The 115,343-nt window shown below is 38.2% G+C and carries 80 protein-coding genes and 1 pseudogene; 33 read left to right on the forward strand and 48 right to left on the reverse strand.

What is annotated here, in order from left to right; genetic code table 11:
• Window positions 1–1,085: 1,085 nt before the first annotated feature.
• From LKD20_RS02630 to LKD20_RS02650, 5 genes are all read right to left on the reverse strand, one after another.
• A complete protein-coding gene (locus tag LKD20_RS02630) occupies window positions 1,086–1,886 on the reverse strand; it encodes a hypothetical protein (RefSeq protein ID WP_227720815.1) in 801 nt (266 codons plus the stop codon).
• A gap of 128 nt (window positions 1,887–2,014) precedes the next feature.
• Window positions 2,015–12,508 carry an ESPR-type extended signal peptide-containing protein gene (locus tag LKD20_RS02635; RefSeq protein WP_227720816.1) on the reverse strand — a complete coding sequence of 3,498 codons (10,494 nt, stop codon included), beginning with the start codon at window positions 12,506–12,508 and terminating at the stop codon, window positions 2,015–2,017.
• A 784-nt stretch (window positions 12,509–13,292) separates the two neighbouring features.
• Entirely contained in the window at window positions 13,293–14,087 is a 795-nt protein-coding gene (locus LKD20_RS02640) for a hypothetical protein (RefSeq protein WP_227720817.1), read from the reverse strand.
• Between the two features lie 169 nt (window positions 14,088–14,256).
• Window positions 14,257–23,319, reverse strand: coding sequence for an ESPR-type extended signal peptide-containing protein (locus tag LKD20_RS02645; protein ID WP_227720818.1), 9,063 nt, complete (start codon window positions 23,317–23,319; stop codon window positions 14,257–14,259).
• A 635-nt stretch (window positions 23,320–23,954) separates the two neighbouring features.
• Window positions 23,955–24,977 carry an inverse autotransporter beta domain-containing protein gene (locus LKD20_RS02650; RefSeq protein ID WP_227720819.1) on the reverse strand — a complete coding sequence of 341 codons (1,023 nt, stop codon included), beginning with the start codon at window positions 24,975–24,977 and terminating at the stop codon, window positions 23,955–23,957.
• 295 nt (window positions 24,978–25,272) lie between these two features.
• Between LKD20_RS02650 and LKD20_RS02655 the strand changes: the two genes are divergently transcribed.
• Window positions 25,273–26,898 (forward strand): class I SAM-dependent methyltransferase, encoded by a 1,626-nt coding sequence (locus tag LKD20_RS02655; RefSeq protein WP_227720820.1) that lies wholly within the window; start codon window positions 25,273–25,275, stop codon window positions 26,896–26,898.
• 434 nt (window positions 26,899–27,332) lie between these two features.
• On the opposite strand, the gene LKD20_RS02660 is transcribed toward LKD20_RS02655, so the two are convergent.
• The 28 genes and pseudogenes from LKD20_RS02660 to LKD20_RS02795 all read right to left on the reverse strand — a co-directional run bounded on the left by LKD20_RS02660 (window position 27,333) and on the right by LKD20_RS02795 (window position 61,651).
• Window positions 27,333–27,491, reverse strand: a complete 159-nt coding sequence (locus LKD20_RS02660; protein ID WP_227720889.1) for an inverse autotransporter beta domain-containing protein — start codon at window positions 27,489–27,491, stop codon at window positions 27,333–27,335.
• A 383-nt stretch (window positions 27,492–27,874) separates the two neighbouring features.
• Entirely contained in the window at window positions 27,875–30,133 is a 2,259-nt protein-coding gene (locus LKD20_RS02665) for an autotransporter outer membrane beta-barrel domain-containing protein (protein WP_227720821.1), read from the reverse strand.
• Window positions 30,134–30,913: 780 nt separating this feature from the next.
• A complete protein-coding gene (locus LKD20_RS02670) occupies window positions 30,914–31,240 on the reverse strand; it encodes a hypothetical protein (protein ID WP_060924893.1) in 327 nt (108 codons plus the stop codon).
• Window positions 31,241–31,606: 366 nt separating this feature from the next.
• Window positions 31,607–32,275, reverse strand: coding sequence for a hypothetical protein (locus LKD20_RS02675; RefSeq protein ID WP_227720822.1), 669 nt, complete (start codon window positions 32,273–32,275; stop codon window positions 31,607–31,609).
• Between the two features lie 163 nt (window positions 32,276–32,438).
• Window positions 32,439–33,817 (reverse strand): annotated as a pseudogene (locus tag LKD20_RS02680) (S-layer homology domain-containing protein).
• A gap of 200 nt (window positions 33,818–34,017) precedes the next feature.
• Window positions 34,018–36,264 carry an autotransporter outer membrane beta-barrel domain-containing protein gene (locus LKD20_RS02685; RefSeq protein WP_227720823.1) on the reverse strand — a complete coding sequence of 749 codons (2,247 nt, stop codon included), beginning with the start codon at window positions 36,262–36,264 and terminating at the stop codon, window positions 34,018–34,020.
• Between the two features lie 347 nt (window positions 36,265–36,611).
• Window positions 36,612–37,937 (reverse strand): S-layer homology domain-containing protein, encoded by a 1,326-nt coding sequence (locus LKD20_RS02690; RefSeq protein ID WP_227720824.1) that lies wholly within the window; start codon window positions 37,935–37,937, stop codon window positions 36,612–36,614.
• A gap of 138 nt (window positions 37,938–38,075) precedes the next feature.
• Window positions 38,076–39,395: a putative porin gene (locus LKD20_RS02695; RefSeq protein WP_227720825.1), complete on the reverse strand. Its 1,320-nt coding sequence runs from the start codon at window positions 39,393–39,395 to the stop codon at window positions 38,076–38,078.
• Between the two features lie 277 nt (window positions 39,396–39,672).
• Window positions 39,673–40,230, reverse strand: a complete 558-nt coding sequence (locus tag LKD20_RS02700; RefSeq protein WP_227720826.1) for a hypothetical protein — start codon at window positions 40,228–40,230, stop codon at window positions 39,673–39,675.
• A 7-nt stretch (window positions 40,231–40,237) separates the two neighbouring features.
• Window positions 40,238–41,434 carry an AAA family ATPase gene (locus LKD20_RS02705; RefSeq protein WP_227720827.1) on the reverse strand — a complete coding sequence of 399 codons (1,197 nt, stop codon included), beginning with the start codon at window positions 41,432–41,434 and terminating at the stop codon, window positions 40,238–40,240.
• 150 nt (window positions 41,435–41,584) lie between these two features.
• Window positions 41,585–42,814, reverse strand: a complete 1,230-nt coding sequence (locus tag LKD20_RS02710; RefSeq protein WP_227720828.1) for an S-layer homology domain-containing protein — start codon at window positions 42,812–42,814, stop codon at window positions 41,585–41,587.
• A 186-nt stretch (window positions 42,815–43,000) separates the two neighbouring features.
• On the reverse strand, window positions 43,001–44,113 hold the full coding sequence (locus tag LKD20_RS02715) for an AAA family ATPase (protein ID WP_227720829.1): 1,113 nt from the start codon (window positions 44,111–44,113) through the stop codon (window positions 43,001–43,003).
• A 282-nt stretch (window positions 44,114–44,395) separates the two neighbouring features.
• Window positions 44,396–45,046: a CatB-related O-acetyltransferase gene (locus LKD20_RS02720; protein ID WP_227720830.1), complete on the reverse strand. Its 651-nt coding sequence runs from the start codon at window positions 45,044–45,046 to the stop codon at window positions 44,396–44,398.
• Window positions 45,047–45,048: 2 nt separating this feature from the next.
• On the reverse strand, window positions 45,049–46,188 hold the full coding sequence (locus tag LKD20_RS02725; protein ID WP_227720831.1) for a DegT/DnrJ/EryC1/StrS family aminotransferase: 1,140 nt from the start codon (window positions 46,186–46,188) through the stop codon (window positions 45,049–45,051).
• 84 nt (window positions 46,189–46,272) lie between these two features.
• On the reverse strand, window positions 46,273–46,671 hold the full coding sequence (gene tagD / locus LKD20_RS02730) for a glycerol-3-phosphate cytidylyltransferase (protein ID WP_227720832.1): 399 nt from the start codon (window positions 46,669–46,671) through the stop codon (window positions 46,273–46,275).
• 15 nt (window positions 46,672–46,686) lie between these two features.
• Complete coding sequence (gene rfbB, locus LKD20_RS02735; RefSeq protein ID WP_227720833.1) at window positions 46,687–47,685, reverse strand: dTDP-glucose 4,6-dehydratase; 999 nt, start codon at window positions 47,683–47,685, stop codon at window positions 46,687–46,689.
• 12 nt (window positions 47,686–47,697) lie between these two features.
• Window positions 47,698–48,276, reverse strand: coding sequence for a dTDP-4-dehydrorhamnose 3,5-epimerase (rfbC, locus tag LKD20_RS02740; RefSeq protein ID WP_197414182.1), 579 nt, complete (start codon window positions 48,274–48,276; stop codon window positions 47,698–47,700).
• Window positions 48,277–48,288: 12 nt separating this feature from the next.
• Window positions 48,289–49,167, reverse strand: a complete 879-nt coding sequence (gene rfbA, locus LKD20_RS02745; RefSeq protein WP_060924886.1) for a glucose-1-phosphate thymidylyltransferase RfbA — start codon at window positions 49,165–49,167, stop codon at window positions 48,289–48,291.
• Window positions 49,168–49,187: 20 nt separating this feature from the next.
• Complete coding sequence (locus LKD20_RS02750; protein ID WP_227720834.1) at window positions 49,188–50,177, reverse strand: glycosyltransferase family protein; 990 nt, start codon at window positions 50,175–50,177, stop codon at window positions 49,188–49,190.
• 33 nt (window positions 50,178–50,210) lie between these two features.
• Window positions 50,211–51,023, reverse strand: a complete 813-nt coding sequence (locus LKD20_RS02755) for a LicD family protein (protein WP_227720835.1) — start codon at window positions 51,021–51,023, stop codon at window positions 50,211–50,213.
• A 15-nt stretch (window positions 51,024–51,038) separates the two neighbouring features.
• Window positions 51,039–52,220, reverse strand: a complete 1,182-nt coding sequence (locus tag LKD20_RS02760; RefSeq protein WP_227720836.1) for a glycosyltransferase — start codon at window positions 52,218–52,220, stop codon at window positions 51,039–51,041.
• 214 nt (window positions 52,221–52,434) lie between these two features.
• The gene (locus LKD20_RS02765; protein ID WP_227720837.1) at window positions 52,435–53,364 is read right to left on the reverse strand and encodes a VirK/YbjX family protein; all 930 of its coding nucleotides are present in this window, start codon (window positions 53,362–53,364) and stop codon (window positions 52,435–52,437) included.
• An 18-nt stretch (window positions 53,365–53,382) separates the two neighbouring features.
• Complete coding sequence (locus tag LKD20_RS02770; RefSeq protein ID WP_227720838.1) at window positions 53,383–54,510, reverse strand: glycosyltransferase family protein; 1,128 nt, start codon at window positions 54,508–54,510, stop codon at window positions 53,383–53,385.
• Between the two features lie 45 nt (window positions 54,511–54,555).
• Window positions 54,556–55,314 (reverse strand): glycosyltransferase family 2 protein, encoded by a 759-nt coding sequence (locus tag LKD20_RS02775; protein ID WP_227720839.1) that lies wholly within the window; start codon window positions 55,312–55,314, stop codon window positions 54,556–54,558.
• 11 nt (window positions 55,315–55,325) lie between these two features.
• Window positions 55,326–57,323, reverse strand: coding sequence for an LTA synthase family protein (locus tag LKD20_RS02780; RefSeq protein WP_227720840.1), 1,998 nt, complete (start codon window positions 57,321–57,323; stop codon window positions 55,326–55,328).
• Window positions 57,324–57,419: 96 nt separating this feature from the next.
• Complete coding sequence (locus tag LKD20_RS02785) at window positions 57,420–59,399, reverse strand: LTA synthase family protein (protein ID WP_227720841.1); 1,980 nt, start codon at window positions 59,397–59,399, stop codon at window positions 57,420–57,422.
• A gap of 198 nt (window positions 59,400–59,597) precedes the next feature.
• Window positions 59,598–60,740 carry a transcriptional regulator gene (locus LKD20_RS02790; protein WP_227720842.1) on the reverse strand — a complete coding sequence of 381 codons (1,143 nt, stop codon included), beginning with the start codon at window positions 60,738–60,740 and terminating at the stop codon, window positions 59,598–59,600.
• A 311-nt stretch (window positions 60,741–61,051) separates the two neighbouring features.
• Window positions 61,052–61,651 carry a class I SAM-dependent methyltransferase gene (locus LKD20_RS02795; protein WP_005384801.1) on the reverse strand — a complete coding sequence of 200 codons (600 nt, stop codon included), beginning with the start codon at window positions 61,649–61,651 and terminating at the stop codon, window positions 61,052–61,054.
• A gap of 371 nt (window positions 61,652–62,022) precedes the next feature.
• On the opposite strand from LKD20_RS02795, the gene LKD20_RS02800 reads away from it, so the two are divergent.
• The 3 genes from LKD20_RS02800 to LKD20_RS02810 all read left to right on the forward strand — a co-directional run bounded on the left by LKD20_RS02800 (window position 62,023) and on the right by LKD20_RS02810 (window position 67,784).
• Window positions 62,023–63,387, forward strand: a complete 1,365-nt coding sequence (locus LKD20_RS02800) for a hemolysin family protein (protein WP_227720843.1) — start codon at window positions 62,023–62,025, stop codon at window positions 63,385–63,387.
• A gap of 273 nt (window positions 63,388–63,660) precedes the next feature.
• Window positions 63,661–64,725 carry an efflux RND transporter periplasmic adaptor subunit gene (locus LKD20_RS02805; protein WP_227720844.1) on the forward strand — a complete coding sequence of 355 codons (1,065 nt, stop codon included), beginning with the start codon at window positions 63,661–63,663 and terminating at the stop codon, window positions 64,723–64,725.
• Entirely contained in the window at window positions 64,722–67,784 is a 3,063-nt protein-coding gene (locus LKD20_RS02810; protein WP_227720845.1) for an efflux RND transporter permease subunit, read from the forward strand. The genes LKD20_RS02805 and LKD20_RS02810 overlap by 4 nt, the downstream gene beginning before the upstream one ends.
• Window positions 67,785–67,839: 55 nt before the next feature.
• Here the strand turns inward: LKD20_RS02810 and LKD20_RS02815 are convergent, their stop codons facing one another.
• The 9 genes from LKD20_RS02815 to dnaA form a co-directional block, all read right to left on the reverse strand.
• The gene (locus LKD20_RS02815) at window positions 67,840–68,157 is read right to left on the reverse strand and encodes a YbjQ family protein (RefSeq protein WP_005384805.1); all 318 of its coding nucleotides are present in this window, start codon (window positions 68,155–68,157) and stop codon (window positions 67,840–67,842) included.
• 130 nt (window positions 68,158–68,287) lie between these two features.
• The gene (locus LKD20_RS02820; RefSeq protein WP_105089997.1) at window positions 68,288–69,769 is read right to left on the reverse strand and encodes an amino acid permease; all 1,482 of its coding nucleotides are present in this window, start codon (window positions 69,767–69,769) and stop codon (window positions 68,288–68,290) included.
• Window positions 69,770–69,779: 10 nt separating this feature from the next.
• Entirely contained in the window at window positions 69,780–71,681 is a 1,902-nt protein-coding gene (gyrB, locus tag LKD20_RS02825; protein WP_227720846.1) for a DNA topoisomerase (ATP-hydrolyzing) subunit B, read from the reverse strand.
• Between the two features lie 75 nt (window positions 71,682–71,756).
• Window positions 71,757–72,005: a DUF370 domain-containing protein gene (locus LKD20_RS02830; protein WP_105098632.1), complete on the reverse strand. Its 249-nt coding sequence runs from the start codon at window positions 72,003–72,005 to the stop codon at window positions 71,757–71,759.
• A gap of 13 nt (window positions 72,006–72,018) precedes the next feature.
• The gene (locus LKD20_RS02835) at window positions 72,019–72,921 is read right to left on the reverse strand and encodes a DciA family protein (protein WP_227720847.1); all 903 of its coding nucleotides are present in this window, start codon (window positions 72,919–72,921) and stop codon (window positions 72,019–72,021) included.
• A complete protein-coding gene (recF, locus tag LKD20_RS02840) occupies window positions 72,908–74,008 on the reverse strand; it encodes a DNA replication/repair protein RecF (RefSeq protein WP_227720848.1) in 1,101 nt (366 codons plus the stop codon). Before recF ends, LKD20_RS02835 begins: the two co-directional genes overlap by 14 nt.
• 3 nt (window positions 74,009–74,011) lie before the next feature.
• A complete protein-coding gene (locus LKD20_RS02845; protein ID WP_004692943.1) occupies window positions 74,012–74,245 on the reverse strand; it encodes an RNA-binding S4 domain-containing protein in 234 nt (77 codons plus the stop codon).
• A 130-nt stretch (window positions 74,246–74,375) separates the two neighbouring features.
• Window positions 74,376–75,488, reverse strand: a complete 1,113-nt coding sequence (gene dnaN / locus LKD20_RS02850; protein WP_004698016.1) for a DNA polymerase III subunit beta — start codon at window positions 75,486–75,488, stop codon at window positions 74,376–74,378.
• 400 nt (window positions 75,489–75,888) lie between these two features.
• On the reverse strand, window positions 75,889–77,466 hold the full coding sequence (dnaA, locus tag LKD20_RS02855; protein ID WP_227720849.1) for a chromosomal replication initiator protein DnaA: 1,578 nt from the start codon (window positions 77,464–77,466) through the stop codon (window positions 75,889–75,891).
• Between the two features lie 1,598 nt (window positions 77,467–79,064).
• Between dnaA and rpmH the strand changes: the two genes are divergently transcribed.
• The 8 genes from rpmH to rsmG all read left to right on the forward strand — a co-directional run bounded on the left by rpmH (window position 79,065) and on the right by rsmG (window position 86,602).
• Window positions 79,065–79,199, forward strand: a complete 135-nt coding sequence (gene rpmH, locus LKD20_RS02860) for a 50S ribosomal protein L34 (protein ID WP_004692946.1) — start codon at window positions 79,065–79,067, stop codon at window positions 79,197–79,199.
• Between the two features lie 79 nt (window positions 79,200–79,278).
• A complete protein-coding gene (gene rnpA, locus LKD20_RS02865; RefSeq protein ID WP_227720850.1) occupies window positions 79,279–79,638 on the forward strand; it encodes a ribonuclease P protein component in 360 nt (119 codons plus the stop codon).
• 49 nt (window positions 79,639–79,687) lie between these two features.
• Window positions 79,688–79,909 carry a membrane protein insertion efficiency factor YidD gene (gene yidD / locus LKD20_RS02870; protein ID WP_072270728.1) on the forward strand — a complete coding sequence of 74 codons (222 nt, stop codon included), beginning with the start codon at window positions 79,688–79,690 and terminating at the stop codon, window positions 79,907–79,909.
• Window positions 79,910–80,079: 170 nt separating this feature from the next.
• Window positions 80,080–80,748 carry a YidC/Oxa1 family membrane protein insertase gene (locus LKD20_RS02875; RefSeq protein ID WP_005384829.1) on the forward strand — a complete coding sequence of 223 codons (669 nt, stop codon included), beginning with the start codon at window positions 80,080–80,082 and terminating at the stop codon, window positions 80,746–80,748.
• A gap of 8 nt (window positions 80,749–80,756) precedes the next feature.
• The gene (jag, locus tag LKD20_RS02880) at window positions 80,757–81,554 is read left to right on the forward strand and encodes an RNA-binding cell elongation regulator Jag/EloR (protein ID WP_227720851.1); all 798 of its coding nucleotides are present in this window, start codon (window positions 80,757–80,759) and stop codon (window positions 81,552–81,554) included.
• Window positions 81,555–81,743: 189 nt separating this feature from the next.
• Entirely contained in the window at window positions 81,744–83,129 is a 1,386-nt protein-coding gene (gene mnmE / locus LKD20_RS02885; protein WP_227720852.1) for a tRNA uridine-5-carboxymethylaminomethyl(34) synthesis GTPase MnmE, read from the forward strand.
• A 170-nt stretch (window positions 83,130–83,299) separates the two neighbouring features.
• Window positions 83,300–85,171, forward strand: a complete 1,872-nt coding sequence (mnmG, locus tag LKD20_RS02890) for a tRNA uridine-5-carboxymethylaminomethyl(34) synthesis enzyme MnmG (protein WP_005384835.1) — start codon at window positions 83,300–83,302, stop codon at window positions 85,169–85,171.
• A gap of 678 nt (window positions 85,172–85,849) precedes the next feature.
• On the forward strand, window positions 85,850–86,602 hold the full coding sequence (rsmG, locus tag LKD20_RS02895) for a 16S rRNA (guanine(527)-N(7))-methyltransferase RsmG (RefSeq protein ID WP_227720853.1): 753 nt from the start codon (window positions 85,850–85,852) through the stop codon (window positions 86,600–86,602).
• Between the two features lie 147 nt (window positions 86,603–86,749).
• Here rsmG and LKD20_RS02900 read toward each other — a convergent pair whose 3' ends face one another.
• The 3 genes from LKD20_RS02900 to LKD20_RS02910 form a co-directional block, all read right to left on the reverse strand.
• A complete protein-coding gene (locus tag LKD20_RS02900) occupies window positions 86,750–87,607 on the reverse strand; it encodes a methylenetetrahydrofolate reductase (RefSeq protein WP_024063815.1) in 858 nt (285 codons plus the stop codon).
• Between the two features lie 125 nt (window positions 87,608–87,732).
• On the reverse strand, window positions 87,733–90,168 hold the full coding sequence (locus LKD20_RS02905; protein ID WP_227720854.1) for a homocysteine S-methyltransferase family protein: 2,436 nt from the start codon (window positions 90,166–90,168) through the stop codon (window positions 87,733–87,735).
• A gap of 49 nt (window positions 90,169–90,217) precedes the next feature.
• The gene (locus LKD20_RS02910; RefSeq protein WP_005384847.1) at window positions 90,218–90,985 is read right to left on the reverse strand and encodes a hypothetical protein; all 768 of its coding nucleotides are present in this window, start codon (window positions 90,983–90,985) and stop codon (window positions 90,218–90,220) included.
• Between the two features lie 918 nt (window positions 90,986–91,903).
• Here LKD20_RS02910 and LKD20_RS02915 point away from each other — a divergent pair.
• The 13 genes from LKD20_RS02915 to LKD20_RS02975 all read left to right on the forward strand — a co-directional run bounded on the left by LKD20_RS02915 (window position 91,904) and on the right by LKD20_RS02975 (window position 103,346).
• The gene (locus LKD20_RS02915; protein ID WP_005384850.1) at window positions 91,904–92,674 is read left to right on the forward strand and encodes a ParA family protein; all 771 of its coding nucleotides are present in this window, start codon (window positions 91,904–91,906) and stop codon (window positions 92,672–92,674) included.
• A 145-nt stretch (window positions 92,675–92,819) separates the two neighbouring features.
• Window positions 92,820–93,749 (forward strand): ParB/RepB/Spo0J family partition protein, encoded by a 930-nt coding sequence (locus LKD20_RS02920; protein ID WP_227720855.1) that lies wholly within the window; start codon window positions 92,820–92,822, stop codon window positions 93,747–93,749.
• Between the two features lie 280 nt (window positions 93,750–94,029).
• A complete protein-coding gene (hydF, locus tag LKD20_RS02925) occupies window positions 94,030–95,295 on the forward strand; it encodes a [FeFe] hydrogenase H-cluster maturation GTPase HydF (protein WP_227720856.1) in 1,266 nt (421 codons plus the stop codon).
• A gap of 119 nt (window positions 95,296–95,414) precedes the next feature.
• The gene (locus tag LKD20_RS02930; protein WP_005384856.1) at window positions 95,415–95,936 is read left to right on the forward strand and encodes a DUF4446 family protein; all 522 of its coding nucleotides are present in this window, start codon (window positions 95,415–95,417) and stop codon (window positions 95,934–95,936) included.
• Window positions 95,937–95,948: 12 nt separating this feature from the next.
• Entirely contained in the window at window positions 95,949–96,902 is a 954-nt protein-coding gene (locus LKD20_RS02935) for a M23 family metallopeptidase (protein ID WP_227720857.1), read from the forward strand.
• A gap of 153 nt (window positions 96,903–97,055) precedes the next feature.
• Window positions 97,056–97,634 (forward strand): cob(I)yrinic acid a,c-diamide adenosyltransferase, encoded by a 579-nt coding sequence (locus LKD20_RS02940; RefSeq protein ID WP_039968824.1) that lies wholly within the window; start codon window positions 97,056–97,058, stop codon window positions 97,632–97,634.
• Between the two features lie 29 nt (window positions 97,635–97,663).
• The gene (locus LKD20_RS02945) at window positions 97,664–98,803 is read left to right on the forward strand and encodes a hypothetical protein (protein WP_039969290.1); all 1,140 of its coding nucleotides are present in this window, start codon (window positions 97,664–97,666) and stop codon (window positions 98,801–98,803) included.
• A gap of 72 nt (window positions 98,804–98,875) precedes the next feature.
• Window positions 98,876–99,253: a GerW family sporulation protein gene (locus tag LKD20_RS02950; RefSeq protein ID WP_005384862.1), complete on the forward strand. Its 378-nt coding sequence runs from the start codon at window positions 98,876–98,878 to the stop codon at window positions 99,251–99,253.
• Between the two features lie 259 nt (window positions 99,254–99,512).
• Entirely contained in the window at window positions 99,513–99,971 is a 459-nt protein-coding gene (locus LKD20_RS02955; protein WP_039968825.1) for an OmpH family outer membrane protein, read from the forward strand.
• 297 nt (window positions 99,972–100,268) lie between these two features.
• Window positions 100,269–101,285, forward strand: a complete 1,017-nt coding sequence (locus LKD20_RS02960) for an Abi family protein (RefSeq protein ID WP_227720858.1) — start codon at window positions 100,269–100,271, stop codon at window positions 101,283–101,285.
• A gap of 87 nt (window positions 101,286–101,372) precedes the next feature.
• The gene (locus tag LKD20_RS02965; RefSeq protein ID WP_227720859.1) at window positions 101,373–101,726 is read left to right on the forward strand and encodes a nitroreductase family protein; all 354 of its coding nucleotides are present in this window, start codon (window positions 101,373–101,375) and stop codon (window positions 101,724–101,726) included.
• Between the two features lie 390 nt (window positions 101,727–102,116).
• Window positions 102,117–102,668 (forward strand): hypothetical protein, encoded by a 552-nt coding sequence (locus LKD20_RS02970; RefSeq protein ID WP_227720860.1) that lies wholly within the window; start codon window positions 102,117–102,119, stop codon window positions 102,666–102,668.
• Window positions 102,669–102,695: 27 nt separating this feature from the next.
• Complete coding sequence (locus LKD20_RS02975) at window positions 102,696–103,346, forward strand: hypothetical protein (protein WP_227720861.1); 651 nt, start codon at window positions 102,696–102,698, stop codon at window positions 103,344–103,346.
• A 48-nt stretch (window positions 103,347–103,394) separates the two neighbouring features.
• Here the strand turns inward: LKD20_RS02975 and LKD20_RS02980 are convergent, their stop codons facing one another.
• The 3 genes from LKD20_RS02980 to LKD20_RS02990 all read right to left on the reverse strand — a co-directional run bounded on the left by LKD20_RS02980 (window position 103,395) and on the right by LKD20_RS02990 (window position 105,563).
• Entirely contained in the window at window positions 103,395–103,682 is a 288-nt protein-coding gene (locus LKD20_RS02980) for a cupin domain-containing protein (RefSeq protein WP_227720862.1), read from the reverse strand.
• Between the two features lie 257 nt (window positions 103,683–103,939).
• Window positions 103,940–104,605, reverse strand: a complete 666-nt coding sequence (locus LKD20_RS02985) for a hypothetical protein (protein ID WP_227720863.1) — start codon at window positions 104,603–104,605, stop codon at window positions 103,940–103,942.
• Window position 104,606: 1 nt separating this feature from the next.
• Window positions 104,607–105,563, reverse strand: coding sequence for a DUF1858 domain-containing protein (locus LKD20_RS02990; protein WP_105089976.1), 957 nt, complete (start codon window positions 105,561–105,563; stop codon window positions 104,607–104,609).
• A 384-nt stretch (window positions 105,564–105,947) separates the two neighbouring features.
• On the opposite strand from LKD20_RS02990, the gene sfsA reads away from it, so the two are divergent.
• The 8 genes from sfsA (at window position 105,948) to LKD20_RS03030 (ending at window position 115,253) form a co-directional block, all read left to right on the forward strand.
• Window positions 105,948–107,108, forward strand: a complete 1,161-nt coding sequence (sfsA, locus tag LKD20_RS02995) for a DNA/RNA nuclease SfsA (protein WP_227720864.1) — start codon at window positions 105,948–105,950, stop codon at window positions 107,106–107,108.
• Window positions 107,109–107,467: 359 nt separating this feature from the next.
• Window positions 107,468–108,262 carry a hypothetical protein gene (locus tag LKD20_RS03000; protein ID WP_227720865.1) on the forward strand — a complete coding sequence of 265 codons (795 nt, stop codon included), beginning with the start codon at window positions 107,468–107,470 and terminating at the stop codon, window positions 108,260–108,262.
• Window positions 108,263–108,486: 224 nt separating this feature from the next.
• Complete coding sequence (locus tag LKD20_RS03005; RefSeq protein ID WP_227720866.1) at window positions 108,487–109,689, forward strand: ATP-binding protein; 1,203 nt, start codon at window positions 108,487–108,489, stop codon at window positions 109,687–109,689.
• A gap of 116 nt (window positions 109,690–109,805) precedes the next feature.
• Entirely contained in the window at window positions 109,806–112,277 is a 2,472-nt protein-coding gene (gene gyrA, locus LKD20_RS03010) for a DNA gyrase subunit A (RefSeq protein ID WP_227720867.1), read from the forward strand.
• Between the two features lie 76 nt (window positions 112,278–112,353).
• Window positions 112,354–112,725 (forward strand): hypothetical protein, encoded by a 372-nt coding sequence (locus LKD20_RS03015; protein ID WP_227720868.1) that lies wholly within the window; start codon window positions 112,354–112,356, stop codon window positions 112,723–112,725.
• 277 nt (window positions 112,726–113,002) lie between these two features.
• A complete protein-coding gene (locus tag LKD20_RS03020) occupies window positions 113,003–113,368 on the forward strand; it encodes a hypothetical protein (protein ID WP_213467414.1) in 366 nt (121 codons plus the stop codon).
• Between the two features lie 355 nt (window positions 113,369–113,723).
• Window positions 113,724–114,767, forward strand: a complete 1,044-nt coding sequence (locus LKD20_RS03025; protein ID WP_227720869.1) for a Fic family protein — start codon at window positions 113,724–113,726, stop codon at window positions 114,765–114,767.
• A 111-nt stretch (window positions 114,768–114,878) separates the two neighbouring features.
• The gene (locus tag LKD20_RS03030) at window positions 114,879–115,253 is read left to right on the forward strand and encodes a hypothetical protein (protein WP_005384879.1); all 375 of its coding nucleotides are present in this window, start codon (window positions 114,879–114,881) and stop codon (window positions 115,251–115,253) included.
• Window positions 115,254–115,343 lie beyond the last annotated feature (90 nt).

The following is a 115,343-nucleotide window of genomic DNA, read 5'->3' on the forward strand; positions in this document are numbered from 1 at the left end:
TAAGCACGCCGCCAGCGTTCGTCCTGAGCCAGGATCAAACTCTCCAAGATATCTTGAAGCTATTTGAATAGCTCATTTTATTTGTTGCCGTTACATTTAAGTAACTTTGAATTATGGTTGGTTTTGACTTTGTCAAAACCCGCACTCTGGCATATGTTCAATCGTATTGATTGATTACCTATCATTGTTCAGTTTTCAAAGATCTGTACCAGTTAAACCAGATTTTATCTAGCTTTGAAGCACTTTTTTTCGAAGTGTCTCACCAACTGGCGACTAGATTATAATAACATGTTGTCACTTTCATGTCAACATCTTTTTATAATCTTTTTTAGAATTTTGTAATTTCTGTTTCAACCAGGAATTACACTTTTATTCTAAAACGATTATCAACAAACATAGATTTTATCTAGTGTTTGCTAACTAATAAACAGTCGCTTCGAACGACTGTATAGCTATTATAGTACAAAGAACTGAGGTATGCAACCCCTAATTTTAAAATTTTGCAAACTTTTTTCTACCTCTCTTTATATGGTAGATTCTTGTATTTAACATACTATATATAGTACTTATTAATATTATTAATAATCAACTTAAATTGGCTTACTATATACGCTATTACCACTACATCTATACCGTTATTTTTTTAAGCAGTAATTCGCATTCAGACTCTTTTATTAATCACCTCTTAAGCTACATGTATCATCAGCATAATTCTGTCCTTATACAGTATATATATTTTATATAGATCTATAAGTTTTTAATGTTACCTATTTCCAGATCTATAGGATTTATTTTATATAGGCTCTATCTTATATGGCATCTATTTTATAAAGCCTCCAATTTATCTACATATATAAAAACAACGCCATCCAACCGGATGGCGTTGTTTAATAAGGATTTGTGTTCCCTAGTCGGGGGTCCAGGGTATGGGGGCCCTCACAAACTCAATATAAGGGCCATTGTGTCATTGTAGATACGCGTGCATGTAAGGGATACACGTATATCATCAGTATGTATTAGAGATCAACTAAGTCTTTTAACGAGAGAAGACAAGGCTTTAATACCTACATCACTATAGATATCAATTATTGTTGGATCGCACTACGCAAATCAACTTTGTTGTAGTCATTGCTACCCATTGGTTCGTTGATAGCTTTGCGAAGGTCTACTACGTGCTCATCAGCAGCAGTTGGTTCTTCGCTCGCTTTATTTTTAACTGTTTCTTTAGCAGCGAACCAAATTGTTTCGTTCATGTAGTGACGAAGTTCTTCGTTAGATACATGTTCTTGCTCTCGAGCAAGGATATCCAAGATTGCATCTTCTAATGCTTGTGCTTCGTCGTCATTCATAGGACCGCCAACTTGTTTTTGTTTTTGTACAACTTCGTTAACACGATCTACCATGCCACGCAATACATTGAAGCCATAGCTGTTTACGAAGCCATCTTTTTCATTGTATTTTGGTGTTTCAAAGTATTCGTATTCGTTTTTGTTGCGGTTTTCACCGTTCCAATTTAAAGCTGTTTCAAAACCGTGTACGCGGCCAATGGAATGCGTACGGAAGTAATCAGCATAGTTATGTTTATCTTTGGAATGTAACCATTTTTTATCAGCTTTAGTCAATTGTTCATGATTGTTGCGTTTAGCTTCTGCTAAGGCGATTTTTTGTTCCGCATTTTCCCAGGCTTTCACATAATCATGAAGAGATTGTACTACTTGTGGACTAGCCACAGGTACCAATACAACATTGCTCAAACCAGGTGCGGATGCAGGGTTAGGTAAGATCAAGTTGTCATCATATGTTGGAGCGCTTGCTGCGTGACCAGTGAAGGATGCTGCGCTCAATAAAACTGCTGCTGTGAAAGCAAGCATTGTAGATTTTTTCATATCTATTCCTCTTTTCATAGTCGAATTAATGTGCTGGATGAGGGCTCCCGAGGGAACCCTTACCAGTCATATCCATACCTAGGATTAGATTCCTAGTTTTTTTGAAAGTTTTCTGAAAGTGTAACTAATTACATACCCATTTTCGCCATCATTGCAGCCATTTGAGCTTTCAATACTTCTACTTCACTTTGTAGACCAGCGTTTTGAGCTTTAATTTGTTCGTTTTCATATTTCAAGTCGGATACTTCACCTTTTAATCCGGCATTTTGAGCTTTCATTGCAGCCATTTCAGTTTGAACTGCATATGCAGAACTGATAGGGCCTTTACGGTAGCGGTCTGCTACAGCTGCTTCAGCATCTCTGTTACCAACTTTCCAAGTTACACCAGCGTTTGCCATCATATGGCTAGAGCCGCCAGCCCAGGACAAGCCACCATGGAACATTGTGGATTCGTTTTTGTAATGAGCTACGCCCACTGCAATCGCGGAGTTACCACGGTAGTTACCATAACCAGCCATGATTTGAGTTGGTTCCAATGGATCGTATTGCATAGGTTTCAATGCGGACAATGCTGCACCTTGAGCGCCTACACGGCCGATTTCTTCGTTCAATTGATCAACGCGAGGGTCAACTGCGCCTTTTACGGAAAGGTCATAGTTTAAGCCGCCGTCAGCAGATTCAGTTTTCTTCAATACTACGGAATGATCATCAGATGTCAATGTAGTACGGGAATCTTTCAATTGTTTAACGTTTACTGCATCTGTATCATTAGTGCCTTTTTGAACATTAGTGATTTTGTTACCACCCATGTTGAGGTTGCCACCAGTGATATTTACAGTATCGCCACCGAAGGATACTTTAGGACCATTGGAGTTATTGGAAATGGAAGTGATGTTAGTGAGGTCACCTTTCACGTCGAAGGATACTTTACCGTTCGCATCAGTGTGAGCAGTAGTATTCACGCCGTTGGAGAAGTCTAAACCTTCAGATAACATTACTGTTCTAGCGTTGCCACCATTTTCTTTGTAAGTCAATGGAATTTGTTTAGCTGCTTCCTTACCATTGAAGTTAACTTGGTAGTTAGTTGTATGGTTAGTAGCATTTGGTTGAACATCTACAGTGATCGCTTTGTTGTCACCTGTTACAGTAACTGCTTCACGAGCTGCATCTTTCACGTCGTTTTTATCTACAGATACTTCGTATGTTGCACCAGCTGCACCGAATGTATCGCCAGCTTTAGGAGCTACTTTAGCGATGTTATTAGCATCAGCTTTAGCTTGTACTTTTTCAGTAGATTTTTTAGCTGCTTCTTGTTGAACAAGTTTCAATTGTTCTTCAGTTGCTGCACGACCTTTAGTTGCGAAGTCAGCGGAATCAAGAGTTTTGTTAGTTAAGCCAGTGATGTCACCAGTTTTACCATCAAGCTTGATTGTGTTGTCGCCAGCTACGTTAACTACTTGGTCACCTTTGAATTCTAATTTACCGTCCCCTTCTTTATTAGTGATGGAAGTGATTTTGTTCAAATCGCCTTCAACATTAACTTTGTAAGGGTTATTTTTAGAACCGTCGCCAGTCACTTTAGTGTTTTGACCATCAGTAAGGTTAGTTTTAGCTTCTTTCAATTGACGTACGTTAACCGCATCAGTATCGTTTACACCGTCTTGAACGTTAGTAATTTGTTTATTACCAGCGTTGATACCGTCTTTAGTTACGGATGGGCCATTGTTGATTACTAAGCCACCATCAGTGATCTTAGTATCGCCAACTGTTAAGGAACCTTCGTTAGTAAGATTTACATTGTTGCTCAATGCATATTCTACTTTAGCGCCGTTTTCGTCGCTAGTTTGTTTTACAGTAAGGTTTTTACCGCCGGAGAATTCAACAGTTTTACCATCTGTAATTTTCTTAGCTGCTGTTTCAGAATCAGCAGTAGTATTACCAGAGGATTTAACGTTGAAGCTACTCATTGTACCAAGGCCAGCACCGCTAATTGTCATTTCGCCATTAGCAGATTTGGATACTGTGATACCGTCAGCACCTTTAACATTTACTTTACCGCCGTTAGCTGGAACATCTGTGCCGTTAGCTTGGATTGTCCAGATATCGTCAGTGTTAGCGAATGTTTTGTCGCCGTATTTAATGCGGTCGCCATCTTTCTTAATTGTTGTGTAGTTATCAGGTGTGCCTAAGTGGATTTCCTTAGTTTGGATGGAGTCGATGCCTTTTATGTTTTTATTCAAGCGAATATTCAAAGTATCGTTACCATCAGCAGTTACAGCGATGTTACCTGCAGCAGATTCGAATGTTTTTTCTTGCTCTTCAGTAACGCCTTCACCTTTAATCTTAACTGTGGAGTTAAGTTTATTTTTGTTTACAACGCTTTCGTTGTTACCAGTGAATTTCAAGCCGTCATCAGTAGTAGCAACTTCGTGTTTGTTGTTGTTACTATCTTCGTAAACGATACGAGTCATACCGTCAGTACCGTTTTTACCGTCTACGCCGTCTTGACCGTTAGCACCTTTGATAGTAAGACCATCTTTACCGTCTTTACCATTCAAGCCGATAGAGCCGTCTTTACCGTTGATTACAACAGCAGAACCGTCTTTACCGTTTACACCAATCTTACCGTCAACGCCTGGTTTACCGTCTTTACCATCATTACCAACTTTGATATCATCGGACAATGCATAGTTGTAAGTATGGTTGCCAGTTACTTTATCAACGATTTGTTCAACAGTTAAGTTTTTACCTGCACCGAAGTTTACAGTTGTGCCAGGTTTTACGATTGTTGCACTGTGATCGCCTACTGTGTTACCAGTAACGTCACCTTTCCAACCGGAGTTGTTGATTGTATCTACTACAGTTTTAACTGTTGCGATACCATTGTCACCATCTACGCCTGGTTTGCCATCTTCGCCGTCTTTCACTTTACCAAGTGTTACGTCGTATTTAACAACACCGTTTGCATCAACGGAAGCTTTAGTGTAGTTACCGTCAACGAAGTTCAAGCCTTCAGACAATTTAACTTTTTGTTTAGCACCGCCGTTAGCTGTGTAGTTAAGTTCAGCATCGCCAAGGTTAACACCTGTTGCGCTTACTTTGTAGATTGTTTGGCCATTATCGCCTTCACGAGATGTTACAGTTACGTTGTCACCAGCTTCAACTTCAGTTTTAGCAGATTTCAATTGTTTTACGTTAACTGCATCAGTGTCATTTACGCCAGCTTTCACATTAGTAATGTTCAAGTTACCAGCATTAATGCCACCTTTAGTGATGGAAGGACCATTGTTGATTACTAAACCACCATCAGTGATCTTAGTATCACCAATTGTTAAGGAACCAGATGGAGTCAAGTTAACTTCTTTGGACAATTGAACTTTCAACTTGCCATCTACGTTGTTCACGCCGATGTTGTTGTCAGTCAATTTGGACTTATCTGCACCACCGACAACGTCCATAGTTTCGTTCAATTTCTTAGCGATAACTTTGGATTTATCAGCACCTTGTGCATCGTCACCAGCATATTTCATGCCATCATCCAATGTAGCCACTTCGTGTGTATTCTTGCTGTTATCTTCGTATACGATACGAGTGATACCATCTTTACCGTTTACACCAGGTTGACCATCTTTAGCTTTCATAGTAAGACCATCTTTACCGTCTTTACCATTTAAGCCGATGGAACCATCTTTACCGTTGATTACAACAGCGGAACCATCTTTACCGTTTACGCCGATTTTACCATCAACACCGTCTTTGCCATCTTTACCAACTTTGATGTCATTAGACAATGCATATGTATAAGTTTGTTCACCAGTTGCATTATCGATATTTTGAGTAATTGTCAAATTATCGCCTGCTGCGTAGGATACAGTTTTACCGTTGCCTACTGCTGTTACAGCGTGGTTACCAACTACATTGCCTTTCGCATCTGTGGAGAAGGAGTAGCCATCTTTAATTTGATCTGCCAAACCAGACAAGTCGATTTTCGCGATTGTACCAGCTTGGTTAGCACCATTGCCATCGTTGTATTTCAATGTAACGGATTTGTCTGCTGCATCATAAGAGTAAGATGTAGTAGTTTCACCTGCACGGTTGGATTGAGTTGGTGCAATGTGTAAGTCGTTAGCTTTGGAAATACGAGTTACGTCGCCAATGTTAGCTGCGTTATCGATTACATCGCCGCCAGATTTAAGGTTAGTGATGTTGTTGTCGCCCATGTTCACGTTGCCGCCATCGAATTTGAATTCGTTGCCGCCGATTGTGAAAGTAGCAGGGCCATCGTTTTTAATGGAAGTGATGTTTTTCAAATCTTTGTTCAATTGAACTTCGAGAGTATCAGTACCATCAGCTTTTACGTTGATGTTACCAGAAGCGCTCTTGAAGGATGCAGAAGTTGTTTTATCTACGCCTTCACCTTGAACTTTAACAAGGCTGTTCAATTTGTTTTTGTTTACAACGTCAGTGTTATTACCAGTGAATTTCAAGCCGTCATCAGTAGTAGCCACTTCGTGTGTATTGTTGTTTTTGTCTTCGTATACGATACGAGTGATACCGTTAGTACCATTTTTACCGTCTACGCCGTCTTGACCGTTAGCGCCTTTAATAGTAAGACCATCTTTACCGTCTTTACCATTCAAGCCGATAGAACCGTCTTTACCGTTGATCACAACAGCAGAGCCGTCTTTACCGTTTACGCCGATTTTGCCGTCAACGCCGTCTTTGCCATCTTTACCGTCGTTACCAACTTTGATGTCATCGGACAATGCGTATTCAACTTTAGCGCCGTCATTGTTGCTAGTTTGTTTAACAGTCAAGTTTTTACCTGCTACCATTTCAACTGTTTTACCATCAGAGATAGTTTTTGCAGCTGTTTCGGAATCAGCAGTTGTATTACCAGAGGATTTCACATTCCATGTGGATTGTGCAGCACCTGGAGCTACATGCAAGTCGTAAGTAACTTGGTTACCGTTTTCTGTTTTATTAATTGTTACAGAGTTATCGTTAGAAGTTACTACTGTACGGGAGTCTTTCAACTGTTTAACGTTAACTGCATCAGTATCGTTTACGCCTGCTTTTACATTAGTAATGTTCAAGTCACCAGCGTTGATACCAGTTTTAGTAATGGATGGACCACCAGAGATAGTCAAGCCACCGTTGTTAACAACAGTATCACCAATAGTTAAGGAACCAGATGGAGTCAAGTTTACGTTGTTGTTAAGATCGTATTTAACTACGCCATCAGCAGCTACGGAAGCTGTTGTGTTGGAACCATTTGTGAAGTTCAAACCTTTATCCAATGTAACTTTTTGGTCATTAGAGCCATTCGCTTTATATGTCAAAGGAATTTGTTTAGCAGCTTTATCGCCATCGAATGTTACTTGGTAAGTTGTGTTGTGGTTTGCTTCGTCTTGTACAGGTGTAACAGTGATTGGGTTATTGCTATTGTTTGCATTGTTTACAGTCACTGCTTCACGAGCTGCGTCTTTAACAGCATTACGGGAAACATTCACTTCGTATTTAGCGTTTGCATCACCAGTTTGTTTACCGTCAGCTACAGTAATGTCAGCAATGTTAGTGTCGCCTGCTGCAGCAGATTTTTTAACTACGCTTTCAACAGCAGCTTTATCGCCTGTAGGCAAGTTGCTCAAGTCGATCTTAGCTGTTTTGCTTACTGCATTATCATTGCCATCAACATATTCCAATGTAACTGTTTTATCAGCGTTCACTGTGTATGTTTTGTCTTTGATATGAATGTCGTTAGCTTTGGAGATACGGTTAACGTCGCCAATGTTTGCTGCGTTGTTGATAACATCGCCACCAGATTTAAGGTTAGTGATGTTGTTATCGCCCATATTCACATTACCGCCATCGAATTTGAATTCGTTGCCGCCGATTGTGAAAGTAGCAGGGCCTTCGTTTTTAATAGTCTTGATGTTAGTCAAGTCACCAGCTAAACCGAATTCAACTTTAGCGCCGTCTTCAGTGTTAGATTGTTTTACAGTCAAGTTTTTACCTGCTGCCATTTCAACTGTTTTACCATCAGTGATAGTTTTTGCAGTTGTTGCGGAATCAGCAGTTGTATTACCAGTGGATTTTACATTCCATACGGATTGTGCAGCACCTGGAGCTACATGCAAGTCATAAGTAACTTGGTTGCCGTTTTCAGTTTTGTTAACTGTTACGGAGTTATCGTTAGAAGTTACTACTGTACGAGCATCTTTCAATTGTTTTACGTTAACTGCGTCAGTATCGTTTACACCAGCTTTCACATTAGTAATGTTTAAGTTACCAGCGTTGATACCAGTTTTAGTAACGGATGGGCCACCTGTAATTGTTAAGCCACCATTATTAAGAATAGTGTCGCCAATTTTCAAGGAACCATTTGGAGTCAAGTCGATGTTGTTGGACAATGCATATGTGTAAGTGTGTTCGCCAGTTGCAGCATCGATATCTTGTTTTACAGTCAAGTTATCGCCTGCAGCATAGGAAACAGTTTTACCATTGCCAACAGCTGTAACAGCGTGGTTACCAACTACATTGCCTTTAGCGTCAGTGGAGAAGGAGTAACCATCTTTGATTTGATCAGCCAAACCGGACAAGTCGATTTTCGCAACTGTACCAGCTTGGTTAGCACCGTTACCATCATTGTATTTCAATGTTACGGATTTGCTTGCTGCATCGTAAGCGTAAGATGTAGTAGTTTCACCTTGACGATCAGAGGATGTTGGAGCAATGTGCAAGTCGTTAGCTTTAGAAATACGTTTTACATCGCCAATGTTAGCTGCATTGTTATTTACATCGCCACCAGATTTAAGGTTAGTGATGTTTAGGTCACCCATGTTGATAGGGCCACCAGTAACATTGATGGAGTTAGGACCAAATTCCATTTTTGGACCATTTGTAGTGTTGGAAATGGAATGGATGTCTACTAAATCTTTGTTCACATCGTATTTAACAACGCCTTCAGCATCTACGGAAGCTGTTGTATTTCTACCGTTTGTGAAGTTCAAACCTTTATCCAATGTAACCTTTTGTTCGTTTGTGCCATTCGCTTTGTATGTCAAAGGAATTTGTTTAGCAGCTTTGTCGCCATCGAATGTTACTTGATATGTAGTATTATGGTTTGTTTCATCTTGTACAGGTGTAACAGTGATAGGGTTGTTGCTGTTGTTTGCATTGTTTACAGTCACTGCTTCACGAGCTGCGTCTTTTACGTCGTTACGGGATACGTTTACTTCGTAAGTTGCGCCAGCTTCACCGAATTGATCGCCTGCTTTAGGGGATACTTTTGCGATGTTTTTGTCACTAGAGCCAGCTACGTCTGCTTTAGCTTGTACTTTTTCAGTAGAAGCTGCAGTAGGTTTTACGTTGTTAACATCTACAGTATATACAGTTTTTGTGCTGCCATCTGCATTTTGAATTACATTGCTTGTTACTTTCGCAGCATTTTTACCTTCTACTACAACAGTGCTGTTCAATTTGTTTTTAGCGTTGTCGGACAAGTCAGCTACTACATTGCTACCAGAAGCAGTTGTTTTAATGTACTCACCATTGTTAGCACCTACAACGCCGAAACTCAAGCCACCTTGTTTGTTCAATTTTTGTAATTCAGTAGCGCCTGTGTTACCAGTCAAACCAACTGTGTTATTGAAACCGTTGTTAACGATACTCAATTGTTCTTCAGTTGCAGCACGACCTTTTTTAGCGAAGTCAGGAGCATCCAAAGTTACGTTAGTTAAACCAGTGATGTCACCAACTTTAGCATTCAAGTTAATGTTGTGATCGCCTGCTACGTTTACAGTTTGGTTACCACCGAATACAACTTTGCCGTCGCCATCTTTGTTTGTGATGGATGTAATGTCAGTTAAATCACCTTCAACGTCTACTTTGAAAGTTTTAACGCCATTCACGTCACGGTGAGAAGCAGTTGTGTTCTTACCGTTTTCCATGTCGATAGCTTCTTTAGCAAGGTTTTTAATTACAGTCTTACCACCATTGTTGATATTGGAAAGATCTTGTTTAGCAATACCTGTGATAACAGCAGTTTCGTTAGGAACGTCTTTGTTGTTACCGTCAAGGTATGTCATCGTTACTTTGCCGTTGTTATCAACTGCGTATTCACCAGGTTTGATGTGACGTTCATCAGCACGAACCTTTTTCAATTGGCTTACGTTAACTGCGTCATTATCATTTACGCCAGCTTTCACATTAGTGATATTCAAATCACCAGCGTTGATGCCAGTTTTTGTAATGGAAGGACCATTGTTGATAGTCAAACCATTGTCAGTGATATTAGTATCGCCAATTTTCAAGGAACCATCTGGAGTGAGGTCCACATTTTTATTCAAGGAGAATTCAACAGCCGCATTACCATTGTTATTAGTTTGTTTAATGGTCATGTTTTTGCCGGCTTGCATTTCTACAGTTTTGCCGTCACGGATTTCTTGAACACCAGCGGAACCTTGTGCAACTTTACCTTCTGTAGCAGAAGATTTTACGTTGAATGAGCTCATGTCGCCAGTTTTCAAACCGCTCAAGTCGATAACAGCTTTAGGACCAGTTACAGTATTACCATTACCATCTTGGTATGTTAATGTAACCTTTTTGTTAGCATCTACAGTGTATTCAGCTACGTTGTTGTTAGTGCCTGCTGTAGGTGCAATGTGTAAATCGTTAGCTTTGGAGATACGGATAACATCACCAATGTTAGCAGCATTGTTGATTGTATCACCACCAGATTTAAGGTTAGTAATGTTATTACCGCCAAGATCCAAGTTACCACCAGTGATGCTGATGTTGTTTGGACCAAAGTTCATTGTTGTACCACCATTGTTAGTGATGGATGTAATTTCTTTTAAATCCTTGTCCAAGGAATATGTATATGTTTGTTCGCCTGCAGATTGGTTGATATCTTGTTTTACTGTTAAGTTTTTACCAGCTGCATAGGTAACAGTTTGACCGCTTTCAACTTTAGTTGCTGTAGCAGTACCATCTAATTTACCACCGTTAGCCTTAGCATTTGTTAAGAAATCATATTTTGCAGCAGCGTCTGCAGCGTTGATTGTGTATGTAGTGCGACCATCAACTGTTTTTTCATCAACAGTAACGTTTTTACCAGCTTTCACCATGCCTTTGTCATCAAATGTCAAAGTCAATCTGGAGTCTTTAGTATTTTCATCAGCAACAGCTGCGGATACACGGCCTTCACCACGAACATTCAATTTACCGCCGTCAGCTAAGAAGTCGCTAGAACCAGTATTACCAGTCAATGCAACGCCAACGTTTTTCAATTGAGCCACGTTAACAGCGTCAGTATCCGCAGTACCAGCAGCAAGGCCAGTCAATTGACGAGTCAATGTACTACCATTACCGATAGATACAGCAGCTGTAGTAGCTGTTTGTACGTTGCCAGTCAAACGAGTATATTTACGTTCATGAGGATCAGATGGGTTATAACCTACAACACCTTTATCTGTTGTTGTAATAGAAGAAGAACCAAGAGCTACACCATTAGCAATATTAGCTTCAGCAGCATTACCTAAAGCTGTAGCAGCCTCAGCATTTGCTTTAGTTGTACGACCTAATGCAACGCCATATTTGCCAGCTGCACGAGAGCCAGGACCTTCAGCGATAGCAGATTCACCAGTTGCTTGAGATTGCATACCGATAGCAATAGCGTTTACACCAGATGCAATAACTTTAGGGGAACCTTCGCCACTTTGACCAATTGCAATAGCATTATTGCCAGAAGCCTCTGCACGAGCACCGATTACAGTAGCACCAGATCCAGATGCTTTAGTTTCACGACCGATAGCGATTGCATCTAAATTAGTTGCTTCATTATCACGACCGATAGCAATTTGGGAGTTCTCATGATTTCTACGTGTATCGTTACGGTCACCATTTGCAGAGTCAGTTAAGTTATTTTTACCAATGGAGATACCACCCATAGTTTTAGCTTCATTATATTGACCAATAGTCACTGTATCAGCTACATGGGATGTATTCATAGCACCAACAGAAACAGAATTATCACCCAACGCTGCATTGTAAGAACCTACTGCTGTAGAGTAGTTACCTGCTTGTTTAGGTGTTGTTGTTGTAGAGCCTTTTGTGTAGTTTTGGTTATTATAGTTACCAATAGCAACAGCAGATGTTGCATTAGCATTATTTTTATTACCTAATGCTACAGTTGCAGCAGCACGCGCTTCGTTACCTGCACCGATCGCTGTAGCTGCACCACCATTAGCGTAGTTTTCATTACCTACAGCTAAACCAGAATTACCTAGAGCTTGGTTATTAGCACCTAGAGCTGTAGTACCATCTTCATTATCAGTTGTATTTTGGTAACCTACAACAATGGAGTTAACGCCAACACTGTTATTTGGTTTAGCGTTAGCCGCGATATCGATACGGCTATTTTGTGTATTTACACTGCCATCTGGACTTCTGTACGCTTCAACAGGAGTACCTAAATGAGCGCCTGCACCAACAAGTGCTAAGCCAGCCAATACGCTAGCTAATACTTTTTTCTTGCCGTTATTATTTTTAGCAGTTTCAGGTACTACTACGTAGCAGCCTTTAGATTTGCTATAAACGACTTTAAAAACCTTATTCATAGAAACTATGAACCCCTTTCTCTCTTATAAGAAAACACTAAATGCCTTATATACACTTTTTGTTTCATGAATTGTTTATGACACACGTTCACATACTCTTCATTAAGATATTTATATAATACCAATTTATAAACTAAATGTAAATAGAATATCTTAAAATTATTAAAGAAAATTTTAGAATTATAAATTTAATAAAATTGAGTTTATGTTACAAAGAATCATATACATACACTCTATAAATCAAGCTATTATAATATAGTTATTATATACAATATAAAACATTTATATTTGAGACCACTCTATTTTTATCTAAGTAGTTTATAATATGTTAACAGTCTATAGAAACATCCATGCTATCTTCATATTTATAAATATAAACTTTTTAAATCGAATTATATAGATAATACAGTATTTATCGTGTATATAATGTATTTTAAGAACAAGAATAGATAAACGCTTGCCATCACTTTATTAAATTATTTTATATTTGTTTATAAAAAGAGCCTCCTTATACAATAAGGAGGCTCTTAAATCTCATATAATAATACCGATAACTAAAGGATCAATATAAAAAGGATAAAAAATAACGCCATCCAAACGGATGGCGTTATTTGTATAAGGATTGTGTGCCCTAGTAGGGGTTCTAGGGTACATAAGGCCCTTACATGTCCTTTATAAGGGCCATATATATATTGTGTTATTATTATACAGATATTTTATCTGTATACGCATCTAGGAGTTCTTAGAAAACTTAATCTTAGAGATGTAGTTTACTATTAAATAATTATTGAATCGCAGTACGCAAATCTACTTTTTTGTAAGTTTGAGCATTACCCAATGGTTTGTTAATCGCTTCGCGAAGATCTACAGTGTATTCATCTTGAACAGTAGGTTCTTCACTTGCTTTGTTTTTAACTGTTTGTTTAGCTGCGAACCAGATTGTTTCGTTCATGTAGTGACGAAGTTCTTCGTTAGAAACGTTTTCTTGGTCTTTAGCCATTACATCCAAAATAGCATCTTCCAATGCTTGTGCTTCGTCGTCAGTCATAGGACCGCCAACTTCTTTTTGTTTTTGGATGATTTCGTTGATTTGATCTACCATGCCACGCAATACATTGTAACCATAGCTGTTAGTGAAGCCATCTTTTTCATTGTATTTAGGCATTTCGAAATATTCGTATTCGTTTTTGTTGCGGTTTTCACCATTCCAGTTCAAGAACACTTCTTGACCATGTACACGACCGATGGAATGTGTACGGAAATAGTCAGCATAGTTGTGTTTGTCATAGGAATGTAACCAGATTTTTTCAGCTTTAGTCATTTGCTCATGTTTGTCGTATTTCACTTTAGCTTTTGCGATGTTGATTTCCGCATTTTGCCAAGCTTTCACATAGTCATGAACAGCAGACACTGTTTGTGGGCTAGCCACTGGAACTAATACTACATTGCTCAATTTAGGAGCAGATACAGGATTAGGTAAAATCAAATTATCATCATATGTTGGAGCTGATTGTGCACCTACAACGCCTGAAGAAATAACAAGGGCAGCTGCACAAGCAAGTAATGTAGATTTTTTCATTCTATATTCCTCTTTTCTGTCGTTAGATTATGGTGAAAGTATCTTTCACATGTGTTACACAGTGTTTCTCTCTGAAAGCTAGGCTTTCACAAATAGAATGGAGAGGCAAGCACTACACAAGGTAGCGCATGCCATCCATAGTTTGCTTAGTTCTTACACGCTCAAATGATTACATACCAAGTTTTGCCATCATTGCAGCAATTTGAGCTTTCATTTGTTCGTTTTCAGCTTTCAAATCAGATACTTCGCTCTTTAATCCAGCGTTTTGAGCTTTTACAGAAGCCATTTCTTGTTGCATTGCATAAGCGGAGCTGATAGGGCCTTTGCGGTAACGATCTGCTACAGCAGCTTCGCTATCACGGTTGCCAACTTTCCAAGTTACACCAGCGTTTGCCATCATGTGGCTAGAACCACCAGCCCAGGATACACCACCATGGATTAATGTAGATTCATTTTTGTAATGAGCTACGCCAAGAGCCAATGCGGAGTTACCACGGTAGTTACCGTAACCAGCCATGATTTGAGTTGGTTCCAATGGATCGTATTGGATAGGTTTCAACGCGGAGAGAGCAGCACCTTGAGCACCTACACGACCGATTTCTTCACCAAGCATATCTACACGAGGGTCAGCTGCAGGAGCACCTGGAGTACCTGTTACAGCTAAGTCATAAACTGGAGCACCATTAGCATCTGTAGTTTGATTAATTACAACAGAGTGATTGTTAGATGTTACTTTAGTCAATTGACCTACGGTAGCAGCATCAGTTTTATCTTTACCAGGAGCAAGGTTAGTAATTTTATTACCACCCATGTTAAGATCGCCATTTGTTACATTGATGGAGTTACCACCGAATGTCATTTTAGGACCAGTAGTTGTATTAGAGATGGAGTTAATACCAGTCAAGTTGCTATTCAAGGAGTAAACAACAGAGTTGTCTAAATCATTACCAGTATGTGCTTTACGTTCAACGATCAAGTTGTTACCAGCTACGAACTCTGTACCTTTTGTAACTTTCACAGGAGCTGTGGAACCAGCTACTTCACCAGTGCCTGTTTTATTAACCGCAACATTTACACGAGTAGAATCAAGTGTTGTAATACCAGTGATTTTTGCTTTCAATGGATTACCAGCTGCGTCTGTTACTTGTTTACCAGCGCCATCAACATACGTTAATTCAACAGTACCTGTATTATCTACTGTGTATGTATCATCTTTGATACGAGTATCGCCAGCTTTAGCAATACGTTTAACATCACCGATGTTAGCACCGTTTGTATCCGTATTGCCACCAGATGCTACATTAGTAATTTGGTTACCACCATTGTTAAGACCATCTTTAGTTAAGGATACAATCTTAGCTGGATCAGTTGGGTTATTGATAGTCATGCCATTACCACCAACTGTAGTGTTACCATTTTTGAAACCGTCGTTGTTGATAGTAGTATCGCCAGTTTTTAAGGAACCATTAGTACTAAGATCAACATCTTTATTCAATGCATAGTTAACAGTTGTATTGCCATTACCATCATTGGATTGAGTAACAACCAAGTTTTTACCAGCTTGCATATCTACAGTTTTGCCATTTTTGATGTTTTCTGTTGTATCACCAGCGTGTGTGCCATTTGCATCAGCAGATGTTTTCACATTGAAGCCATCCATAGAACCAAAGCCAGTTGCACTGATTGTCATTTTGCCATTAGCTGCATCAGGAGTAATTGTGATATGATCACCAGCTACAAGATTTACCTTGCCAGATTTAGCAGGAACATCTACACCATTAGCTTGGATAGTCCATAATTGATCTGTAGTAGCTACAGTCTTAGTATCGCCACCTTTTGTAGTGAATTCGATGTTATCACCATTGCTCTTAATAGTGTTATCACCAAGTTGAATGCTGTTTAAACCTTTGAGGTTTTTGTTCAAGCGAATAGTTAATGTATCAGTACCATCAGCAGTAACTGCGATATTACCACCAGCAGATTGGAATGCAGCTTCATCGGCAGCAGATACATCTTCACCTTGTACTTTTACTAGAGAACCAAGTTTACGTTTGTTTTCTGTACCAGTGTTGTTACCAGTGAATCTCAAGCCATCATCCATCGTAGCAACTTCACGTACGATATTCTTACCATTAGCATCTTGAATTGGATTGCCACTAGCATCTTTCGGTACATAAACAATACGTTCAGCTTTATCTGTATCGGAATTATGAGCTGGATCACGGTTTACAAGAACTTGTTCACCTTTAGCAGATGTAATAGAAATATCAGCACCATCACGGCCGTTGATACCATCTTTACCATCTTGGCCTTTAGGACCAGTCATACCAATGGAGCCATCTTTACCGTTAAGAACTACGGAAGAACCATCTTTACCAGTTGCGCCAACAGAGCCATCTTTACCATTAGCTCCATCTTTACCCGCCACGATATTGTCGGCTAAGGAGAATTCTACAGTAGCATTACCATTAGTAGTATCATTAGTTTGTTTCACTACTAAGTTTTTACCGGATTGGAACTCTACAGTTTTAGTGTCAGCGATATTTTGAACATTTGCATTGTGATTGTCGCCAACAGCACCACCATCTGTAGTGTTAGCAGAGGATTTAACATTCCAAGAAGAAGCACCTGTACCACCAGTACTCAAGTTGGAGAGGTCGATAACTGCTTTAGTATCAGTTACTGCATTGCCATTACCATCATTGTATGTCAATGTAACAGTTTTACTAGCTGCATCATATTTATATACATTAGTACCCGCAGCATTAGCTGTACCACCTTTAGTTTCAGTAGAGCCAGCTGCCACAGTTGTAGGAGCAATATGACGTTCATTTGCTTTCAACGCATCAGCAGTAGATTTCAAATCAGATACGTTAACAGCTGCATTTGGAGTACCAGTAGTTGTATTAGCAGCAGCATCCAATTTTGCTAAGAAATCGCCACCAGTTTGATTTTTAATAGCAGAACCAACGTTATTAACAATCATGTTGCCACCAGTTGTAGCACCAGTGCCATCTTCAAAGGATGCGATTACAGGACCAGTATATGCAGTACCATTTTCTTCTTTGAAAGTACCATCTGGTTGTTTAATCAACTTATCACCATTTGGTTTTGTGTAAACAGCAGGTGTAGAAGCGTTTACTGTATAAGTAGTATGACCATCGGCTGCAGTAGTATCAGATGTAACAACAACATTCTTACCAGCTTCTACTACTGTTTTAGCTGCTTTCAATTGTTTGTAATTAACAGCATCAGTATCTTCTGTACCAGGAGCTACGTTCACAATCTTATTGTTAGTTGTGCCGTCACCCATGGATAAGTTGCCACCCTTGATTGTTACTGCAGGTGTTGTTGCACTAGGAGCATCATTCAATGTAATGGAAGAGTTACCATTGGAGATTTTGTTGATACCTGTTAAGTTTTTATTCAATTTAACAGTTAATGTATCTGTACCATCAGCTACTACAGCGATATTATCTTTTGCAGATTCAAACTTAGTTGTACCATCAGACAATACGATTTCTTTTTCACCAGTTGCTGTATTAATAACTGTAGTACCTTCTTTAGTACCCTCACCTTGAACTTTAACTAAAGAACCAAGTTTTTGTTTGTTTTCGATAGTTGTATTGTTACCAGTGAATTTCAAGCCATCATCCATCGTAGCAACTTCACGTTTAATTGTGTTGCCAGCATCATCTTTTAATGGATTGCCATCTTTATCTTTTGGTACGTATACGATACGTTCAGATTTACCACCATTATTAGCTTCTGGTTTATTAAGTGTTTGTGTACCATGATCTGTTGTAATATCTACACCACGACCATCTGCACCTGCAGGGCCTTGAGGACCTGTCAAACCAATTGTACCAATGCCATCTTTACCAGAAATAGCCACTGCATCTTTACCGTCTTTACCAGAGATACCAACTTTACCGTCGATACCGTTTGTACCAGTAGCACCAGTTGCACCTTGTGGTCCAATGATTGTTACACCATCTTTACCATTAGTACCATTTTCGCCATTAACAACAACTTTATCTAAGTTAGTTAAATCTTTATTTAGGCTATAAGTATATGTATGTGTTTTTGCAGTTGCATCAATATCTTGTTTTACAGTCAAGTTTTTACCTGCTGCGTAATTGATTGTGCCACTATTTTCAACAGTTGTTGCAACAGCTGGAGTTGTAGCATCATTAGCTACAGTACCACCGTTTGCAGTTGCATTCGCTTTGAAAGTATAACCGCTTGTAATTTGGTTAGCCAAATCGGACAAATCGATCTTAGCTTCTGTACCAGTTACGCCAGCACCTGTACCATCATTGTATTTCAATGTTACAGATTTAGTAGCAGCATCATATTTATAGCTTTCAGCTGTACCACCAGCACCTTGGTTTACAGTTTCGCCTGTACGACCAGATGTAGTTGGACGAATGTGCAATTCGTTTGATTTCAACGCATCAGCAGTAGATTTCAAATCAGATACATTAACAGCTGCATTTGGAGTACCAGTAGTTGTATTAGCAGCAGCATCCAATTTTGCTAAGAAATCGCCACCAGTTTGATTTTTAATAGCAGAACCAACGTTGTTAACGATCATGTTGCCACCAGTTGTAGCACCAGCGCCATCTTCGAAGGATGCGATTACAGGACCATTATATGCAGTACCATTTTCTTCTTTGAAAGTGCCATCTGGTTGTTTAACCAACTTATCACCATTTGGTTTTGTGTAAACAGCAGGTGTGGAAGCACTTACTGTATATGTAATATGACCATCTGCTGTACTAGTTTTAGATGTAACAACTACATTCTTACCAGCTTCTACTTCTGTTTTGGCAGCTTTTAATTGTTTTACGTTAACTGCATCATTATTATCTGTACCATCATCCACATTAGTAACCTTGTTACCGCCAACGGATAAGTCACCACCACTGATTGTTACTGCAGGTGTATTAGTAGCACCACCAGGAGCATTATTCAATGTAATTGTTGTATTGCCATTTTTAATAGTATTAATGCCATTAAGGTTTTTAGACAATTGAACGAGCAATTTGCCATTACCATCGTTGTTTACACCGATGTTATTATCAGTTAAATCAGCTTTAGTAGCACCACCGATAATGTCTACAACATTATTTAGTTTCTTTTTAATAACATTAGCATTTGTTGCTTGATTTGCTTGACCATCATCACCAGCGAATTTCATACCGTCATCATGTGTTGCCACTTCATGTTCAACGTTATTTTTGTCTGTGTAAACGATACGAGTTAAATTAGTACCAGGAGCGCCATTGACACCAGGAACACCATCTTTTACGTTCAATGTTGCACTAGCACCAGGTGCACCTGTAGCACCTCGAGGACCTGTTAGACCGATAGAACCGTCTTTACCATTGATAACTACGGATGCACCATCTTTACCATTTACGCCAATTTTGCCGTCAACACCATTAGCACCATCTTTACCAACTGTGATTTCATCGGATAGAGCAAATTCAACTTTTGCACCATTAATATCGCTAGTTTGTTTAACAGTTAAGTTTTTACCAGCGATCATTTCTACGGTTTTTGTATTTTCAATCGTTTTAGCGTTTACTTCATGACCTGTTGCAGTTGCACCACCATTAGCAGTATCTGCAGAGGATTTAATATCCCAAGTAGAAGTTGTACCAGTAGCAGGTGCCACTTTCAAATCGAATGTTGTTACACCATTAGCTGTTGTAGATTTTACTGTTACTGAATTATCAGTTGAAGTTACATCATATGACTTATTTAACTTCGCTTTTGCATCATCAGTTAAATCTACTTTGATATCAGAGCCATTAGCAGTTGTGCTGATGTATTGATTAGCACCACCAGTACCAGAACCGTCACCTTTAATGTTGAACTTAATACCACCGTTATTATCTAAAGCAAGTTTAGTAGTTTCTGTGTTACCATCTGCGCCTAAATTAATTTTATTGTTGAATTTATCATTCACAGATTTCAATTGGTCTTCTGTAGCTGCTTGGCCAGATGTGAAGTTTGTTGGATCAAATGTTAAGTTTTGTAAACCACCAATCTTACCTGTGCTTGCATTAAGCGTAATGCTATGATCACCATCTACAGTAACAGTTTTATTTGGACCAAAGGAAATTTTGCCGTTGTTTGTACCACCATTTGTGATGGAGGAAATGCCCGTTAAATCGCCCTCAACATCTACTTTATATGTATCTACACCACTCACATCACGTTTAGATGCTTTTGTATTTTTACCATCTTCCATATTAATAGCAGACTTAGCTAAGTTTTTAATCTTAGTTTCGCCAGCATTAGAGATATTGGAAAGATCACGGTTAGCAATACCTTTAATAACAGCTTTTTCAGTTGTAGCCTTGCCATCACCATCAACATAATCCAATGTTACATCGCCATTATTATCTACTGTGTACGCAGGATGAGTTGCTGTAGTAGGTGTAATATGACGTTCAGCAGCTTTTACTGCATGTAATTGGCTACCATTAACAGCATCTGTTGATGTGGAACTTACATCACCAGCTTTAACATTAACGATTTTGTTACCGCCATTATCTAAGCCAGTATTAGTCAATTTAACATCAGTTGTAGTTGCACCAGAAGTTGTAGGTGCCTTAATTGTAATACCACCATTATTAACTGTAGTACCACCAACTGTTAAGGAACCAGTATCAGACAAATCAACATCTTTGTTCAAATTGTACTTAACAACGCCATCATTACCGATTTCTGCTGTTGTATTTGTACCATTTGTAAAGTCTAAACCTTTTTCTAATGTAACTGTTTTATCTCCAGCACCATTAGCTTTGTATGTTAAAGGAATAACTTTTGCTGCTTTAGCACCATCGAATGTAACTGCATAAGATGTGTTGTGATTAGGATCATCTTTAGTTGGTGTTACAGTAATAGGATTATTAGTATTACCACCATTATTGATTGTCACCGCTTCACGAGCCGCATCTTTAACCGCATTTTTAGAAACGGACACTTCGTATTGAGCACCAGGATCATTTACAGCTTTACCACCTGCAACAGAAACATCAGCAATGTTTGTATCGCCAGATGCAGCAGCTTTTTTAACTACGCTTTCAGTGGAAGCTGTGCCACCTGTTGCATTAGCAGATACTGTATAGATATCATGACCATCAGCACCTTGAGTCTTCGCAACAGTAACACCAGTACCTTGTACAACTTCAGTTCTTAAGCCTTTAATTTGGCTATAGTTAACTGCATCTTTATCATCTGTACCAGGAGCAAGATTTGTGATCTTAGAATTTCCCATATTTAAGGAACCACCAGTGATATTGATGGAGTTACCACCAAATGTCATTGTAGGACCAGTTGTAGTATTAGAAATAGAGTTAATACCTTTTAAATCTGCATTTAAGGAGTATTTATATTCTTGATCACCATTTGCAGCAATAGTTTGTTTTACTTTTAGATTATCGCCTGCACTATAAGTAACTTGTGTACCAGGTTTAACATTTCCTACAGTTGGAGTACCATCTGTGTTACCACCAGCAGTCGCTTTCCAGTAGGAGTTATTAATAGCTTGTACAACGTTTTGTGTTGTAGCTACGCCATTGTTAGCAGGTTCTTTCGCCTTACCATTATCTTTAGCGATATCATCACCTTTAGTGAGTTTTACGGTAATACCAGTTGAATCAGCAGATGTAGAAAGTAAACCTTCACCTTTAATATTCAATGTACCATTTTCTAATCGCACATCGCTATTGCCACTATTACCAGCATATTTTAAGTTAACGCTTCTTAATTGAGCTACGTTAACAGCATCAGTATCTTCTTTACCTGCTGCAAGACCTGTGATTTGACGAGTTGCTGTAGCGCCATTACCAACAGCTACAGCACCAAGAGTAGAGGTTTGAGCTGTACCAGTTAAACCACTATATGTATTTGTGCGAGAATCAGCTGGATTGAAGCCTTGAATACCTGCAGCTGCAGTAGTCGCAGAGTTAGAGCCAAGAGCTACACCGTCTGCAATATCAGCTTTGCTACCTTCACCAATTGCAACAGTAGCTTTACCATCAGTTGCAGCTTGGTAACCAATTGCAACGTTGTGTTCACCAGATGCAGTGGAACGAACACCAGCCGCAAGAGATTCCTTACCAGATACTGTATTGGAACGACCAAATGCAGCAGATGTACGACCAGTTACTGTATTAGATAGACCAACTGCAGTACCTTCATAACCAGCTTTGTTATTTGTACCAATAGCTGTAGCACCATCAGCTGTTGCTTGAGATAAATGACCTACAGCAGTTGCATTACCGCCAGAAGCAACTGTTTGATTACCAATTGCTGTTGTATTAGTATTAGATGCATTCGCTTGATTACCAACAGCAGTTGCATTCGTATTTGTTGCTTGTGCAGTATCACCAAATGCAGCAGCACTTTGACCACTTGCTTTAGAGTTTTTACCAACAGCAGAGGCATTTAGTCCAGAGGCTGCAGAGTTATTACCAACAGCAATAGAATCGTTTTTAGTAGCATTTGCTAAATTACCAACAGAAATCGCTCTTTCTGCTTCCGCTTTAGATTTATAACCAACAGCTATAGCTCTTTCAGCAGTTGCTTCTGCAGAGGACCCTAAAGATGTTGCATAATTCCCAGAAGATTTTGATAACGTACCAATGGCGATAGCACGCGTTGCACCAGCTGATGTTTCAGCTTCACGGCCAATAGCTTGAGAATCTTCAGCATAGCCTCTTGCACCAGAACCAATAGCTGTCGCATAGTTTGCAGTAGCCTTAGTTTGGAAACCCAAAGCAGCCGCATATTCACCACTTGACTTAGAACCAGAACCAACAGCTGTACTATCTTTGGCGGTTGCTTCTGTTTCGTTACCAATAGCAATAGATGCTTCTTCACCATCTGTTTTAGCTTGACGCCCCAAAGCGATAGCTGCTTTGCCATTAGCATGGGTTTGGTCACCAATTGCGATAGAGAAATTATTATTAGCATACGCTGAGTTACCCCAACCACTACCAATCGCAATAGAGGCATCAGCGGTTGATACCCCCCCACCACTAGTATTATTAGCAGCGTCTACATAATCAGGCACCATACTACCTGTCGCAACTAATGCTGCAAATACAGTAGCCAACACTTTTTTCTTACCACCATTGTTTTTCGCTACTTCAGATACTACAACGTAGCATTCTTTTGTTTTGCTCCAAACAACTTTAAAGATCTTATTCATATTTCTATGAACCCCTTTCTTAAACTAGACACAATTACAATCCTTATATAATACGTTTAATAAGCTGAAAGTTAGATATTTACACACTTTTACGTTATTCTGAGTAACTTTCATTTACTCTTCATTTTGTGTCATGAATAGAATAACAAAAAATGAAAACTTTGTAAATAGTTTTCTTCATGTTTTCATCATGAAAATTTCAAACTTATTTATAATTTTAGAAATTATTAATACTTTTTCTGTATATTGCGTATTTTTTTGTACATTTATAATTTATTTTTCTATTATTTTCGATTTAGTTCAATAAAATTGAGTTTATTTATTAGGAATTCTCATAAATATTTAGTTAAGATATTTATGTAGTTCAATTCTTATCGATATATTAATTTTATATTCATATAAAATTAAATAATAATAGGCCATGAGCACTACATACTATAGCGCTCATGGCCTATTAACTGTGCACTTAACACAGTTTATCATAAATGAATATATTGTGAATGTAACTTCAGATACATCACTTAAATTATTCTGATATTATCGATATAAATATTAGGTATATCCATATAATATCTAATTCATATATTATTGTATCTGTATATTATTTTCTCTCTATATATTATTCAATCTTTAGATTATTCTACCCATATTGTATTTTGTCTTCTTACTAGTTCTAGCATTTTACCTCGCACCGTTGTGCTTTCACTAAGACGGTGCTGTCCACCATACCAAGCAATAGGTGAACCAGCTAGACGGAAGGTAATCTTACCATAAGGACTGCCAGAACTATGTTCAGGTTTATTATAGCCCATATCAATAGCCACACGCGGTGTGAGCTGTAATTCTGAGCCAATGCGCAAACCATTCTTATCCGCTTGTCGCACTTGTTTCCAATGATACCCTTCTACATATATCCGAGCCCCCCTTGCATTTGTAAAGGTCTTACCATACTCAACGGTATAGCCATCAGATACACGTTCTAATGTATGAAGATTGGCATCAAGGATTCTCTCATCAGATGCCGACCCATACCAATTAAATCTGAATTCGCTTTCACCAGACATATATTCAAGGCCCGCACTAAGGCGGTCATGATGCCGCAAGAATCGATGGTCATAAAATAGATGGGCACCATATACATGACGATCATCCTTTGAAATACGACGATAACCAACACCTACATTTACCGTGGTACCAATATCCGTCGCTCGTGACAAACGCTGTTGCGTAAACCACACCTGACGAGACGTATCATCATAATGCCCCAATGGCTGCACGGTCTCTACAGAGTACAGAGGTTTCCAGTCTTGTTGAAATTGAAAGCTCAATGTGGTCCGACGCATCCATGGTTTTCCCTTAGATCCATGCATCGCATTAGATACGTTTGTCATAGCCACCGCATTAATGGCACGGTTCACCGCATCAACATCAGTATACTGAACGGTCTTTGCATCTTGTCGATCCATAACAAGAGGTCCACCTTGACCAATGACATGATCTGGTGTTGCAGATGGCGTAATATGGAAATCTGCCATCTCCACTGCTGACGCATCTAATTGTGCCGCCTTATGTAATTGTTCTCCTTGTACCTTATCCTGTGCTGCTGTGGTCCCATAACACAACAAACACCCTAAGGCTATACACATAATACGTTTCATATCTCTCTACACATACAATTCATGAATTAAAAATGAAATATATATAAGTGTAGCGAATATAAACGTATACTGTCAAGCTTCTACAAGGGGGGTAGTGTTTTATATAATAGTATATATTATATAGTAATACTATTTTAATCATCCCTTACGATAGATATATTATAACGACAACCTATTTTGCTCTTCAGCCTTAATAACAACTCAAATTATGTCCAATTTTTTGGATATGGTTTCCAATTATGTGCTATACTAATCTCATGATTTAATACTATGCATGTAATCATTGGGGAAGTATATGAATAAGAATAAGAAAAATAAAAAAACTAAAACTAATGCAGAGGAAAAGCAAGTCGTTTCAACTAGTTCCGTCATATCGGAAAAGTTGCAAGGGGATATTGATGAGTTAAAAAACTCATACGACTCTTTCCTTTACGTATCTAAGCCGTTTTCCAGTACAAATATCAACAATTTACAAGCAAAGGCTAAAATGTACGGACTTAACCCAGTACCTCTAAAAGGGGCTCGCGTATTGGAATTAGGTGCCTCCTGTGGTGGCAATATCGTTCCACAAGCGCTGTACTATCCTGAAACTACTTTCACAGGCATCGACCTATCAGGCGTACAGGTAAAACACGGCAATGATATTATTAACTCCATAGGCCTCAAAAATGTGACCCTATTAGAAAAGGACATTCTCGATATCGATGAAAGTTTCGGGACCTTCGACTATATTATCGTTCACGGTATTTGGTCCTGGGTTCCAGATGTGGTGAAAGATAAAATCCTAAGTATTTGCAATGTGAATTTATCTGATAACGGTATCGCCTATGTATCGTATAATACGTATCCAGGTTGGAAACGTCTCGAACAATTGCGAGATATCATGTTATACTCTGAAAAACGAGCAAAGGACCAAGATTTATTAGAGCGTACCTTATATACTAAAAGCGTACTCAAAATGGTAGCAGACACTATGAATATTGATGATCGATCCCGTGCACAATCAGCCTATAAGATTAACAATATTCATAATGTATTGAATTCCAATGACTACTATGTAGCTCACGAATATTTAGAAGCCTTCAACGATCCTGTATATGTATCCGATTTCATTGAACGAGCACGCAAACAGGGTTGTGCCTATATCGGTGATGAAGTATTACAGCGTTCTTTTATCACTTGGCTTGCAGACGATGTTACGAATAATATTAGAACCTTATCTCATGACAACTATGTAGATAAAGAGCAATTCTATGACTACGTGTACGATACACAATTCCGTATGAGTTTATTAACAAAACTTCCAAACGAGGACAAAATCAATCACGAAGAAACAGTAACGCAAGATATTCTAAATAGCTTGTATTATGTAGGCAATTCCAGAAATGAAAAAGGAGTTCCAGAAGACTGGACTGATACTGTAAACATTGCCATCAAAGAGTTAATGGACACCCATAAACAGTTTAATGTACAAGGTATTATCAACCATATTAATAGTCAGTACCCTGGCTATAACATCAATATGGATCAACTCTATCAACGCTTACTATTATTAACTATTGTGGGGCAAATCAATATCTTTGGTGAGTCCTATCCTATGACTCCATTTGTTGAAAATGAAAGCTATATTCCACAGCGTTTTATCAATTACGTGAACACGCTAATTATGAAAGACGGAAATAAGTACATGGCCTTAGGAAACATGTACAACCAATTGGACAATGAAGTTGATAACGGTGTACTGTACGTGATGAATCAATTAGCACAACCGACCTCTCGTGCTAAATTACTTGAATTAGTAGAATCTGATTTAACAGTCAATCGCACTACAAAAGATGGTTACACCTATAAGGTTCCTAGTGAACAATACTTAAATGAGGTATTAATTCACTTAGAATATCTCGGCTATTTTACAAAATAACAACTATAGAACATCCTGAGCCCTTATTGTATTTTTTAACATGGCCATACACTCATGTAAAAAGAGGGTTATAGGACAAAAAGTGGGTAATTAATCAATAGAGATTAACTACCCACTTTTAATTTGGAGATAAGGTGGATTCTGATACTTGCCGTATGATATAAGTTTGTTATTGAGAGAGATTTAAAATTATACATTACAATAGTTATTAACGTAACTGGAGAGTAACTAATTATGAACAAAAATCATACATCATAATGTAGGTGGGCTACATATTAAGAAAATAGCTTTTAACAAAAGCTATTTTCTTCTAAGAACAGATAATACCAACACTCACCTTTCTCTACTTGAGTATATCATTTATTAAGCTCAGATAATAGATGATATACTCATTAAATTTTCATAAAAATTAATAATCCAAATAAGTTGCATTCTTATTCGAGCTCTAAATAGTAAGAACCATACCAGTTGAAGCAGAACTCGCTTTCACCAGACATATCTTCAAGGCCCGTACTGAGGCGATTATGATGACGCAAGAAGCGATAATCATAGAAGAGATGATCGCCATAAAGGCGACACTCATCCTTCGAGATAAGCTATTATTAACTACAGGTGTAACACTCAATATCCAGCTAGATAACAAACAAGCCCCCGTAGGAAACCTACGGGGGCTATTTATTTAACTACGACCATATAGCTAAAAGAGAAAGAATACGATATCCAAAAGGATTGTAATTGCTTTGTATCTAGGAGTAATTGCATATATTTGGATACCTGTGTGTAAATTTATCTATAGTACGTAAGGGTTGTCTATATATAAACTGCTATACGGTCATGGGTTTAGTATAGACCTAATGATGCTACTATTATGTGATTTTTTGCACACTTCTATATAAAAATAAAGAGGTAACGACTAGTGCTGTTACCTCTTCACTAGTTAGCTATTGTACAAAAAGATTATTTAATAAATCTACACTTAGAACTTATGCGTAAATCCTGCATTCACACCCCAGTCTGCTTGGAGATCACCAGACAAACCTGTGGCAACGTCAGCGAATACACTATTGTTGCTATTGAAACCATAACGGCCGCCGAATGCAAGTTCAGTCCAAGTACCTTTAAGGTCTTGCTCTGTTAATTTCGCAACACTGCCACTAGCAAATGCGGTTTTTACATTGCCTGTGAAAGCATGACCTGCTGCAAAACGTGTATAAAGGTTACCATTGCCAAATTGTTTACCCAATTCAAGGCCGATTTTACCAGAAGTGCTATTTACAGCAGATTGGTTAACAGATACATTGTCTACATTGAAGTTACGGCCACCGAAGTGTGTAAAGTTCAATTGTGCTTGTGGTTCTACATAGAAACCGTTATCGTATTTCAATGTTTTGCCATAGCGAACACCGATGCTGTACGCATTAGATTTTGTATCGCCAGACATAGCTTCACCAATTTCATTACGAGCTGTGAAGTCATTAGATACGCGACCAACTTGAGTTTCTACATGTACATATTGATCTTTGCCAAGGTCTTTCAAACCATAAGCACCTACGGAGAAGGATTTAACCTTGCCGGAACCATCGAATACATAGTCTTCAGAACCGCGAAGGTAAGATACTTGACCACCTATAGTCCAACCACGGCTGATTTTAGCATCATAACCGCCTTGGATGCGTGTATAATCTGTAGCTGTGTCGATACCGCTGCCAGAGTAGCTGTATTTACCGCCACCGATGCGAGCCCAAATACCAGTTGGTTCACCTTGTTGCAATACACGAGGACGATACATATCGTCAGCTACTATACGCCATGCATTGAAATTACCTACTACAGCGGAACGAATACCACGCATATGAGGTGTATCGTACGCACCACGAACAACAGGATTAGGATTTACTGGTTTAGGTGCTGGTATTACAGGTGTAACTGGTTTTGGATCTGGAGTCACCGGTGTAACTGGTTTTGGATCCGGAGTTACAGGTGTAACTGGTTTTGGATCTGGAGTTACAGGTGTAACTGGTTTTGGATCCGGAGTTACAGGTGTAACTGGTTTTGGATCTGGAGTTGGTGTAGGTTTTGGTTCTGGCACTACATAGGAGCCTTGGCCATTACCATCTTTCCATGTAATATCCCCTTCTTTTTGGTCTGTAGTCAACGCTTTTTTGTAACTAGACACGATACCTTTAGAAGCGATGGATACAGTACCAGAAAGGTTTCTTTCACCTTTTACATAGTTTTCATAATAGAATTTGTGGGCTAAGTTATCTAAAATCTTGTTTACATTGCTTTCAGAAGAAGTATCAAGATGATCGCCTGTTACATAGCCATGTACGCCAGAGCCAGCTGCAGCGGATTTTACAATGAAGTTACCACCCTCGATATCAGCTGGATCAAGACCATTTTTCTTAGAACCTTGTTTACCAAAGTTTAAACCAGTACCATCGCTCATATCATAAATAACGTTAATATGGCCATCTAGTTTATTCACATGAATATCGCTGCGGGAGTCCTGCGCAATACGGCTAAAGCCTTCACGCGTACGAGTACCTGTGAGGTTGTTAATACTACTACGTTCTGTTTTACCATCAATTTTGAAAGATTCCAAGCCGCCCATGCTATCATGGCTCCACATACCACCATCAAAGGTCATGTTGATTTCGCCACCCTTACCCTCTAAGGTATTCACAGCTTTACCGGAAAACTGGTTAGGACTGTTATGTGCACGACCGAGACCGATATTAATCACAGATGGTTGCTGTTCTTGATGAGGAGGCATCATTTTATCAGATACCAGCACATCACCTTGCATATTAAACACTTTGTGTTTTACAGTACCCGCATCATCAATGCCGAGATTAATTTTACTATTATATGCAAACGCTACTGGATATGGAGACTTCCATGGTGCAGTAGTCACGTCCATAATCCCGCCATCCACTTGAATGGAACTGTTATTTAGCATGCCTGTAATGAAAGCTGGTTGACGATAGCGTTTAGGCAATTGAGATGCATCAGGAGTATCCAAGGAGCCAATCGTAACTTGACCACCATTAGACGCTACCACACCATTCGCAGTCACACTTCCAGTACTTTCAAATTTACTATCTGCAGTAGTTGCAAAAACGCGTCCCTCAGAATTAAGACCTGCTGCAGCCCATGAGCTAGGCATAGCCATAGTAGATGACAATAAAGTCATCATAACAGCAGATAATAAAAATTTATTTCTTGCTCTCATCCTCTTACACCTCAACTATAAATACAATTACAATCACATTTGTGAAAGTTCATTCATAAACGAATATATATCTGTAAGTTGATTTATTAGTCTAAATAGACAGAAAAAATAGATATATACTCGCTTTATTAAGAACTCATATCCAACACTTTTAAAATATGTTTAAAATATTACACTATTTTTTGTGAATTGTAAATGAATTTTGTGAATTTTATTTAAAATTATTTAAAATATTAATAAATGAGTTATAAAGTAAGAGTATAAAAGTCCCATTTATTAGATAATTGATATGTACCCCCTTTACTGGACAACCAGTAAAGGGGGTACATATCAAGATTACTACCTTTTAGGTAGTAAATTCTATATAGTATTTATCCGTATTTGACGATATATAATATTGACCATATAATATAAGCAGATAGCCAAACGAGTAGAACCGTCGGGCTCATCTCAAGATTATAGGAAGTTGATGAAATGGCCTTTCAGTTATCCAGTTATTGGTAACGAAGGGCTATTTGTCTTTTCCAAGACAAATAAGCGCCACAAGTGCTCCAAAGGCAATAACTACGGTCATTACCTCTAGAATTATCATGATCAACTCATAATTACTCATAGACACCCCTCCCTTCATTTACGAAGAGAGGCCCAACCTCGCTTGACTATCCTACGTCAATTATATGGCGAACATATAAGCGAATCAACAAGAATCTATTAATAGAAATATACGAAATTATATAAGCAAAAAGGCAGCAATAAAATTGCTGCCTTTTTATTTACCCTTTACTTACGTGCCACACGCAAAGCGGCCATCATACCTGGAGATTTCCAAACGGATTGGCCATTGTCTGAGACGAGTTTGTTATTATAGTAGAATACATCTGCATTGTAATAGTTACTATCGCTAGTTGTTACCTTATAGCTAAGGCCAGATGTAGTGTACACCGTAAAGTTAAGTACATCCCCTACTTTCTTCACAGAGTCTTGATCTACGTACCAGCTATTACCATTATAAGTAGTAGCATACACATCTGTACGAGCTTCTACATCATATGTATTAATACCGATCAACACGAGTAGAGCTGCTAACATATATAAGAATTTACGCATTAGAATTACCTCCGTTTTATCGTTGGAATACTTGTTTATTATACCAAAAAACGGTGAAATTCGCATTAAAATGGCACTTTCTACTCTATTCAGAATTGACTGCTTTCAATATGTGATGTAATTCGTTTCATAACAGGTTTTTCTATGAAAGCTAACCACAGATAGCCTACGCACATACCAATGATAAAAATAAATCCCACGATTAACACAGCATATAGCGGTAATAATAGTGAAAAAAATACCAAGTCCTCAATATTAAGAATCCCTAAATCTTAATCTATCGCTATATTAATATGTAGCTCTGCAAAGTACAACTGTTGATTATTGCAATATAATATACAAATTATAATGTCTTTTTAATTATAATTATTTATTATATGATACCCCTCTTTCTAAAAGTATATCTTTGATAACTATATACTCAAAAGCTATTCGCTGTTTAAAACAATCTAAAACAGTAACAATTACACCATATATATTAAGGGCGCTTAATATAATAATAATTAACGGTATCGTCCATATCACATTAATTAAAAAGTTATATATTGCTAAGAAAATCATCATCACAAAAAATAGAACATAAAAACACCAAGCTTTATTAGTACCTAGCCCCAAGTATGTTAATGAAAGCCAACCTAATAATGGAACGGCAAAGTCTAAACTGATTAGAAAAATCACTAACGGTGTTAGTATAGCCACATCATATGATGATAAATTATCTGAAGTAAGAAATTTAACAATCTTATCTATATTAGATAAAAGAGCTCCTAAAACCCCTGCTAAAAGAATCTCTATCCATGAATAAGATAATCCTGCATTATACTCAACTGATTTATGACTTAATAAGTATAATAATTTATCTGTATCTAATTTTGAATATACATTATAACGTTTTTTATAAAACTTATCCCAATATCTAGATATATAAGTTCCTTCACTGACAGAAACACGTAAATTCTGCCAGTCACTCCAGATACACTTAATATTTCTACTAAAATTACTAACTATAGATTTACTTATACTCTTTAAATTCATAGATACCTCTCATTTCAACTATATTACTATAAGTAGAAATATAATATCATATTTGATGGTATTATATTTATTCATATTATCTTTTTAGATAATTAACAAAGCAATGCAAAAAGAGTGGTAGAACACAGTTCTCCACTCTTTTTGCAATTAACTTTATAAGATATTAAAATTGGTAGTTAAGGTCTACACGGTAGTAATCAGAAAGTTTTTCATTATCACCAGTAGATTTGTTTGTCTTGTTATTGAAGCCATAGTATGCAGTTAAGCCTACATTGTCTTGTAATGCATAGTTTGCAGTTGCTAACCAGCGCCTTTGAAGCCACGTAATTTAGTTACAAATGTGGATGTATTATCAAGGTATCTAGTAGTATCATCATAGCCAATTTGCCATGTAGAGGATTGAGCAGCCAAGTTTTCACCAAAGTTGAAATATTGGGCTTTCACATCCCATGTACCACGTTTAGCTTGATTATACACGCCGTAACCAAGTCCAGCAGTCCAGCCATAACCATGAGATACACCAGGAGCTTTCACCCATTCACCACCAACCCAAACTTTATCAAAGTTCATGTCTGTGCTAAAGCCATACATGTTACGGATATCATTGTTAGATGATTTTTCCTTGTTGTAACGAGCATAGAATGCACCAAGGGCTACATGTTTATTCAATTCACCTTTTAAACCAGCATACGTAATGGTGAAGTTTTTATCTCTATTAATTGTGCGTTCGCCATATTCATCGGTTACATAGCCACCTTCAACAGCATAACCATACGCTGCTTGGAATTGAACTTTGTCATTGCCCGCATTGAATTGAGCACCATCAAATGTATCGTCATAGATTAAACCATTACCAAATGTTTGTTGGAAACGACCAACCTTAGCGGATACTCTTTCACCAAATTTGTGATTTACATACGCACGATCAATAGTTACAGTGCCAGGTTTCAAGCCAATAGCGCCTACACCAGATGGAGTATGTGCATCACCAAATTCAATATTACCAGAAGTCATACGAACTACTGCTTCTGTACGATCATTAACCTTTGCATTGAATTGAACGCGAGCACGAGCATCAAATAAAGAACGTTGACTATAATCACGGGAATCAAGATTAGTTCTATCAGTTACATAGTGACCATTCTTTTCTTGGGCACCTAAATAACGAAGACGCATATCGCCTGTTACTTTCACATTACCTACGCGGTCTTCTAAACGAGCCACACGAACGCCCAAATTGTTCAATTCATTAGAGAACTCATCAGCCAAGTGATTAATCATAACCTGTTGCTCTGCATTGGCACAATCTTGGTTCGCCATAGCTTTTGCAATCATTTGCGCCATTTCGTAACGAGTAATGTTATTTTGGCCTTTGAAAGTTCCATCTGGGTAGCCATTTACGATGCCTGCCTCAGCTAATTGAGACACCGCTTGATACGCCCAAGAATCTGTGCTCACATCAGAAAATGGATTGTTAGCAAATGCAGTTGTTGCGCCCAATACAGCAGTTGCTGCTAACATTGCGGTAATTTGTTTTTTCATAATCTTACCCCATAACGCCTGTAGTATCGGTAGGCCCCTTTGATACTGCTCCTAAAAATTAGAGCACGCCTGTTCTAATTCTAGAGACACCATATTTATAAAAGCCCCAGAGTACTAACAGCTAATATACACCGCTATTAGTACTCTGGGGCTATTTTATATATAGACTATATTTTCAGATTATTTTAGGTAAATATATCTTAGAACTTATGTGTAAATCCAGCGTTTACAGACCAGCCTGCTTTATAGTCGCCAGATAAACCTGTGCTAATATCAGCATAAAGGCTGTTGTTAGCATTGATACCATAACGGCCACCGAATGCAAGATCAGTCCATGTACCTTTAAGGTCTTGTTCTGTAGATTTTACAGTGGAACCACTTGTATATGTAGTTTTCACCGAGCCAGAGAAGGCATGGTTAACACCTACACGAGTATAGATGCTACCGGCGCCAAAGGTCTTACCAATTTCAAGGCCAAGACCGCCAGCAGTGCTGCTTACGCCAGCTTGGTCTACATGCATGGTGCCTGCATTAAAGCTATCTCCACCAAAGCGGGTATAGCTCAATTGCGCTTGTGGCTCGATGTATAAACCATTTTGTAATTTCACAGTTTTACCATAGCGAGCGCCGATAGTATATGCATTAGCCTTAGTTTCGCCAGATAGGCTTTCACCAATTTCATTACGAGCTGTGAAAGTATTCGTTACGCGGCCAACTTGGGATTCAAGTTGAATGTATTGATCTCGGCCGAGGTCTTTCAAACCATAGGCGCCAACAGCAAAGGCCTTTTCTTTGCCAGAGCCATTGAACACATAATCATCATGGCCACGAAGGTAAGACACTTGACCGCCTACGGTCCAACCGCTACCAGTTTTAGCGTCGTAACCACCTTGAATGCGTGTATAGGTTGTGTCGGTATCAATACCTTGTGCATCATAACTGTATTGACCGCCACCGATATGGGCCCAAATACCTGTTGTTGCGCCTTGTTGCAATGCACGAGGACGGTAAATATTTATTAATGTGCGCCAGCCGTTGATATTGCTCATAATCGCGGAACGAGCGCCACGCATATGAGGAGTATCATATGCCGTTGTTTGAGCAGGTTGTGGGGTTGGTACCGGTTGCGGTGTTGGAGCCGGCGTTGGTTGCGGTGTTGGTGCCGGCGTTGGTACTGGTTGTGGTGTTGGCGCCGGTTGTGGCGCCGGTGTTGGCGTTGGTGCCGGTTGTGGCGCCGGTGTTGGCGTTGGTGCCGGTTGTGGCGCCGGTGTTGGTGTTGGCACTGGTTGCGGTGTAGGTGTTACTGTTGTATTACCGTACACATATTTACCTTGACCATTTTGATCCGCTTGCCATGTAATAGCACCTTCTTTAGCATAGCCAGACGTTACTACCTTAAAACGACCAGATTCAGCACCTTCAGAAGCAATAGCTACTGTGCCTTCAAGGTTTCTTTCACCAGTCACATAGTTATGATAATACACCTTATGTGCAAGATTATCTAAAACCTTGTTTACATTATCCTCAGTAGACAAGTCTAGTCCTTTGCGGCTGGTGTATAGATGAGCGCCAGCATTAGGGGCTGCACTTGTGATATGAATGTCGCCACCCCAGAAGGAATCAGCCGTTAAACCATTATATGTTGTAGTTGGCGGTGTATATTCTGGATCTTCGGTGTCTGCATATTCATCATTAGGATCATATATAAAATTAACATGGCCTTCGAGCTTATCAATATAGAGTTTATTATGCTCATTTTGCTCTACCACATTTTGAAAATTACGATTCGTAGAACCAACAAGTCGATGTACACGGCTAGGCATAGTACTACTATCAAGGTTAGTGCCATCAAGGCCACCTTGATACAATAGCTCCCAAGCCCCTCTTTCACCAAGGAACACATTGATATGATTATATTTTCTGTCATTTTCATCAGCTAAATTGAAAGCTAACCCAGACCAATTGGATTCCTCACCATCTATACCGATATTAATGGTTGAGCTATGAATTGGATCATGTTTAACTATAACATCGCCTTCAACGAATATTTTATCACCCGTAAATTCGCCGTGATGATCATGGACGCCTATATTAATTGTGCCCCCTTGAGCAAGAGCAACAGGTGTACTCACTCTACCAGAATTATATACACCTTTTTTCAATTTAATGTCTCCACCATTTTTACTGGTAGCAAATGCACTATGACCATAGCCAATATTAGAATACCCGTCTTCAATAATAACCATACCACCATTCGCTACTATAGAAGATATATTTTTATCGTATTCTGGGAATACACGTATCATATCATCACTGTTAGCTACAAAATCTGTATTATCAGTATACGGAGCGGTATAAGCCGCATCTACCACCATATTAGGCATTACAAATCCAGCAATCGCCAGTGCCACAGCTAGCGATAGCTTTGCTTTACTTACATGTCTCATAAAAATCCTCTCACTCTCACAATGTAAACAAACTATAAATTATCTTAAATTATAATTTACAATTTGTTATTTGTAAATATGAGAGAAATAAAATTAGTATAGACCTGTAGTATTGCCTGGACCCTTTAATACCTCTCCTAAAAAATAGAACAGGCCTGTTCTAATTCTGGAGAGACCATCTCAGGCTATCTTACAAATTAGAACACGCCTGTTCTATTTCTAGAGACACTATATCAGGCTCGTCTTGCTAATTACTACAGGCGTGTTCTAATTTAAAATCCCCTTGATAAGTACCGAGATACTCATCAAGGGGATTGTGTTAGTTATGAACGATACCAATCATCATATTAGAATTGGTAGTTAAGGTCTACGCGGTAGTAGTTGGAAAGTTTTTCGTTATCGCCAGTAGCCTTGTTTGTTTTGTTATTAAATCCGTAGTATGCAGTTAAGCCCACGTTCTTTTGTAATGCGTAATCAGCAGTTAATAACCAGCCTTTGAAGCCTTGGTAATTCAACGCACTAGTAGTGACACCAGCTCCAGTTGTAGCCCAAGCTGTATTAGTTAGGTCGTAAGCGATGTCCCATGTGGAGGATGCAGCGCCTAAGTTTTGGCCGAAGTTGAAGTATTGTGCTTTTACGTCCCAAGAACCGCGTTTTGCTTGGTCGTAGTCACCATAGCCAAGGCCAGCAGTCCATGCAGAACCGTGAGAAACGCCAGCTGCTTTCACCCATTCGCCACCAACCCAAACTTTATCAAAGTTCATGTCTGTGCTGAAGCCATACATGTTTCTAAGGTCGCCACTGGATTTGTGCGCATTTCTACGAGCATAGAAGCCACCAAGATTTACATGTTTATTAAGTTGACCTTTAACGCCTGCATAGGTGAAAGTTTTATTGGATTTCTTAGTTAAACCGTCAAAAGCACCTGCCACAGCATAGCCGTAGGCTGCTTGGAATTGAACTTTGTCGTTGCCTGCATTGAATTGAACGCCGTCGAATGTGTCATCGTAAATCAAACCGTTGCCGAGCATTTGGTCGAAGCGACCAGCTTTCACAGACACGCGTTCACCAAATTTGTGATTTACATAAGCGCGATCGATAGTGACCGTTGCATTACCACCATTAGTCGCATCGCCAAATTCAAAGTCTCCAGATGTTACGCGAACGACAGCATCTGTGCGATCATTCACCTTCGCATTGAATTGAATGCGAGCACGCGCGTCAAATTGGGAACCTTTGCTGTAATCGCCCACAGCGTTTACATAGTTACCATCTTTCTTTTGGGAACCAAGATAACGAAGACGCATATCGCCGGTTACTTTCACATTACCTACACGGTCCTCTAAACGAGCCACGCGAACGCCCAAATTATTCAATTCATTGGAAAATTCATCGGCTAAACGATTAATCATCGCTTGTTGTTCCGCATTAGCGCGGTCCTGATTAGCCATAGCCTTCGCAATCATTTGCGCCATTTCAAAACGGGTAATATCTTTTTGGCCTTTGAAAGTCCCATCTGGATAGCCATTAATAATGCCCGCATCCGCCAATTGAGACACGGATTGATACGCCCAAGAATCTGGCGTTACATCAGAAAACGGATTCGCTGCTAATACCGTCGTCGTACCTAACACAGCCATTGCTGCCAACATCGTTGCCAAGTGTTTTTTCATAATCTAACCCTCTCCACAAACACAATACATACTTTCATCAACAATATACATTACATAACACATACTTTCACTAATAATATACATTACACAACACATATAGATTAGGATATCTAGACATCATAAAAGCTGGACATCACATTAGAATTGGTAGTTAAGCTCCACGCGATAATAGTTAGCCAAGGAGCGCTTATCACTAGCAAGTTCAGATTTTGTTTTACCTTTGAACCCAGCATATACGCTAAGACCTAGATTGTCTTGCAATGCATAGTCCACAGTACCGAGCCAGCCTTTATACCCGTGGAACCATAAATGTCCACTACTTTCAGTTTGTGTAGAATCATAAGCAAGGTTCCATTTAGAGGACACAGCGCCCATCTTTTCATCAATATTGAAGTATTGGGCTTTTACATCCCAAGTACCCTTTTTAGCTATGTCATAATGACCATATCCTGCACCAGCAGTCCAACCAGTGCCATGGTCCGTATGGGCTGCTTTCAACCATTCGCCGCCAATCCAAACCTTATCAAAATTAATATCGGTATGGAAACCATAAAACTTTCTAAATATGAAGCCCATATTATATGGTGAGTTCATACGAGCATAGAAACCGCCCATGCTGATATGTTTATTTGGCTGACCTTTAAGGCTAGCATAACTAACGGTATCATTCATATCTGCGGAGGTACCATTAAACATCCCTTTTAAGAAATAGCCATGGGCCCCTTGGAATTGGATTTTATCGTTGCCGATATTAATTTGAGCACCGTCAAACACATCGTCATAGTAGTAACCATTGCCGATAACTTGGTTAAAGCGCCCTACCTTTGCAGATACATATTTGCCGAATCGATGATCCACATAAGCACGGTCGATGTAAGCTGCCCCAGTCATTTCACCTGTATTATCATCGTAAGTATTACCAAATTCAATAGAATCGGTCGTCATACGCACTACCGCATCCGTCTTGTCATTAATCTTCGCATTGAATTGGACACGTGCACGCATATCAAATTGGGACTTTTGGCTATACTCCCCTTGAGTTCTTATAAAGTCAGGCCCCATCGCTTTAGTGCCAAGATACCGCAAACGCACATCACCATTTACTTTCACATTACCCACGCGGTCCTCTAAGCGATTGACGCGAACGCCCAAATTATTCAACTCATTGGAAAATTCATCAGCTAAACGATTAATCATCGCTTGTTGCTCTGCATTCGCGCGGTCCTGATTGGCCATAGCCTTCGCAATCATTTGCGCCATTTCAAAACGAGTAATGTCCTTTTGGCCTTTGAAAGTCCCATCTGGATAGCCATTAATAATACCTGCACTCGCCAATTGAGACACGGATTGATACGCCCAAGAATCTGGCGTTACATCGGAAAATGGATTCGCTGCGAACGCAGTCGTTACACCTAACACAGCCGTCGCTGCCAACACAGCAGCCAATTGATGTTTCATAAAATACCTCTCTTATACAGAAACTATATGTTACATGCTATAGTCGCATGAATCAGTATATAAGTACCCTCATTTCCTCTATATGAAAAACATACAACTATACAATTCCTTTCTAGTATAATAATGAGAGATAAATAATCGATAAGCAGAACATAAAATATTCATATTATTTTCATTTTTAAGCAAATATAAAACAAAAAAGGCTATCCCAAAATATGATTAAATCACATTTTAGGACAGCCTTATTACTATAAATTTTTAACTACATAATACAAAACTAATGACACAAATCATAGAGACCATATTTATCTCTCAAATCACGTATTTTATTATATTGTACCTTCAACACATGAGCTGCTTCCACTAAATTAGTAACCTCAAATTCAAACACACGCTTAACTGAACCTTCCGTTTTTATATCCCAATCGAAAAAGCCTTGTGCAAATTCAGATGCTTTAGGCTTAGGGTTTTGCTGATTATATGTTTTCCATTTATTTATATGTATAATGAATAAAATCTCAAACTCAGGGTACGTATATATATAATAAATAGGGATATGCCGAAACTCTCTGGGTAACGTAATTGTCTCTTTCAAACTATCTAATATATAAATGAGTGCTGGCGGCTTATCATAATCATTACGCAATATTTCCTGTAAGTGTTTAGAACGTTGTTTACGGGTGCGCAATTTTCTTAAATTATCAAAATTACAACTGCTTACATCTAAGGTTAATTTTTCTTCTTCAGATAGCCACTTTAAAGCATCCTCTTCATTCCGGCCTTCACAGAAGAAAATAATATAATGATCTGTACATATATCTGTTAATGTAGACATATTACACCTATTTAACAGTACCCGCTAACGCCTGCTCTGCTGCTTTCATAGATGCATATTTAGGCACTGTCCCTTTAATTAAATTACCTAAAATAACATTTGATTTGAGTAATTCATTACGTTCAATTTCATCACTGTATTTAACAGCCTCTAATATTCCATCGCTACGTTTACGAGTAATATAAATATTATCTTTCCTTACAAAAGTATCCAATAATTCTGGGTAATGGGTTGTAAAAATTAAGCAGGCCCCATGAGGGTTATAATCGCGATTTTCAAATAAAGATAGAATCCATTCTACAAGACGTTTATTAATATGATTTTCTATCTCATCGAATAGAATGTACCCTCCTGCTTTTAATACGGATTGGAGAGCTGGAAAAAAGTGCAATGCTTTTACAGTACCAGAAGATAAGATAGATTCTAACTCATCATAAGATAAATCGTACTCAGAATCACCATCTTTTTTGAATTTCAATTTGTATTTGTCTTTTCCCTCTGACTGTTCAATACAACTAATTGCACTATCAAAACACTGTATAATCGACACATCTGGAATTGTAGGTCGTATATTCCTAACGGTATTATATTTTTCAAACGAACAAAGTACCTTTGTTGCCTTATCCTTAAACATGCTCGCAATACTCATGTCATCAAGTAAAAACTTAGCATCTTCAAAATCGGTACGTTGATTAACAACCTTAGAGCGTACAAAATTAAATAGATTCTTTTTAGTTAGTTTTGTGAACGATCGTACTTTCAATATCTCATTCTTATAAATAAAATCATATTCATCGTCCAATGTATATCGTTTTATGATTGAAGATGTTAATTCTAATATTTGTTTACCAATTTCAAACCACATAACAAAAACTATTGGTTTCTCTTTTGTACCATCAGCACTTCCTATAATTTTCTGAATAATTGGTTTAATATGAGGGTCATTCAACCTAGCATCATTAGCCACAATCTGTAACAATATCTGAATAACTTCTAAAATCGTGGTCTTACCTGTTGCATTAAGACCTGTGAAAGCTATTATATTTTGGGAATAAATAGACGCTCCACTATCAATCCTATATGCCCTTTCTATGTTGTCATTATCAGTAAGTAATTGGCTTACTTTGTCGGTGGCTACTAAATCAATATGTAAATTTTTACCAAACAAATTAGTATTATGTATTTCAAACCCTAATAACCGCACTATAACACCTCCTTTTTTAATTATTATATCATAAAAACCTATTTAAAACATTTATTTTGTTTAAAAAAGAGTATTACAAATAAAAAAAGATGGCGAAACATGCGTTTCGCCATCTTTGTACATGTACTTAAACTACACTAATCTACGAGATTAGAATTGGTAGTTAAGGTCAACACGGTAGAAATCGTTTTGATCAGCACCGGCTTGATCTTTCCAATTGAAGCCATAGTAAGCAGTTAAGCCAACATTGTCTTGTAATGCATAGTCAGCAGTTGCCATCCAACCTTTATAACCAGCAGTGTAAGCATGATCCCAAGTACTGGACAAGATAGGAGCATTAGCTTTTTGGTTGAAGTATTGAGCTTTTACGTCCCAAGTACCTTGTTTAGCTTGGTCATATGCGCCATAACCAACACCTGCAACCCATGCTTGAGATTTTTCCATATTAGAAGCTTTTAACCATTCGCCACCAACCCAAACTTTATCGAAGTTAATGTCTGTGTTGAAGCCATAGATATTTTTATAAGCTTTGTTAGCTGGAGTTGCTGTAGCAGTAGTTTTCAAATCTTCGCCATTTACACGAGTGTAGAAACCACCTACGTTAACATGTTTACCAACTTTGCCATTTAAGTTAACAACAGCAAGTTGAGAGTTTTCTTTGGTATTAGCACTAACACCTTCAATAGCATAGCCATAAGCTGCTTGGAAGTTAACTTTGTCGTTACCAGCATTGAATTGAGCACCATCAAAAGTATCGTCATATGCTAAACCAGCACCTAACATTTGACCAAAACGACCAGCTTTAACGGATACGCGTTCGCCAAATTTGTGGTTTACATATGCGCGGTCAACTTTTACAGTTGTATCAGCATTAGCATCACCAAATTCGAAATCACCAGCAACCACACGAACAACTGCATCAGTACGATCGTTTACTTTTGCATTGAATTGCAAACGTGCACGTGCGTCGAATTTAGAGTTACCTTTTTCTTCATCTTGGTAACGAAGACGAGCATCGCCAGTTACTTTCACATTACCAACACGGTCTTCCAAACGAGCTACACGAACGCCCAAGTTGTTCAATTCGTTGGAGAATTCATCAGCCAAACGATTAATCATCGCTTGTTGTTCAGCGTTAGCGCGATCTTGGTTAGCCATAGCTTTAGCAACCATTTGAGCCATTTCATAACGAGTGATGTTATTCTGGCCTTTGAAAGTGCCATCTGGGTAACCATTAACAATACCAGCATTTGCCAATTGGGAAACTGCTTGGTATGCCCAAGAATCTGGAGTTACATCGGAGAATGGGTTAGCTGCGAATGCAGTAGTTACACCCAAAACTGCTGTTGCTGCGAAGATTGCTGCGAATTGTTTTTTCATAATACAATACCTCTTCTTAAAACTAAAACAATTACTATACAATCTTGTAAAGCAATACGCTTATCCCTATGTGTCCATGTTTCCATACAAATAATACGTATACCTTTACAAGATATACGTATACTGTATCATATAGAGATTAAATATCATTTAAATATTCATGAAATTTTCATTCATCTTTTGCTATTACAATAATATATCTTTTATCATAGAGTCATTAATAATTTGAATAGCCCCATACAAGCCATCTTGGTAACTCTTTTTAATATCCTTAATACTTAACTCATTATAATCAAAAGCATTATCTAGAGTAGATATACCATAATAACTCTTATCTACAAACCAAACTTGATCAGTTCTTATGGGAGCATCTAATATATCTGTATTATGTGCAGTCGCAATTAATTGCGTGCTTGTATCATTCCATTCATTAAAAATACGTAATAGGATATTAACTAATTTAGGATGTAAAAAACAATCAAAATCATCAATTAAAAATAGCTTAGAATTATGATGATTGTCCAAAATCATCATTGCTAAAAGCAAGAGTTTCCGTGTACTGATACTTTCTGCTTCATAATCAATAGTAAAGCTTCTTCCATCTTTACATTCATATTCAAATTGAAGCAATAATCTAGATTCTAAATTTTGATTATTTTCTTGTATTGGTATGAAAGATTCTTGTATTTTAATATCTTTTATATGGAAATCTGCAGCCTTCAAAAAATACAAGACTTTTTCTTTTAAATCAGGATTAGTATATAACGGCTTAAATAATTCCTGGTTGCATAAAACATTATGTCCTAAACCAAGTATAAGGATATCTTGTGCGAACCATTCATATGACTCTTTAGATTCTGGTACATTATTTGATTGAGCAAAAAATAGCAATGGCTGATTAGCTCTTAATGCGCCCTTTAAACCCTTTATTGATGACGGCATAATGATATCATCAACAGTCCTATTAAAAATGATATTATCATTCATAATTAAACGCTCTTCATTAATACTATGAGCATCATAATCTAATTCATAACAATATAAATTTCCATTTTTAATAAATTGAATTTTGAAATAATTATTACCTTCTCCATTGGCAAAAGAATCAACAGGTAAAGCCTCTAACTCAGAAGATGTGCCATGAACAATAATAGCTCTAAGTAGTTGGAAAGCTCTAATCACATTAGATTTTCCAGATGCATTACCGCCAAAAATAAATGATGATTTAACAACATCTATATCTCTGGATGATATGGTATTTTCTTTAGTATACTCAACAATACCTTCACCTACTTCCATAGAAAAGGTAACTTCTTCTTTAAATGAACGAATATTTTTGAAAGTAAAATCTATTAGCATATTCCTAAGATATTATTTACAACAATCTAATATATACTGAACAGTCTCATTCTTTCTATAATCTATGTTATACAAATTAAATCTTACTAATTTATCAAATTCTGATGCATATAACATTTTTTGATATTTACATAATGTGCTAGATAAATCGTTTTGAATTAATAAAATACTAATAAAACCTTCTATATTTACTTAATATGTAAATATAGAAGGCTTCACCTTTTATTTATACCTGGCTATAAACTCTTCAATTTTAGACCAATACTTCATACTTTCAAAGATTTTATCATCATCCCATTTCCACCATTTCATGGACAATAAAGATTCTACTATACTATCAGAAAATCGTTGTTTTATAACTCGATTACTACCTACAACAACTGTGTATGGCTCTACATCCTTTGTAATGACACTACCTACTCCTATAACGGATCCATCACCGATAGTTACACCACTTCTAATAATACTATGAGCTCCAATCCATACATCATTACAAATTCTAATACTTCTATCCGCGTTAGGCATATCTTTCTTGTAATCAAGAAAATTTCCATATGTACTTACATAATTAATATTATGACCATTTTGAACAAGATGTTGATCAATACCTATCGAACAAAAACTACCTATTGAATGCATTTCTCTTTCTTGATAAGAACGATAGCCATATGTGAATTTTCCAATTGGTATACCAATATATTTATCAAACCAATATCTAGATAAATTATCTTTCCAGCCATATTTCTTTTTTGAATATTTATATAACCATTCAGGAGGATTACTTGTCCCTCTAATTTTTCGTATACCTTCCAAATAGAGTTTTTCCCATTCCGTAATCCCATATTTTTCTACTAACTCATCTATGATTTCCATATTTATGCATTCACAAACTCAATAACTTTATTAGCAATCATTTTTACATCATCTTTTGTTAAATACATATGAAGTGGCATTGTAATAATTCTATTAGACATTCTATGCGCATTGGGACATTTACCATTATCATAAGAATACATTTCATACTCTGTATTATCACGATAGTGAACCCCAGGATAAATATCATTTTCTTGTAAATATTCAAGTAAACCATCTCGATTATCTACAGCAATTTCATAGATATGATAAGAACATTCATCAGCATGTGGTGCACCTATAATTTGGATTTTAGGCTCGTTTTTAAACATCTCATCATAGCATCTTGCTAATTCACGGCGATATTCATTTGTTTCGTCCAAATACTTAAGTTCCACTAAGCCAATAGCAGCCATAATCGAATTACCATGATCTTTATAACCAAGGTACTCTACATCATATTTCCATTTATAAGAACCCTTTGTACCACTATTACGAGCATAAGTATCCTTATTAATACCTAACCATGTCAATTTACGGCAAATTTCATCATATTTTTTATTATGGAAACAAATCATACCACTATCAGCAGTTGGTAAGTTTTTAACAGCTTGGAATGAATAAACAGCCACATCTACACCATCCCATGTACCTGGCATTTGTTCATTTACACGAGTACCAGCCATGTGAGCCGCATCAAGAATTAACTTAAGATTATGTTCTTTACAAATTTCAATAATTTTATCTAATTGACCAACACGCCCACCATAACCAACGAAAATAACAGCTTTAGTTTTATCACTAATTTTTCGTTTTACATCTTCAGGATCCAAACAAAGGTATTCATCTACATCAGCAAAACGAGGTACTAATTTTTCATATAGAATGGCATGGTTTGTAGAAACAAAAGTAATCGGTGTTGTTATAACTTCATCACCGTTTTCCCAACCATTTTCTTTTTTTAAGATTTCTACCGCTAAATGTAATCCAACAGTAGCAGAATTTAAGAAATGAGCATTCTCATGACCAGTATATTCTTTCCATTTATTTTCAAATTCTACTGTTTTAAAACCAAGACCAGTCCACCCTATTTCAAGACATTCTCTGATTTCGTTTAAACATTCTTCTACATGATATTTAGGTTTTAATACTTGAATCGTCATGATAACCACTCCTCTATAAATATGATGATTATTACCTGTCTCTACTATTTAAAATTAATAATAGTATCTATCTTATTACTTTATCTATACTCTATTTTTTTCTAAATCTTTCTTTATCTTTGTAGTTGATATTTCTTTCGTTCTAGGTAAATAAATTACCTCACAATAATCTTTTAGAAAGTCAAATTTTCCCTTCCAATCATCTCCCATGACAAACGTATCAATTCCAAATTCTTTAATATCATCAATTTTCTGATTCCAATTATTCTCAGGAATAACCAAATCAACATAGCGAATTGACTCTAATAATTGTTTTCGAATCTCATAACTAAAATAACATTCTTTATTTTTACTATTCTTATTAAATTCATCTGTAGAAAGGCAAACAATTAAATAATCTCCCATTTGTTTTGCTCTCTTCAATAAGTTAATATGCCCATAATGTAGTAAATCAAATGTTCCATATGTAATAATTTTTTTCATAATACCATCTTACCCTTAATTTGTTCTTTTATATTCCCCACTAATAATATGTTCCCACCAATCTTGATTATCCATATACCATTGAATGGTTTTCTTTATTCCCTCATTAAAAGATGTTTTAGGCAACCACCCTAATTCATTATTGATTTTAGTAGGATCAATAGCATAACGTTGGTCATGCCCTGGTCGATCTGTAACATAAGTAATTAAAGATTCATCTTTTCTCAATGCAGATAAAATCGTTTTTACTACATCAATATTAGCACGTTCATTATGACCGCCAATATTATAAACCTCTCCTACACGACCTTTTCTAATAATTAAGTCGATAGCTTCACAATGATCTTCTACATATAACCAATCGCGTACATTCTTTCCATCCCCATAGACAGGTAATTGTTTATTATTAAAAGCATTAATAATCATCAATGGAATCAATTTTTCAGGAAAATGATATGGTCCATAGTTATTCGAACAGCGAGAGATTGTTACAGGTAATCCATACGTTCTATGATATGCTAATACTAATAAATCAGCCGATGCTTTAGATGATGAGTATGGACTCGATGTATGAATCGGTGTTTCTTCTGTAAAAAATAAATCTGGTCGATCTAGTGGTAAATCACCATATACTTCATCTGTAGAGACTTGATGATAACGTTGAATTCCATATTTACGACATGCATCCATTAATATAGCAGTTCCCATAATATTCGTACGTAAGAATATTTCAGGATTCTCAATACTTCTATCTACATGAGATTCGGCCGCAAAGTTGATAATTATATCTGGCTTATATTGCTCAAATATTTCATATACAGCCTGTCTATCTGCAATATCTGCTTTCACGAAAGAAAAATTAGGCTTATCTTTTACAGGCTCTAAAGTTTCTAAATTACCTGCATAGGTTAGCGCATCAACGCATATGATATGGTCCTCTGGATACTTAGCTACCATCATATGTACAAAGTTACCACCAATAAATCCAGCACCACCAGTTACAATAATATTCATATGCTCACCATCCTATTGTCTACTATCTGCCATTGTAAATGATATCTTATTCTCTAATTCATCAAAGAATGGAGATTTAGTATCCTTCTCAGATAGGATAGGATTTTCTATACCCCAATTAATGTCCAATGTAGGATCATTCCATCGAATACCGCCATCTACCTCTGGTGCGTAATAGTTATCTGCTTTATACATAAACTCAACATGATTGGTTAGTGTCACAAAACCATGTCCAAAGCCTCGAGGTATTAGAAATTGTTTTTGGTTTTCTTCACTAAGTTCAACAGCATACCATTGTTTATATGTAGGACTATCCTTACGAAGATCAACTGCTACATCGAGTACAGCACCACGAACACATCGTACTAATTTAGCTTGTGCCTTATCGCCATATTGGAAGTGAATACCACGCAATGTACCTTTTATAGTTGATGATGAATGATTATCCTGTACGAAATTATAAAATAAACCAGCCTCTTCCATAGTTCGCTTATTCCATGATTCCATAAAGAAGCCTCTATAATCGCCAAAGACTTGTGGCTCAATAATCATAAGACCTGGTATACCTGTTTCTGTAACCTTAATTCCCATACTATACAACCCCTATCCTTGTATTTGCCCCTCTGCTACACGTCGTAAATGTTTACCATATGGCGATTTTCCATATAGCTTTGCACTCTCTAATAATTGTTCTTTACTAATCCAATTATTACGATAAGCAATTTCCTCTAATGCAGATATTTCAATACCAGATCGAGTTTGGATAACACGCACAAATTCAGATGCATCACTAAGAGAATCTACAGTTCCCGTATCTAACCAAGAATACCCTCTACCAAGTGTGTGAACACGTAAATCACCACGTTCTAAGTACATCTTATTTAAATCTGTAATTTCTAATTCTCCACGATCAGATGGTGTTACCTTTTTAGCCAATTTACAAACGTCTTTATCATAAAAATATAACCCTGTAACGGCATAATTTGATTTAGGATGTTTTGGTTTTTCTTCAATAGATTTTACTAATCCATTTTCATCAAATTCAACAACACCAAATCGTTCTGGATCTTCTACATGATAACCAAAAACAGTAGCACCACTCGTGGCCTGTGCAGCTTCTTGCAATTGTTTTCTCATCCCTGCCCCATAAAAAATATTATCGCCCAAAATCATGGCACAAGAATCACCATCAATAAATTCTTCACCAATAATAAAAGCTTGTGCTAATCCATCTGGGGATGGTTGCTCTTTATATTGTAAATTAATACCATATCTAGAACCATCACCTAATAAGCGTTCAAAATTAGGTAAATCCTGCGGTGTTGATATAATCAAGATATCCTTAATCTCTGCTAACATAAGCATAGATAATGGATAAAATATCATGGGTTTATCATAAACAGGCAATAATTGCTTAGATGTTACTAATGTTAGTGGATATAGACGTGTCCCTGATCCACCAGCTAAAATAATCCCCTTCATACTACCCCTTCTCTTTTCTTCTAAGAAAAAATTAATTTTAATGCATTTGTCAAATTATATTTTTCTCTTATAATACAACCACCCGAATAAGCTATTTTATTTCTTTCAATTTCATGTTCAATATAATATTTTATCTTCTCAACTAATTCATTAGTATCACTATAACAATCAAAATGTACTAATTCCTCTAAATGTAAATCATACTTATTTTGGATATCACTTAAGAGAAAATTATTATTACCCATTACCTCAAAGGTTCGACAATTATAACAAGTATGACCTTCTATATGAATATTCAGATTAATTTTAGTTCGTTTATAATATGTAATAACCTCTTCTGGTGATAGCACCTTATTTTTGACTACTTTAGATAAGTAAGGGTATTTAAGGCCAAATTTAAATTTACCTATAATTTCCTGATACCAATGATGACTATGCCATACACGACCTAAAACTAACATCTTATAATTATTCTCATAAGCTACCTTAGCAGCTGCTTCTAATAATTCTAATCTTTTTTTAGATCCTGCAATAGTTCCTATAAAAAAGATATCTAAATCTTGTACATCTGTTACCGCTCTAGGCGAAGAATAAAATTCTGGGCCTGCATATAAAGGTAAATAATGTGCAGTAATAGAACAATATTTTTCTAATTGAATTACATCATTAATCTCAATAGAATAAATATTTGAATATATATTAATATGATTACCCAATGATTGTACATCATGAATAGAATCCCAAACCCATAAACGACAATCAACCTTTTTAGCTATATCTTCATTAATAAAATATAACTTATTTGGAAAACGAAAATCATTAAGAAATAACGCTAATTCTATATTATTTCCATCTATAAACTCCAATAAACGTTTTCTTTCATCTTGTATATTTTTATCATAATTTAATTCAAATATATAAGTATTATTACCTAACTGATGATTTGCTTCTATTAAATTATTAGAAAACATAGCACTATTTCTATGATTAGTTACAATACAAATATCCATTTATTTTCCCTAATTTATAACGAATGTATAATATTACTTCCAATATGCTTCAACATTATGTCCTATCTGTTGTTCCTTTGGTGGTAACTTCATATAATCACCGTATGTTTGTTTTAGCATATCATCATACGCTTTAATAATCGGTAATTTATTATTTTCAAACTCTACTTCTATAAATTCTTTAAACCAATCATATTCATAAATAGACTTATTAAAATCAATTTTCTTTTGATAATCCTGAGTTAATGATACTAATGATGTGCATTGTTTATTATATTTATCCTTACACTTCATTAATAATCTTGCCATCATATCTAAATTAGGTAAAGGTAAGTGGTATTTACGTACGAATTTATTCCACTTTTTAAAGTGCCGTTGAAAGTGTTGAATCCATTTCCAATAAAATCTAACATCCATAAATAATTTACGTTGTTCATTTTTTTCAACAGGAATATGATCTAATATAAAAATATCAATATACACACCATATTCAACTACTTTTCCCTTTGAAAAATGTTCATATAAAACAGTTTCCGTATCAAAAAACTTAGCACAAAATGCCATAAAGTAATTCTCTTCATCCATTTCAGGCCATAGTTTATAACGATCTGTACTATTTAATATATATTGTTTCCAAGCTTTTTCAAATTTTTCATATTCTGGGCGCATCATAATAACATCAATATCATCGTCCCAAGGGATAAAGCCTTTATGTCGAATAGCCCCCAATGCTGTTCCATAAGCAATCGTATATTTAATATTATTCTTTATACAAAACTCATTAAATCGTAATAAAGTTTTCAATAATACAGATTTGAGTTCTTTCCCCTTTATTGGTTCATTCATTATACTAAGCAACTCCTATTTTTTTATCATACTGAATAATAGCTCTTCCCATTGAGACCATATAATATCCGGTGCAAATCGTTTCATCGAATCTACTGCTTGTCTTCCCAATGCAGAACATAATTCAGAATTCCCCATAAGCTTTTCTAAACCTAGTGCTATATCTGTAGGATTATCTTTTACTAAGATTCCATTATATCCATCTTGTACCATATCTGATACACCAAGCCATGTATCACAAGCTATCACCGGTAACCCTTTAGCCATCGCTTCAGCCATAGATAAACCAAAACCTTCTGATGCACTCATCATGGCATATATATCCCCTGTTGATAAAACAGATTCCACATCCTTAGTAATACCTTTAAATAAAATCCTATCTGATAAATTTGCCTGTTTTATCATCAATTCTAATTGTGCTTTATAGGCTTTATTTTCATCAGCTCCCCACAGTTCAACAATCCAATTTGGAAATTGATCTGCCACTTTAGAAAAAGCTTCAATTAATAAGTGAGGTCGCTTATGTCCCTTTGCCAAACGACCTATAAATAAGATTTTATGTACATCTTTTGGTTTTGTTAAGTCTACTTGATTATTAAATTGTGGTACTACATTTCCTATAACCACAATTTTATTATTAGGAAGATGTCCTTCTAATACTTTTTTAAATGATGGTAATAGCACTTGATTTACATCAGATTGCTTTACAGCTTCTAAAGACAAAACAGGATAAAAATCAAAATAATCTTCTGGATTACCATGACTCATAGTAATAATAGGTACATTATCCTGTATATTTAAATCAATAATTAGGCTTTTAGAAGTACCTGGCGTGAATGAAACAATAATATCTGGCTGAATACCTTTTATTATCTTTCCCATATAAGGACAAATATATTTATAAAAAAAATCGTTATTTACAGTACGTGCTTTTTGTTTACTAAATAATCGATAAAACTCACGTTTTAATCGTAATGAAAGAGGATATTTGATTCGTTTTCCATCCTGTAGTCGTACGTCATAACACTTTATATCCTCATCTATAGGAAAGAAAAAATCACCACTACGTTCATCAGCATAAATAACTGATACTTGATGTCCTCGTTTGTGCATTTCATTAGCAAAAGCGCTCGTTACTTTTGCTAATCCACCCGTATCTCCAACCATCTTAGTTGTATTTACTAGTAAAATATTCATTATCAATCCCCATTATATATAACTACTCAAAAGGTGCTTACTGACTGTAATAGTTACATTTATTATAGCATATATAGACCTTTAATTACGCATAAACTCATACTTTATTTATTTATTAAAATGTATATAATCACTTGGATTTTAATCCCATAAAAAAACTTCTACTATAAAATAAATTGCATTTAATAGTAGAAGTTTTATACATCCCAATATTCTATTTTAAATACGATTGTAAATTTTCTCGAATTTGTTCTTCGTACTGATCCAATAACTCATATCTCTTTCGATATTGGCTACGTTTTTGTGATTTGATTTCTTCAATCGGTTTTCTATATTCGTCCAATGGAATTGTAAAGAATCGTGGATCTTGTGTAACTGTACCGCCAATGTCTTCCCATAATGGATCGAGTTCAGCTACTTTTGCCTTATGGCCGCGCACCATGTGTGTATTGGCGTAGAAACCTTCGTCAGATACAGCATACATGGATTGAACTTTACAGTATTTAGCGAGTTCCCGAATCAAAAATACGATAAAGTTTTTTGGACGATAGCCAAACATTTTCTTTGTAATATGTTTCGCATTATCGAGGCCATCTTTATACCCTTGGATGGTGCCAATCCACAATGCTGGTTCCCCTTCTAGACCTTTGCCGAGGCGGATATTCGCATGGTATACACCTTGGTCTCCTAGTTGTAACAGAATGGTAAATAAACCTTCCTTACGTTGACCGGTCATAAAGTTAAGGTGTGCGGTCATGTTTAAGTCGGTATCTTCCCATAGTAGAATACCTTGTTTTAATCCTTCTAGTTTTAGTTCATCCGGATTGTATAGCATTTCGATAGTCTCTGGCGTAAATACGTCTTCTAAAGCTGTAAAGTGATTCTTTACCGCATCAATGCGTTCACGTAAAGTAGATTCTTTAAACAAGAAAATACGGCTCATCAACTCATACAGGCCTTCTTGTTTATCTAAAATATGTTGATCTGGTGCGTAGCTTTCAAAAAAAGCCTTGTATTCCATCATCTCTTGTTTGTGGCCTACAGTTCGCAAGAAATGCAAGATTACGCGACGTGTTTCACGCCACGATTTTTTCCCATAAATAGCTCGACCATTAGCCCATTGGTCCTTTATATATTGAAACATACACTCTCCTTAGTTGTTCTATACATTAATAATCGAATCCATCATCCGTTTATGTCCAAAGTCTTCATTGGCTTGTACCAAACCTGCCTCATATATGTCTGGATGTTCAATCATTTTGTTTACGAATTGTTCTAATCCAGCGCGAATCGTATCTACTGATGATATATCTAAGCTTTCACCAACATGGTAATCGCGAAGCACCTCAGGGTTGATTTCAGGCGATACCAAGGCTGGTTTATAAAACCCGATAGCCGTGTAGAGCATAGCGCTCCAGTGATAGCGATAGCGTTCAGCACCATATGGCATCAAGATGGCATCTACATTGAGTAAAGCCTTGTCCCAATCGGGTCCAATGAGGTTCGCATGTAAAAATGAAAGTCCTGGCACGTCCTTATATTCTTCAGCGATGGCATCAAATAGTTCGCCGTCCTCAGGTTTAGCCGTTGCCCCTTGTACCAACAATTCCACGGGACCTGTAAAGGTGGCCGTTTTGAAAGCATCCAATAGAGGGATAATATTTTTTTCCTTCCGGAATTGACCGAAAAAGCCAAGACGAAGTGGCGTATGTGTAGAGAAGGTTGGCATTTCGCCTGTGGATGGCGTAAACACAGGAGGTAAGATAGGACGTACGCGCGGTAGATCACTACGCAGCATATCGTCGCGCAAGGTGATAACATCTAGGTATATATTAGGATATCGATTGGCACGTTCTGCTTGTTTCAAGAATCGTACGTTTTCACCCTTACCAATGCCATGGAAAATAAAATGAACTGGTACCTTTGCGTTTTTTAGAGGCGTATCCAATAGCGCTTTTATATAGCGATACGTAGAGGTTGGAATAATCAATGCATCACAGTTGTGTTCCTCTAATTTTTTAGCAGCCGAAGTAAACCATGCACGACGACGGCGTTCGCGTAATAGAGACAAGAACGGCTTTTTCCATTTCGATGCACCTGCATAGGTCACTACCTCTCCGCCCTCAAGATAGATAACCTCAACGCCATAATCAACCTTAAAGGTAAAGTTCTCCGGTACCATCAATACCGGTTCATGACCTTGGCGTTTTAATTCATTGATGATCATACGGTCAAATTCCACCTCATGACCGGCAGGCATAATGATACTTTCCAAAATGGCTACGCGCATTGTGGTCCTTCCTTTCTCATACTCACACTCGTCTGTATTCAGAAATTATAGTTTTCCATTAGATTTCAATAAATAGTATAGTTTTACATACTTAATCATGGTGTAGAAATAGTGATTCACAGATAGGATAAATCCCATTTTTCCATCTAAAAAACCTCTATCTAAAATGTACACCTTGAAAAAAGCCCAGCTTGGACGGATAAGAATATCCTTTACAAAGGAACAAGATTTTCCATTTTCCTTATATTTCTTAGCTGCTAATGTCGTGTAATTGTTGAATTTATTGAAGTACTGATGCCAATTATCATAGGTATAATGGTACATTTTGCCATGTAATTTAGCCTCAGGATAGGTGCTAGATATGGTTTCGTGTACAAAACCTTCTATATTCGTGCCTTCTTTTGGCATAAATCGCAACACATAATCGGGACGCAACACGCCATGAGTAGCCTTGTTGTGATGAAACACATTGGACCGTTCAATCCAGTATGCTTTTTTCTCATCTTTGGCCAGTACCTCTTGTACTTCTCGTTGCAATTCTAGCGAAATGCGTTCATCCGCATCAAGGAAGAAGATCCATTCAGACCGAGCCTCTTCAACGGCAAAGCGTCGTTGTTGGGACCAATCGCCGTTCATAGCGTGATGTACGACACGAGCCCCCATAGATTCAGCAATCTCTACCGTTTTATCCGTGCTGCCGTCATCGATAAGAAGCACCTCGTCAGCGAATTGTGCAGATGCGATACAGTCTTTCATATGTTGTTCTTCATTTTTAGCCAAAATAATGACCGTTAGTGTTGCCATGTATGTCTCCCCTATTGTACATTAGCATAAAATTTCATCATCCACGCCGATAAGGAGCGCCAATATTCCGCGTCCTGTGCGTGATTGTCGATTGGGCGGATGTATTCGGATGGTTCCGCCGTGTATGTTTGGTATTGTCCGTAGTCGCCGAGCACATCCCCTAACATGTCACTTGTAATCCATTGGTATGGCGTTACATGCACATCTGGTTGTTCATCGAATGCGGATGGCACTGCTGTATAATATTCGAACCCTTTAGGCGCAATGGCCTCTATGATGGTTGGCATAATACTTAGATGCGTGCCGATAGATGCAGGTAATGATGTTTGTGAAAGCTCAGGATGTTGCATGTAAAACACGGTATTGCGAATTTCACGCATCGTGTAATCCCGATGCAAGAAGGATGTATTATTAAACTGACCAAATAGATTGGAATGGTCACCCGTTACGATGAACAAACTATCTGGGAACTTCGCTTTCATAGCGTCAACAAAATCAAAGATAGCCTTATCGCAATATTTGTAGGTTGCTAATCCCTTATTACCATCCTTGCGATTCAAAATATCATCGCCAACGCCAGGCAAATCACGATGGGCATCAAAATCAAGGTACTTATCTTCCAATTTATAGGGACCATGATTAGTCGTAGTATACACAAAATGGAATGTGGGTTCATCCATATTTACAATGCGCTTTGCCGCCTCTTCGAGGAATACGTGATCATATACGCCAAGCCATGTTTGTGGTGCTTTCGGTCCACAGAATTCGGTAGCATTTTCAATGCGGTCAAACCCTTGGGCCTTGCCGTATTTCGTAAAGTTACCACTCGATGAGTTACCACCATACCAATAAATGGTTTTATATCCTAATCGTTTTATCTGCGCTGCTAGAGCCGTAGGCAATGTATTGTTCCAGAACATTTCCTTTTCATTCAATTCCATGCCGCTATCGTAGATACTGCTCATAAGACTTGAAATCGAAGGGCGCGACACATTACCAGCTGGCAAGAAATTAGGTACACGAGCCGTATGTGTATCGGCTGCAAAATGACGTAGTCCAGGGCAGATATTAAAGTTCATATACAACGGATCCATGGACCACTGAGGGATGCTTTCACCAACAATCAAAAAGATATGCTTAGGTTTAGTAATGCGAGCACCAGCCGCCACGCGTTTAAAGGCATATAATGGATTGTCCAATGTTTGCCAATCGCTGCACGGCATGAGATGATTCACATCTTCTACGAGTTCCTCATCCGATTTCATTTGGGTCGCCGTCAACGGCGTTTTACGAACCAATTTGAGAGCCTCTAAATCGTCGATGGTGGCCTTCGCAAAGAAGATATCCTCCTTAACGATTGTTGGCACCACATCCCATTCCGGTTTATTGCGGTGATTCAAGGTACCACCATAGTGAAGCCAGTAGTAAATCACCACATAGAGAGCCAAGAATCCAAAGGCACTCGCGCCGGCTGCGATATTGCTTTCAAAATGAGGATATGGAATGGACGGAATCGCAGACAACAATGTGCTAGCACCATAGCTAATGGCCGCCACAGGAATGAATCCGGCGAGCACCCACCAACCCTTGTCTTGATTGAAGAAAATATCGATAAGGTTTTTCTTATCCGCATGCTTACCATAGTGTAACATGTAGTTGTAGGTGTCATTAAAGTGCTTATAGAACTGCATCTTGCCAGCAAAGGCAGCATAGATAATGCAGCTCAACACCGTATTTAAAACGATGGCTGCTGTCATGTAGTAATCTGGAAAGGCCAAGAACGGCAACGTACCTAGTACAAGTAGAATCAACAGCTGATAGGCATTGATATCCATACCCCACCAAAATCCAAAGGTAAAGCAGGTACGAATGATGTGTCCCTTGCCCTTTAGCGATTCGTACGGATGGTACACTGCGATAAAGATGGCTCTAAAGATGGCACAGAGTATAGGCATCCAGAGGAATAGTTTAATATTTTGTTGGAGGGATAAGAAAAATTGTTCACCCATGATCGTTCCTTTTGTAAGTTTTGTAAGTAAACAAACCCTATATACTCCCTGACAATATGGAATTCATTCCATTAATGATATAAATTAAAATATTCCCTATTGGATAAGGTCCCCATGTTTAATACGCCATGCCGCAAGTTCGCGCATGTCTTTAATTACCTTACCATAGGCTTGAGGTATGTTTGTGCCTTGTTCCATAAGTTTTCCATTTTTATCTAGATAGAGTCTATGGTTAAAGACAAACTCCTCTTGTGTAAATAGACTTGGTACCATCGCTTCATAAGTTTGACCAGGTCGCCCCGCTAGTTCTGCCAAGGTTGGAATGATTTGAATGCTCATGCCAAAAGCGTTTGGAGCGAGCCAGTCTTTATGGATACCGCGACCGTAGAAGATAATCGGAATCGTAGACGCCACATTAGGACTTACTTCACGAGCAAAGGTAAATCGTTCGCTATGGTCCCCAGTGATAACGAAGAGCGCTGATGAATCTGCTTTTTCTTCACTAGCGATAAACTCGCCCATCACATGGTCTGCATACCAAATATGACCCATTTCGTTCAATTGCTTGTCATTTTCTGCAATTGAATCAGGTAAATGGCCTTTTACCTTGTTCACATCATAGCCTTCTTTAGCGACATTAACGCTATATGGAGGATGATTAGATGTGGTCATAATAACATTAAGGATTTTTTCCCCTCTATGTTGATCCATATAAGCGGAAATGGCTTTAAACATATCCTTATCCGCTACACCCCATGCATTGCCTTCTTCGCTTGGCATTTCAGACGCATCATGGAATTCATCAAAGCCTTGAGATAGAACAAAGTTCTTAACATTTTGCCATGTACTAAAGCCGCCGTACCAGAATACTGTTTTGTAGCCTAGCTTTTTCATAACAGAACCAATTCCTAAGCCATACGGTTGTTTGAAACTTTCACCTTCGTAATTAGGATATAGACCTGTGTCAGGCATACCTGTGAGTAAACCATTGATAGCAGGCATCGTGCCTGTACCTTGGGCAAGGGCTAGCTGTGTACTCATCGCTTGAGGGCTAGCAGCATATTTGCGACCTTGTTCAACGAGGTACGCACCAGGTTCGTTGTATTCAGCGAGGAATGGCCACAAACCATAGGATTCACCGAGAACGATGTTAATAGATTGCGGTTGCTCTGCTAAACGTTGAGTTGTAATCGTTCTTGTGAAAGAACCATCAAAATCCTTACCATTAAACTTACCGCCGATAGCACTAATTTTTTCACTCAATTCTTGAGGTGTTAAATTGATGACCTCAAGCTCATCTGCACGCTTTGCGATGCTTTTAACACGATAAAGAGCCTGCACATCATCAAGGATGGTTTCGTTTAATAGATTAGAACTGAGGCGCGCCGCACTTTCCCAGTTGATGGAATTTGTATAGTTAAAAGCACCACCAAATCTAAAGAATAGTCCAAGTACGCCGATAACTACAGTCAATCCAATGCCTGTGATCCATTGCGTTTTCTTCGTCTTAGGATACCACATAGTACAAACTAGTTGAGTATTAGCGTAATCGCTATATTTTTTTGTACCCCACGCCAAGAAACGAACGAGGAACCAGCAAAGGGCTGCACTCAACACAACAGCGCCTACGATGTACATCAACGCATTATATTCATTGATGGCTGTATTAATAATGGCACCGATATCATCGTTTTTACCATTAATAAGCATCGCATTATAAGAGGAATTGAATATTTTGTAGAACGGAATACGGCCTAAGAATAGGAAGGTCAACAGTACAGTCGCTATAGAATATACAACCTGTTTAATGCGTAAAGATGGCCATTTAGGTACAAAGGTATGTACCAATGTGCCTCCTAAAAAGCCTAGTAAACACAAAGAACCAACGGTCTTGAGACTCAATCTAAAGCCTAGCCATAAGGACGTAAGGATATTCTCCATCGTCACAGAAGCTAGTTGTGATTGAAATACTGCAAGAAACACGATTCTAAATGCAGTCAACAAGGCAGAGAAAAAGATAAATACCTTAATATCTGTCTTTATGCCTTCAAATAATCGTTGCCATCGGTTCATCATTAATCCCTACTGTTCTCATATAACGTAACTACTCTATACTACCTAACTGCAATTATGTTGGATATTTCTTACATTTAGGTCCCTTACATCGCTTGCATTTACCGCATCCGCGGTCGATAGTTCCAGCATTTGCCGATTTCTTAGCACTAGTACTCTCCTTGACCCTCTGTTCAGAGGCCTTACTATTCCATACAGAAACTATCGTTTTTGCTTTTTTTCGGATATATCCTTTTCGGACTTTTTATCCTTTTTCTTGTCTTTCTTCTTATCTTTTTTCTTGAAAGTATCGCCTAAAAAGACGGTTTTTAACTTGTCATTTAAGACCTTAAGCTTCTTTTCAGCCTTGTCTTTCTTTTTCTTTAACTTATCTTCGGATTTGGAATGTTTGTCTTCCTTAGACTTTTTATGTTTTTTGTCCTTTTTATCTTCCTTAGACTTTTTATCATCTTTGGACTTTTTATCCTCTTTGGATGTCTTGTCACCCTTAGATTTCTTATCTTCTCTAGATTTCTTTTCGTCCTTGGATTTCTTTACGTCAGAGCCATTGATACGCGCCCATTCATCATCTACGCGTTTCAATTGCTTTTTAAGAAGCTTTTCCATCTTCTTATTAACTTTATCTGAATCCAAGCCAGCTTTGCCGAATAACAAAGCATTTACCGCTGTATATGGATCAATAGCGGATAAATCATCTTCGTCCTCATCCATATCATCATCGAATTCATCATTTGAGGATTTATGTTTATTGTCTTCATCCAAGTGATGAACTTCTAAACCTTCAACGCCATCTAATGGATTGACATCCATATGCTCCACAAGTGCTTCATCAAGGTCAGACATCTCATGTTTGGAGCTTTCACCAGAACCTGTAAAAAGACCACCCATAGAATGTAATTCATTCAATTTAATATGGTTCATGCCCACTGTAGAATCATGCTGTGCAGGAATATCGGATAATTGGACCTGCTCCATAGCGTACACATCGTTATTATGACTAGCACCCTTACCAAGATACGATTTATCAGCAATGATGATATCCTCTTGATCGTCGCCTAACACATTGCCAAATAAATCCTCTTCAAGAGAATCATAGGTATGCAACATGGACATCCGTTTTTGAACCTCTTCAATTTGATTCCATAAATCAACGAGAGAGGATGTATAGTATACGCGTTCCTTAACCTCTAAATAAGCTTGGTAAACGATAGCCAATTCTGACTCATTGAGTCCCTCTTCGGCACCGATTTCTTCTATCATTTGTTGGATCTGTTGATCTCGATCATAACGTTTAATTAAGGCCTTGCGAATACGTTCAATCAATGCTGTATCGATGATTTCCACGGGTACCTCCAGTCTTCAATACACTCAGCCCTATCCACTAACTTAGTGCATACGAATCAATGTATAGAACCATAAAAAATAATTTGATTTTATAATCTCTAATATATTATTATATCAGAATTTATCTGCTTTTTCCTTAATAATCTAGGTGAAAGTTCCTTAAAAATAGAATAAAACCTCAATTTGAATGATATCCTAGTCGTACAAATTTAGAACCACTAAAACAAGCCTTCAACATTGAGGTTTCTTACATGCTTTTTACATACTAAAATAAATGAAATTAAAACATTAAAATAATCTGACAGAATATACTAAAACAAGTTAACGGAATACACTAAAATTCGTTCTTTTATATCACGCTCTTCAAAGAGATCACTACAATCAATGGGTTCTTCCTGTTCTAAACGGACATGATTATTCAAGAAGTTTTCTACCTCTTCGTTGACGTAGTAGAAAAATAGTTTAATCTCCCGCGGATGATGATACAGGGAATCAAAGATATTTCCTAGAACACGCTTAATCGTATGGAGCGCAAAGGGATTAAAGAAGAAACAACGATCTGCTTGGTCGGGTAATTCATAGAGCGCCGCATCACCATGCACAAAGCTCACACGGTTGCGAGCAGCTGGGCTTTCACCATTGATAAGAGCCCTTTCATAGAGTCGTTCATCGTATTCAATACCAATGGAGTGACAACCCGTTTGGTACGCCATAAAAATGCTAACACGGCCCTTGCCACTGCCATAATCGATGAGCGTATTTTTCTTGCGAATATGACCGCTATTTGCCAAGCGCTCTAGCACACAATAATCCGTCGGCTCGTAAGGATGATGCTCCGTATCAGACCGACTATCATCGCGGCCTGCTGTTTTTATTTGTAAAACCTGTTCCCATTCCTGTTCACTTGTCATATATCTAATCCCATCATGAGTTACCAATTGTATGACCTATTTCAATACTAAAGTTGATATATATACTATACCCTTATTAGAGTCATATTTACAAATTAAAGGCAGTCATATATTATATTAATTAAGGAAATCAATAGTTCTAACATTTTAATGAATCCAAACAGAAAATAGGGTTGCCGCCTTGCTTTTCTGTGCTAGTTACTGGCGAAAGTATCTATCTAGCCACTTGCAGATGTAGTGACACAACAAAAGCACCTATAATAGGTGCTTTTGTTGTATTTAAACACGTATCGATGCCAATATGGTATACTAAAGAGTAATATTTTAATATTCTCATGTGCAGAATTATATAAAAAGGAGTATCTATTTACATGGACAGTGATCTGACCTTAGATTTTATAATTATCGTCGTATTAATCATAGCAAACGGCTTATTTTCTATGACGGAATTGGCCATCGTCAATGCTAAAAAACGTAAACTCGAAGAAATGGCAGAGGCAGGCAATGAGCGTGCTAAAAAAGCCTTTGAATTAGCAGAGAATCCAAATAATATGTTTTCTACTATTCAAATTGGTATTACTCTCGTTGGTATTTTAACTGGTTTATATTCTGGTGCGACCTTCTCTGGTCCATTAGAAGAGATTTTAGTAGCTAATATTCCAAGTATTGAGCCCTATGCAGCATCCATTAGCTCCTTACTCATCGTTGCTATCATCACCTATTTATCCCTCGTTATTGGCGAACTCGTGCCAAAACGATTGGCTTTAAATAGTCCTGAAAGCATCGCCGTAGTAGTAGCAAAACCGATTTATTGGTTGTCTGTAGCATTGAAACCTATCGTTAGCTTCCTCGGCGTTTCCACAGAATTCCTCTTAAAATTACTAGGCGTGACTGTGAAAGAAGAGGCTCCTGTTACAGAGTCTGAAATTAACAAGATGCTCACCGAAGGCGTTGCCATGGGTGCGTATGAAGAAGAGGAACCTATCCTCGTGGAAAATATCTTCCACCTAGCAGATATGAACGCTGGTGACATCATGACACCTCGTACACAGCTTAAATGGATCGACCTTAATGGCACAGAGGACGAAATTATGGAAGTCCTCAAAAATGCCAACCATTACCGCATCCCTGTAGGTACCGATTCCTTAGATGAATTAAAAGGTCTCATTACCGTATCTGACGTATTAGTTCAAATTATGCAACGTCCTAGCGAACGCTCTATTCATGATATTATTGAATCTTGTTTGAAAGAACCATTACTCATTCCAGAATCCATTACACTCATGAAATTGTTGAATGTACTCCGTACAGAAGGCGTCCATGAAACGATCGTTCTCGACGAGTATGGCGGTTTTAGCGGTCTTGTAACATTACATGATATTATGGAAGAAATCGTAGGTCTCATGCCTTCCGGTGAAGAAGAAATCAAGGAAGAAGAAAATAAAATCATCGAACGTGAAGACGGTTCCTGGCTTGTAGATGGCCTTCTTGACGTAGACGAATTCAAAGAATTCTTCCATATCGATGAAGAATTACCAGGCGAAGAAAAAGACTTGTACAAAACAATGGGCGGTCTCTTAAACGTTCTCTTTGGTCGCATTCCAAAAGAATTAGACAAAGCTAAATGGAATGGCTATACCTTTGAAGTGGTAGATATGGATAATACTCGTATCGATAAAATTCTTGTAACCTATGAAGAACCTATTGTAGTACAAGAAACAGAAGAAAAAGAATAATACCTACTAGCTCATAGACTTATGAGCATTGTAAATTTATAAAGAGTGAGTTCTCCAGTGGAGGACTCACTTTTTTGTATACCCCCTAGCCGTTTACATATAAATATAGTATTATTAAATTGTATAAAATATATAATTAAATCTAATAGAGCTATTATCTAACATAACTCTAATGGCTAAATTAGAGTTACTTTCATAAAATATATCGTCCTATGATTACTCATGTGTAGTTCTGTGTCATAGGGCTTATGTGTGGTATAAAGGAGAGATTCTATGAATCAAAAAGTCATAGCAACCATAGGAGCCCTTTTAATAGGAACTGCTATAATCAGTGGTTGCGGATCTGAAAAGCAATCTGAGGATACGAGCCTCAAGGTGCGCACCATCACCATCGGTGAAGAATCTGGTACTACTAGTGCTGGCTATGCAGGCACTATCCATAATAAAACGGAAACAAACTTAGCCTTTCAAATTGGGGGTCGCGTCATCAACAAATTTATCAATGTCGGTGATGTGGTGCAAGCAGGCCAAGTAATTGCTCAAATTAATGGTTCAGATACATCAGCTCAAGTACAAAATGCTGAGGGTGCTGTGAAAGCTGCTCAATCGGCCTATGAATTAGCAGAAACTAATGCTAAACGATATCGCGAGCTCTACGCGCAACAAGCGATTAGTAAGTTGCAATTAGACCAAGCAGAAAACCAATTGAATGCCACATCTGCTCAATTACAACAAGCACAGGCTAGCTTCAATTTGAGTAGCAATCAAAATAGCTATACTAATTTGACTGCCCCTGATACAGGTATTATTACAGCTTTCAATATTGAAGCAGGCCAAGTCGTAGCTGCTGGTCAAAACGTTGGCACCTTAGCAGCTGGTCGCGACCCAGAAGCAGTCATTGCCCTTCCTGAGCAAGAATTGACCAAGGTTCATGTGGGAAGCCCTGCCACTATTACATTCTGGGCTCTACCTGATGTAACCGTGCAAGGCGTGGTCCGTGAAATTTCACCAGTTCCTGACCCTGTAGCGAGAACGTATACCGTAAAAATTACCTTACAAAATCCTCCAAAAGAGGTACAGCTAGGCATGACGATTAATGCTAATCTATCTACTACAGATAGCACCAATATTTCCATTCCGTTAACGGCTCTTGTAAAAGACTCTAATGGCAATAATGCAGTGTATATCATTCGAGACAAAAAAGCTCATCTCGTGCCAATTAAGACAGGTGAATTTGGTAAGAACTCCGTCATCGTCACATCTGGTTTAGCTAAGGGTGACATTGTCATCACCGCAGGTACCCAACAATTACAAGAAGGGACGGCGGTGAGTCAATGAAACAATTTAACTTAGCCGAATGGGCCCTCAAACATAAGTCCATTATCTACTACTTCATGGCTGTGCTCCTCACCTTTGGTATCTTCTCATACAACCATATGGGACGTATGGAAGACCCAGACTTTACGATGCGCACTATGGTTGTGGGCGTTGCTTGGCCGGGGGCTTCCCCTCAAGAAATGTCGGATCAGGTAACGGACAAATTAGAAGAAAAACTGCGCGACCTACCTGGCGTCGATTATACAAAATCTTTCACAGATGGCAGCAAATCAGTTATTTATATTAATCTGAAAGAAAATCTACCATCTGATAAAATACGTCCCGCTTGGGAAGAAGCGCGGAACATGATCAACGACGAATGGAAGTCATTACCACAAGGCGTTCAAGGACCGACTATCAACGACAGATTCGATGATGTATACGGCATTATCTACGCTATTAGCGGCGATGAATTCTCGTATGAAGAAAAGCGACAACAAGCAGAAGACTTAAAACGTCAGCTTTTATCTGTTCCAAATGTTAAGAAAATCAGCCTCATTGGGGTTCAACAACAAACCCTTAATGTAACGATTAATAAGGATAAACTAGCATCCTATAAAATCAGTACACAACAGCTATTAACGGCTATTAAACAGCAAAGTATGATGGTTCCAGCTGGTATGATTACGACGGATACGAATAATGTATATCTACGCGTGAACGGTCTATTCGATAGTCCGCAAGCCGTACAAGATATGCCAATTCGTATCAATAATCAAACCTTGCGCCTTGGCGACATGGCTGATGTAACCATGACCTACCAAGACCCTAGTGATCCTCAATTCTACTATGAAGGCAAGCCGGCTATCGGTATTGCCATCTCCATGGATGCAGGTGGCAATAATATAGAATTTGGTGAAGCTATCGATAAAAAGCTAGCAGAATTGAAGAAAACCATCCCTGCAGGCCTTGAACTCGATCAAGTATCTAACCAGCCACATATTGTTAAAGAATCCATTGGGGACTTCTCACAATCCTTATTTGAAGCCATCTCCATCGTATTGCTCGTAAGCTTTGCATCCCTTGGCTTGCGTACAGGTGTGGTCGTAGCCCTCACTATTCCAGTCGTCGTATCTACTACATTTATTTTGATGTATGAAAGCGGCATTTATCTGCACAAAGTTAGTCTAGGTGCGTTAATACTAGCTCTAGGCCTCCTCGTAGATGATGCCATCATCGTTGTAGAAATGATGAGCGTTAAGCTCGAAGAAGGTTGGGGACACTTTAGATCTGCAACCTTTGCTTATCAATCGACAGCGTTCCCTATGCTATCAGGTACTCTCATTACCTGTGCAGGCTTCTTGCCATTAGCACTCGCAGAAGGCATGGTAGCAGAGTTTACAAAATCTCTATCCATCGTTGTATTTATGGCGCTCATCCTATCTTGGTTCGCCTCTGTTCTCGTCAGCCCTGTTCTCGGTTATAAAATCATCGAAAATAAGGCTCCAAAACCTGAAGCAGAATGGAACAAACGAGACCGTATCATGCACAAGCTCAGTGTTACATTCTATGATAAATTTGAAAAACTATTACATTGGGCTTTAGGCCATCATAAGGTTGTATTACTCATCACCTTAGGTGCCTTTGTGTTATCCCTACTTTCACTACCATTGATCAAACAGGAATTTTTCCCATCATCAACACGTAATGAAATCATAGTATCCATGCAATTTCCTCAAAGTTCGTCCATCGAATATACTGCAAATCAAGCGAAGATCATCGACGAACATTTACAAGGTAACGAACATATTTCAACCTTTACATCTTACATCGGACAAGGTTCTCCTCGTTTCGTCCTCACCTTGGAACCGGAATTGCAACGAAACAATTTCTTGCAGTACGTTATCGTTACTAAATCCTTAGAGGATCGAGATAAATTATATGCAGAATTGACGCCATACTTAAATGAAGAATTCCCATCTGCCCTTGTAAATACTCAATTTGTACAAATTGGCCCACCATCTAAATATCCAGTGATGCTCCGCGTTTCTGGACCTGATCAAAAGGTAGTAAAAGAAATTGCCAACAAGGTAAAAGACAAGATGCAAGGCGACAAGGATTTACATAACATAGCCTTTGACTGGCCAGATACGGAACCAGTAGCCAATATTCATATCGATCCTAATAAGGCTCGTTTACTTGGTATCGATAGCTATGCCGTGTCCTTACACTTGCAAAGTTTATTATCCGGTACAAAATCTGGTGAATACTACGAAGGTAACCAAACAATTCCTGTTACATTCCGTTTAGGAGATAATGAACAGCACAACTTAAGTGCTCTATCCTCCTTACCAATTCAAACAGGCAATGGTTCCTACGTACCGCTTAGCCAAATTGCAACCATCACCATGACTCAAGAGGATGGTATCATCTGGCATCGCAACATGATGCCAACCATCAGCATTCACGCTAATGTAAATGCTGGCGTCTTAGGCAATGCGAAAACTAAAGAAGTGTATAAATCCTTACAAGACATTCGTGATTCCTTGCCTACAGGATATACCATTGAACTTGATGGAGCCGCAGAAAAGAGCGTAACAGCTGTACAAAATCTGTTAACACCAATGCCGATTATGCTCTTTGTGATCATGACAATCCTCATGTTCCAATTAAAGCGTATCGCCCTCATGTTTATGGCCTTGCTCACAGCACCTCTCGGATTAATCGGCGTCGTATTGGCTCTGAATATTACGAGAACGCCATTGGGCTTTATGGCTATTCTAGGTATCATCGCCCTTTCGGGTATGATCATTCGTAACTCCATTATCTTGTTAGACCAAATCGAAATCCACAAGGCAGAAGGACAAAAACCACGTGAAGCGATTATTAACTCCGCTACACTTCGTTTCCGCCCTATCATGCTCACCGCTATCGCAGCGATTTTAGGCATGATTCCTCTCATGGGATCTGTATTCTGGAGCCCACTTGCTATCGCCTTTAGTGGTGGCCTACTAGTGGCAACTGTTCTAACACTCATCGTACTACCAGTCATGTATGCAACATGGTATAAGATAAAATAAAAAATTCCCCCTAATATAGTTTTAACACTATTATTAGGGGGATTTTTATTACCTATTAAACTACAACGGCTGTACCATTGCATGTAACCATGAGCATACCATTTTCTGCACCTACTGTGCTGTATTGGAAGGATACGCCGATAACAGCATTAGCACCCATTTTAGAAGCCCGTTGAGACATTTCATCAAGGGCTGCTTGGCGTGCATTCATTAAGGAGTTTTCATAGCTGCCACTACGGCCACCAACGATGTCGCGAATACCAGACATGAAATCTTTCACAAAGTTACGGCCTTCTACGACTTCACCAAATACGATACCCTTGTACTCTTGTACAGGTTTATTTTCAATATGCATAGTTGTGGTAATAATCATAATTGTATCCTCTCTAATTGACTACAATATATTTTGATTAATTATAGCAAGGCTTTCACCGAAATACAATCACATATTATATAAAAAAGACCTGTTCACTATTTCATAATGAACAGGTCTAATTATGTTATTATTTATCGAAATCGCGGTCTAGGTTAACCTCTTTCAATGGAACAAGTTTTGTTTTCTTGATGTATTTGTAACCTAAGTACACTGCGAAGAAGATTGGCAAGCCGATGTACGCAACGGATACGCCATACCAGTCGATTGTATCGCCTGTGAAAGCGGAGTAGTTTTGGCCAGCAATGATGATGACACAAAGAATGAACGCCAAGATTGGACCAATTGGAAACAACCACGCTTTGTAAGGTAATTCACTAAGATCTCTACCTTGTGCAATGAAGGCACGGCGGAAACGATAGTGAGAAACAGCGATACCAACCCATGCGATGAAGCCGCAAAGACCGGAGATATTAACAATCCAAGTGTATGCAGTACCTTCGCCGATGAAGCTTGTAAGGAACGCAAATAAACCGATTGCTGTTGTTAAGATTAACGCTGGCACTGGAACGCCACGGCTATTAAGCTTAGCGAAAATTTTTGGTGCTTGACCTTCTTTAGCGAGTGCGTAGAGCATACGCGTAGAAGAATATAGACCAGAGTTACCAGCACTGAGTACTGCCGTTAAGATGATAGCATTGATGAAGCTAGCAGCAAAGGCAAAACCAAAGCGGTCAAATACGAGTGTGAATGGAGAAATAGATACATTCTCTACACTAGAATTCAATAGATTTGGATCAGTGTACGGAATTAAGAAACCGATAACTGTGAAAGCACCGATATAGAACAATAAGATACGCCAGAAGATTGTATTAATTGCTTTTGGCACATTCTTTTCAGGGTCTTCTGCTTCACCAGCAGCAACGCCGATAAGCTCAGTACCTTGGAAGGAGAAACCAGCTACCATGAAGATAGCGAGAATTGATTCCCAACCACCTACGAATGGCGCTTCCCCTACTGTCCAGTTCGCAAATCCTGGAGATGTGCCACCAATGCCAAAGATTAGCATGAAGCCACAGAACAGGAATACGAATACAGTAATAACCTTGATGCTAGAGAATACATATTCACTTTCACCAAAGGAACGAGTAGACAAATAATTCAAGCCGAATAAAACGAGCAAGAACAGAGCAGACCATACGATGGCAGGCACATCAGGGAACCAGTATTTCATGATAAGAGCCCCTGCCAATACTTCAGCAGCCAATGTAATAGCCCAGTTAAACCAATAGTTCCAACCTAAGGCAAAACCAAAGGCAGGGTCTACATAGCGTTTTGCATAGGTCCCGAAGGAACCAGGAATCGGCAAGTATGTAGCCATTTCCCCAAGAGATGTCATGAGGAAGTACACCATGATACCGATTAGGCCATAAGCTACAAGCGCACCACCAGGGCCCGCTGTACTTACCACTTCACCACCGGCAACGAATAAGCCAGTACCGATAGCGCCACCTAAAGCGATCATATTCATATGACGCGCTTTTAAGGAACGTTTTAAATGTTGATCTTTATTAGAGGTAAACTCTACATTATTATTTTGATTTTCAGCCATGGGTCACCTCTTATAAATCTAGATTACGCACGTATTTTGCGTTATCTTCAATAAATTTACGACGAGGTTCTACCTTATCGCCCATGAGAACTGTAAAGATTTTGTCAGCTTCAATGGAATCCTCTAAGCTAACTTGTAAAATCGTACGATTTTCAGGGTTCATAGTAGTTTCCCATAATTGCTCAGGATTCATTTCACCTAAACCTTTGTAACGTTGGATAGTGATACCATCACGACCTACTTCATCAAGCTTAGCAGTAAGCTCTGCATCAGAGTATACATACCAGTGGGATTTACCCTTCTTGATTTGGTACAACGGTGGTTGAGCAATATAGATATGACCTTCCTCTACCAATGGTTTCATATAGCGGTAGAAGAATGTTAATAACAAGGTACGGATATGAGCGCCGTCAACGTCCGCATCTGTCATGATGATAATCTTGTTGTAACGGGATTTTGTAATATCGAATTCTTCACCAATGCCAGTACCGAAAGCGGTAATCATGGAACGAATTTCGTTATTCGCTAAAATCTTATCAAGGCGCGCTTTTTCTACGTTAAGGATCTTACCACGCAATGGCAAAATCGCTTGGTAACGACGGTCGCGACCTTGTTTTGCAGAACCGCCCGCAGAGTCACCTTCGACTAGATAAATTTCAGTCATAGATGTATCTTTTTCGGAGCAATCTGCCAATTTACCAGGAAGGCTAGATACTTCCAACGCATTTTTACGGCGAGTTAAGTCACGGGCTTTACGAGCTGCCTCACGAGCACGGCTTGCCATTGTTGCTTTTTCGATGATTTTCTTCGCATCTTGAGGATGTTCTTCGAAGAATGTTCTAAGACCTTCAGATACGATAACATCTGTAATACCTTTAACTTCGCTATTGCCAAGTTTAGTTTTTGTTTGGCCTTCAAATTGAGGTTCCAATACTTTTACAGATACAACAGCTGTCAAACCTTCACGTACGTCTTCACCGGAAAGGTTGGACTCATTTTCCTTGATCAAGCCAGATTTACGGCCATAATCATTGAGGGTACGAGTCAAAGCAGCACGGAAACCAGAAAGGTGAGTACCACCGTCAACAGTGTTGATGTTATTTACGAAGGACAACAAGTTTTCACTGTAGCTATCGTTATATTGCAACGCTACGTCTACTACTACGTCGTCTTTTGTATTTTCGATATCGATAACAGTAGGATTTACTACTTCTTTATTTTCGTTTAAGAAGGCAATGAAAGAACTTAAACCACCTTCGTAGTGGAAGCTTTCAACACGAGGTTCCTCTTGGCGCAAATCGCTCAATGTAATGCGAAGACCTTTATTAAGGAATGCCAATTCTTGTAAACGAATTTTCAATGTATCAAAGTTGAATACTGTAGTTTCAAAGATTTCAGCATCTGGCTTGAAGATAACTGTAGTACCAGTACCTTCTGCTTTGCCGATTTCATGTAACTCGGAAGTCTTATGACCACGAGCGAATGTAATCTCTTGAATAATACCATTTTGAGCTACTTGAACCTTAGTCCATTCACTCAATGCATTTACTACGGAAATACCTACGCCGTGAAGGCCACCAGAAACCTTGTAGCCGCCACCGCCAAATTTACCGCCAGCATGCAATTTTGTTAATACTAACTCTACCGCAGACATACCGGATTCATGCATCCCTGTAGGGATACCACGACCATCATCGACAACAGTAATGCTGTTATCTTTATTAATGGATACTTCGATATGTGTAGCATAACCTGCGAGCGCTTCGTCAACAGAGTTATCTACTACTTCATAAACGAGGTGATGTAAACCGCGAATGGACGTACTACCAATGTACATACCAGGGCGTTTACGTACCGCGTCAAGACCCTCGAGAACCTGTATATTCTGAGCGCCATAATTTTCTTCAGGCATGAAACAAACTCCTCCTAACAATCTATCACACTGTACTGGATTGAAATTTGGTACAACACATGTACAGAATAAATCTTATCTCTTTATTATACTATAAAACTCATCAATTCGTCTCATTAAAGTCTTAATACTAATACCAGATCCATAAACGCAATCATCAGTGACCACATAGGTCTTGATCTGCTCCTCTGGTACCATGGCGATATACTCTAAACTTTCATAGTGATGAATAGGACTTTTATGGGATTTTCCGCCCTTGGCATGCACCATGGTAATGATGGATTCGATAGGCACAGAAACGGTATCCCCAATATGAACGTACATAGGAATGCCCCCTCTACTTTTCTAATGTCCCATTTAATGAATCAATTTTGCGCTGTTCTTCTTCAGCAAGGAACTTAGAACGATATTTATTGCACAAATTAATAACGTGCTGATCCGTTAGCTCATCAGGCTTCTTGTGAGTGATGAGCATAGCCACCATATACATATGACGGCGATTGATAGATCCTTTATAAATTTTATCTAAGTAAAAGTATATAGATTCCCGCATGGCTTCTGCAAAATCTGGGAAGGTACATTGTATAAACTGCTGACAGTCGCTGTATTTAAAATATGGATACTTTCTAATAACAGACTTAATTTCTTTAATATGAGCGCGATGCAATTCATATTCACAGGTCGGACAGATTTCTTTTTTAGATTCCATATGCATGCCGCATCGCTTACAACGATGATACCCATGCTGCTCTAAATAGATTTCACGCTTTCGAGCCGTAATTTGTACTTTTCTGAAAGCAGCTCGTAATTCTTCGTTATCTGTTTTCTCTAATGATTTATCGATGGCTTCTACATCTTCTTTTGAAAGTACGATATCTGCGAAATTAATACGCTTCGTAATAATTTGCTCATCAGGTAGTGAAATAGATGTATCAGTATTTGCTTTCACATAGCTCTGACGTTTCATAATAAAGCGAATATCTTTGATGACCTCTTGATGGTAATACTTGTTTATGGCCTCGATGATACGCCGTTTTTGCATCTGTAATTCTTGCATCCACATGGAATTATCTGCACTGATAACCATATCTGGAGGCTTGATAGATACAATTTTCGTATGGTCCGCAATGACATCGCCCACTACATCACGCCACTTGTGAACGAGGGTATTTAATTTATATTGTTCTAGTAAATTCAGTTTTGATAAGGCCTTTGGTAAACAAAGATCAAGGCTGTCCATACTGAACCTTTCCCCCTTCACAAGAAATAAATTGAACAGATTTCAAATCTTTAAAATCGTGAATATCTGTAGTAGTAATAAATGTTTGAATACGTTTGTGAATAAACTGCAATAAATTCGCTCGTCTCGACTCATCAAGTTCGCTCAATACATCATCCAATAACAGAACTGGATATTCCCCAACCTCGGACTTGATAAACTCAAGCTCGCTCAACTTTAAGGACAATACAGCAGTTCGTTGCTGTCCTTGGGATCCAAATTTCTTTAAATCCATCGCATCAGAGAAGAATCGTAAATCATCGCGGTGAGGACCTACGCTAGTAGTCATCCGATGACGATCCTGTGGCAATGCTGCTTTAATGCGCTCGTAAAAGCCTTCCTTTGTATATTCTAATGAACCATTGTCCATATAAGGCTGTTCATAACCGATGGTCAAATTCTCAAGACCACCCGTCAATTTACGATTCATCAAATCGATGAGAAGGTTAATTTTCTTTAAGCTCTCTAACCGTTTCTTTACGATAAAGCTCGCCATATCTGCTAATTGCAAATCCCATTCTTCAAGAGGAATGTTTTGCTTCCCTCTATATTCTTTAAGAATCGCATTGCGCTGCTGTAATAACCGATTATACTGCATCAACTGATGATAGTACGTAGCGCTCGTCTGAGAAATTTCCATATCGAGGAAACGTCTACGTCCAGACGGTGTTCCCTTGATAAGTTGTAAATCTTCAGGACAGAATATAACTGTATTTAATGTACCAATCAGTTCTTTTTGAGATATTTTAGTATCGTTTAAGCGAATATCCTTAGGACCTTGGCGAAATAACTTAATATTTACTTTTTGTGGCGTATCCTTTTTCTCGAACTTGACTATAATGCCAGCTTCCTCAGCATTGAACATGAGCATATCTGAAGTATCGTTGGTCCGATGGCTTTTACCAATGGTACCAACATAGATAGATTCGAGGATATTCGTCTTACCAGCCCCATTAGTGCCATGCAAAACGATAATCTCCGGATTAAATTGAATCGTTACATCCTTGTAATTACGAAACTGGAATAATTGCAGTGAGTCAATTCTCACCGATTAAGCCTCCTCTTGAGTAATTACGAGATCTACATCGAGACCTTCGCAAGAAATCACATCGCCAACGCGGCATTTCTTGCGTTTCTCTGTGACAACTTGACCATTCAAAGTAAGAATACCTTCATCGATAAAGGATTTAATTTGACCACCTGTTTCGATGATGCCTTCTAACTTCAACAACTGATCAATTTGAATGTACTCCGTATGAATGGGTACCTGCTGTTGCTCTTTCATAACGTCCTCCTATAGTGGACAATTTATAACTATATGGGAATTAGATAACGATGACTTTTAATCATCATTACCTAATAAAAATATGTATATTAATTCAGTAAGATATACAGAATTCTGATATTTTTATCAGTTATGCATTCGTACGAACTGGTGTTACTACGTATGTATAGTTCGGATTATTGTCTTGGCGAATGACAACTGGACCATTTTGTTTTAAGAACAAGTGGATGTTGTCGCCTGTGCTGTGGCGCAAGATGTCAGAGATATAACGACCATTGAAGGAGATTGTGAAAGGTGTGCCTTTAAATTCAACAGCTACATCTTCTTTTGCCATGCCGATTTCAGTGTTTTGAGTAGACAATGTTACATTACTTTCAGACCAATCATAACGAATTACGTTATAGCTGATATCTTTAGCCAACAAGGATACGCGGTCAACGGCACCAGCGAATTCGCGGCGGTCGATAACAGCGCTAGAGTCGAATTGGGAAGGAATTACTTTTTCATATTCAGGATATGTGCCTTCAATTAAACGAGAAATAATGTAAATAGATTCAAAGTTGAACACGATTTGTGTGCGGTTCCAAATGATGTTGATCATGGCTGGATTATCTGTTGGTAACAAACGAGATACTTCAGCTAAAGTTTTTGTAGGAATGATAGCGCGCATTGGCGTAGTTGCTGGTTCATCGATGGTAATTTTCTTAACAGCCATGCGGTGTGTATCAGTAGCAACCATTGTTACTTCGTTTTCTTTGATTTCAAGAAGAGCACCAGTAAATACAGGACGATCTTCGTCTGTAGCAGCTGCGTAATTTGTTAAATCGATGAGTTCTTTCATTGCAAAGCTATCGATGTTTACATGATCTTGGTCGTGAATTTGTTCTACCAAGGAGAAATCATCTGGATGCAATGTTACTAAGTTGAATTCGGAAGAACCAGATGTGATTGTTAAAGAATTACCGTCCTCTGGTTTGTAAAGTTCGATGGTATCGCCTGGTAATTTACGAATTAATTCTTGGAAATAGCGGGAACCTACAACTAATGTGCCAGGTTCTTTGATATCGCCATCGATTGTTAAACGAATACCGAGTTCAAAGTCGTTACCTTGTAATTCTACTTGACCATTTTTTGTTGTCATGTAGATAGCGCCTGGTAAGTTGGAGCTTGTTTTATTTTGAGATACCTTTTGCAATACATTGATTGCTTTTTGGAGATTTGCTTTTGGGAATGTAATATGCATATGTTACTCCTTTATAATTTGTCTGTTTGTTATTAGTATTATTAGATTTGTAGATTGCTTTACATTATATATATATTGTTTGTATGTACTATTTCCATATAATGTAGAAGCACTGATAACTAATTCTCTTGTTTGTAATATTCTATGTTTGCTACCGTAGATGCTCTATAGATATTCTGCGATAGATCTGTTTCTACTGGTTTTTTGATTGTTTGTTAGTTTTAGTAGTAGTAATAGTAGGGGCCTGTTTATATGTGTAAAAGTGAATTGGCGCTACTAACTGTGCGATTTCTCGGTTGTGTATAACTATGTTGGTAGTTTGTAACCACTTATCCACATACTCACAGCGGAGTACAGTTTTTAGGATATCCACAAAGTTACGCACAATATATCCACAGAGTTATCCACAGGTTGTTAATTTCTGTTTAATTTCAGAAATCATGTTCTTAGTTTCTTTGTTTCGTTCAATTTCCTTCGTGATTTTATCGTACGCATGGAGAATTGTCGTATGGTCACGAGAGAAGGCTGCTGCGATTTGCGGATAACTTTCATTGATCATATCGCGGCATAGATACATGGCCACTTGGCGTGGGAATGCGAACTGTGCCTTACGCTTCTTGCCGAGCAAGTCTTGCTTTTTAATACTGAAATAAGAACTTACAAAATTCTGGATACTTTCAATAGTGACCATGTTCACCTCTTCGGTGTGAACGAGGCCAGCCAAGGCTTGTTTAGTGTATTCTAGATCGATAGATTCAAGACGTTGATCGATGGATGCGGTACCGATTAATTTTGTGAAAGCCCCTTGCAACACGCGGACATTTTCGCTAAATTGTAATGCCACATAGTTGATGGAGTCGTTATCGATGCGGATAACGCGATTTTTCTTATATTCTCGTTCCAGCAAAGATCTAAAGATGGCAATGCGTGTTTCTAAATCTGGATTTTCCATGGTAGCAATATAGCCAGCTTGGAAACGAGAACGAAGACGGTCTTCGAATTGCTCCATATCGTTTGGCATCGTATCAGAAGTAAGTACGATTTGCTTATTGTTATTTAATAACTCATTGAACGTATTAAATAGCTCAGTTTTCGTACTTTCACGACTTTCAAGGAACTGAATATCATCAATCATGAGTACGTCGATATTTCGGAACGTGTTACGGAATAATTTACCTTGGTTACGCTGCAATGTTTCGACGAAAATGTTCATAAAGTTTTCGCTCGTAATGGACATAACCTTCATGTGTGGATGATTTTCCTTGATGGCATTGCCAATGGCGTGCATCAAATGCGTTTTACCGAGGCCTGAAGGACCATAGATAAAGAGCGGATTATAGTCGCCACCAGGATATTCAGCTACATTTTGAGCCGCTCCAAATGGAATGCGGTTCGCGTTGCCTGTTACGTAATTGTCAAAGCGGTACGCTGGATTTAGGTTAGATAAGGATAAATCTACAGGTACATTATCAGACTGTAATGTAGGTGTTGTAGTTTCAACTGTTTTACTAGGCGCTACCATTGGCTCATCTGGAATTTCCACAGGCGCTGGTGCGCGATCGATGTAAACCGGCTCTTGATAGATTGGTTTATAGAATTCTTCTTGATGCGTTTTCTCCTCTACCACTGGAGGTAATGGCATGGGCGGAGCCACTACAGGTGCATCATCGATGAGACTTTCATCAACAAAGGTAGTATCTACACTCTCTTGATTGAAATCGAATAACACCATATCCCGATGGGAACCGATAACCGTAGTAATAGCATCCTGTAAAGCCTTGCTAATCTGTGGTTGCTGATCGATTAAGTTTTTAACAAATGTTTGCATGACCCCAATATGGATCGAATGACTGTCGAGAGACATGGGAATCAACGATGACGTGACGCGCAAGTACAACGCGTCAGGCAAATGTTGCATGTTCTTTTTCGCCTCTTGCAATATATGTTCCCATATATTATTCAAATCAAATGACTGCATGACGTGCCTCTTGTGTATAACTATTGCGATAAATGTGTATAACTTTAGGAATAATGTGTATAACTATTGTGAAAGCTGTGGAAAAACCTGTTATTCCTGTGAATAACCTGTGCACAACCTGTGAATAAGTGAAAATAAAATTCTCTTCCAACCAGATAATAACTGACTTTATAGATTACACAGGTTAAAAGAGAAAAAATGTGGATAACCTTAAAAGTTATCCATCAAAAACTTATAAAAATATATACTTTTTCCTAATTTCAGTTATGATTGTACCAAAAAATAAGTAATTTGTCATTCAATCTGTGGATAACTTTTATAAACTGTTTGTAATGTATATTTTAAATTTCTTTGGGTATATCTATTACTTTTTGGATAGGAAGTGAAACTACTTTTATCGCTCCATACGACGCGTAAGTCACTCAAAAAGTAGTTTCACTTCCCCTCCTCCAACCAGATAATTTTATAATTTCTATACACATAACTGGAAAAGTAATAGATATACCTTTTAGTAATCTACATTAGACCTGTTTATAAAACGTTATCTACACAACTTAAATGAAAATGGGGGAGAGAAGTCAGAGGAAATTAACAGCATCTACTTATCCCCTTTTCACAACTAGAGATCAAAAGGTAAATTTGTCCCAATATAAAAAGATTAGAATGTGAGTTCTTGTGTTGTTGATAATTGATGTTACGTTTACATCGTGTAGTGGTGTGTAAGGTGAGTTTAGGATTTACTTAGGGAGGGAATATAGGGTCCTTTTGAGCGACTTTACGTGTCGTATGGAGCGATAAAGGAGCTCTATATTCCTCCCCCTGGAAACGTAATTTTCCCTTTTCCCATCAAGAGGATAAAAGGTAAAATTTGAATATATCCTTAGATCTGTATTCTGAAAGACTTTTAGATTTGACATAAAAACTGATACTACTTTTTATACTGGTGGTAGGTGTTATAGTAGTCATTAGAATGTGTTAGGAGAAGGAATAGATGTGGATTTTTGACCGACTTACGTGTCGTATGGAGGGAGAAAACCACATCTATTCCTCCCCCTCCTCCTTTCCACATCTAGTGATCAAAACGTAAATTTGTCCAAATATAAAAAGATTAGAATGTGAGTTCTTGTATTGCTGATAATTGATGTTACGTTTACATCGTGTAGTGGTGTGTAAGGATATATTAGGATTTCCTCCCCCTGGAAACGTAACATCAATTTTCCCTTTCCCCATCAAGAGGATAAAAGGTAAAATTTGTTACATCTTAGATCCGTATTCTGAAAGACTTTTAGATTTGCTATAAAAACTGATACTACTTTTTATACTGGTGGTAGGTGTTATAGTAGTCATTAGAATGTGTTAGGAGAAGGAATAGATGTGGATTTTTGACTGACTTACGTGTCGTATGGAAGGAGAAAACCACATCTATTCCTCCCCCTATAAAAGTAGTATCAGTTTTAAGTTCTATCGGATTTAAGTAAAATCTACATAAAAGTCTTTCAGAATAGCCCTAAATGATTGACAAATTTACGTTTTAACTCTATAATTACCCTGTTATGGTATAAGTAAAACAATACAAATGACGAGGAGGTGTTTTACTAATGAAACGTACTTACCAACCAAATACTCTTTGGAGAAAACGTACCCATGGTTTCCGTGAACGCATGAAAACTATCGGTGGCCGTCTCGTTTTAAAAAGAAGACGTGCAAAAGGCAGAAAACGCTTATCTGCATAATATAATAGCTGTTAGGCAGGAGAAAAAACTTGGCGCTGCTGCCAAGTTTTTCTATTCTTAGGACTTAAGGACAATGCATATGGATTATTGCCTCGATAAAGCAAGACGACTGACGCACAATAATGAATATCGCCTTGTGTATAAGCACGGAAAATACGAAGTAGGCCGTATGTGTGTACTTTATCGTATGCCCGTGGCGAAGCAATCTACGCGCATTGGTTTTGTAACCGGCAAAAAGGTTGGTTGTGCTGTTGAGCGCAACCGAGCTAGACGGCTTATGAAAGAGGTGTATCGCCTCAATCAACATTCCATACGCGAAGGGTATCATATCGTAATTGTTGGACGTGGCCCTCTGAAAAACGCTACCTACGAAAAAGCGGAAAAGGAAATTTTGTATCTCTTGCGAAAAAGCAAATTGTTGATACAAAATAATAAATAGGACCACAAGTTAGAGGCTTTGGTCCTTTTTTGTGTATATGGAGGTTTCAATGAAACGCTGTATAACTACGCTTTTACGACTTTTAATTAGGTTCTATCAGCTTGCCATATCTCCCTTAAAACCTGGATGTTGCCGTTATTATCCGACATGTTCCACATATACTTTGCAGGCCATCGAAAAATATGGTCCTTTGAAAGGTAGCTGGATGGGTTTAAAACGCATTCTTCGCTGCCATCCTTTCCACAAGGGTGGCTACGATCCAGTTCCCTAACCCACTTGGGCTTAGGCTGGTTATGTGTTGTGTGAAAGTAACTTTCACAAAAACCATCGAGCACAGTTTTGGAAATACCTAAGCATCTGTATGGATGAAATTTAGACCATACCATAACGATATATAGATGCGCAAAGGACAGTTTCGGACTGTAAGAAAAAGGAGAAACAATGGAATTCTTAAGTAGTATATTCCACCCTATCGTTGAATTGATGACTACATTGGTAACCTATGCGTTCCAATTAACTCAAATGGTAGGCTATCCAAGCTACGGTGTGGCTATTATCCTTTTAACAATCGTTATCAAAGCGATTTTGGCACCACTTACTGTTAAACAAATCAAATCCATGAAGGCTATGCAAGAGTTACAGCCTCGCATGAAAGAATTGCAAGACAAATACAAAAACGATCCTGCAAAACTTCAAGCTGAAATGGGTGCATTGTACAAAGAAATGGGCGTTAACCCACTAGCTGGCTGCTTGCCTCTATTGGTACAAATGCCATTCTTGATCGCTATCTTCTATGCTTTACAAGGCTATCCATACGATCAAAACTATGTACAATTCTTATGGCTTCCTAGTCTTGGCGAACCAGATCCAATGTACATCTTGCCAGTATTGAGTGCGGCATCTACATGGATTATGTCCAAGCAAACTAGTAGCGGTGCATCTGGTGCTGCTGCGCAACAACAAAAGATTATGACAATCTTTATGCCTTTATTCATTGGTTACATTTCCCTTAACTTCCCATCTGGTTTAGTTATTTACTGGATCGTATCCAATGTATTCCAATTTGTGCAACAACATTTCATTTACAAAGGCTTAGAAGCTAAGAAATAGGAGACACTATGGAATTTATCGATGTATCTGCTAAAACCATTGAAGATGCCATTGCCAAAGGCGTAGCTCAATTGGCTGCAGAAGGCCAAGAATTGGTAGAAACTAAAGTCTTGGAACAACCTTCTAATGGCTTCTTGGGCATTGGTCGTAAACCAGCAGTTGTTCGCTTATTCTTCACATCTGTAGCTAAAACTGCTACTCAAGAAGAAGTAGCTCATGTAGAAGAACAATCTGTAGCTGTTGCTTCCCAGCTGGTGGCAACAACTGAAACAGAAGTAGAAGACACAGCAGTTTATTCTACTGAAGGTGATGTTGTAGAAAAACCTTCTAAAAAGGAACTTTCAAAAGAAGATCAACAAGAAATCGCTGAAAAAGGTAAACAATTCCTCGATGATATGTTTACTCAAATGGGACTCACTGTAGTTATCGAAAAAATGATGACTAAAGATAAGATTACATTCCAAGTACACGGCGAAGATTTGGGTATTTTGATTGGCAAACATGGTCAAACATTGGATGCTATTCAATACTTAACAAATCTCGTGGCTCATAAGGATGTATCTGGCCACTGCCATATCGTTGTAGATGTGGAAAACTATCGTTCTCGCCGAGAAGAAACATTGGTAAATCTCGCGAAACGCTTGGCTTCTAAGGTGAAACGTAACCGTCAAAAGGTTTCCTTAGAACCAATGAATGCTTTTGAACGTAAAATCATTCACACTGCCCTTCAAGGCGACAAAAACGTTGTTACTAATAGTGAAGGGGACGAACCGTTCCGTCATGTTGTGATTACGTACAAAAAATAAAATATAGTGGTGCAGCTTTCAAGTAACTGAGGTTATCGGTTGCTTGAGGGCTGTCCTCTTTATTCTTTAGGTTATGGTGAAAGCTAACCTAAGTTAATCTTCGCATGCAAAGATTAGTTTAGTTTAACTTTCACAGGCGAAGAACATATACAAAAACAAATATTAGATAATCGAAATACGGAGATATGTATGTATATAGATGATACAATAGCGGCCATTGCGACGCCGCCCGGTATCGGCGGGGTTGGTATTATTCGGGTCAGCGGCAAGGATAGTTTTCCTATTGTAAATAGCCTGTTCAAGAGCGCTGGCACCGTTCCTTTGATGGACCGCCAAAATAGAACGATACAATATGGGACCATTGTGGATCCCGGAACGAACAAGACCATCGACGAGGTTCTTGTGTTATTAATGAAAGGCCCTCATTCCTACACGGCAGAGGATGTAGTAGAAATTCAGTGTCACGGCGGCATTGTGCCGGTTCGACAAATCTTGAAATTGCTCGTAAACCACGATGTGCGCATGGCCGAAGCCGGCGAATTTACGAAGCGCGCCTTTATGAACGGACGTATCGATCTCACCCAAGCAGAGGCGATTATTGATATTATTGAAGCAAAAACGGAGGACTCCCTCTCCCTCGCTGTATCTCAGCTAGATGGGACCGTTTCGTCCTTTGTAAAAGATGTGCGTGAACAGCTCATCGCTATGATTGCTCATTTAGAGGTAACCATCGATTATCCAGAAGAGGATATTGAGGACGTAACGAGCCAAGAGGTTCGTGAGCAACTAGAGCCTATTTTGAAAGCTATGGATGATCTCTTATCCACAGCCAATACAGGCCGCCTCATTCGCGATGGTATTACAACGGTTATCGTAGGCCGTCCAAATGCAGGTAAATCGAGCCTTATGAACGCTCTTTTGCGCGAAAATCGCGCTATTGTAACGGATATTCCTGGTACGACGCGGGACAGTATTGAAGAATATATGACCGTTGAAGGCATTTCCTTGCGCCTCATTGATACAGCAGGTATCCGTGATACACAAGATACGGTGGAAGCCCTCGGTGTAGAGCGTGCTCGTGATTATATCAACAAAGCAGACATCGTGCTTTGCGTTATCGATGGGTCTACTCCATTAACCCCTGAAGAAATCGAAATTTTGACCTCTGTGAGCGGTTTGAACACTATCGTGCTCCTCAATAAGTCCGACGTGGCACAAGTCGTTACAGACGAAAATATAAAAGAACACGGAAATTTTACGGCCATTGAGCGCATTAGTGCTAAAGAAGGCGAAGGCTCTGCAGTGCTCTCCAAATGGGTGCAAGAACTCGTCTACGGCGGTCGCGTAAAACAAGATAACAGCGCCATGATCAGTAACGTGCGCCACATCAGCCTCATGGAACAAGCGAAGGCACAAGTCGAACAAGCTCTCTCCTCCATCGACATGGGCATGCCAGTAGACTTTGTAGCTACCGACCTGCGCAGCGCCTGGGAACTACTAGGCGACATCACAGGCGACACCATCCGTGAATCCATGATCGACGAACTATTCAGTCGTTTTTGTTTAGGTAAATAAAAGTAAAAGTAGGGTGTGAGCTAACAGAGGAGCGTTAGCGACGATGGGAGCCACACATCACTTTGGTCGGAGCGTGCAATTTTCCGAAGGAAAATGCCCAGCGAGCGACCTGTGCTTTGGGATAAACTTTCACAATAAGATAAGTAACAAATATAAGGAATTCAATTGATATGTACACAGTAGATAATTATGATGTCATCGTCATCGGTGGTGGTCATGCTGGTTGTGAGGCGGCTCTCGCCGCTGCCCGCATGGGTCATCGCACGTTGATGGCGACCATCAGTTTAGATAATATTGCGCTTATGCCATGTAACCCTGCCGTTGGCGGTCCTGGTAAAAGCCATCTTGTTTATGAGCTTGACGCCTTAGGCGGTCAAATGGGTATCAACGCGGATGCTACGGCTATTCAAATGCGTATGCTTAACATGGGTAAAGGCCCTGCCGTTCATTCATTGCGTTGCCAATCCGATAAAATCAAATACCAACATTTGATGAAACAAACCATTGAAAATACAGAGAACCTCAATGTTAAGCAAATCATGGTGACTGAGCTTAAGGTTGAGGACGGCAAGGTAACAGGTATCGTTACAGAGCTTGGCGAGTTCTATGGTGCTAAAGCTGTCGTTCTTTGTACAGGTACCTATTTGAAAGGTAAAATCCTCATTGGCGATATTGACTACGTAGGTGGCCCAAATGGTCAACGTGTAGCGGAACATTTCTCTCAATCCTTGCTCGACAATGGCATTGAGTTGATGCGTTTTAAGACTGGTACACCAGCCCGTGTAGATAAACGTACTCTTAACCTTGAAAACATGGAGGTTCAAGAAGGCGATACACATCACCACTCCTTCTCCTTTATGGATGAATGGATCAATCGTAATGAAGACGTATGTTGGTTGACCTATACTAACAAAGAAACGCATGAAATTATTACGAGCAATATTCACCGCGCTCCAATGTATAGCGGTAAAATCGAAGGTGTAGGCCCTCGTTACTGCCCTTCTATCGAAGATAAAGTGGTGCGATTTGCTGATAAAGAACGCCATCAATTATTCGTAGAACCAGAAGGTACAGGTACAAACGAAATGTACGTACAAGGCATGAGTACATCCCTTCCTATGGACGTACAATATGCGTTCCTTCGTACTATTCCTGGTCTAGAAAATGTAGAAATCATGCGTCCTGCGTATGCTATTGAATATGATTGTTTGAACCCAACACAATTGACACCAGCCCTTCAAGTGAAACATATTGAAGGCCTCTATTCTGCTGGTCAAGCCAATGGTACATCTGGCTATGAAGAAGCCGCTGCACAAGGTCTCATGGCGGGTATTAACGCAGCTTTATGGCTTGAAGGTAAAGAACCATTCATCCTTGCTCGTTCTGAAGCGTATATCGGTGTTCTCATCGATGATCTCGTTACAAAAGGTACTAATGAACCGTATCGTATGATGACGAGCCGCAGCGAATACCGTTTATTGCTTCGCCAAGACAATGCAGATATGCGCCTTACTGAAAAAGGTCGTGCTATCGGCCTTGTAAAAGATGATCGTTGGGCTAAATTTACAGCTAAGAAAGCTGCTATCGAAGAAGCGATGGATATGTTACGAAATACACCTGTAAATCCATCCAAGGAAACACAAGCTTTGCTTGAAAGTTTAGGTACAGCACCTATTAGAACAGGTATTCACGCTTATGATTTAGTAAAACGTAATGAACTCTCCTACGCTATCGTAGCCGATGCATTTGGTTTAAAACGCTATACGCCTGACGTAGAAGAAGCTGTTGATATCTCCATTACTTACGAAGGTTATATCAAAAAGCAAATGGACCAAGTCGATAAGGTTCGCAAATTAGAAGAAAAAATTCTTCCAAAAGAATGGGACTATACACAAATTAAGGGCATCTCCCTTGAAGCTCAACAAAAGCTTAATAAAATCCGCCCTCACTCCATCGGCCAAGCAAGCCGTATCTCTGGCGTATCCCCGGCGGACGTATCTGTTCTGTTGATCCAACTAGAACAATACAATCGAAGCAAATAAAATATGTGATAACATACAAAAAAGCTAGCTAATAAAATTAGCTAGCTTTTTTAGTTATAACGCTTCTCTTTCTTGATGCTCATCGTGTTTGTATATTTATATGCATATTTATAAAACACATAGTATTCTGCAGTTAAAATATGTACACTAGAGAAGTACATCGAGTGTACATTCAGAATAGACAAAATATTCTATAAGTGAAGAAAAGTTCATGGTGATAAATTAGAAATAAACTGTGAAATGTAGTTGATGAAAAGATGAATGATGAAATTGAAAAAAGATGGACCGATTTCTCAATATTGTTATTTAAATGATAATGAATAATTAATGCCGCTCCTACTCTATGTTCAGGTGGTGTTTTTAGTAAATACATCTATTTAAATGAGAATTAATTGAGAATATGCTATAATATAAAGAAAAATGGCTTAAATATTTCGCTTATATGGTCGCTTTATTAGTTTCTATATATAAACTTATATAAAATAGATTAAAAACGGCGTAGAACGCAAATTTTTGAGTTTTATAGTCTTTGAAATAAGAAATACTATTCTTATAACTTATATATTGTTAATTATCTGGATTTGTTTATATGATGTACCATATGACATGAGATTTTCTAGCTATGTGTCGATTACTTTTACTAGCATATAAATATCGGATAATTCATTAGGAGTACTTATGAAAGAAAAATACGATGTGCCTATTGCGCCTGAGTCTGAATTTGTTTCATATATGATGGAGCAAATGAGCGAATTTGGTTTGCCTTGTACGGAAGAGCAAGCAAAAGACTTCTACGTGTATTATGCGCGCATGATTGAAACAAATAAATATCTCAACCTCACGGGTATTACAGACATGAAAGAGGTTGTGGTTAAACACATGATCGACTCCCTCTCCTGCTATGACCCACATATCATTAAATCTGGTATGTCCATTATTGACGTTGGTACTGGAGCTGGTTTCCCGGGCATTCCATTGGCCATCTACGACCGTAGTCTAAAGGTTACGTTGTTTGATTCTTTGAAAAAACGTCTTACCTTCCTTGAATCCATTATGGATGAGCTACAATTGACGAACTGTACTACTTTACATGGCCGTGCAGAGGATCTTAGTCATCAAGATTACCGTGAAAGCTTCGATATTGCTACGAGCCGTGCAGTAGCGAGATTACCTATTCTGTTAGAATGGACTGTACCATATGTAAAAGAAGGTGGCTACGTTATTGCTTTAAAAGGCGCAATCTACGAAGAAGAAGTGGGAGAATCCAATAAAGCCCTTAGCACATTGAAAGCTAAGATTGAAGAAGTACGTACTGTTACACTTCCAACTTTGGATGATAAACGAGCAATCCTGTACATTAAGAAAACAGGTAAAACACCTAAACAATACCCACGTAAACCAAAAGAAATTAAAGATAAGCCATTAATCTAATGTATGAATAAAGGATGCAAATCTATGATTTGCATCCTTTTTCTTTTTCTCTAGGCTTATTAAATAAAATAAACACCTTTCCCTAAGGACGACTTAGCTCGCTTTGGAGGCCGTGGGAAAGGTGTTCTATAATCATTTTATGACGTCTTATACGTGGTCAATGATGTGTAATGTTGTATCGATATCGTTTAAAGGCATAATATGTACGCCTGCAGCGATTTTTTTGATTTGTTCCAATGTTTCGATAGCGATTTCTGTACCCGCTTCTTTACCGCCCTTTTCTACGCGGTCTAGGATTTCTTGTGTAAGGTTGATCCCAGGCACTTTTTCATGTAGATATGTGGCCATTTTAAAGCTTTTAAGTGGGATTAAACCAAGCATAATAGGTACATCGAATTCAGACATCTTATCGATGTAGCGTTTTGCTTGTTCTAAATCGTAAATTGGTTGTGTTTGTACGAAATGCGCACCATTTTTAATTTTAGCAGCCAATTTTTGACGTTCAATTTCTAAATCTGGCGCACCAGGGTTACCAGTAGCACCGATGTAGAAGTTTGTAGGCTCGTCTAAGTCATTACCTGCCAAGTCTTTGCCAGAATTCAAAGTTTTAGCGATGTTAAGTAAGCCCATGCAGTCTACTTCGAATACGGATTGTGCAAATGGATGGTCCCCATTATCTGGTTTGTCACCAGTAAGGGTTAAGATATTATTTACGCCAAGTGCTGCAGCGCCAAGTAATTCGGATTGCAAGCCGATGATGTTACGGTCGCGACATGTAAGGTGGAAAATAGTCTCGATATCTTTATTGTGTTGTAACAAATAAGACAAGGAAATTGGGCTCATACGCATTTTGGACATAGGGCTATCAGCGATGTTGATAGCGTCAACCTTACCCTTTAAACGCGCTGCTTGGTCGAATACTTTTTGAGCAGAACTACTCTTTGGTGGGTCTAATTCAACAGTGATGGTGAACTTCCCTTGTTGATGTTTCTCTCTTAATGTCATCATGTACCTCTTGATCTATACATATGGTGAAAGCTAATCTTGTTTACTCTTTTACGTGGTTTTCACTATCAAAATAAGTTTTTAAGATGAGCTTTCACCTTGTTTTGTGTCATGTAAATTAGAAATTATTTTTCTAATGTTTCAAAGTAATCGTTTGCGTGGTTAACGGCAGCGATACCGTCTTTAGCATAGATGTCTGCGCCCGCTTGGTCTGCGTAGTCTTGAGATACTACGGCACCACCAACCATGACCTTAGTTTTAAGGCCTGCAGCGCGGATAGCAGCGATGGTATTGTCGATTTGAGGCATTGTTGTAGTCATCAAGGAACAAATACCAACGAGAGCCGCCTTGTTGTCTTTAATTGCTTGAACGATAACTTCTGGATCAACGTCCTTGCCGAGGTCAACGATTTTGTAACCATTGTTTTCAAGCAAGGCTGCTACGATGTTTTTACCTAAATCGTGGATATCACCTTTAACAGTAGCCACAACGACTGTACCTTTATCTAAGCTTTCACTAGCAGGAATGATTTCTTTAATTGTGTTGAAAGCAGCTTGCATTGTTTCAGCAGCGAGCATTACTTGTGGTAAGAATAATTTACCAGAGCCGAACTTATCCCCTACTACGTTCATCGCTTCAGATAAGCCTTTTTTCGTAATATCTAATGGGTCCATGCCGTCAGCTAACGCTTTTTTCACAAGGTCAACAATAGCTTCTTTTTCGCCTTGTTCTACGCAAGCACGGATATTAGCTAAAGGATCATTGCTGTCGAAGGATTTCTTTTCAGGACCTTTTGGAGCAGCGTTACCAGGAGCACTTGTTTCGTCTTCGTAGCCGTATTCTTTGATAAACTCTGCAGAACCTGGGTCCCAGCCTAATAGTGTTGTACTAGATACGAACGCTTTTTTAGCTGGATAATTTAATGGGTTCATAATTGGTGTTGTTAAGCCACAAGCAAGAGCCATTGTTAAGAATTGGCCGTTCAAGTAAGGACGTTGTGGCATACCGAAGGAGATGTTAGACAAGCCCATTACTGTTGGGAAGCCAAATTTCTCTTTATATAACTGTAATGTACGCAATGTTTGGCGTGCACTATCTTCACCGCTGGCAAGTGTTAATACCAATGGGTCAAGTAATAAGTCATGTGGTTGAAGACCATAACCATAAGCACGATTTACGATGCTTTCAGCTAAAGCAACGCGGTCCTCTGCTTTTTCAGGTAAATCACCACTGCAGATTGGCAAGCAAAGTAAAGCTGCACCGTAGCGTTTAGCCAATGGCATAACGTGAGTGATGGACTCCTCTTCCCCGTTTACAGAGTTGATAAGAGCGCGGCCTGGGTAGTTTTTAAGAGCTACTTCCATAGCTGCTGGATCCAATGTGTCGATGGACAATGGAGTTTCCACGAGCATGGATAATTCGAAGATAGCACGTTCCATTAATGGAGTTTGATCCATACCAGCTACGCCCATGTTTACGTCGAGGATGTCTGCACCCGCTTCTACTTGGTCCAAAGCATCGCGTTTTACGCGGATGAAAGAGCCATCGCGTAACTCTTGAGCAAGAACTTTACGGCCTGTAGGGTTGATACGTTCACCAATGATAAGAGGTTTTGTATTGTGACCTAATTCTAACAATTTAGTACGGCTCGTAATGATTGTTTTAGGTTCTACGTGAGCACGTTCTTTAGGTGTATGTGCTTTTACAGCGTCAGAAATTGCTTGAATATGAGCTGGTGTTGTACCACAGCAGCCGCCTACATAGCTTGCACCTGCATCTACGATTGGAAGCATCAATGGACCCATTTCTTCTGCTGTAAGTGGGAATACAGTTTGTTTATTGATTAATTGAGGCATGCCTGCATTTGGTTGGCAGATAATTGGCAAGTTTGTTACGCTTGCAATTTCCTCAATAAGAGGTGTGATTTGTTCAGGTCCAAGGGAACAGTTAATACCAATAATATCAGCACCCATAGCCTCTACGATAGTAGTTGCAACTGCTGGTGGTGTACCTGTAATAGTACGACCGTCTTCACTGAAAGAAAATTGACAGATGATTTGTACATCTTCTTTTGTCTTTCCTGCTGCTTCACGAGCATCAAGAGATGCTAATAAAGCGGCGCGCATTTCTTGTACGTCGATGATAGTTTCAATGATGATGAAATCTACGCCACCTTCGATCAATGCTTCAGCTTGTTCGCGGTATGTGTCATAAATAGAGTCAAAGCTCATGTTGCCCAATGGTTGTAAGAAACGACCCGTAGGACCCATAGAACCGGCTACACGTGCAGATGGTTTAAACTCTGCAATAGCATCTTTTGCTACCTTTACAGCGGCAATATTAATTTCTCTTACACGATCTTGTAAGTCGTAATCTTCTAATTTAAGACCACAAGCACCGAATGTATTTGTAGTGATAACATCACTGCCATGTTGTAAGTATTGGGCGTGAATATTCTTTACTACTTCTGGTTTTTCTATGTTAAATAATTCGGGACAATAGCCCTCTTCTAAGCCTGCAGCTTGAAGCATTGTGCCCATAGCACCGTCAAATATATACATAAACATCTTCCTTTATCATCCTAAATTTTACAATGTTTCACGTGAAACATTATTCTGTTGGTTGGCCTTTCATAGCGATACCAGAGGCTTCGGCTGTTGTTTTGTTACAGCCCTCTTCGCCTTCGTTATTAGACGTTACAATCGCCTTTTCTGGTAGTTTACGAGATGCACAATCTTTTTGAGAACAAGATGTGCAACCGCGTTTTGTTTTGATATCTTCGTTAGCTGGCATCAAACCAATAATAGCTGTTACAGACTTACGTGGGAACAATAAATAGTTCTCTGTTACTTGTAAGCCAATCATCTCTGTTTTGATGATTTTAGCTAGTTGTGGCTGAACTTCTAATGGCCAGTTACCATAGCCAGGGCTAAAGCGCCATGTAGGTTTATAGCCTTGTTTTTTAGCAATTGTATTGATAACTTCATTTACTTGATCTGCTACTTGTTCTACTGCTGTTGTAGCTGCTGCATCAAGTAACAAACCTACAGTGTAATTACCTTGTTTAAATAACTGTTCACTGCGAATTTCTACATCTTCACCTACTGTTACGCCTAATACATAGACTTTTGTAGATTTTTCTAAATGTTTTTCAATGATGGAACCTTCAATTTTAAGCGGTGGATTGCTCAAAATTGTCTTTGTTTCAGCATCATAATCGTATTCTTGATATACACCCTTAGGTGTAGCTAATAACTGGATTTCTTTACATGCTTCGTCTACGTAATTTTGAGGAAAATCCTCTGCATGACGAAGTCCTGCGTATCGTTTTACTTCTGCTTTATCGATGGCAGGAAGCATTCCGTTATAAATGGGCATGGAAACGCCTCCTTTTCAAAATAAAAAGCTCTGCGTATCCGTAGAGCGTGTACTTAATATTAGTATATTGTTTATAGATTAGATTAATTTCAAAATTTATCTATTTTACGCCTATAAATATAATTACTATCTATTTAATAGTATATAGATATCGATAATGCCTGTCAAAGCATATAGGGCCTGTATTCTCATATAATTTAGTAGTAAATTGGTATAACTTAAAGCTATATCAAAATATGTTTTAATCCTAAAAGTTATAAATATAATTGTTTTAAGTATTATATCTATTATATCTATTATATCTATTATATTTGCTTCATGATCTTACTTTTTATTTCTAATTGTTTCACGTGAAACAATTGAATTGTTTTTATTAGCTTAACTATTTCAATTAGCGGATTGAATTTTTAGGTTAGTTATATATTTTAGATTAGTTAGGCTGTAATTTTTTTAGTTTAGTTATTTCAAACAAAATTATCTGAAAAATTTTATGTGTAAATTTTATTGGTTGGCATATATTTATATACTAATTCTATTTTTTACTATAAAAATTTTTATGTTAAAAATATGTATTGAACAACTATAAATTTACGTTTTGAGTAACTATAAAATTTTGATTATCTATAAATGTTTCACGTAAAATATTTATAGATAAGTTTTTACTCAAATATATTTTGAAAAATTAAAAGTAAATTGTTTCACGTGAAACAATCAAGAAAACTAATTCTAAAGTTTAAAGAAAAATGCATTAAACCCATTTTGTTTGCTGATGAAAACTATATAATTTTTAAAATAATGTGTATGGTAGATGAAATTATAGATATTTTTTTAGAATTTGATTTGTAATTACCGTAATTATCGTTGTTTTATGTTATAATTAAAAAGAAATATTTTGAACGAACATGTGAGGTGAATTAAGTGGGCAAAGTTATAGCTATTACTAATCAAAAAGGCGGTGTTGGTAAAACAACAACATCCGTGAATTTGAGCGCTTGTTTGGCTGATGCTGGTAAGAAAGTATTGCTTGTTGATTTAGATCCACAAGGTAATGCTAGCTCTGGTTTAGGCATTGAAAAAGATGATTTAGAACTCTGTGTACACGATGTTCTAATCGATGGTGAACCTATTGCTGATATTGTTCAGCCTACAATGCTTAAAAAGCTATTTGTAGCGCCTGCAACGATTCAATTGGCTGGTGCAGAAGTGGAACTCGTTTCCGTTGTTTCACGTGAAACAATGTTGAAAAAAGCATTAGCACCGGTACGCGATGAGTATGATTTTATTATTATTGACTGTCCGCCATCCCTCGGTTTACTAACATTAAATGCTTTCACAGCAGCAGATAGCGTATTAATTCCAATTCAAAGTGAATTCTACGCATTAGAAGGGGTTAGTCAATTAGTAAAAACCATAACAATTGTGCAACAAACATCTAATAAAGACCTTGAAATCGAAGGTGTTTTATTAACTATGTTTGATGGTCGTACAAATTTATCTATCCAAGTAGCTGATGAAGTGAAAAAATTCTTTGGCAATAAAGTATATAAGACTATTATTCCTCGTAATGTACGTCTTAGTGAAGCTCCAAGTTATGGTGAACCGATTATCGTATATGATCCAAAATCTAAGGGTGCTGATGTATATACTAAATTAGCTAAAGAAGTAATTAAAGCTTCAAAAGCTAAATAAATGGTTATATATATCTGAAAGAGCTAATGGCTAAGTGTTTAGTTAAATAAATATCTGAGATTAGCAGAATTAATGCATTGGTTATTAAATAATTGAGTGTTATAGATTGATATAGTCACTATATGTAAGGTGAGAGAGGTTAGTTATGCCTAGAGACGTTAAAAGTAAGAAAAGTAAATCATCTGGCTTGGGTAAGGGCCTTGGAAACTTAATGAAGGTAGATACTGTAGAGTCTGTATTACCTGAAAAGGAGATTCACGAACTACCAATTTCTGAATTAGTTCCGAATGCAGATCAACCTCGTAAAAGCTTTGATGAAGATAGTTTAGCCACATTAGCTGAGTCTATTAAAAATCTTGGTATTTTCCAACCAATTGTAGTACGTAAACAAAAGAATAAATACCAAATTGTAGCTGGTGAACGTCGTTACCGTGCCGCTATTATTGCAGGCTTAGAAACAGTACCAGTTGTTGTAAAGAAATATAATACAGAAGAAATGACAGAGGTAGCCCTCGTTGAAAATCTACAACGTGAAGGCTTAGATCCAATTGAAGAAGCTTTGGCATACCAAGGTCTAATGGATACTTACAAACAAACACAAGAAATGATTTCTGCTCGTCTAGGTCGCAGCCGTTCTTATATTGCAAACATGGTTCGTTTGTTGAAATTATGTGATTCTGTACAAAAAGATCTTATCGAAGGTGACTTAACGGTAGGTCAAGCTCGTCCATTGTTGGCATTGCGTAGTGCAGCTCAACAAATGGAAGCTGCTGAACGCATTAAAGAGGGCGAATTAAGTGCACGTCAAGTAGAGGCTCTTGTGAAGTCTATGCAAAATAAAACGCCTAAGGCAAAGGGTGCTAAACCACAAAGTACAGCAGAGGTACGTGCTCTTATGGATCGTTTAAAACTAAGCTTAGGATCTCCTGTAAACATTAAGTTCCGCGCTGGTAAAAAGGTACAAGGTAAGATTGAAATTGCCTTCTCCTCTGAAGCAGAATTAGAACGACTCATTGCTTATATGGATGGTCAAGAGCATACAGATGATACGGAAACTGTAGAATTTAGAGTATAATTGCTTAGCAATAGCAATAGCAATAGCAATAGCAATAGCAATAGCAATAGCAATAGCAATGGATAACTATATACTCTTTATTACTACGTAATTACTATATATAGTGGATTTTTAATTAAATATCATAATTGGTATATTAAATTTGATATCGAATTATGTAAATTTAGTAATGACAAATCGATAGCAATTCTGTATAATGTAAATACAATTTACAATCCACGGTGAAAGCGTAGTCTACGGGCTGCGCTTTTACTGTTATGTTAAGTAACAAGGATAGACTATGGAACAAACACCTAAAGCAAACCGCGTACATATTGGCTTTTTTGGTCGTTGTAATGCTGGTAAGTCTACATTGATTAATATGTTAACAGATCAGCCTGTATCCCTTGTATCTGAAGTAGCAGGGACAACGACAGACCCTGTGAGCAAATCTATGGAAATTTTACCACTAGGGCCTGTGGTGATTACTGATACAGCTGGTATAGATGATACAACTGAATTAGGTACATTGCGGATGGAGAAAACAGAAGAGGTTGTGAAGAAGATTAATCTCGCTGTTTATGTACTTCGTACCGATGAAGAACCAACTGCTGATGATATGCATTGGTTAGGCCTATTAAAACAAAACAATGTGCCTATTGCATTATTTATAAATGAAATCAATGCAGAAATTGACCAAGAAAATGATAAAGAAAACAACATAGAAAATAAAACAGATGTATCTACTTATGTAGAAACTCATAAGGGATTATCTGATTTAGCTACAGTGATTGGCTCTGCCGATTTTACATCTAAAGCTAAACGTTTAGAATTACTTGATCTCTTGGGTGGGTTAACACCGCTTGATGTAGAAGGTGATCAAACTCTATTACAAGGCCTAGTAGAAGAGGGGGATACCATAATTCTTGTATGTCCTATCGATAGTGCAGCGCCAAAGGGCCGCCTTATTTTGCCACAAGTACAAACTATTCGTGAAATATTGGATTATAAAGGCTTAGCGTTAGTGTGCCAAACAGAAGAATTACCTGCTATGATTAATTCTCTTAAATATCCACCTAAGATGGTTATCTGTGACTCGCAAGCTTTTGATCGCGTCGATGAGTTAACACCTGATACAATTCCGTTGACGTCGTTCTCCATCTTGATGGCCCGCTTTAAAGGAAAATTACAGGACTTAGTAGCTGGTGTAGAGGCAATTAAAAATTTAAAAGCAGGTTCTAAGGTGCTTATCAGTGAAGGTTGTACACATCGCCGCCAATGTGATGATATTGGTACTGTAAAGATTCCTAATCTTCTTAAGAAGCAAGGTCATACAGATTTACAGCTAGAATTTACTAGTGGGGGCGCCTTCCCAAAAGATGTATCTCAGTATGATTTAATCATTCATTGTGGTGCTTGTATGCTCACACGCCGCGAGGTGTTACGACGCATTGAATGTGCCGTTGTACAAGGCACACCAATCGTAAATTACGGTGTACTCATAGCGGCTCTACATGGTATACTAGAACGAGCGATAAGCCCATTTATTGACGAAATAAAAGGGTAGGTATAATTAATCTTTAATTACACATATTAAATTAAATTGTATACAGTCATTTAACTTTCACAATAAGAATGGTATAATTAAGTGTTGGAGTTTGAATGATTGTATAGGAAGGAATATACATGTTCGAATCGATTCAACCGTGGATTGGCATGGCAACCATCGTTCTTGTTATAGCGTTGTTAGTGTATTGTGTGATCTTGCACATTCGCTTAGGGAGCCTTAAAAAGAAATACGATTTCTTTATGCAAGGGGATAATGGTGCGAGCCTAGAACGTAAATTATCTGTAGAGGTTAGCGAAATTCGCGATGCTGCGAAGGGTCTTGAGACAATGTTGACTGAGCAAGCGGCGATCCGCAATATTCAAAGCAATACGATACAAAAAATTGGCTTTATTAAATATAATGCTTTTGAAAATATCGGTAATGATTTGTCCTTTGCGCTTACATTGCTTGACGGCAACAATAACGGCATCTGTATCTCCAGTATTTATGGTCGTAATGAATCCCGTATTTTTAGTAAACCCATTGTGAAAGGTAAAAGTCTCGTAAGTCTTTCACAAGAAGAATTAGAGAGTTTGAACGAAGCGTTGGGCGAACGCACCAATGAGGAAGCGTTAACGAGCGCCATCGTTTCTAAATAAGGAAGGTTTGTATTGAAAGTACCGGCATTTATTTCAAACAAAGTTGAAAGAAATGGTGACAACTGCATATTGACATTAACAACGAAGCAGGCGAAAATAGCGGCTATTGTTGGCTCTATCTTAATCATCGCGGCGTTGGTTCTCGGCATTTGGGGCATCGTGCGCCAAGCTGAGGTAGTGCAATTACGTCAACAGACACAATTGCAATCGGAACAGCTGAAATTATTACAACAAAAGACAGATGTTCTAGATAAGAAAATCCAAAACTTAAATCAAATTAGCGAAGAGAACAAGCAAATGCTGAAGGGCGCTGAATCTGGCACACCATCTCAAGGTGGCGGGGACGGTAGCGACCCAAAGCAGCCAGCCGCTGATGAAAGCGAAGTAAAGACGCTGACGGCGGCACAATTATCAGCGCGTCTGTCCAAAATGGACAAGGATGCACAAAAACTGCTAGTTAGCTTCTATACAATGCGTAATATCCTTCGCGATGGTGGTGCGCAAGACCTTATGGCTATGCAATCCATTAACTTCTCCGCTGGCTCTGGTGGTGTTACGAATAACACAACACCAAGTATCTGGCCAAGCAAGGGCGTTATTACCTCTCCATTTGGTAGCCGTGTGGACCCTGTAACGGGCGCTATCGGTGCGTTCCATGAAGGGGTAGATATTGCGGATGACTATGGTACACCAATCGTGGCTACTGCTGCTGGCGTTGTAACCTTTGCAGGTTATACAGAGGGTGGTTACGGCAACCTCGTTGAAATCGACCATGGCAATGGCTTCGTAACCCGTTATGGCCATAATAGTGCTGTATTGGTAACGGTTGGTATGAGCGTAAAACAAGGTCAAACAATTGCCTTGATGGGTAGTACTGGTAAAAGTACAGGTGCCCACGTTCACTATGAGGTACGCCTCAATGGATCTCCTACAGACCCTATGATCTTCTTGCCAATTAGCAACTAGAAACGTAATCTAAAACAGAATATATGTAACATAAAACATAATTCATACAAAAAAGAACTTGTTATGCGTGCAAATGCACTAATAGCAAGTTCTTTTTCTTTTCTTTTGTATATATATATTGTAAAATAAAAGTATATGAACGGAGGTATATCTATGAAGGCCTATGTACAAGTTTATACCGGCGAAGGCAAGGGCAAAACGACCGCTGCTATTGGTCTAGCCATCCGTGCCATCGGCGCTGGCAAGAAAGTCCTCTTTTTGCAATTTATGAAATCTAAAGTATATAGTGAACATACTATTTTACCTACCTTAAAGAATTTAACCTTGGAAACCGTGGGCAAGCCATTCTTTATCATTAAAGAAGGGATGAAGAGCAAGGACGAACTCGCTAAATGGGGCGATGAAGTGGTTGTCTTTGAATCTGGCAATCCGCCAAAGGATTATGTAGCGCTCATCGAAAAAGGCTACGAACGTGCACTAGCTGCTATCAGCAGTGGTGAGTACGATCTCGTGGTTCTAGATGAATACAATATGGCACTCTTCTTTGAACTCATTACATGGGATAAAACAAAGGCTTTGCTCGATGCTCGTCATCCAGAAACGGAACTCGTATTTACGGGCCGTGGGGCTCCTCAAGAATTAATCGATGAGGCAGACCTTGTAACGGAAATGAAAGAGGTCAAACATTACTACCTTCAAGGCGTAATGGCTCGAAAAGGTATTGAAAACTAATCATAGGTACACCTAAGGAGGTGATGTGGTTGAGTACAGTGGCTATTGTGGCCCTCGTTATTGTGGCCATCATTGCAGCACTCATCTTGATTATCCTACTGACACCAATCACATATAGCATCGAAATCAACGGACGATCGCCATATCGTGGCGAGGTGCGCGTCAAATGGCTGTGGCGTGTATTTTCACTGCATCTAGCGTATTTACAGGACAAACCATTTTTTAAGGAATTATACATTTTGGGCATGCTCAAGATTGGTCCTGTGAAAGATTATGAAGAATGGCTTGAAAATCGCGTAGAAGAAGAATACCAAAAGGTGATGGACGACGATGGCGACATGTCGCAATCGGAAGCCTTCGCCAAGGCGATGCAAGGGGGCGGACAAGGTCCTTCTGCAAGCTCTAGTGGTACTAGCTTTGATGATTTGAAGAGTGCTCAGCGTTCTGACGCTACCTTTAGTGATGAAGAAGCGCCAGGAGCGGGGACTTCTCAAAAGCCGAATGAGCGCATAGAACGTCCTGAACAAGCTTCTAAGGATATGGATGCACAAGCTCGTGCTGATCGGTATGACTCCATTCAGCAAGATCCAACATCTCATATTCAAAGCGATGATGAAACAGTGAGCCGCGTTACTTTTAACAGTGACGGTTCCATTAAGGAAAAGGTATTTACGAAGGTGAATGACCTCAAAACGACGGTGAAACAACGTTTTGAAAAGCCAGATCCAAATGATCCAGTGGCATCATTTAAGTCTAAAATTCCTACATTCTGGTTCATGAAACATGTAACAAATACAGAATTGTGGCACCAGTTATTCCTTGTTTCAAAACGATGCTATGACCACTCTAAACCACGCGATGTGGCTATAGAAGGTCGATTTGGTATCGGTGACCCATATCGCATGGGGATTATTGCATCTATGCTATATAGCATTTGGCCAGAACAAGCTGAGAACATCGAGCTCGATTATGTAAATTGGGCAGGTGAAGGTAGCGGTCACATTAAAGGTCGCATCATTTTAGCTGTTATGGCTTGGCATGGCACAAGATTTTTACTATCTAAACCAATGCGTTCCCTATTGGGTGAAGGTGCTCGTGTCTTCTGGGTTAAACGGAAGGAAGCTAAGCAGTTAGAAAAGCTGAAAGCCGAACAAGGTCAAACAGCGTAAGGATATATTAAGTCAACTAAGTACATGAGCTAACATAGCAATGATACTTTCACAAAAAGCGGAGGTACTGTGATGGAAAACAGTAATGTAAAAGAGAATTTGGAAGTCCTATTCGAGAAATTCAAAAATATGATTAAGGTGGAAACTGTAGTAGGCGAAGCTGTGCAAATCGGCGATACTACACTTGTTCCATTCGTAGACGTAACATTTGGTTTCGGTACTGGTACAAACCATAATACTGCTAATAAAAACCACGAATGTGGCGGCGGTGGCGGCGGTGCCAAAATGGAACCAAGCGCTATCCTCGTTATTAAAGGCGAACGCATTGAGTTGTTCAACATTAAAGGCAACCCTTACAGCAGCAGCTTCGATCGTCTTATCGGTTTGGTGCCTGACCTCGTATCCAAATTGAAATCCGATAAATACATTTATTTGAACGATGAACAATAATTCGACGTCGAATTATAAATACTAGGTGAAAGCCGTAATACCCACATGTGTGCTCTGAATATGTCCGTAGCGACTGCTATTATAGCTTCAGAGTATACTTGTGGGTATTATTTTAACTTCTATAGACTTTCATAAGCAGTTCATAGGGCTTTATTATGCTATGTAACATAGTCTTGTGAAAGTTAGCGAGATTTGTTATAGTAAAAATAGTACACTATTGGATTGTATAGTGACACTTTTATTTCGAGGAGGATTTCAGATGAAATTATCTAAAAAATTAACTACCCTAGCTATCGTTGGTGCTATGTCTGCTACTGCTGCAGTAGCAAGTGCTGCTAACATTGGCTTAGTAAATATGAGCCAAGTAGTAAATAGCTACCCTGGCTATGGTGCATTAGATATGAAAATGCAACAAGTAGACGCTCAATACCGTCCACAAATTGAGAAAAAAGTACAAGAAATTGAAAAAATTCAAGATCAAACTCAAGCAGAAGCTGAGTTTAACAAATCCGTAGCTCCATTGCTTCAAAAAGAAAACGAAGAAATCAACAAAATTGCTCAACCTATGATGCAAGCAATTCACAATGCTGTTGAATCCATTCGCGTTGAGAAAAAAATGGATGTAGTATTGGATGATCCATACACAATCCGTGCGGCTGACGCTAACAGCAAAATCGAAAACATTACTAACGAAGTAATTAGCCGTCTTAAAAAATAATATACATAAAATTGACCTCTAGTTGAGAAATTAACTAGAGGTCTTTTACTTTAAAGGACTTTTTTATTTATATAGCGAATTATAAACATTAAAAGTGTTATACATTTTATTGCAATTATAGCATTATAGTTCTTAAATTAATCGTCATGATGCAATTTAGTTATGTTCCCCTGTCTTGAGATATTCATTAATTATGATATACTATAGATAGTGAATAGACTTCAACGCTAAGGGCGTTGGTCACTAAGGCGCTATCTATAGATAGTGCCTTTTTTATTTATATAGGGAGTTTTAATTATGGCTTTTGATAAACCATTTTTGGATTTAGATAAGCAGCTTAATTTACTAGAGTCTCGTAATCTTATTATTACTAATCGAGATCGAGCAAAACGCCTTATTATGACGTCTTCTTATTATGATTTAATCAATGGATATAAATCTGTTTTTATGTTGTCCAATGACAGGTTTAAAGATAATGTAAAGCTAGAAGATATTTATATTTTTTCTTTTATAGATAAAGGTATTCAATCTATTACTATGAAATATAGTTTAATGATTGAAACATTATTTAAGACAAGACTATCCTATGTAATCTCAAATCATTTAGGGGTACATCAAGATGATTATTTACATGCTAGATACTATAAACGACAGATAAATCATCTTAGCTTTGCAAAGGTAAAGCAAGAGATTAATAAACAGCTTGATATATGTAATGCAAAACAGCCTACGAAGTATTATTTAAAATATCATAATCATGTTCCACCATGGATTTTATTTAAAAATATTTCTTTTGGAAGTGCTATTAATATATTTAGATTATTAAGTACAAAACATAAAAGAGAAGTGGCTAATCTTTTACTTCCTACTGATTTGATTACGTGTAAAGATAAAATAGAGTTATTAATTAATACATTAGAGGCAATTCGTCGTTTTCGTAATTGTGCAGCTCATAGTTTAAATTTCTTTGGTTGTCGATCTGTATATAATATACCAGGTAATATTTTATATACCATCGTACCAAATGGTGTACTTAAACGAGAGAAAGGTGAAATAACAAGTAGAGATAAGAAATCATTAAAAGGAATTTATGGTGTATTGATTATGACAGCAATATTATTAAATGATAAATTACTTGTTAGTTCTCTTATAGCTGAATGCAGAGGAGTTTTTAAGCCAGAAGTTAGTGGAGATGACGACTCAAAGCATATTGTAGACTTAATTAATGAATTAAAACAAAAATATAAAGAAGCTACACAAATTCCTATAGATTTTATTGATAGACTCGAAATTATATATAAATCAATTACATAAATAATACTAAAATCTTATAATTAGTAGGTTTTATGATTTTTCCGATTAAAATATAATGCCTGATATAACATTAAGGAGTGAGATCTAATGAAAGATTTTAAAGTATTAGCCACAGAACGGTATTCGGTTCGAAAATTTGATACGAAACCTGTAGAGCAGAAGAAGGTGGATGCTATCTTAGCGGTAGCTAGATTAGCGCCTACAGCTCATAATTATCAGCCACAACGCTTACTTGTATTAAATACAGCAGATAGTCTTAATAAGTTAAAAGACTGCACTAATGGTCATTTTAATGCGCCGTTGGCTATTATTGTTTGTTACGATAATCAAGTGAGCTGGAAACGTGAGTACGATGATGCGGATTTAGGCACTGTAGACGCCAGTATTGTAGGCTCTCATATTATGTTCCAAGTAGCAGATATGGGGCTAGGTACAACATAGATTGCTCATTTTGATCCAGCTAAAGTGCGTACGGCTTATAACTTACCGGATACTATCATTCCTGTAGCTATCTTCCCTATAGGATACCCACATCCAGACTGCGTACCTGCACCGGGCCATACAAAACGTTTTGAACTTACTTCTCTTGTTAAATATAACTCTTTTGATTAAATATTAGAAATTTACAATTTATTATAAATATCATAAAAAATACAATATTATATAGTTTCAATAAATAAAAATAGGGGCTAGTTGATTTAATAATATCAGCTAGTCCCTATTTTTATTATTTTAAAAGATGAAAAATTAATGAAGTTTTTAATGCTGATTTAACCATTATTTAGTGATAACTGATATACTAATCATAATACTTAGAAGGAGCGGATATTTATGTTTAAGCGATTTTTTGTTAGGTGGTTTTTCTTGACATGTATATTAAGTTCTATTTCTTTTATATCATATGCAGTGTCATTATATGATTTACAACATTCAAATCAATATAAATTATTATATTCTGATGAAAGTAAAGATCTATATATGAATTTAAGTTCTGTACAGAGCTTACGTTACAATCCACCTTACTATACATTAAAATATCAAACATATTTAATTGATTATAATGATAGTAGTATTACTTCATCTGATTTTATTGCTAATTATAATTATAATAATTCAATTGAAGGTATTGCTAGGTCTCTAGATGTAACAAATCTATCTTTTGATGAGGCAAAACTAGCTTTAAAAAGAGCTAAATTCAAAAATTCCGGTATCACAGGTACTTATAAACTTAATAAAGTATATAGTTTTGATGGTAGTGTAAAAGTGGATTTTGTCACTTTAGATGATGATATAAGATTTGAAAAACTAGATTATAGCTATGCTAATCCATTTTATATAGGTGCTGCATATGCTTTTGAAAAAGCATATAATATAGTTTTTTAATAATATATTTTTTATGGGGAGAATATTATGAAAAAAAGAATATTATTACTTATGTCGATGTTTTTAATGATGAATACCTCTTTTGCAGAAAATTTAGATCAAAATATAAATCATGATTCTTCTAATATAATGAGATATTCTGCAGAGCCTGGTAGTAAAACAATTTTATCTACCTTGTCAGAAAGTGATAAATTGAAAGCGGAAGCAGATTTTAAAAAAGGGAAAAAAGATTATTATAACTTAGGGAGAAAAGAGCCTGGTGGGTTAAAGCAATTATATGCAGCTCCTACTATGGCATATATTTCCACTCCTTATAGTTTATATAGGCATGGTATTTATTTAGAAAAACAGACATTTATTCCATTTTCAAATGAATTAAAAGCCGAATTAGAAGCGCATGCTGATAAAGTTTATATTTATACTTATTCAAATCCTATGTGGGGGATGCCTTCTTATATAGGAAATATAGTAATAAAAAAAGATGGTAAAATTTATAATGGTAAGATGATGGATTTTAAAGGGATTGATGCCGATGAAGGTGCATCAAAGGCATATGAATTTGATATAAATCTATTTGATGGAAGAGACATGGATGTTATTGCTGTTAATGTTGCTGATTATAAGCAACTTACTTTTCATATAACTGCAGAAACATATAAAAAACATCAATGGTATTAATTTTGAATGATGGATTAAATAAAAAAGGAGCGCTTAGCGCTCCTTTTTTTATTCTGGTTTATGAATAAGGTTTACAACGAATTCGCTGTCTTCTACAAGTGTAGCTTGGATGTAGTTGTCGCCGTTGAATTCTAATACTTGGCCTGGAATAAGTACGTGTTCTTCTGTTTCGTTAAGGAATACTTGTACTTTACCTTTAACTACTGTAAAGATTACGTTAGCTTCTGGATGATTGTGTTTTTCAACCTTTTCACCAGCTTTACCGCCTTTTTTTACAATTACATAGTTAGGACCTTGGAATAATAAACCTAATTCTTGATTAACTGTGCCTACCATAATAGACCTCCTAATTCTAGCTTTTATTTTGAAAGCTTACGTTTATACGTTACGATGTGTTAATACATAATAGAATGTATTTATTTTATGGTTACATTATAAATGATATTACTTATCAATGCTGTGCCTATAGCTACAGTTTTGAAAAAATAGTGGAGAAATATATAGAAAACTCAAATAACCAAATATTAGGCAAGAAAAAACGAGCGCTTTAAACGCTCGTTTTTTTGTACATATATCTGAGAGTAGATACTCTATTATTTTCTACGAATGGAGTATAAACGTGTGCCGTTTTCTTCAGTCGTTACAAGTTCAAAGTTTGGATCTACAGCTTTTACAAAGGCTTCGAACCATGTTTGGTACGCCAAGGCCATGAACTTAGGGTCAACGCCCGCTGTACGCCAGTAGCCTGCTTGTAATCTATGATCCCCAACCCATGTAAATTCATCTGGGCTTTCAGAAACAACTTGGTCACCACCATCACAAGGCATGCCGTTTACATAGAAGTTTTGAAGTGCATTGTAAATAGCAGGTGCAGTGTGTTCCTCAAGATTGTCTTGTGCCACAACGCCACATGCTTGACCTTGGACAGCAAATGCATCAAGAATAGCTGTTACTACATGTACGGCTTCATCGCCAGAGTTAGTATCGAGCAAATCTTTGATGAAAGCTGCTTCGCGAACAGATGCGATGTTGATTTGGTTGGACAACCAGCCATGGATATTGTCATGGTCGATGATGTTTTCTAGTGGAATACTAGGATTGATTGGCTCGCCGTATGTATCTACGGAGATAGAGTGTAATTCCTCTGCCAAATCATCAACAACCTTAGTTGTTTTTTCTAAAATCAAGTTTTCACGCTCAACGAGCAATTGAATTTTACGATATAACCAGTAATGGATGTGACCTAAGAATGCGGACATATTAAGCTCCTTTTCGTGCAGTTTCTAATTTTTGAACTAAATCGTATACATTAACACCGTGGATTTCTGCAGCTTGCCACAATGGTTCAGCTGTAGAAGATGGGCAACCAAGGCAACCCATGCCGATGCTTTGTAATACAGGCACAACATTTGGATATGTATCCACGATGTCGCGAATGATTGTGTCTGGTGTAATAGGAGCACCTGCTTCAAGGCGTGGTGCTTCTGGTTCAGGATCGTTACCATGACCAGGCAAGAACACAGCTGGTTCATCGGATTTGCTTTCAGCTGGAGCACCTTCAAGGTCGCCCAATACAGCCGCTTTGAAAGCCTCTAAACCAATGCGGTCAATGAATTCGCCCATACGTTCAATTTGTGCGTTTTCTTTATAGTATGCGATAATTCGATCTACTAATGCAAGAGCTTCTTTTTCAGTTGTTACTTCTGCGATAAGGTCGCCGATGCGTGGGTGAGCACCGCCGCTACCGCCAGCGTATACGTTCCAACCTTCTACAGTACCGATGATACCAACATCTTTCATGCGGCTTTCAGTACAAGAATTTAAACAACCGGACACGCCGATTTTCATTTTGCTTGGCATTTCTTGAGACAAATATTTGCGCTCAATTTGCATGCCAAGATGTACGCTATCTTGTTTAGCACGTTTACAGAATGTAGTACCTGGGCAGATTTTTACGCTGCGCACGCGATTAGATACAGTGTACGCTGGCTCCATGCCGAGCATTTCCCAAGCTTTATCTACGTCTTCTGCTTTCAAATTCGTAATCATAATGCGTTGGCTGCCAGTCAATTTAAGAACGGCGCCGAACTCATTAGCTACGTCGATATATTTTTGTAATTGTTCAGGTTGAATGAAACCTGCAGGAACGCGAGGTGTAATTGCATAACGGCGTTGACCGTTCTTAATGCGTTGTAAATTTGCTGCAATTTGTGCCATATTAAATCCTTTCTCGAGCCCTCTCTGCGGAGAATAGTGGCTAAAACTACTTAGTTAATCTATATAATTCTTTATATATAATTTATACACGCCATTGGGTTTTGTGAAAGCTTCGCACGTATACGAACAGCGTGATGAGATCAACTAGGCGATGCCTCATCAAAACCCGGCGTAACGATCAGTACGGGTATTAAATACTGACCTGATGTTCCTAGTATAAACTATTTTAACACGTAATAATGTAACCTAAGCTACAAAAATGAAAAATTTCAATATTAATTATTAATACTATCTATGATTATATAGGATAATGTTTTCACGTGAAACATTTATGTCACTTATCGTATAATAAACGTATAGAACACGATTGATATAGGAGATACGATGAAAGTCCTTTATGATACAATTTTAAAAGCAAAATATACAGGTCGTCCGAACCGTTTTGTGGTGACCTTAGATTTAAATGGTGAAAGCGTTCTCGCTCATTTGCCAAATCCAGGCCGTATGTGGGAGCTCTTGTTTACGGGTGTAACGATGTATATCGTGCCTCACGATAAGCCTGATGCAAAGACGAAATATCGCGTGGTAGGTATTGAGCGCGATGGGGTTGTGATTATGCTCGACACGAATTACAGTAATGATGTAGCGCAGCATTTGATCGAAAATAAACTCATCCCTGGATGGGAGGATTGGCATGTTGTGAGACGGGAGTATACGGTTAAACTACATGGCACATCATCACGGTTTGACTTGCTTCTCACCAATGATAAAGGCCATGAGTTCTTGTTAGAGGTTAAGTCTTGTACGTTATTCTCCAAGACTGGAGCCATGTTCCCTGATGCTATTACAGAACGAGGCCGTAAGCATTTATTGCATTTGAAAGAACTACAAAACGAAGGCTACCATACAGGGGTTCTATTCCTCGTACAATGGGATAGAGCGCAGTGGTTCTTGCCAGACTACCATACAGATTTGGAATTTGCCAAAATCTTTAAAGAGGTAGCCCCTTCTTTAGACTGGAAAGCCGTTGCTGTGGCGTGGGATGAGACTTTTACCATGCCGACCGTAACTCATGAATGTTCTTATCCGAGTAGCATTCTCGACACAGAGGCTCACGATAGCGGCGTGTACGTGATGGTCATGCATCTCGACCACGATCTTGACCTTGAGATCGGCTCTAAAGGAATGATGCATTTCAAGGCGGGTTACTATATGTACGTAGGCTCTGCGAAGGCGAATTTAACGAAGCGCATTGAGCGCCATAAGCGAAAACGGAAGAAAATGCACTGGCATCTAGATTACTTCCGCGGTCACTGTGAAATGATCGGAGGCCTGCCAATACGAACTAGCCTAGATGATGCGGAATGTGCTCTAGCTGATACGGTCAGTGGCGTTGCCGAATGGGACGTGCCTAAATTCGGATCCTCTGATTGCGACTGTAAAAGCCACCTATTTGGGATGACGGAAAATCCGATACACAATCAATCCTTTATGAATGTGGTGGAGGATTATCGCATGAATATGTTAGATGCGCTAGTTAAGTGATTGTTATTAATGGTGAGTAATCGAAAATAGTATGGATGGGGCCCGAATACAAATATGCTAGATTGTTAAAAAAGGGATTCCCTTATCTCTTTGCTCCATAGTGACCTAAGTCGCTCATCAATAAGGGGATCTCTTTTTTATAACGTTATATGTGAATCCGTCCCATCCATACCTATGTTTTCTATTAACTAGTTGCTTCACCCATTAACAACAAATGCACTTTTCCTTTCGCATGGGGCGGGGCCCCTCAATGGGGAAAGTGTGTGAAGTAGAGTATCATCAATCAGTTGATTTTATCAATGATTATGTCTGAATGTTTGATATGAATGGGAGAAAAGGAGAGCGGGGAGGTTTTGTGTATGAGGTTATTTAGGTGTGTGTTGTTGGTTATGGTTGGTATTTGTAGTGTTGTGTTGAGTGGTTGTTCGTTTGTGTGGACGACGGAGAATGGCAATCCGGCCACGCCAGAGGATATCAAGGCTGTTGTGGAAAAGGAGTTCAGCGTTGTTCACCCTCGCCTAGTTCTTCAATCTACGGTGGTGGAGAAGGAGAAACCTTTCCAGCGCAATGTGTATGTTTTTTACGATGAAAGCAATGGTTTTTCTTTTACCATAAATTCTGTGGTGCATCGTCCAACCTTGCCTGCACCTGGTGGTGAGAGAGATAATAATGCAGATTTTGCTTATTCACAGGCGTATTTAGTTCATTTGAACTCTTCTTTGGTGGAGAGTGCTAAGCGATATAGCATGCGAATGGCGACTCACGAGGAGGCTTTGGAGCTAGCTAAATCTAAAGCGACACGTGTTGCTGGCACTAATAAGATACCTCTATTTACATACGATGAGATTGTTTTTGTCGATAAGGCTGTAAAGGGTGAGGATGTTCTAACCTTTATGAAATCTATATATAGCCAGTATAAACCGCAAGATAATCCAGCACTGTTGCCTACTGAAAGAAGCATAGGCTTTTATTATTTGCCAAAAGGAGAAGAGGACAAAACAAAAGCGAAGTATTTGATCTCATTTAGATTTAAGGCAAAGAATGATTGGAAAGAAACTATGCTAACTGGAATTGGTAGCACCGGTGCAGACACTTCGGCTGTGGAACGAGATTTCGTTAGCATTTTAGATCATATGATACGTCAGTCTATTTGATTTGACTGGTAAGATGATAAAACGATTGTTTAGGGATTACAATCCTAAAATTTTATATAGTTGAAGTGAATAGGGATTATAATCCTAAAATATGATATAATTTAAAGAAATAAGGATTGCAATCCCTGTTTCATTTAAAAGTATGATGGGTTAGGATTACTATCCTAATTTATGTTTCTACTTGTTGCAATAATAGTGAATATTGTTGAGATAAGGAGGTTATAATGCCTTTAATTCAACGCGAGCAATATTTAGAGTTTTTAAGGCGTCATAAAGATCAAGATGTAATCAAAGTCGTTTCAGGTGTGCGTCGATGCGGCAAATCTACATTATTTGAGTTGTTTAAACAAGAATTATTAGCTAGTGGTGTGAAAGCCAATCAAATCATTTCTATTAATTTTGAAGATTTAGAGTTTGAACCGCTACAGGAGTATCATGCCCTCCATGAGTATATAGTAGAACGATTGATTTCAGAGACTCCCATGTATGTATTTTTAGATGAAGTGCAGCATGTACCACAATTTGAGAAGGTCGTAGGGAGTTTATTTATCAAACCTAATGTGGATATTTATATTACAGGTTCAAATGCATATTTTATGTCTTCTGACATTGCTACATTGTTAACTGGAAGATATGTACAAATAGAGATGTTACCTCTTTCTTTTAAAGAATTTCATAGTGCATATAGTCAGCAAAACTTGTTAGATATGGATATATACAATTTGTATATCGAGCATAGTTCCTTCCCTAGGCTTGTACATGTTGAAGATGATGAAAGTATTGATGAATATTTAGAAAGTATTCTTAATACGGTTGTTCTGAAAGATATTGTGACGAGATTAAAAATTACAGATGTGCCTTTATTATTGGATATTATTAAATATCTATTAGCTAATATAGGGAGTTTGATTAATCCAACGAAAATTGCGAATACGCTCACTAGTTATGGTCGCAAAACGGATAATAAAACGGTTGAGAAGTATTTACAAGGTCTCAAAGATGGTCTTTTAATCTATGAAGTTGACCGATTTGATGTAAAGGGAAAAGCGTTGTTGCAGCGAAATGCTAAATATTATGTTGTAGATAGTGCATTCCGTAAGTTTTTATTAAGTCGTACAGATTCGGATCGCGGTCATATACTCGAGAATATTGTATATTTGGAATTAATTAGACGTGGTTACCGTGTTTATGTAGGGCATCTACAAAATGGTGAAATAGATTTTGTAGCTAAAAAGCCACATCGTTTAGAGTATTATCAAGTAAGCTATACCGTAATGGAAGATACTACGTTACGACGTGAATTATCACCGTTAGAGAAACTTGATGATAACTATCCTAAATATTTACTTACAATGGATGTGTTACATAAAACAGATAATCATAATGGTATAGAGCAAAAGAATGTTTTAGATTGGCTACTAGAGTAGGTGAAGTAGCTTTCACAAAAATGCAGAAAAATACCGATAAAATTAGCCTTTAGCCCTTAAAAATGCTATAATATTATGATGAATTATAATCAGTGTTAGTAAAATGAGGTGAGATTGTGGCAGACCAACAATGGTCCCACGGGAATATTCATCCCGTTCAGATTGATAAAGAAATGAAGAACGCCTATATCGATTATGCGATGTCCGTAATCGTAATGCGTGCTCTTCCAGATGTGCGCGATGGCTTGAAACCAGTGCATCGTCGTATTTTGTACGCGATGCACGAAACAGGCATGACGCCAAATAAACCGTACAAGAAATCCGCTCGTATCGTCGGTGACGTACTCGGTAAATATCATCCACATGGTGATCGCTCCGTTTACGACGCAACGGTTCGTTTAGCGCAAGATTTCAATACGCGCTACCTCTTGGTAGACGGCCACGGTAACTTTGGTTCCATCGACGGCGATAGTGCCGCTGCGATGCGTTATACCGAAGTACGTATGGCGAAAATTACGCAAGAAATGCTCGCTGATATCGACAAGGAAACTGTTGATTTCATGCCGAACTATGATGAAAGCTTGCAAGAACCTACAGTATTGCCAGCGAAGATTCCAAATCTTCTCATCAATGGTTCCAGCGGTATCGCTGTAGGGATGGCGACAAATATTCCGCCGCACAACCTTAACGAGGTATGTAATGGCCTTACCATGCTCATCGATAATCCAGATGTAACTGTGGACGAATTGATGACGCAAATCAAAGGTCCAGACTTCCCGACTGGGGCGCTCATTTTGGGCCGGGAAGGCATTAAAAAAGCATACTCCACAGGTCGTGGCAGCGTAAAAATGCGTGCTCGTGCAACCATTGAAGAAATGGCGAAGGGCAAGCATAAAATCGTAGTGACTGAGATCCCATACCAAGTTAACAAGGCTCGTGTTATCGAAACGATTGCAAATTTGAGCCGCGACAAGGTTATCGATGGAATCACAGCACTTCGCGATGAATCTGACCGTCAAGGTCTGCGCATTGTTATCGAATTGCGCGCTGACGTGCAACCAGATATCGTTCTTAACAAATTATATAAACATACTCAACTTCAAGAATCTTTCGGCGTGATTATGTTGGCTCTCGTAGACGGTCATCCTCGCGTATTGAATTTGAAAGAAGTATTGGGTTACTACTTGGATCATCGTCTCAATGTAATCGTGCGTCGTACTCAATTCGAGCTTAATAAAGCCGAAGCGCGTGCTCACATCTTGGAAGGCTTGTTGATCGCTCTCGACCACATCGATGAAGTTATCGCTACAATCCGCAGTTCCCAAACTGACGAAATTGCACGTAACGCATTGATGCAAAAATTCGGGCTTTCAGAAAAACAAGCAGTAGCCATCCTCGACATGCGTTTACGACGTTTAACAGGCTTGGAACGCGAAAAAATCGAAGACGAATACAAGGAATTGTTGGCATTAATCGAAGACTTGAAAGCTATCTTGGCTAGCGAAGCGCGTCAACGTCAAATCATCAAAGACGAACTCGATGATATGAAGAAAAAATACGGCGACCCTCGTCGTTCTGAAATCACAATCGATACGTCCGACCTTGATGTAGAGGACCTCATCGCTGACGAAGAGATGGTTATTACCTTGACTAAACAAGGTTACATCAAACGGATGAACGCGAACGTATATCGCAACCAACATAAAGGTGGCGCTGGCGTTATCGGCATGAAGACGAAGGAAGACGACTATGTAACGCAAATTATGCATGTACGCACGCATAATACATTGTTATTCTTCACGTCCGCTGGCCGTGCATATCGCTTGAAAGCATACGAAGTGCCAGAAGCAGGTTCTCGTAATTCTCGCGGTACCGCTATGGTTAACGTATTGCCACTAGCTGTAGGCGAATCCGTTACAACTATGATCGACCTTGAACGCGTTCAAGAAGATGTAAACTTATTCATGGTAACTGAGTTCGGTGTTGTAAAACGTACAGCTATCGAAGAATACCGCAACATCCGTCGTTCTGGTCTCAATGCCATCAACCTCGATGAAGGGGATCACTTGATTTCCGTCAACGTAACGACTGGCAACCAAGACATCTTGCTTGGTACTAAATTGGGTATCGCTATTCGCTTCAATGAAAACGACGTTCGTCTCATGAAACGTGCGGCTCACGGCGTACGCGGCATTAAACTTAATGCGGGCGATGTGGTTGTAGGCGCTGGTGTTCTTAATGCTGATGAAAGCGAAGCACAAGTGTTTACTATCTCCGAAGAGGGTTTCGGTAAACGCAATGATGCGGAAGCTTACACATTGCAAAAACGCGGTGGTAAAGGCTCTAAGAACTTCAAGATTACGAACAAAACTGGCGACGTAGTATCCGTAGAGGTTGTTCATAACGATGACGAAGTTATGCTTATCTCTGAACAAGGCAAAATCATCCGCTTCAACATGAACGATATTGCTGTGAAGAAGGGCAAAGCTATTTCTGGTGTGAAAACACAAAACCTCGACGAAGGTGATAAAGTAGCTAGTATTGCTGTTATTCCAGGTGCTGAAATCGAAGACGAAGAAGCAGAATAATTTGTATTAATAGTATATGTAAGAAACTATGGGCGGCCATCTTAGATGGTCGTCTCTAGCGTTAAGGAGTTTAGATATGAAAAAATGGTTAGCTGCTATGTTTGCAGCAGGGGTTTTATTCTTAGGCGGCTTTGGTCAAGCTAGTGCTGCTGATTGGTACTATATCGATGCTGACGCAGATGATGCAGCATGGTTCATCGATAATGCATCTGTATACAAAACAGATGATGCGGCTACAGTACTTGTTAAAATTAACAATGTAGAAGGTTTCACATACATCTACACAGTACGCATTGACCGTAAAGAAAAAACATGGACAGAACTTGATACAACAGTATACAGCGCTGCAGGCGTAGCGTTATTGTCCAGCAAAGAAGCACAAAAACCTACAAAAATTGAAGATGATACCATGGGGGCGGAAGTTATGCAAGCCCTATGGGGAAAATAATATATCTTTAATACGTAAGTGACGTAACCCTTCATCAAAAAGCCTCCATAGCCGAGCTAAGTCATTTTTTGATGAAGGGTTACTTTTTTATTTAAAGCTATATTACTATTTCCTCATAGGGGCCTTGCTAGACATTCCTTGGGAGTTTATTTTAATTATGCAGTTTATAGAGTTTTTATTAGTAATATGCAATTATGGTGTTATAATGAAGGCGTAGGGAATTTATGGTATGCAGATTGCATAGTTATTTGAATTTTATAGTCAGGAGAGAATAGTTATGAAAAAATGGTTTGCTTGTTTAGCGGTAGCCGGTTTGTTATTCAGTGCTGGTGTGGGTGTGTCTCATGCTGAAAGTTGGTATGCATTAGATACAGACCAAGCTGGTCGTACTGGTTATATCGATAATGATTCTGTTGATAAGAACGATGCTCGTGCTACATTGCGCTTAAAGATTGTAGATCCAAATGGAGATCATTCCATTTACACAATGACATTTAACCGTGCTGATAAAACAGTACAACTCATTGATGTGACTACCTATAACCCACAAGGCTATATGATTGGCTCTGAAACATTGGCAAATACAAAAGTACAAATACAAGAAGGAAGTAACCTAGATCACGTGTATCACTTGATTTGGTAAATTTCCTCTACTAGTAGAAAGGGTTCTATCTCTCATCGACCTCCATAGTTACCTAAGTCGGTCTCAAAGAGATAGAACCATTTCTGCACATAAGATTATATTTACTCAAAACTGCGTAGGGGAAATAGTGACCTAAGTCGCCCTTAGAGATATATCCACCCGTTCTCTCATTTCCTAATGAGGAAATCTTTCCAACCTGCGTTTGGGAGTAGTGACCTAAGTCGGTCTCAAAGGGATAGAATCCCTTCTGCATGTATAATTAAATGTATCTAAATTATTTATTCCCTTATTTTGTGGTATAATTTAAGGGAATAATTTTATTTATAAGGGATTAGAGTAGAAAGGAGGTGTGTGTATGCGTCGTTTTGAGTATGGTCGGATTCAGTCTTTGTCGTGGGATATGGATATTTTAAGTCTTATCGCAGGGATTTACCGGGTGAATGGCAAGGAGGAGGTTTTGCTTTCACAGAGTCCTGCCATATTAGATTCTCTCGTAGAGTTGGCAAAGGTACAGAGTACAGAGGCGTCGAATGCGATTGAAGGGATTGTGACGACGAGTACGCGCCTTCGGCAGTTGGTAGCTGATAAGACTACGCCTCGAAATCGGGATGAGCAGGAGATTATGGGATATCGTGATGCCTTAAATGTTATCCATGAAAGTTATGATTCCATATCCTTGTCTCGGAATCATATTTTGCAGTTACACAAGATTTTGTATAATTACCAGTTCAATGCCCGCGGTGGACAGTTAAAGAGTGTACAAAATTATATTAGTGCTACCTATCCCGATGGACGTACAGAGGTGTTGTTCACTCCCCTAGCGCCTTATGAAATGGCGGAGGCTCTCGCCCAGATTTGTGCTGAATATAATCGTGTTGTAGGTAATGGAGAGGTGGAGCCACTCTTAGCCATTCCTATTTTTATACATGATTTCTTATGTATTCACCCATTTAATGATGGGAATGGACGCATGAGCCGTTTGTTAACGACATTATTGTTGTACCGTAGCGGCTTTATGGTAGGTAAATATGTATCGTTAGAGGCTAAGATTGCAAGACATAAGGATATGTATTATGCTGCTTTACGCGAGTCTAGTGATACTTGGTATGATGAAAGTTCCTGCCCTATACCGTTTATTTGCTATTGGTTACAAATGCTGTTAGCCGCGTATCATGACTTTGAGGACCGTAGTTCTATACTGGCAAATAGTGGTTCAGCAATGGATCAGGTGAAAGCAGCTATCGATAGTCATCTAGGGGCTTTTACAAAGCAAGATATTAGAGAATGGTGTCCAAATCTCAGTGATAGTTCCATTGAAGGCGTCATACGTACCCTTGTGAAGGATGGTCATATTCAACGTAAAGGTGGGGGACGGTCTACCTATTATGTGAAGTCTTAATGTTTGGAATAGATATTCTAATAATTGAGCACGTTTGTCTTTCATAAAATATTTAGTTTCATCGAATATACTAGAGTTCATATTCTTGTATTTAATTCGAGAGGTAAAAATATGAAAAAAACATTGGCAGCTGTTTTGGCAGCAGGCGCTTTATTCATTGGTGGTATTGGTAGTGTTGATGCAGCAAATTGGTATACAGTTGGTACAGATAGCAATGGTATCACTTGGTCTATTGATAACGATTCTGTTAAAAAAGATGACAAAAAAGCAACTTTGGACATCAAAGCTATGGACTATGAAGGTTACCACTACATCGTAACTGAAGAGTTCAACCACAAAAAACGCGAAGTAAAAGACGTTAAGGTAACTCTTTATAACCCACAAGGTTATGTTGTGAAAGAAGAACAACCTAACAAATCTACTCGTAAGGTTGAACAAGGCACTCCTGCATACGCTGTGTACACACTTATCTGGGGTGACAAATAATCTGATCCTTCGAGGGGTATGATTCTTTGTGAAAGCTTCACACACGCACGTTCTCATTAGAGGGCGTGCGTTTTTTCTTTTATTTAAATT

Source organism: Veillonella fallax, from assembly GCF_020687175.1.
Lineage (GTDB): Bacteria > Bacillota > Negativicutes > Veillonellales > Veillonellaceae > Veillonella > Veillonella fallax.

Bases quoted from the DNA above. Each gene is read 5' to 3' on its own strand.
- LKD20_RS02630 (WP_227720815.1), bottom strand. From the start codon at position 1,886: ATGAAAAAATCTACAATGCTTGCTTTCACAGCAGCAGTTTTATTGAGC.
- LKD20_RS02635 (WP_227720816.1), bottom strand. From the start codon at position 12,508: ATGAATAAGGTTTTTAAAGTCGTTTATAGCAAATCTAAAGGCTGCTAC.
- LKD20_RS02640 (WP_227720817.1), bottom strand. From the start codon at position 14,087: ATGAAAAAATCTACATTACTTGCTTGTGCAGCTGCCCTTGTTATTTCT.
- LKD20_RS02645 (WP_227720818.1), bottom strand. From the start codon at position 23,319: ATGAATAAGATCTTTAAAGTTGTTTGGAGCAAAACAAAAGAATGCTAC.
- LKD20_RS02650 (WP_227720819.1), bottom strand. From the start codon at position 24,977: ATGAAACGTATTATGTGTATAGCCTTAGGGTGTTTGTTGTGTTATGGG.
- LKD20_RS02655 (WP_227720820.1), top strand. From the start codon at position 25,273: ATGAATAAGAATAAGAAAAATAAAAAAACTAAAACTAATGCAGAGGAA.
- LKD20_RS02665 (WP_227720821.1), bottom strand. From the start codon at position 30,133: ATGAGAGCAAGAAATAAATTTTTATTATCTGCTGTTATGATGACTTTA.
- LKD20_RS02670 (WP_060924893.1), bottom strand. From the start codon at position 31,240: ATGCGTAAATTCTTATATATGTTAGCAGCTCTACTCGTGTTGATCGGT.
- LKD20_RS02675 (WP_227720822.1), bottom strand. From the start codon at position 32,275: ATGAATTTAAAGAGTATAAGTAAATCTATAGTTAGTAATTTTAGTAGA.
- LKD20_RS02685 (WP_227720823.1), bottom strand. From the start codon at position 36,264: ATGAGACATGTAAGTAAAGCAAAGCTATCGCTAGCTGTGGCACTGGCG.
- LKD20_RS02690 (WP_227720824.1), bottom strand. From the start codon at position 37,937: ATGAAAAAACACTTGGCAACGATGTTGGCAGCAATGGCTGTGTTAGGT.
- LKD20_RS02695 (WP_227720825.1), bottom strand. From the start codon at position 39,395: ATGAAACATCAATTGGCTGCTGTGTTGGCAGCGACGGCTGTGTTAGGT.
- LKD20_RS02700 (WP_227720826.1), bottom strand. From the start codon at position 40,230: ATGTCTACATTAACAGATATATGTACAGATCATTATATTATTTTCTTC.
- LKD20_RS02710 (WP_227720828.1), bottom strand. From the start codon at position 42,814: ATGAAAAAACAATTCGCAGCAATCTTCGCAGCAACAGCAGTTTTGGGT.
- LKD20_RS02715 (WP_227720829.1), bottom strand. From the start codon at position 44,113: ATGGAAGTAGGTGAAGGTATTGTTGAGTATACTAAAGAAAATACCATA.
- LKD20_RS02720 (WP_227720830.1), bottom strand. From the start codon at position 45,046: ATGGAAATCATAGATGAGTTAGTAGAAAAATATGGGATTACGGAATGG.
- LKD20_RS02725 (WP_227720831.1), bottom strand. From the start codon at position 46,188: ATGACGATTCAAGTATTAAAACCTAAATATCATGTAGAAGAATGTTTA.
- tagD (WP_227720832.1), bottom strand. From the start codon at position 46,671: ATGAAAAAAATTATTACATATGGAACATTTGATTTACTACATTATGGG.
- rfbB (WP_227720833.1), bottom strand. From the start codon at position 47,685: ATGAATATTATTGTAACTGGTGGTGCTGGATTTATTGGTGGTAACTTT.
- rfbC (WP_197414182.1), bottom strand. From the start codon at position 48,276: ATGGGAATTAAGGTTACAGAAACAGGTATACCAGGTCTTATGATTATT.
- rfbA (WP_060924886.1), bottom strand. From the start codon at position 49,167: ATGAAGGGGATTATTTTAGCTGGTGGATCAGGGACACGTCTATATCCA.
- LKD20_RS02750 (WP_227720834.1), bottom strand. From the start codon at position 50,177: ATGGATATTTGTATTGTAACTAATCATAGAAATAGTGCTATGTTTTCT.
- LKD20_RS02755 (WP_227720835.1), bottom strand. From the start codon at position 51,023: ATGAATGAACCAATAAAGGGGAAAGAACTCAAATCTGTATTATTGAAA.
- LKD20_RS02760 (WP_227720836.1), bottom strand. From the start codon at position 52,220: ATGAATATTTTACTAGTAAATACAACTAAGATGGTTGGAGATACGGGT.
- LKD20_RS02765 (WP_227720837.1), bottom strand. From the start codon at position 53,364: ATGTTTCAATATATAAAGGACCAATGGGCTAATGGTCGAGCTATTTAT.
- LKD20_RS02770 (WP_227720838.1), bottom strand. From the start codon at position 54,510: ATGCGCGTAGCCATTTTGGAAAGTATCATTATGCCTGCCGGTCATGAG.
- LKD20_RS02775 (WP_227720839.1), bottom strand. From the start codon at position 55,314: ATGGCAACACTAACGGTCATTATTTTGGCTAAAAATGAAGAACAACAT.
- LKD20_RS02780 (WP_227720840.1), bottom strand. From the start codon at position 57,323: ATGGGTGAACAATTTTTCTTATCCCTCCAACAAAATATTAAACTATTC.
- LKD20_RS02785 (WP_227720841.1), bottom strand. From the start codon at position 59,399: ATGATGAACCGATGGCAACGATTATTTGAAGGCATAAAGACAGATATT.
- LKD20_RS02795 (WP_005384801.1), bottom strand. From the start codon at position 61,651: ATGACAAGTGAACAGGAATGGGAACAGGTTTTACAAATAAAAACAGCA.
- LKD20_RS02800 (WP_227720843.1), top strand. From the start codon at position 62,023: ATGGACAGTGATCTGACCTTAGATTTTATAATTATCGTCGTATTAATC.
- LKD20_RS02805 (WP_227720844.1), top strand. From the start codon at position 63,661: ATGAATCAAAAAGTCATAGCAACCATAGGAGCCCTTTTAATAGGAACT.
- LKD20_RS02810 (WP_227720845.1), top strand. From the start codon at position 64,722: ATGAAACAATTTAACTTAGCCGAATGGGCCCTCAAACATAAGTCCATT.
- LKD20_RS02815 (WP_005384805.1), bottom strand. From the start codon at position 68,157: ATGATTATTACCACAACTATGCATATTGAAAATAAACCTGTACAAGAG.
- LKD20_RS02820 (WP_105089997.1), bottom strand. From the start codon at position 69,769: ATGGCTGAAAATCAAAATAATAATGTAGAGTTTACCTCTAATAAAGAT.
- gyrB (WP_227720846.1), bottom strand. From the start codon at position 71,681: ATGCCTGAAGAAAATTATGGCGCTCAGAATATACAGGTTCTCGAGGGT.
- LKD20_RS02830 (WP_105098632.1), bottom strand. From the start codon at position 72,005: ATGTACGTTCATATTGGGGATACCGTTTCTGTGCCTATCGAATCCATC.
- LKD20_RS02835 (WP_227720847.1), bottom strand. From the start codon at position 72,921: ATGGACAGCCTTGATCTTTGTTTACCAAAGGCCTTATCAAAACTGAAT.
- LKD20_RS02845 (WP_004692943.1), bottom strand. From the start codon at position 74,245: ATGAAAGAGCAACAGCAGGTACCCATTCATACGGAGTACATTCAAATT.
- dnaN (WP_004698016.1), bottom strand. From the start codon at position 75,488: ATGCATATTACATTCCCAAAAGCAAATCTCCAAAAAGCAATCAATGTA.
- dnaA (WP_227720849.1), bottom strand. From the start codon at position 77,466: ATGCAGTCATTTGATTTGAATAATATATGGGAACATATATTGCAAGAG.
- rpmH (WP_004692946.1), top strand. From the start codon at position 79,065: ATGAAACGTACTTACCAACCAAATACTCTTTGGAGAAAACGTACCCAT.
- rnpA (WP_227720850.1), top strand. From the start codon at position 79,279: ATGGATTATTGCCTCGATAAAGCAAGACGACTGACGCACAATAATGAA.
- yidD (WP_072270728.1), top strand. From the start codon at position 79,688: ATGAAACGCTGTATAACTACGCTTTTACGACTTTTAATTAGGTTCTAT.
- LKD20_RS02875 (WP_005384829.1), top strand. From the start codon at position 80,080: ATGGAATTCTTAAGTAGTATATTCCACCCTATCGTTGAATTGATGACT.
- jag (WP_227720851.1), top strand. From the start codon at position 80,757: ATGGAATTTATCGATGTATCTGCTAAAACCATTGAAGATGCCATTGCC.
- mnmE (WP_227720852.1), top strand. From the start codon at position 81,744: ATGTATATAGATGATACAATAGCGGCCATTGCGACGCCGCCCGGTATC.
- mnmG (WP_005384835.1), top strand. From the start codon at position 83,300: ATGTACACAGTAGATAATTATGATGTCATCGTCATCGGTGGTGGTCAT.
- rsmG (WP_227720853.1), top strand. From the start codon at position 85,850: ATGAAAGAAAAATACGATGTGCCTATTGCGCCTGAGTCTGAATTTGTT.
- LKD20_RS02900 (WP_024063815.1), bottom strand. From the start codon at position 87,607: ATGACATTAAGAGAGAAACATCAACAAGGGAAGTTCACCATCACTGTT.
- LKD20_RS02905 (WP_227720854.1), bottom strand. From the start codon at position 90,168: ATGTATATATTTGACGGTGCTATGGGCACAATGCTTCAAGCTGCAGGC.
- LKD20_RS02910 (WP_005384847.1), bottom strand. From the start codon at position 90,985: ATGCCCATTTATAACGGAATGCTTCCTGCCATCGATAAAGCAGAAGTA.
- LKD20_RS02920 (WP_227720855.1), top strand. From the start codon at position 92,820: ATGCCTAGAGACGTTAAAAGTAAGAAAAGTAAATCATCTGGCTTGGGT.
- hydF (WP_227720856.1), top strand. From the start codon at position 94,030: ATGGAACAAACACCTAAAGCAAACCGCGTACATATTGGCTTTTTTGGT.
- LKD20_RS02930 (WP_005384856.1), top strand. From the start codon at position 95,415: ATGTTCGAATCGATTCAACCGTGGATTGGCATGGCAACCATCGTTCTT.
- LKD20_RS02940 (WP_039968824.1), top strand. From the start codon at position 97,056: ATGAAGGCCTATGTACAAGTTTATACCGGCGAAGGCAAGGGCAAAACG.
- LKD20_RS02950 (WP_005384862.1), top strand. From the start codon at position 98,876: ATGGAAAACAGTAATGTAAAAGAGAATTTGGAAGTCCTATTCGAGAAA.
- LKD20_RS02955 (WP_039968825.1), top strand. From the start codon at position 99,513: ATGAAATTATCTAAAAAATTAACTACCCTAGCTATCGTTGGTGCTATG.
- LKD20_RS02960 (WP_227720858.1), top strand. From the start codon at position 100,269: ATGGCTTTTGATAAACCATTTTTGGATTTAGATAAGCAGCTTAATTTA.
- LKD20_RS02965 (WP_227720859.1), top strand. From the start codon at position 101,373: ATGAAAGATTTTAAAGTATTAGCCACAGAACGGTATTCGGTTCGAAAA.
- LKD20_RS02970 (WP_227720860.1), top strand. From the start codon at position 102,117: ATGTTTAAGCGATTTTTTGTTAGGTGGTTTTTCTTGACATGTATATTA.
- LKD20_RS02975 (WP_227720861.1), top strand. From the start codon at position 102,696: ATGAAAAAAAGAATATTATTACTTATGTCGATGTTTTTAATGATGAAT.
- LKD20_RS02980 (WP_227720862.1), bottom strand. From the start codon at position 103,682: ATGGTAGGCACAGTTAATCAAGAATTAGGTTTATTATTCCAAGGTCCT.
- LKD20_RS02985 (WP_227720863.1), bottom strand. From the start codon at position 104,605: ATGTCCGCATTCTTAGGTCACATCCATTACTGGTTATATCGTAAAATT.
- LKD20_RS02990 (WP_105089976.1), bottom strand. From the start codon at position 105,563: ATGGCACAAATTGCAGCAAATTTACAACGCATTAAGAACGGTCAACGC.
- sfsA (WP_227720864.1), top strand. From the start codon at position 105,948: ATGAAAGTCCTTTATGATACAATTTTAAAAGCAAAATATACAGGTCGT.
- LKD20_RS03000 (WP_227720865.1), top strand. From the start codon at position 107,468: ATGAGGTTATTTAGGTGTGTGTTGTTGGTTATGGTTGGTATTTGTAGT.
- LKD20_RS03005 (WP_227720866.1), top strand. From the start codon at position 108,487: ATGCCTTTAATTCAACGCGAGCAATATTTAGAGTTTTTAAGGCGTCAT.
- LKD20_RS03015 (WP_227720868.1), top strand. From the start codon at position 112,354: ATGAAAAAATGGTTAGCTGCTATGTTTGCAGCAGGGGTTTTATTCTTA.
- LKD20_RS03020 (WP_213467414.1), top strand. From the start codon at position 113,003: ATGAAAAAATGGTTTGCTTGTTTAGCGGTAGCCGGTTTGTTATTCAGT.
- LKD20_RS03025 (WP_227720869.1), top strand. From the start codon at position 113,724: ATGCGTCGTTTTGAGTATGGTCGGATTCAGTCTTTGTCGTGGGATATG.
- LKD20_RS03030 (WP_005384879.1), top strand. From the start codon at position 114,879: ATGAAAAAAACATTGGCAGCTGTTTTGGCAGCAGGCGCTTTATTCATT.